Genomic DNA, 102,540 nt, shown 5'->3' with positions numbered 1-102,540 from the left:
CTTTCCGCGCCCCGGTCCGGGTGGCCACCCGGACCGGGGCATCCCGCTCTCGCGGAATGATCCTTTCTACCCTCTTTCCAACAGACAATTGCGAGCGTAGCGAAGCAATCCATGGGGCAGCCCGGACTGGCGCCATGGATTGCTTCGTCGGCTTCGCCTCCTCGCAATGACGGAGAGGGGTGAGCGGCGGCCCTACGCCGCCGCGGCTTCGGGCGCCTCGACCAGCCGGGCCGGGGCCACGCCGTCCTTCTCGATCCGCCAGTGGCGGTCGTGGAAGGCGGCGACCTTGGGGTCGTGCGAGATGGTCAGCCAGGTCGTGCCGGGCAGCCGGTCGCGCAGCAGGGCGAACATCCGCTCCTCGGTCGCCTCGTCCAGCGCGCTGGTCGCTTCGTCCAGGAACAGCCAGTCGGGCTTGGTCAGGATGGCGCGGGCGATCGCCAGCCGCTGCTGCTCGCCCGGCGACAGGCGGCGGGCCCAATACTCCTCCTGCTCCAGCGCCGGCACGAGATGGCTGAGATCGACCGCGCGCAGCGCCTCCGCCGCGGTCTCGGCCGGCACCTCCTCCGGCTTGGCCGGGTAGGCGACGGCGGTGTGCAGGCTGCCCAGCGGCAGGTAGGGCCGCTGCGGCAAGAACAGCACCCGGGCGTTTCCGGGCAGGCGGATCTTGGCCTTGCCGAACGGCCAGATCCCGGCCAGGGCGCGGAACAGCGTGCTCTTGCCGGCGCCGGACGGGCCGGTCAGCAGCAGCCGGTCGCCGGGCTGGACCGACAGGCCGTGGCCTTCCAGCAGCGGCTGGCCATCCGGCAGGGCAAGTTGAACGGTCTCGACCGCCAGATTGGTGCGGGTATCGGACGCCATGTCGATGCCGCCGGAACGGGCCGCGGCTTTGGCGTCCTCCAGGCTGCGGCGGAAGCCGGTCAGACGATCGACGGTCGCCTTGTAGTCGGCCAGCGTGGAATAGGCGCTGACGAACCAGGACAGCGAATCCTGCACATTGCCGAAGGCCTGGATCACCTGGACGACGCCACCGAGCTCGATGGTTTTGGCGAAGTATTGCGGGGCGACGAGGATGCCGGGAAACACGGCGGAGGCTTGGCCGTAGGCGGAGGTGAAGAAGCCGAGCTTCTTCGTCCGGCTCATCAACTGGTAGAAATTCTCCATCACCCCGCCGAACAGGCGCAGCAGCCCCTGCCTCTCGCTCGCCTCGCCGCCATAGAGCGCGATCGCCTCGGTGTTCTCGCGGAACCGGACCAGGCCGAAGCGGAAATCCGCCTCCCGCTTCTGCTGCATGAAGTTCAGCCGGATCAGCGGGCGGCCGAGGAGATGCGTCAGGATGGTGCCGACGATGGCGTAGACGATGGCGGCCCACAGCATGAAATGCGGGATCGTGATGCCGCCGCCGCCGAACAGCGGGATGGTCAGGGGCGCCGCCAGCCCCCACAGGATCACGGCGAAGGAGAACAGGTTCACCACATTGCCGAGGAAGCTGAGGCTGAGGGTGAGGGTGCCGTCGACGAATTGCTGGATGTCGTCGGAGATGCGCTGGTCGGGGTTGTCGGTCGCGCCCGTCGTCAGCTGCTGGCGGTAATAGGCCCGGTCGGCCAGCCATTCGCCGAGCAGGTGGTCGGTCATCCAGCGCCGCCAGCGGATGCGCAGCCACTGCCCGAGATAGACCGCGTAGACGCCGCGCAGGACGGACACCGTCGCCAGGCCGCTGAAGATCGCGATCTCGCGCCAGAACGCGGGCTGATTGTAGTCCTGCAGCGCCTGGTAGAAGCGGTTGTACCAGAAGCTGAACTGCACGCTGAGAAAGACGGCGCCGAGTGTGCAGGCGATGATCACGACCAGCAGCCCGATCGCCGGCCATTTCTCCTTCGAGCGCCAGAACGGCATCAGGAGGGCGAAGAAGTCCTTCCAGAACTGCCGTGTACCCTGCTTCATCTCGCCACTCCGCTCCGCCGGCCGATCCTCGGGTGCAACCCCCTGCCGTCATATCGTGACAGCCGGGGTCGCACCCGTGAATTCCCCGTCATGCGGCGGTCATATCGGCGTGATCAACGCAGCGCGGGAAGGATTGTCTCCCGGTCCACCGTCGTCCAGCTGCCCGGCGGCAGGTCGCCGAGCTCGACATTGCCGATGGCGACGCGGACCAGCCGCAGGGTGGGATGGCCGACCGCCGCCGTCATCCGCCGCACCTGGCGGTTGCGGCCTTCGGTCAGGGTCAGGCGCAGCCAGGTGGTCGGGATCGCCAGCCGGAACCGGATCGGCGGGTCGCGCGGTGCCAGCTCCGGCTCCGTCTCCAGCCGCTCGGCCACGCAGGGCTTGGTCCGCCCGTCGGTCAGGGCGATGCCCGCGGCCAGGGCCTCCAGCGCCTCGTCCGCCGGCTCGCCCTCGACCTGCACCAGATAGGTCCGGGGGTGGCCGTGCTTCGGGTCGAGCAGCCGCTTGATCAGCGGGCCGTCATCGGTCAGCAGCAGCAGCCCCTCGCTGTCGGCGTCGAGGCGGCCGGCGGCGTAGATCCCGGGCGGCAGGCCGAATTCGTTCAGGCCGCGCCAGCGCCCCTCCGGCGTGAACTGGCTCAGCACGCCATAGGGCTTGTGGAGCAGCACGTAGCGGCACTGGTCCGGGGCCGGCGCCGGCCGCGTCTTCCGCTCCTCGCGCCAGCGTTCCCCCGGCTTGGCGGATTTCGCCCGCGGCGCGTCGCCGATCAGCTTGCGCGAGGAGGTCAGGGGCCGGGCCACGGACGGCCGGGGACGGGCGGCGGGGGCGACGGCCGGCTCCGGCGGGTCCTCGGCCTTGCCGCGCGCGGTGACCGATGGCACCCGGCCGCGCGGCCGGCGCCGGTCGGGGACGATCTCCTCCGGCGGCTCCTCTCCGCCATCCCACAGCCATTCCGGGATGGTGGCGAACTCACCGCCCTTGTCGGCACCGGGGCGGGATTTGGCGCCGGGCTTGCCGCGCGCCGGACGCCTGGCGCCGGCCGGCGGGTCGCCCGGCTTGGCGCCGCGCGCACCGGTGGCCGGGCCGCGCCGTCCGGCGCGGCTGTCGTCGCGGGACTCTTCGCTGTGCCGGCGGTCCGCGCCCGCCAGGTCGCGCTTGCCCTTGGGGGCCGCGGCGCGGGCCGACGGGGCCTTGCCGCGACCGGAGCGCGGGGCGTCTTCCGAGGGTGCCCGGTCATCCCGCCGCGAGCTGCGCGCGGATGAGGGGGCGCCGCGGCCGCGCGGTGGCCGACGCTCGGTGCCGGCCTCGTCCTCGGTGGCCCGAGTGCGGGTGGGGCGGCCGGGGCGCGCCGGACGACGCTCCGCCGACGGGGTCGCCGAATCTTCCCGCCGCGCGGGTCTCGGCGCGGCGTTGCGGGTGCGGGTCGGACGGCGCTCGCCGATGGCCTCGTCCTCGGTCGCTCGGGCGCGGGGGCGGCCGGGGCGCTGGTCGCCACGAGTCGGGCGACGCTCCGCCGACGCGGCCGGCGACTCCTCCCGCCGTGCAGGCCGCGGCGCGGCGCTGCGGCTGCGGGGCGGACGGCGCTCGGCGCGATCGCCTTCGTCCGGCTCCGCCGGCAGGAAGCGCGGAACCTTGCCCGGGCGGGCCTTGCGGCCGGGGCCGTGGTTGCCCGACGGGACCGGCGGCGCATCGTCGGTCCGGGGGCTGCGTCCGCGCGGAGGGCGGCGCGGGCCGCTGCCGGCGGCCTCGCCTTCGCCGGCGGAGGTCGGGGTCTTGGCCGAGCGCCGGTCGGTCGGCTTCGATCCGGCACCGCCGCGTGGCGGGCGGCCGGCACCGGATTTCGGGGGGCGGGGGGGCTTGGTCATGTCGTGGCCTGTCGGCGGAGGAAATCGGCGATGCGGTCGGCCTCGGGCCGCATCGCGTCCACAGTTCCGATCATGTGAAGGCAGCCGTGGATCATGCCGGGCCACAGGCGAAATTCGTACGGCCGGCCATCACGGGCCAGTCGATCGGCGAGCAGTTCACTGTCATTCCTCAGGCAATCATACTCCGCCGCGGCCAGGTAGAGCGGCGGCAGGTCGGCAAGATCGGCGGTGAGCGGGGCCGCGAGCGGAGTCCGCCGGTCGGTGCCCGCCGGCACATAATGGTTCCAGAACCACTCCATCTCGGCGGTGGAGAGGAAATAGCGGTTATCCGCACCATAGGCCAGATGCGATGGCGTGTCGTGGTCCGGCGCGAAGACCCCGTAGATCAGGGCGGCGCCGCGCAGCGGGGTCTCGCCGGCATCGCGCAGCGACAGCAGGGCGGCCAGAGCCAGGTTGGCGCCGGCGGAATCGCCCGCGATCACCAGCCGGCCGGGATCGATGCCCCAGTCGCGTCCATGCGCGGCGAGCCAGCGCACCGCCGCGACGCAATCCGCGAGCGGGGCCGGGAAGGGGTGCTCCGGCGCCAGCCGGTAGGCGACGCTGACGACCTTCAGCCCGGAGCGCACCGCCAGCTCGCGACAGATGCCGTCATGGCTGTCGAGGTCGCACAGCACCCAGCCGCCGCCATGGATGTAGATGACGGCCGGCGACAGCTCCGCCGTGCCGGGGTCGTACAGCCGGGCGGTCATCGCGCCGCCAGGGCCGGGGATGGTGCGGTCCTCGACCCGCGCCACCGTCGGGGCACGCTCGTTGAGCAGCGGCAGGACGGCCGCCATGCCCTGGCGCGCCGCGGCCGGGGACAGGCTTTCGAGCGGCGGGCGGTCGCCCGAAATCGCGGCGATCCGCTCCAGCATCCGGGCGACCTGCGGATCCAACGCCATGATGTGGCCTTGTTTACTTGATGAAACCGATCGCCGCACGGCTGGTGGGAACCAATAGATCGATGCAGCGTTCGACCGCTGCGTCCCCCGCCTTGCAAGTCAAGACATCATTCAACAGCACCCGGCCGAAATTTCCGCAATCATGCCCGGCGATCTCGAACACCTTCACCATGGTTTTGCCCGCGGCCAGCGGCGCCATGTCGACGGCCAGTTGGTCGACGATGATGCCCTTCGGATCGAAGACCACGAGGTCGAGCTGCATATTGCTGAAGTTCCGGGGGGTGCCGTTGTGCATCACCATGAAGGCGCGGCAGCCGTTGTTGCCGGGCTCGAGCTTGTTGAGCTCGATGTCGATGCCCTCCTTGGGCGTCGACTCGGGGGGCTGCTTTTCCTGCGCCAGCGCCGGAAAGGCGACAATCGCAACAAAAGCTGCGAAAAAACTTGCCGTCCTGAATCGAGCGAAACGGCGGGTCTTGGGGTTCTGGCGCGGCATCTGGGCTCCCGTCGATCTGGACTCGCAAGGCGCGCCATGATACCCGCGCCCCCCGTGACCGCAATGAAATGCACTGAGGCGGTCGGTGTTCCCGGGTTTGCAAGCTGCGACCCAAGGATTGCGGGTCGCGATCCGGGACCTGACCGTCGGCGCAGAACGTTGCCCCGTCTCCCGGCGACGCCGGGCGCTTTGCGCCTCGCGGGCCGAAATTTCCACCGCCCGGTCGGCGGTGGCGGGCGGCATCCGGATGGTCACCATCCGGCGCGCCGACCGGAAGGAGGAGGGGCATGACGTGGAAGGGCCACCTTCTTCTGTCGATCGCACTGGTGGGGGCCGTGGCCCTCGGTGGCGTGATCGGGATCGATTCTGCGCGTCCGACACCGTCGCCCGTCATTGCCGTGGATCTGACCCAGATCGCGGTCGAACAGGCGCGCCTGGTCGACCCGGCGGAGGCGGCGCGGCCCCATCCCGCGGTCGCGGCGGTGGTGCGCTTGGCCGCGGCCCGGCAACCCGCGCGCCCGGTCACCTCCAGGCTGCTCCACATCTTCTTCGGCACGGCCTTCGCCGGCGTGCCCCGCTTCACCGATCTGGCATCTCCGCCGCCCCTTGAGCGTCCAGGGCTGGACCCCTGGGCGGGGGCGATGCAGGAGGTGGCGCGCATAACGCCGCCGCCGCCGCAGGACGCTGTGCCCGCCCTGGTGCCGGTCAGCCTGCCGTCCGGCCAGGCCGCCCTCGCCGATCCGGTCGAACGCCTGGCCGACCCGCAGCCCACCGCCGGGCCGCTGCCGGTGGCGCCGCCGCCGGTGCAGGCGACCGCCGAACCGCCGCTGGCCCCGGCCGCGGGGGTGGAGGCGGCGCCGGTGGCGCTGGGATCTGCGCTGCTGCCGGCCCAGCCCGGCACTGCCACGGTGATCGACACCACCTCGCAGACGGCGAAGCCCATAGTGGTGGCCTCGCTGGCGCCGACCAAGGAACTGCTGGCCGAGGCCGTCGGCCCGGCGCCTGCGCCGGTGGCGGCGATCGTCCCGGTCGCCGCCGCCCCGGCCCCGGCGGCGCCCGGCGTCGCGGTGCAAGCCGGATCGGACCGCGCCGTGGTCGCCACCGACGATCTGCATGCCGAACAGCCGGCCGGCCCCGGGGTCGCCCCGGTCTGGGCCCGCTCGCGCTCCTCGTTGCTGCGCGTCGCCCGGCCGGAGCCCGAGGTGTCGGAGCGGCTGGACGTCGCCCTGGCCCGCGCCGTGTCGCTGATCGAACCGGCCGGCGCCTCCTGGCTGCGCACCGCCGAGGCGGATGGGGCCGGCCGCCGCCTGACCGGCTGCGGCCTGGGCGACCTCGCCTGCTCGACCTTCGTCGCCGGCAGCGGCAGCGCGCTCGACCAGCCGTCGCCGCTGCTGGCCCGCCATGCGGGCGAAACGCTGTCGATCGGCGGCGTCCCCCTGCCGGCCGCCGGCCCGGACGCCGAGAAGGCGCTGCGATGCCTCGCCTTCACCGCCTATACCGAAGCCGGCAACCAGGGCACCCGCGGCATGGCCGCGGTGGTCTGGGTGGTGATGAACCGCATCGCCGTATCGGATGATTTCGGCGATTCGCCCTGCGAGGTCCTGGCCGATCCCGGCCAGTTCGAACCGCTGCAGCGGCCGCGCTTCCGCGCCTTCGCCAAGGCCGTGCGCAGCGGCGCCATGCCGAAATTCCCGCAGCCGCTGAACCCGCAGGACGAGATCCTGCTGCGCACCGCGCGGCTGGTGGTGTGGCAGATGCTGGACGGCTATTTCGCCGACGACCCGACCGACGGCGCCCAGTATTTCCTGGCCCCGGCGGCGATGCGGGCGCTCGGCCGCGGCATGCCGGCCTGGACCACGCGCTTCTCGCGCACCGCCTCGATCGGCGACCACGTCTTCTACCGGCCGAAGCGGGGCGGCTAAGCCGGGGTCGGCGAAGCCGATCCCCTCGGGGTCGGCGAAGCCGATCCCGCCGTTTCCTCGGCCGCCGACGGCCGTCGAATCCCGCCGGGTCCTGTGACGGAGGTTCCGGTTGCCTCGCCCCTGAAATCCGCGGACTGTGCCCGGGCCGTGCGGGTTGGCCCGCCTGCCCTGAAAACGTCACGAATCTTCCCTGGCCCCGACCCCTCGCCCGACCTAGAAGGGATTTGATGGCCGTCACCGATTCCGCCCCTATGTCGCCGTCGCTCGGCTCGGTCCTGCTGGCCGTGGCGCCGCTGCTGTTCAGCGCGGCGATCATGATCATGGGCAACGGGCTGTTCGGCACGCTGGTCGCGATCCGCATGGATCTCGACGGCAACGACGTGGGCACCATCGGCCTGGTCCTCGCCTGCTATTCCGGCGGTTTCGCGCTGGGCACGCTGATCTGCCCCCGGATCGTGCTGCTGGTCGGCCATATCAGGACCTTCGCCGCCTTCGCGGTGATCGCCTCGGCCGCGGCGCTGTTCCATGCGCTGTGGGTCGACCCGGTGGTGTGGGCGGCGCTGCGCTTCGTCACCGGCATCAGCATGGCGGTGCTGTTCACCATCATCGAGAGCTGGCTGAACGCCAAGGCGGTGAACGCGGTGCGCGGCCGGGTGATGTCCTCCTACATGGCGGTGAACTACACCGCCTTCGGCCTGTCGCAGCCCTGGCTGACGGTGATGGACCCGGCCAGCTTCGCCCTGTTCTCGGTGGTGGCGATGCTGGTGTCACTGTCGCTGGTGCCGCTGTCGCTGACCCCGGTCGAGACCCCGCCGGTGATCAAGGTCAAGCGCTTCGGCCTGCGCACCCTGATCGCGATTTCGCCGCTCGGCGTCGGCGGGTGCTTCTCGGTCGGGCTGATCAGCGCCGCCTTCTCCGGCATGGGGCCGGTCTATGCCCGCACCATCGACCCGTCGCCGAACTGGATCGCCGCCTTCATGATGACGGCGATCTTCTCCGGCTTCCTGCTGCAGTACCCGGTGGGCAAGCTGTCCGACCGGTTCGACCGGCGGCAGGTGTTCCTCGGCATCAGCATCGCCCTGGCCCTGGTCAGCGCCGGCCTGGCCCTGTTCGGCGGGCTGTCGATGACGCTGATGCTGGTGCTGCTCGCGATGTTCGGCGGGCTGTCCTACACCATCTATCCCCTCAGCCTCAGCCATGCGAACGACTTCATGCAGCCGGAACAGCTGGTGCCGGCCGCGGCCGGGCTGCTGCTGTGCTACGGCGTCGGCGCTATCTTCGGCCCGATCATGGCGTCGCGGGTGATGGGGCTGCTGGGGCCCGCCGGCCTGTTCGCGTGGACCGGGACGGTGGCGGCGCTGCTGGCGCTGTTCACGATGTACCGGATGACCCGCCGCGTGGCGAAACCGAACGAGGAGCAGGGCAGCTTCGTGACGGTGGTGCCGACGACCACGCCGGTCGCCGCCGGGCTCGACCCGCGCGCGCCGGGCACGGCGCCGCCGACCGTGCGCGACGCCGCCTGAAGGGATGGACATGCCGCTCGACCGCCGCCGCCTGATCACGTCGCTTCCCGCCATCGGCCTGGCCCTGGCGGGGTGGGGCGGGCTGCGGCCGGCGCGGGCGCAGGACCCGTTCTTCTTCAAGATCGGCACCGGCACCACCGGCGGCACCTATTTCCCGATCGGCGGCATCATCGCCGGCGCCATCTCCGGCCCGCCCGGCCTGCCGCCCTGCGGCAGCGCCGGCGGCAGCTGCGGCGTGAACGGCCTGATCGCCATCGCCCAGGCCAGCGCCGGGTCGATCGACAACATCCGGCGGATGGGCAGCGGCGAGTTCGATTCCGGCCTGGCCCAGGCCGATGTCGCCTTCGCCGCCTATACCGGCGAAGGGCCCTTCGCCGGCGAGCCGCCGGTCACCAGCCTGCGCGCCATCGCCCATCTCTATTCCGAGTTCGTCCACATCGCGGTGCCGGCCGACGGCCCGGTGCAGTCGGTCAAGGACCTCAAGGGCCGGCGCGTTTCGGTCGGCACCGAAGGGTCGGGCACGCTCTACGACACCCGCCTGATCCTGGCCGGCTACGGGCTGAAGCAGACCGATGTCGAGGAGGTGTTCGAGCGGCCGGAGCCGTCGGTCGACCTCGTGGTCGACGGCAAGCTCGACGCCATGGTGATGACTGGCGGGCCGCCGCTCGGGGTGATCACCGACCTTGCCAAGCGTCGCCCGATGCGGCTGCTGCCGATCGAGGGCGCGGATGCCGAGGCGCTGGTCGCCAAGGCGCCCTTCTTCACGTTGGAATCGATCCCCGAGGGCGCCTATGACGGCATCCCGGCGGTGCCGACGCTGTCGGTCGGGGCGATCTGGCTGGTCTCCGCCAAGGTCCCCGACGAGACCGTCTACCAGATTACCCGAGCCCTGTGGCAGGACTCGACCCTGGCCCTGCTCGCCGCCGGCCATCCGCGCGGCAAGGAGATCTCGGCCGAGCGCGCGGTGCGCGGTCTGGGCGTGCCGCTGCATCCCGGCGCCGCCCGCTACTACGCCGAACACGCCGGGATCGGCAGTCCGACCCGGGCGACGCCGTAAAGGCTAGAACGTCAGCACCCAGGGCTCGGCCCGCGCGGCCTCGACCCAGCGCTGCATCGCCGGCAGGGCGAGCATGGTGTCGACATAGGCGCGGCAGGCGGGGTCCAACGGCACGCCGTAGCGGTCGAAGCGGAACACCACCGGCGCGTACATGCAGTCGGCTGCGGTGAAGCCGCCGAACAGGAACGGGCCCTCCGCGGCGCTGGCCTCGCGGCATTGCCGCCAGATCGTGGTGATGCGGGCGATGTCGGCTTCGGTCGCGGGGGTGCGCGGCCGGTCGGGTTCGCGGGCCAGCACGTCCATCGGCAGCACGTCGCGCAGCGCGGCGAAGCCGGAATGCATCTCGGCTGAGACCGACCGCGCCAGCGCCCGCCGCGCCGGATCGCGCGGCCACAGCGACCATTCGGGAAAGCGTTCGGCGAGATATTCGAGAATCGCCAGAGTGTCCCAGACGGTCAGGTCGCCGTCCCGCAGCACCGGCACCTTGCCGGCCGGGGAATGGCGCAGGATCGCCTCCTTCGAACCCGGGCCGTAGAGCGGGATCACGACCTCCTCGAACGGGACTTCGTGATGCGCCAGGGCCAGCCAAGGGCGCAGCGACCAGGAGGAGTAGCGTTGGTTGCCGATGACGAGGCGCAGATCGGGCATGGGCGGGTCCGGCGGGCGGGGGGTTGGCAAGGGAAACGGGCTGGAGCATGGTGTGCCGCCCCGAGTTACCGAATGCAAGAAGGCCCGACCGTGCTGCCGAATCTTGTCGATGCCGCCGAGGGAGAAGCCGTCTCTCTGATCCCGCTCAGCAAGACGACGCTGGAGGCGTGGCGCGCCGCCGCGGTTCCGGCGCAGCGGGCCTGGGTCGAGGCGCATGGCTTCGCCGCGGAATCGGGCCGCACCCTGGTGCTGCCGGGCGAGGGCGGCCGGGTCGCCGCCGTCCTGGTGGGCCTCGAGGGCCCATTGGACATCTGGGCCTTCGGCGGGCTGCCGACATCGCTGCCGGCCGGCACCTACGCGCTGGCCGATTCGGTGGAGGCGGAGACGGCGACCGCCGCCGCCTTCGGCTGGGCGCTCGGCGGCTATCACTTCAGCCGCTACAAGGGGCCGGAGCGGGCACCGGCCAATCTGGTGTGGCCGCGGGCCGCCGACCGCGCCGCGGTCGAGCGCGCGGCCAGCGCCACCGCCCTGGTGCGCGACCTGGTCAACACCCCGGCCAACGACCTCGGCCCGGCCGAACTGGCCACCGCGGCCGAAGGCCTGGCGAAGGAATTCGGCGCGCGCTTCAGCGTCATCACCGGCGACGAGCTGCTGACCCGCAACTATCCGATGATCCATGCGGTCGGCCGGGCGTCCAGCCGGGCGCCGCGGCTGATCGACATCGAATGGGGCGACCCGTCGGCACCGAAGGTGACGCTGGTCGGCAAGGGCGTGTGCTTCGATTCGGGCGGGCTGGACCTCAAGGACGCCGCCGGCATGCTGATGATGAAGAAGGACATGGGCGGCGCGGCCCATGCCCTCGGCGTGGCCCGGATGGTGATGATGGCGCGGCTGCCGGTGCGGCTGCGCGTGCTGGTCCCCGCGGTCGAGAACGCGGTGTCGGGCGATGCCTTCCGGCCGATGGACGTCTACCGCAGCCGCAAGGGCCTGACGGTCGAGATCGGCAACACCGACGCCGAGGGCCGGCTGGTGCTGTGCGATGCGCTGGAGGAGGCGTCGTCCGAGACGCCGGAGATCATCATCGACTTCGCTACCCTGACCGGCGCCGCCCGGGTCGCCCTGGGCACCGACCTGCCGGCGATGTTCTCCAACCACGACGCCACCGCCGACGCCCTGTCCGCCGCGTCGCGCCGGGTCGACGACCCGCTGTGGCGCCTGCCGCTGTGGCAGCCCTACAACCGGCTGCTGAAATCCGGCATCGCCGACGTCAACAACGCCCCCGACACGCGCTTCGGCGGGGCCATCACCGCGGCGCTGTTCCTCGAGCGCTTCGTGGCCCCCGCCGTGCCCTGGGTGCATATCGACCTCTACGCCTGGAACGGCGCCGACCGTCCGGGCCGGCCGAAGGGCGGCGAGGCGATGACGATGCGGGCCGTCTACGCCCTGCTGGAGGAGCGTTTTGGAGGCCGGCACTGATTCGATCGATCGCCCCGCCGGCGCCGAGCGGGAGGGCAGCATGTCCGTCGCGCTGACCTCGCTCCAGGCGCTGGAGCTGTGGCGCCATGCCCTGACCGCGGCGGTGCGGCGCGAGGCGCCCGACCTGTCGTCGCGGCAGATCGCGCTGTTGCTCACCATCTACCTGACGCCGGCGCCGCACACGGTGCGCGGCCTGTCCTCGGCCCTGCACATCTCCAAGCCGGCGGTGACCCGCGCGCTCGACCGGCTGGGCGAACTGGACCTGACCCGCCGCACCGTCGATTCGGCCGACCGCCGCAACGTGCTGATCGAACGGACCACGGCCGGCCAGGCCTATCTCGACGGCTTCGCCGATCTGGTGCGCCAGGCGGCGACCATGATCGGGGCGGCGGCGTGAGCATCGACCGCAACCTGGTGCCCTGGCGGCCCGACCTCGCGGCCGAAAGCCTGCGCGGCCTCCACCCGGCGGAACGCTACGCCGCCGGCACGCTGCACCAGGCGATCCGTGGCATCGTGCCGATGCGGTCGACACCCGACGCCTCGCGTGGCCAGGCGACCGAGATGCTGCACGGCGAGACCATCACGGTCTACGACATCAGGGATGGCTGGGCCTGGGGCCAGCTGACGGCCGACGGCTATGTCGGCTATGTCCAGGCTTCGGCACTGACCGACCGGATCATGGCGCCGACCCATCGCGTCCGCGCCTTCCGCGCCTTCCTCTACCCGGCGCCGGACATGAAGCTGCCGCCGCTCCGCGCGCTCAGCTTCCGCAGCCCGGTCGAGGTGGTGGAGACGGCGAAGGGCTATGCCCGGATCCGCGAGGCCGGCGAACCCGGCGGCTGGCTGGCGGAGGTGGCGTTGGGGCCGCTCGACGCGGTCGAGCCCGACGTGGTCGTCACGGCGCAGCGCTTCCTCGGCATCCCCTATCTCTGGGGCGGCCGCTCCAGCCTGGGCATCGACTGCTCCGGCCTGGCCCAGCTGGCCCATGCCGCGGCCGGCCTGGCGATCGAGCGCGACACCTACCGCCAGGTGCAGACCGCCGGCACGCTGGTCGGCACCGATGCCAGTGTCGGCCTACGGCGCGGCGACCTGGTCTACTTCCCCGGCCATGTCGGGCTGATGGTCGACGGCGAGACCCTGCTCCACGCCAATTCCCGTGCGATGTGCGTCTCGCTGGATGCCCTCGCCGAGGTCGCCGCCCGGTCCGCAGCGGCCGAGGGCAAGGGCATCGTCGCGGTGCGGCGCTTCGGATAGCGCCGGGTCAGGTCTCGCTGTGCGCGATCACCTTCACGGCGCGGCGCCCACCAGTTGCTCGCTTTTCGCCCAAAGCTGCCTGGCCTTGCCGGCGTCGAGCGCATACGACCGCACGCCGTCGGCAAACGGGTTGGGCGTGTCATTGACCGGCGCGACCGCGCAGTCCTCGAGATAGCGCCCGCCGATCTCGTCCTTGTCGGCCGCGACTGCGGCCCAGACCGATGTTGCCGCCGCCTGCGGGATGCCTTTCAGCTCCGCCGGCGGAAGCCCTGCGTCGGCGCGAGCCTTGCCGACGGTCTCGAACAGGCCTTGCAGATCCTCCTGCGCGAGGTGGCGGGGGAGATCGGTGAGGCTGTTCCCGGGCATCACCGCGGCAGCGCGGATGCCGCGATGGTGATGCCGCCGGTCGAATTCCACTGCGAAGAGAGCGTTGGCGGTTTTCGATCGACCATAGGCGACCCATGGGTCATAGGCCTGATGCTGGAAATTCGGGTCGTCCAGGTCGACATCGGCGACGCGATGGGCCTGGGACGACAACACCACCAGGCGTCCGTCGTCGGCCAGCAGCGGCTCGATCCGATTGATCAAAGCGAAATGGCCGAGATGGTTGGTGCCGAACTGGACTTCGAAACCATCGACCGTCCGGCCGAACGGCGTCGCCATGACGCCCGCATTGGCGATGATGGCATCCAACGGCCTTCCGTCGGCCAGCAGCTTGTCCGCGCAGGCCCGAACGCTCTGCAAGGATGCCAGATCGAGCTCGATCAACTCCAGGCTGCCGCCGCCTTGCGATGCGGCGTCACGCACCGATGCGGTGGCCGGCCCGGCCTTGGCGAGGTTCCTGACCGCGCCGACGACGCCGGCGCCGCGAGCGGCCAGCGAGCGGGCGGTTTCGAGCCCGATGCCCGACGATGCGCCCGTCACCAGAAATCGCTTTCCCCTGAGATCGACGCCGGACAGCACCTCGTCGGCGGTCGACGTCGCACCGAATGTCTCGGTCATCTCTTTTCCTTTGCGAGTATCGGATGTCAGCCCCGGTCTTCGAGGCTCAGATCTGCAAGCCGCCGGCCACGTCGATCATGCTGCCGGTGATGTAGCCGCCGTTCGGCCCCGCCAGAAAACAGACGAGGGCCGACACTTCCTCGAGCGTCGCGATCCGGCGGATGGGGTGCAGGTCCATGACCGCGGCGGGGAGCTTGTCGCGCACCTCGGCCGCCATGTCGGTCGGCATGATGCCGGGCTGGACGATGTTGACCGTGATGTTGCGGCCGCCCAGGTCGCGGGCGACGCCCTTGGCATACCCGGCGATGGCCGCCTTGGTTCCCGCATAGTCGGCGACGCCGGTGAACGGGATGCGGCTGCCCAGCAGGGAGCCGATGAAGATGATCCGACCGCCATCCGGCAGCAGCGGCGCCGCCACCCGCGTCGTCGCCACCGCGCCCATGACGTTGATCTGCCACTGGCGATCGAGATTGACCGTGTCGAGATCGGGATCGTCGACCGTCCTGCCCTGCACGGCGATCGCCGCATTGTTGACGAGGATGTCGAGCCTGCCGAACTGCGCGACGACGGTGTCGACCAGCGGCCTGGCCGCTTCCATGTCGGCCTGGTCGCTGCGGATCGCGAGGGCCCGGACGCCCTTCGCCTTCAGCCTTTCGGCCACGGCTTCGGCCTTCGCGGCCGATGCGACGTAGCTGATCGCAACATCCGCCCCCTGGTCGGCCAGCGCCTCCGCCACGGCGGCGCCGAGCCCCCGCGAGCCGCCGGTCACGAGGGCGACCTTGCCCTTCAGAATGTTCGACATGAGAACCCCTTCTGTATGCGATGAGGGCGCCGCCTCAACCTTGGGAAGCAGCGCTCTCCTTTACGTAATGATCATTACGATAACGACTGGTATGAAATCTGGACAGCGGCTGTCAAGTGGTTTAGTAATGACCGTTATGGAAAAAGGGCTGGGGCGGTCTGATGGGACGCCATCGCGAATTTGACGTGGAGAAAGCGCTCGACGCCGCGCTGTGCGTCTTCTGGCGCAAGGGCTATGAGGGCGCCTCCTACGCCGACCTGACCGAGGCCGCCGGCGTGGAGAGGCCTGCCCTCTATTCCGCCTTCGGCAACAAGGAGGCCCTCTTCCGCCGGACCCTGGATCGCTACTCCGAGCGATACCTCGGCTACATTCCGGAGGCGCTTCAGCTGCCGACCGCGCGCCAGGTTGCTGCGCACATCCTGGTCAACGCAGCCGACCTCAACACGCGGTATCCCGACCATACGGGATGCTTCGGCATCAATGGGGTGCTGGCGGGGTCGGATGAAGCGGAACCGGTGCGACAGGCCTTGATCGATTTTCGCGCGGCGGCTCAGGCGCAGCTTCGGGACCGCTTCGAACGGGCGAAGGCCGAGGGCGACTTGCCGGAGACGGCCAAACCCGATGCCCTTGCGGCCTTCGTGATGGCTGTCACCCACGGCATGGCGGTGCAGGCCAAAGCCGGCTTCAGCCGCGACATGCTGGAGGCTGTTGCCGAGCAGGCGCTGTCCACCTGGCCGACCGGCGGGGCCACACCGTCCTGAAGCCGTCCGAACCTCAGGGCGTCCGGGCACTGGCTCGGCTCCGCCTCCTCCGCCACCAAGGCGCTCTGCAGCGTACTCGTCCTGCTGTCGACGCTGTGCCGGGCGACCGCGTGAGAACGGATGCTCGGCTGCCTAAGGCGTGAGGCCTACAATTGGCGCGGCCATTTCTGCGCTCCGTGCAACAACCGCAATATCACCACAACCGCGGGTTCGACACGGTAGGCGATCACATAGGGCGTGCCGCTGACCACCAGTTCACGGGTGCCCGGGACCCGCCCGGGCCGACCGCTGCGCGGCTGTTCTGCCAAGCGAAGCACAGCAGCCTCTATGGCATCACCCATGTCGATCGCCGCCCAGGGATTTCGCTCCCCGATATAGGCCAGTTGGCTGCTCCGATTCACCTCGGCCGCGGGCAGCCACTCGACCCTCACTCGGTTCGCTCACCGGCGCGCTTCATCAATTCGGCGCGCTGTCGACGCCACTTCGTCGAGACATCCTCCTGCGGGATGCGCTCTACCGTGGGATTGTCGGCTTCGCGCATGCCCTGTTCGACTTCGGCGCGGAACCATGCGTCATGCTCCCGCGCTGCGCGCTGCCGCGTCACGAAATCTCGCATGAATTCGCGGATGATCTGGGACGCGGGCCGATGCGTGGCCGCCGCCTCGGCCATGAACTGCTCACGCAGCTCCGACTCCAGCTTGAGGGTGAACATCGCTTCCTTCGACATGGCCGCCTCTCGAGTACCTACGAGGTATATACCATGTCATGACGCTGCCGCCAATCGGCGGCATCCATCTTAATATCCCCGCGACCGGTCGACCACGTCGTCCATCGGCTCGCCGCGTTCGAAGCGGGCGACCTGCTCGGCCAGGCGCAGCGTCGCGTAATGGGCGTTGTTGCTGGCGGCGATGTGCGGCGTCAGCACGATCTTGGGATGGGCCCAGAACGGGTGGTCCGCCGGCAGCGGCTCGGTCCGGAACACGTCCAGCACGGCGCCGGCGAGATGGCCGGAGTCCAGCGCCGCGATCAGGTCGGCATCGACCAGCTGGGGCCCGCGCCCGGCATTGACCACCCAGGCGCCCTGCGGCAGGGCGGCGAACAGCCTGGCGTCCAGGATGTCCTCGGTCTCCGCCGTCAGCGGCAGCAGGCAGACCAGGATCTGCGACCGGGCCAGGAAGGCGTCCAACTGCGCCGCGCCAGCGAAGCCCTCCACCCCCTCGACCGCCTTGGGCGACCGGCTCCAGCCGGCGACCCCGAAGTTCAGCCCCTTCAGCGCCCGCGCCACCGCCCCGCCCAGCGTGCCGAGGCCGAGGATGCCGACCGTGACGTCGCGGGCCAAAGGCTGGTCGTGCTGCTGCCAGCGCCGCGCCGCCTGGTGCTCGCGGTAGGTCCGGGCCTGGCGGTGGATCGCCAGCACCTGCTCCGCGACATATTCGATCATGCCCTCGGTCAGGCTGAGGTCGACCATCCGCACCAGCGGCACCCCAGCCGGCAGGGTCGGGTCTAGCAGCATCGCATCGATGCCGGCGCCGAGCGAATAGATCACCTTCAGATTGGGCAGCCCGGCCAGCATCCCCGCCGGCGGCTTCCAGACGATGGCGTAGTCGATCTCGGCGGGGTCGCCGATCTCGGGCCACACCCGCACCTCCAGTGCCGGCATCGCCTTGCGCAGCGCCGGCAGCCACTGGGCGGGATCGTCGGTGGCCGAGGCGAAGACGGCGACGGGCATGGCACGGATCTCCCTGGTCTCTGGATTCTATGATGGACGCCTGGCGGCCGGCATCGCAGCCAAATCGCCGATCCCGCGGGTTCCGGCAAGCCCGGTCGCGACCGATCGTCCGCAGGACAGCCCCGCACTGGCCGCCAGGGCCGCGGCGGTGCTATCGCCTTATCCTGCATTCCCCGCCCGTCCTCCATCAGGGATCCAGCCGATGACCAAGCGCCTGCTCTCCGCCCTTGCCGCGGTCGCCCTGTCCTTTGTCTCCCTGGCCGCCCAGGCGCAGGACGTCACCGTCGGTGCGCTGACCATCGAGCAGCCCTGGAGCCGGGCGACGCCGCCCGCGGGCAAGACCGGCGCCGGCTATCTGACCATCGAGAACAAGGGCGCCACCGATGACCGGCTGACCGGCGCCGCGATCGATCCGGCGATTGCTGACGCGGCCGAACTCCACACCATGACCATGGACAATGGCATCATGCGCATGCGCCCGGTCGATGGCGGGCTTGCGGTGCCGGCGGGGCAGACGGTCGCGCTGTCGCCGGGCGGCGTGCACATCATGCTGGTCGGCCTCAAGGCGCCGTTGAAGCAAGGCACCCGGGTGCCGCTGACCCTGACCTTCGAAAAGGCAGGCACCGTCGGGGTCGAGCTTGATGTCGGCAAGGCCGGCGCGGCCGGTCCGGCCGGGCATTGATCCGGGCAGCCTCAGTTCTGCGGAAATCTGTGTTGAAACAATAGAATAAGCAAATTTCCGACGTATATGGTGAAGATTTATCTCGGCTGATGACAATCGGCCGGTGACGGCTTATCTCATTCCGGACGATCACCTTTCGGCCGGACGGAACTCCCGCCCTTCGGCCCGGCAAAGGGGAGAGAGGCCATGCCCGATATCGCCCTGGCGCGGAAGTTTTATGCCGCCGACGAGATCGCTCTCGACAAGGAGGCCGCGGTCTTCGCACTGATGTGCGATTCCGCCGCCATCCTGGCGCGGCAGGAGGCGATCCTGGCCCCGGTGGTCGAGCGCATCGTGCTCGGCGCCATGGGCTTCAGCGATGCGCTCGCCCGTCTGCTGGCCACCAAGCTGGAATGCGACACCGCCTGCCATGACCGGCTGCTGGCGCTGGCGGCGGAGGCGATGCGCGCCGACCCGGCGATCGCCGGCCATGCCGTGCTCGACCTCGACGCCATCAAGGACCGGGACCCGGCGGCGCGCGACCATCTGACGCCGTTCCTGTTCTTCAAGGGCTTCCACGCGCTGCAATGGTACCGGATCGGGCACTGGCTGCACGGCCAGGGGCGCACGGCCCTCGCCAACTTCCTGCAGAGCCGGGTGTCCGAGAGCCTCGCGGTCGACATCCACCCGGCCGCCCGCATCGGCTGGGGCCTGCTGATCGACCACGGCACCGGCGTCGTGATCGGCGAGACCGCGGTGGTCGGCAACGACGTCTCGATCCTGCATGGCGTCACCCTCGGCGGCACCGGCAAGGAAAGCGGCGACCGCCATCCCAAGGTGCGCGACGGCGTGCTGATCGGCGCCGGGGCCAAGATCCTCGGCAACATCGAGATCGGCGAAGGCGCCAAGATCGGCGCCGGCAGCGTGGTCCTGACCGACGTGCCGCCGCACCGGACGGCGGTGGGTGTCCCCGCCCGCATCGTCGGTTCGTGTTCGGAGCCGCTTCCTGCTTTGACCATGGATCACTCGATCCCGGTTCCTCCGGGCATCGACTTCGTCATCTGACGACATCAGGTTAGGCTCTCCTCCCTCCGCGCTGTCGTGGAGAGAGGAGAGCCGCCATGACCGACAGCTTCGATCTCGACGCCTATCTCCGCCGCATCGGCCAGGACGGCCCGGTGGCGCCCGACCTCGGGACGCTGCAGGCGCTGGTGCGGCGGCACACGGCGACGATCGCCTTCGAGAACCTCGATTCCTTCGGCGGCCAGGCGCCGCGGCTGGACCTGGACTCGCTGCAGCGCAAGCTGGTCCAGGGCCGGCGCGGCGGCTATTGCTACGAGCAGAACCTGCTGCTGCGGGCGGCGCTGGTCGCGATCGGCTTCCGCACCTCGATCCGTCTCGCGCGGGTGCTGTGGGGCCAGGCCGAGGATCACATCGGCCAGCGCAGCCACATGCTGTTGCAGGTCGATCTCGCCGACGGGCCGCGGATCGTCGATGTCGGCTTCGGCGGGCAGACCCTGACCGGCGTGCTGCGGCTGGAGCCCGACCTCGAGCAGCCGACGCCGCATGAGCCGTTCCGCCTGGTCCGGCTCGAGGACGGGTTCAAGCTGCAGGCGCTGATCGGGGCGGAATGGAAGTCGCTCTACCGCTTCGACCTGCAGGCGCAGCAGCCGATCGATTGCGAGGCACCGAACTGGTACGTCGCCACCCATCCGGACTCGCATTTCGTCATCGGCCTCAGCGCCGCGCGGGCGGCGGAGGGGCGGCGCTACACCCTGCGCGATGCGGATTTCGCGGTCCACCATCTCGGCGGCGGCACCGAGCGGCGCCGGCTGGCCGATGTGGACGAGCTGAAGGCGATGCTGGCCGGGGTGTTCGGCCTGGCCCTGCCGGACAGGCCCGGCCTGGACCGGGCCCTGGCGCGGCTGTTCGCGGGGGCGCTGGCTACGCCCCGGTGATCCAGTCGAAGATCAGCTTGACGTTCAGCACGATGATCACGGCCGAAACGCCCCAGGCCGTCCATTTCAGCCAGGCCGGGTTGGCGAAGCGGCCCATCTTGGTGCGGTCGCTGGTGAAGGCGACCAGCGGCACCACCGCGAAGGGCAGCTGCAGGCTCAGGATCACCTGGCTCAGCACCAGCAGGTTGGCGGTGCCGCTCTCGCCATACATCGCGGTCACGATCACGGTCGGCACGATGGCGATGCCGCGGGTGATCAGCCGCCGCACCCAGGGCCGCAGCCGGATCGAGAGGAAGCCTTCCATCACGATCTGGCCGGCCAGGGTGGCGGTCAGCGTCGAGTTCTGGCCGGAGGCCAGCAGCGCCACCGCGAACAGCGTGCTGGCGATGCCGACGCCCAGCACCGGCGCCAGCAGCTGATACGCGTCCTGGATCTCGGCGACGTCGGTGCGGCCGCTGGTGTGGAAGGCGGCGGCGGCCAGGATCAGGATCGCGGCGTTGATGAACAGGGCGATCATCAGCGCCACGGTCGAATCGATGGTGGCGAAGCGGATGGCCTCGCGCTTGCCGGTGTCGGTCCGCTCATAGGCCCGGGTCTGCACGATCGAGGAGTGCAGGTAGAGGTTATGCGGCATCACCGTCGCGCCGATGATGCCGATGGCGATGTACAGCATCATCGGGTTGGTCACGATCTCGGACGACGGCAGGAAGCCGCGGGCGACATCGGCCATCACCGGCTGGGCCAGGATCAGCTCGACCAGGAAGCAGCCGGCGATGATCACCATCAGCCCGATGATGAACGCCTCCAGGTGCCGGAAGCCGCGGTTCTGCAGGTACAGCACCACCATGACGTCCAGCGCGGTCAGCACCACGCCCCACAGCAGCGGAATGCCGAACAGCAGCTGCAGCGCGATCGCGGTGCCGATCACCTCGGCCAGGTCGCAGGCGACGATCGCGATCTCGCACAGGAACCACAGTGCGATCGCCACCGGCCGCGGATAATGGTCGCGGCAGGCCTGGGCCAGGTCGCGCCCGGTGACGATGCCCAGCTTGGCCGACAGAGCCTGCAGCAGGATCGCCATCACGTTGGACAGCAAGATCACGAACAGCAGCGTGTAGCCGAAGGCCGAACCGCCGGCGAGGTCGGTCGCCCAGTTGCCCGGGTCCATGTAGCCGACGGCGACGAGGTAGCCGGGGCCGGCGAAGGCGAACAGCTTGCGCAGCCAGCCTGCGCCATGCGGGATGGCGATGCTGCGATGGACCTCGGGCAGGCTCGGGGCTGTGGGGTCGGTGCGCCAGCCGGCGCCGGAGGGGCTGCCCTGCGGGCCGACGTCGTGGGCAGTGATATCGCTTCTCATCATGCGCGCTCGTTCACTTCCGCTTCCGCACGATCTCGCCTCCGGTCGAATGCCGGCTACCGATCGATGATCTGTCCTTATAATGTAGCCACGGCTAACTTCTTGGCAAGCGTCATAACCTTGTCATTTCCGATCCCGTCAGTATGATGCGCCGCAAAATGCGCCGGCCCCTTCCAGGGACAGACGAGATGGATGACCAGGATCGCCTCGCCGACACCGAGCTTCAGGCCGCCGGCTTCAGCCGCGTGCGCCAGGCCCGGCAGACGGAGACGGCGGAAGACTATGTCGAGATGATCGCCGAGCTGATCGACAGCCAGGGCGAGGCGCGGATTGTCGAGCTGGCGGAGCGATTCGGCGTGGCCCATGCCACGGTGAACAAGACCGTGGCCCGGCTGCAGCGCGAAGGGCTGGTCAGCGCCCGGCCCTACCGTTCGATCTTCCTGACCGATGCCGGCCGGGCGATGGCCGATGCCTGCCGCAAGCGGCACCGCATCGTGGTCGAGTTCCTCAAGTCGATCGGGGTCAGCGACGACGTCGCCGAGATCGATGCCGAGGGCATCGAGCACCATGTCAGCGAAGAGACCCTGGCCGCCTTCGAGCGCCTGGTGGTGCCGAAGGCCTGAGGCCTGGGGCGCGCTCGCCGCGTCAGCCTGGGGCAGGCGCGGGCAGGACTGTTCCGGTGGCCGCGGCTTTCACCGCGTCGATGAAGGCGCGCAGGGCGGGGGCCATCTGGCGCTGCTGCGGATAGCACAGGAACAGCCCGGGGAAGGTCGCGGACCAGCGTTCCAGCATCGGCACCAGCCGGCCCGCGGCGATGTCGCCCGCCACCGTCTGCTCGACCGGGAAGGCGATGCCGATGCCCTGCAGGGCCGCGCGCCGCGCCATCTCCTTGTCGTTGACGATCAGGGGGCCGTCGACCGCGACCGAGAACCAGCTGCCGTCCTCGAAGAACTCCCAGGCATAGGGCGTGGCGCGGCCCGGCCAGCGCCAGCGGACGCAGCGGTGCTGCACCAGGTCGCGCGGATGCTCCGGCCGGCCATGGGCGGCGAGATAGGCGGGGGATGCCACCGCGACCTGGCGCATTGCCGGGCCCAGGCGGACCGCGACCATGTCCCGTTCGATCACCTCGCCGATGCGGATCGCGGCATCGAAGCCGCCGGCGACGATGTCGATCACCTCGTCGCCGAGGGTGATGTCGAGCACCACATCCGGATAGGATTCGGCGAAGGCCGCCAGGATCGGTTGGATGAAGCTCTCCGCGGCCGAGCGGAAGGCGTGAATCCGCACGGTGCCGGCCGGGCGCTCGCGATAGCGCCGCACCTGGCCGATGGCCTGGCTCAGCTCCGCCACCACCGGCCGCACCCGGTGCAGCAGGTTCTCGCCGGCATCGGTCAGCGCGACACTGCGGGTGGTGCGGTTCAGCAGCCGCACCCCGACGCGCTCCTCGAAGCCGCGCACCATCTGGCTCAGGGCCGAGGGCGAGACGCCGAGCATCTCCGCCGCCCGGCTGAAGCTCAGCAGGTCGCCGACGGCGACGAAGGCCCGCAGCTGGTTGTAGTCGCTGCCCGACAACAGGGGATCCATGGCCCAATCAACCGCTTTTAAGGTCAGCTTACAAGCGCTGTCAGAGCGGCGTGCATTCTGAAGGCGGGCGGCCGGGCCTATTTCAGGGGTCGCACAAAGGAGACCTCTTATGAAGACCTGGTTCATCACCGGCATTTCCCGCGGCCTCGGGCTGGCGCTGGCCAAGGCTGCGCTGGCGGATGGCGACACCGTCATCGGCACCGTCCGAAGCGGCGCGCCCGATCTTTCGGCCAAGGCGGGGACGCTGCATGTCCTGGCCCTCGACCTCGCCGACGGCGCCGCGGCGGAGGCGGCGGTCGAACGCGCCTTCGCCCTGGCCGGCCGCGTCGACGTGATCGTCAACAATGCCGGCTACGGCCTGCTCGGCGCGGTCGAGAAGGCAGATGACGCGGATGTGGCCCGGCTGTTCGACGTCGACGTGTTCTCGCCGTTCCGCATCATCCGCGCGGCCCTGCCGCATCTGCGGGCTCAAGGGGCGGGCCACATCGTCAACATCACCTCGATCGCGGGCCGCGCTCCCGGTCCCGGCTCCAGCCTGTACGGCGCGGCGAAGCATGCCCTGGAAGGGCTGAGCGTGGGCCTGGCGCAGGAGGTCGCGCCGCTCGGCATCAAGGTGACCGCGGTGGCGCCGGGCGCCTTCCGGACCGACTTCCTGTCGACGCATTCGATCCGCAAGAGCGAGGCGGAGGGCGCGGCCTATGCGGCGAGCGTCGGGCGCAGCGCGGCCGCATTCGACACCATGGCCGGGAAGCAGCTCGGCGATCCCGACCGGGCGGCGCAGGCGATCCTCGCGGCCGTCCGGTCGGACAATCCGCCGCTGCACCTGCTGCTGGGAAGCGATGCCCTGCTGCGGGCCCAGACCAAGCTGGACGCGCTGATCGAGGAGATGAACCGCTGGGAAGAGGTGACCCGCAGCACCGATTTCCCGGCGGCCGAACCGGCCTGAGATCCGTCGGCAGGGGAGGGGCGGCCGTCAGGCCGCCTTCTTCGCCTCGATGTAGTCGACCGACTGCATTTCCATCAGCCGGCTTTCGGTTCGGGCGAACTCCAGGGCGTGGCTGTCGCCGGCATAGAGCTGGGTGACCGGGGCCTCGGCGGCGATCACCACCCGGCGGCGGGCCTCGTACAGGCTGTCGATCAGCACGATGAAGCGCTTCATCTCGTTGCGCCGGGCCTCGGTGAAGCGCGGCACGCCCTCGATGATCACGGTGTGGAAGGCGGCGGCCAGGGTCAGGTAGTCGGCGGCGCCCAGCGGCCGGCCGCACAGCGCGTCGAAGTCGCACCACGCCACGCCCTTCGCCGCGCGCGGCACCTCCAGGGTTCGCGCGCCCGGGACGGGCAGGGTGACGGCTTGGCCCTCGGCGCCGTCGGTCAGGTCGGCGAACAGCCCGGCCAGCGCCTTGTGCGCCATGGCGCCGAGCGGCGAGTGGTAGACCGGCCGGCCGCGCAGCCGGTCGAGGCGGTAGTCGCGGCCGCCATCCAGCTGCACCACCTCCAGCTTCTTCTTGATCATGGCGATGAAGGGCAGGAAGCGGTCGCGCTGCAGCCCGTCCTTGTACAGGTCGTCCGGCGGCCAGTTCGAGGTCGCGACCACGATCACGCCCAGGCCGAACAGCGCCTGGAACAGCCGGCCCAGGATCATGGCGTCGGCGATGTCGACGACGTGGAATTCGTCGAAGCACAGCAGCCAGGCCTCGGCGGCGACGCGGCGGGCCAGCGGCGGGATCGGGTCGGCGTCACCCTCGGCGGCGGCCCCCGACTGACGCCATTCATGGATGCGCTGGTGGATTTCGAGCATGAAGGCGTTGAAATGCACCCGGCGCTTGCGCGGCACCGGCGTGGTCTCGAAGAACAAATCCATCAGCATCGACTTGCCGCGCCCGACGCCGCCCCAGAAGTACAGGCCGCGCGGCGGGTCGGCCGCCGGCTTCTTCCGGCCGAAGCCGAGCCTGGCGAGCAGGCCGTTGCCGGCCTCGGGATCGGGCGGGGTGTAGCTGCGCAGCTGCCGGTGCAGCCGCTGCAGCTTCTCGGCCGCCGCGGCCTGGGCGGGATCGGCCCGCAGCGCGCCGTCGGCGATCCGGCGGCGATAGAGGGCGAGCGGTTCGTCGTCTGGCGCGGCAATGTCGGGCATGTCGCAGCGTGCTTAGCCCAAGCCCCGGCGAAATTCCAGGGTGGGACGGCGCATCCCTGGGCTGACTCCGGGGGAGGCGTCGAGCGTCCGGCTGTGGGTTGGGTTCGCCCTCGGCGAACCCAACATCGCGACGTCAGTGCATGAAGAGGTGTTGGATTCGCCAAAGCGAACCCAACCTACCCGATCGTTTTCTCACACCACCCGGATGTTCTTGAACTGCCAGGGGTCTTCGGTGTCGATGTCCTCGGGGAACAGCTGGCCGCGGCCGTCCAGCGGGGTCCAGTCGGTGAAGGCGCCGGCGAGTTCGCCGAGATAGGGCGCCGCCACCTCCAGCACCCGCTCATGGTCCATCTCCTCGGGCTCGACCAGCCCGCGGTCGGGGTTCTCGATCGCCCAGACCAGCCCGCCCAGCACCGCCGCCGTCACCTGCAGGCTGGTGGCGTTGTTGTGCGGCGCCAGCTCGCGCGCCTCGCCGATGGTCAGGCGCGAGCCGTACCAGTAGGCGCCCTTGGCATGGCCGGCCAGCAGCACGCCCAGCTCGTCCATGCCCTCGATGATCTCGTCCATCATCAGCCGCTTCTCGGGCTGCAGCTCGTAGTTGCGGCCGGCGAACTCATGCACCGACAGCACCGCGTCGTCGGACGGGTGGTAGGCGTAGTGCACCGTCGGCCGGTATTCCGGCTGGGTGCCCGATCCGACCGTGAGGTAGTCGGCCAGCGAGATCGCCTCGTTGTGGGTGATCAGGAAGCCGTGGATGGGCCCGGCCAGCGGGGTCCAGGTCCGCACCCGGGTCGCGGCGCCGGGGCGGGCCAGCCAGATCGCTGCCTGGCTGCCCTTCTCGTGGCGGTGGCCATCGGCCGGGAAGTGGCGCTCATGGCTGCCCCAGCCCAGCTCGGCCGGCTGGCAGCCCTCGCCGACGAAGCCGTCGATCGACCAGGTGTTGACGAATTCGCCCGGCTTCTTCGGGAAGCGGGCCACCTGGGTGTCGCGCTCGGCGACATGGATGGTCTTGACCCCGAGCGTCTGCGCCAGCGTCGCCCAGCCGGCGCGGTCGGCCGGCACCGGCGGCTCGAAGCCGGTGGCGGCGGCAATGTTCAGCAGCGCGCGCTTGGTGAAATGCGAGACCAGGCCGGGATTGGCGCCATGGGTCACCACCGCGGTCGGCGCGCCGGGGGCGCGGCCCAGCGCCAGCGCGGCCTCGCGCAGCGCGTAGTTCGACCGGTCGGCCGGGCCGAGATCGGGGTCGGTGTAGCCGCCGAGCCAGGGCTCGATGCAGGTGTCGATGTAGAGCGCCCCGTGCTGCCGCGCCAGTTCGATCAGCGCCACCGAGGAGACGTCGACCGACAGGTTGACCAGGGCGTCGCCCGGGCCGAACAGGGGTTCCAGCAGGGTCCGGTAGTTGCCGCGCGTGACCGGTTCATGGATGAAGCGGACGCCGAACAGCTCCGCCTCTTTCTGGCCTCTCGTCTCCGCCGTGACGATGGTGACGCGATCGGGGGTCAGGGTCAGGTGCCGCAGCAGGAGCGGCAGCACGCCCTGGCCGATCGAGCCGAAGCCGACCATCAGGATGCGGCCGGTGAAGGGTGTGCGCGCGGGATGGGTCATTTAGGGAAACACTCCTCGAGTGTGTGGTGCGTTCAAGATCGCTCCGTGAGGTGGACGGGTCTTGGCAGACTGGGCGGGTGATATGAAAAAAGCGCCGGGGTCACCAGCGCTTTTTTGTGACGTTTTGAGGTGGATCGGCGTGGTTCAGCCGGCGCGTTCGAGCATCAGCTTCTTGATTTCGCCGATCGCCTTGGCGGGGTTGAGACCCTTCGGGCAGGTCTTGGTGCAGTTCATGATGGTGTGGCAGCGGTAGAGGCGGAACGGGTCCTCCAGCGCGTCCAGCCGCTCGCCGGTCATCTCGTCCCGGCTGTCGGCGATCCAGCGATAGGCCTGCAGCAGCACCGCGGGGCCGAGATACTTGTCGCCGTTCCACCAGTAGCTCGGGCAGCTGGTCGAGCAGCAGAAGCACAGGATGCATTCGTAGAGGCCGTCGAGCTTCTCGCGCTCCTCCGGGCTCTGCTGCCGCTCGCGGTCCGGCGGCGGCGGGGTCTCGGTCTGCAGCCACGGCTTGATCGAGGCGTACTGGGCGTAGATGTGGGTCAGCTCCGGCACCAGATCCTTCACCACCGGCAGATGCGGCAGCGGGTAGATCTTGACGTCGCCCTTCACCTCCTCGATCGGCTTGAGGCAGGCCAGGGTGTTGGTGCCGTCGATGTTCATCGCGCAGGACCCGCAGATGCCTTCGCGGCAGGACCGCCGGAAGGTCAGGGTCGAGTCGATGTCGTTCTTGATGTGGATGATGGCGTCGAGAACCATCGGCCCGCAGCGCGACAGGTCGATCTCGTAGGTGTCGAGCCGGGGATTCTCGTCGGTATCCGGATCCCAGCGATAGACCTTGAAGCTCCGCGGCGTCTTGATCTCGCCGGGAACCCGGATGGTCTTGCCGGGCTGGACCTTCGAATTGCGGGGGAGGGTGAATTCGGCCATGTCGTCCTCAGTACACCCGCGGCTTCGGCGGGAAGCTCTGGACTTCGTTGGTCATCGGCTGGAGATGGACCGGGCGATAGTCGATGCGGGTCTTGCCGGCCTCGTCGATCCAGATGACGCTGTGCTTCATCCAGTCGACGTCGTTGCGGTCGGCGAAGTCTTCGCGGGCGTGGGCGCCGCGGCTCTCCTCGCGGTTGACCGCCGACCGGATGGTCGACACCGCATTGATCATCAGGTTCTCGAGCTCCAGCGTCTCCACCAGATCCGAGTTCCAGATCAGCGACTTGTCCTCGACGCCCAGGCCCTTCTGCTTGTCCCAGGTGACGTCCATCTTCTCGCAGCCCTCGGCCAGGGTCTGGCCGGTGCGGAACACGGCGGCGTCGTTCTGCATCGTCCGCTGCATCTCCAGCCGCAGGTCGGCGGTGCGGACCTCGTGCTTGGCATGGCGCAGGCGGTCGAGGCGGTCGAGCGCGAACTGGCCGGCATTGGCCGGGGTCGGCTTGTGGGTCTGGCCCGGCTTGATGATCTCGGAGCAGCGGATCGCGGCGGCGCGGCCGAACACCACGAGGTCGAGCAGCGAGTTCGACCCCAGGCGGTTGGCGCCGTGCACCGAGACGCAGGCGGCCTCGCCGATCGCCATCAGCCCCGGTACCACCCGGTTCGGGTCGGCGGCGGTCGGGTTGATCACCTCGCAATGCACGTTGGTCGGCACGCCGCCCATGTTGTAGTGCACCGTCGGCAGGACCGGGATCGGCTCCTTGGTCACGTCGACGCCGGCGAAGATCTTCGCGCTTTCGGCGATGCCCGGCAGGCGGTGGTGGATGATGTCGGCGTCGAGATGCTCGACATGCAGGTGGATGTGGTCGTTGTTCGGCCCGACGCCGCGGCCCTCGCGGATCTCGATGGTCATCGACCGGCTGACCACGTCGCGCGACGCCAGGTCCTTGGCCGAGGGGGCGTAGCGCTCCATGAAGCGCTCACCCTCGGAATTGGTCAGGTACCCGCCCTCGCCGCGCACGCCCTCGGTGATCAGGCAGCCGGCGCCGTAGATGCCGGTGGGGTGGAATTGCACGAACTCCATGTCCTGCAGTGGCAGGCCGGCGCGGGCGGCCATGCCGGCGCCGTCGCCGGTGCAGGTGTGGGCCGAGGTGCAGGAGAAATAGGCCCGGCCGTAGCCGCCGGTCGCCAGCACCGTCTGGTGGCCGAGGAAGCGGTGGATGGTGCCGTCGTCCAGGTTCCAGGCCATGAGGCCGCGGCACACGCCCTCGTCGTCCATGATCAGGTCGAGCGCGAAATACTCGATGAAGAACTCGGCGTCATGTTTCAACGCCTGTTGATACAGGGTGTGCAGCATGGCGTGGCCGGTGCGGTCGGCCGCGGCGCAGGTGCGGTAGGCGCGGCCCTTGCCGTATTCGGTGGTCATGCCGCCGAAGGCGCGCTGGTAGATCTTGCCCTCTGCCGTGCGGCTGAAGGGCATGCCGTAGTGCTCAAGTTCGATAATCGCAGGGACCGCTTCGCGCACCATATATTCGATCGCGTCCTGGTCGCCCAGCCAGTCCGACCCCTTGATGGTGTCGTACATGTGCCAGCGCCAGTCGTCCGGCCCCATGTTGCCGAGCGCGGCCGAGACGCCGCCCTGGGCCGCCACGGTGTGGCTGCGGGTCGGGAACACCTTGGTGATGCAGGCGGTCTTCAGCCCCTTCTCGGCCATGCCGAAGGTGGCGCGCAGACCCGCGCCGCCGCCGCCCACCACGATGACATCGTAGTGGTGATCGATGATGGTGTAGGACGCAGGCATGGGGTTATCCCAGAATGGCGATCTTGAGGACGGAGACGATCATGGCCGCCCCCAGGAACAGGGCCAGGCCCTTGGTCGCCAGGTCGGCGATCAGCTTGGTGTGGTGGCCGTGGACGTAGTCCTCGTAGACCTCGGTCACGCCATTGGCGGCGTGATGCAGGCCGATGGCGATGAACAGGATGAACAGGGCGGCGTTGATCGGGTGGCCGATCCAGGCCCGCAGCTCCGGCAGCGGCGCGCCGAGATGGGCGATCACCGCGATCACGAACCAGATGGTCAGCGGGATCAGCGCCAGCGCGGTGACGCGCAGGGTGCGCCAGTGCAGGAAGCCGGATTTGGCCGAGCCCAGGCCGCGGGCTTGGCCCAGCGGGGTGCGGAGGGAGGTGTCCTTGGTCGTCATCACCACACCACCAGGCCGACGATCCAGGCCAGCACCGTGAGCACGCCGGTGGCGATCAGCACGGCGTAGCCGGTCTTCTGCATCGTCGGCAGGTCGTAGCCATAGCCGGCGTCCCAGGCCAGGTGCCGGATGCCGGCGCAGAGATGGTAGAACAGTGCCGCCGACCAGCCGAACAGCATCAGGATGCCGAGCCAGGAGCCCAGGAACCACTGCGCGTTCTCGAAGGCGGCGGGGCCGGCGGCGGCGGCGATCACCCACCACGCCAGCAGCACCGAGCCGACGGCCAGGGCGCAGCCGGTGATGCGGTGGAAGATCGACAGCGCGCTGCTGATCTGCGGGCGGTAGATCTGCAGATGGGGCGACAGGGGCCTCGGCCGTTTCTGAGGAACTGCCTCGGAGGCGGACATGCGGACTTACTCCGATGCGCAAAAAGGGCATCCAGACACGGCGCGGCCAGTCGCGAACGAGCCTGAACGGGTCGTCAGTGACTTACGCGCCGCACTGCAGCAAGTCAACGAACTGCCCTGGTTTATCAAGTAGATGCGAGTGGTTCTCAACTAGCCCCGGACGCTAACCCCGGACGCGCTCGGCGATGATGCGGTCCAGCGCCACCAGCCGTTCCGCCTCGCTGACATGCAGCGCCTCGACCAGCCGGCCGTCGACCACGGTGACGCCGCGGCCGGCGGCCAGGGCCGCGGCATGGGCGGCGATCACCCGATGGGCATTCTCCACCGCCTCGACCGTCGGGGCGAAGGCGGTGTTGGCGGCGGCGATGGTCTTGGGGTGGATCAGCGATTTGCCGTCGAAGCCCAGCGCCGCGCCCTGGCGGCACGACTCGGCGAAGCCGGCCTCGTCCTCGAGGTCGAGATGCACGCCGTCGATCACCGCCAGCCCGTAGGCGCGCCCGGCCAGCAGGCACAGGCCCAGCGCGGTCAGCAGCGGCTGCCGCCCCGGCTCATGCGCCGCGCGCAGGTCCTTGGCCAGGTCCGAGGTGCCGAGGATCAGCCCGGCCACGCGCCCCCCGGCGAGGCGTGGCGTGGCCCCGGCGATGGCGGCGGCGTTCAGCACGCCCAGCGGCGTCTCGATCATGCACCACAGGGCCAGGCTGTCGGGGGCGCCGGCCGCGCTCAGGGCCGCCCCGGCTTCGCGCACGGTCTCCGGCCGCTCGACCTTGGACAGCACGACGCCGTCGGCATCGCTGGTGGCGATGGCGGCCAGGTCGTCCATGCCCCAGGGCGTGTCCAGGGCGTTGGCGCGGATCAGCACCTCGCGCGGGCTCCAGCCGCCGGCCTGGGCCGCGGCCACCACCCGGTCGCGGGCCTCGGCCTTGGCCTCCGGCGCCACCGAATCCTCGAGGTCGAGGATCAGCCCGTCGGCCGGCAGGGTCCGGGCCTTCTCCAGCGCGCGGGCGTTGGCGCCGGGGACGTAGAGCAGCGAGCGGCGGGGGAGGATCATCGGGTGCACCTCTCTGACTCTCTACCGGTCATTGCCGGGCCTGACCCGGCAATCCAGCAGATGTCGACAGTTTCTGGATGCCCGGGTCAAGCCCGGGCATGACAGATCAAGAGTCTCAGGACGCGGCAAACGGGTTCCTGATTGTCAGGCCGTCGATGCTTTGGCCGTCCTGCATGTCCTCGGAAAACAGCGTCCGGCACCCCGACTGCAGCGCCGACGCGACGATGAAGGCGTCGTAGAGGTTGAGGCCCAGCCGTGCGGCGATCCCGAGCGCGGCGTCATGGGTCTCGACCGTGATCGGCACGACCGGCGGGCACAGGGCGCGGATCGCGGACAGCGCCTCGCCGATCTCGTCCCAGGACATCCCGAGCTTGCGGCGGCCGACGGAGGCGAACTCGTTCAGCACCTGCACGCTGATCACGCCGCTGGAGGCGAGGAGCGCTTCCGCGATGGCGCTGCGGCTGTCGTCCTGGGCGATCGCGTAGAGCAGGATGTTGGTGTCCAGGAACGCGTCAGCGGCCATTGGCCTCCTCGCGGTCGAAGCGGAACCCGGGCGGCAGGGGTCGCCGCAGGGCGCGGAGCCGGTCGAGCGCCTCACTCCGGCTGCGGTCCCGGTCCACCAGGAAGGTTCGGTCGGCGGCGATGTGGATCTCGACGTCGTCGCCCTCCTTCAGGCTCAGCGCCTCGACCACGGCGGCGGGCAGCCGCACCGCCAGGCTGTTCCCCCATTTGGCTACACGCATGATATCACCATGATATACATGTCTCTATGTATATCATGAGGCTGCGCACGGGACAATCCTGCCCAGCGGCCGAAGCCGTGACCGCGGTCACAGTGATTTCACGATGGACGGCGTACATCTGTCTTCGGGCCTAGAGCCCGAGGACAAAGGTCATGATGCTCCGCACGATTATCTGGGTTTATGGCGTGATGTTGCTGCTCGGTTTCTATGTGGGCGCCACGCCCCTCTGAGAGACCGATCTGAGCCGTCGCCGCCGCGAGACCGCGTCTCAGGCCGACTTGGCCTTCCCGAGATCGAGATAGTACCGCATCAGCCGGATGGCGGCTTCCTCGTCCCAGGCGGCGCTGCCCTCCTGGCGGCCGATCACGGTGCCGTCGCGGCCGATTAGCAACGTGGTCGGCAGGCCGCGGGCGCCGAACAGCGCCGGTGACCGCCCGGCCGGGTCGAGATAGGCGGCCAGCGCCGCAATCTTGTTCTGGGCGAAGAAGGGCTGCACCTTGGCCAGCCCCTCGCGGTCGATCGACAGCGCCAGCACCGCGAAATCCGGCCCGCCCAGCTTGGCCTGCAGCCGGTCCAGCGCCGGCATCTCCTTGACGCAGGGGGCGCACCAGGTCGCCCACAGATTGACCAGCACCACCTTGCCCTTGAAGTCGGCGAGACGAAGGGTGTTGCCCGCGGCGTCGGAGAAGGTAATCTCCGGGGCCGGCTCAGTCCGGTCGGCCAGGACGAAACTGGCGACGGCGCCGCCCAGGGGCGGCCGGCCCTCCGGGGTCTGCTGCGTCCACCAGGCCGCACCCGCCGCCAGCAGCAGCACCAGGCCGGCCACGCCCCCGGCGATCGTTCCTCTTCTGCTCATCCGGTCCGCTCCCCATGCCCGATCCGACCCAGCCTGCCGCCCCCGTCGTGCCCGACAAGGGCACCAATCCCATGTGGGGCGGCCGCTTCGCCGCCGGCCCGGCTGCGATCATGGAGCGGATCAATGCCTCGATCGGCTTCGATCGCAAGCTCTGGGCGCAGGACATCGCCGGGTCGCGCGCTCATGTCGCAATGCTCGCCGCCCAGGGCATCGTCCCCGCCGAAGACGCGGCGGCGATCACGGGCGGCCTCGACCAGATCGAGCAGGAGATCGCCGAGGGCCGGTTCGAATTCAAGACTTCGCTCGAGGACATCCACTTCAACGTGGAGTCGCGGCTGACCGAAATCATCGGCCCGGCCGCCGGCCGGCTGCACACCGCGCGCAGCCGCAACGACCAGGTGGCGACCGATTTCCGCCTGTGGGTGCGCGACGCCTTCGACCGGCTGGACCAGGGGATGCAGGCGCTGCAGGCCGCGCTGATCGGCCAGGCCGAGGCGCATGCCGACACCATCCTGCCCGGCTTCACCCATCTCCAGGTCGCCCAGCCGATCGTCTTCGGCCATCACCTGCTGGCCTATGTCGAGATGCTGGGCCGCGACCGCAGCCGCGTCGCCGATGCCCGCGCCCGGGCCAATGAATGCCCGCTCGGCGCCGCCGCCCTGGCCGGCACGCCCTACCCGATCGACCGGCACATGACCGCCGCGGCGCTGGGCTTCGACCGGCCGACCGCCAATTCGCTCGACAGCGTGTCCGACCGCGACTTCGCGCTCGACTACCTCGCCACCGCGGGCATCTGCGCCATGCACCTGTCGCGGCTGGCGGAGGAGATCGTGTTCTGGTCGACGCCGCAGTTCCGCTTCATCCGCCTGTCCGACGGCTTCTCGACCGGCTCCTCGATCATGCCGCAGAAGCGCAACCCGGATGCGGCCGAGCTGGTGCGCGGCAAGACCGGCCGCGTCTTCGGCGGCCTGGCCGCCCTGCTGACGGTGATGAAGGGCCTGCCCCTGACCTACCAGAAGGACATGCAGGAGGATAAGGAGCCGGTGTTCGACGCCGACGACACGCTGATGCTGTGCCTGGCGGCCCTGACCGGCATGGTCGAAAGCTGGACCGTCAACCCGCAGGCGATGCGCCGGGCCACCGAGGCGGGCTTCCCGACCGCCACCGACCTGGCCGACTGGCTGGTGCGAACCCTGGGCGTGCCGTTCCGCGAGGCGCACCACATCACCGGCCATCTGGTGAAGCTGGCCGAGGACAAGGGCTGCGGCCTGTCCGACCTCAAGCTGGCCGAGATGCAGGCGGTCCATGCCGGCATCACCGATGCCGTCTACGCCGTGCTGACGGCCGAGGCCTCGGTCGCCAGCCGCAAGAGCTTCGGCGGCACGGCCCCCGACCGGGTGCGCGAGGCCGTCCGCACCGCAAAGGAGCGTTTCCTGTGAAACCGTCCGTCCTCCTGCGTCTCCTCCTCGCCGCCACCCTTGCCTTCGGCCTCGTCGCCTGCGGCAAGAAGGCGGCGTCGGTCAGCGCACCCGACCCCAAGACGTCGGCCTACCCGCGGGGCTATCCCTCCACATGACCGCTTTTTCCTATCGCAACGGCGCCCTCTTCGCCGAGGACGTCGATCTCGCCGCCGTGGCCGCCCAGGTCGGCACGCCGGCCTATGTTTATTCCTCGGCGGCGCTGGTCGCGAACTATCGCGCCTATGTCGACGCGCTGGCCGGCCTGCCGATGTCGGTCTGCTTCGCCGCCAAGGCCAATTCCAACCTCGCCGTGCTGCGCACCCTGGTGCGCCAGGGGGCCGGGGTGGACGTGGTCTCGACCGGCGAGATGCAGCGGGCGCTCGCCGCCGGCTGCCCGGCCGACCGCATCGTCTTCTCCGGCGTCGGCAAGACGGCGGAGGACCTCGAGGCGGCGCTCCTGGCAGGCATCCACCAGATCAACGTGGAATCGCTGCAGGAGCTGGAACTGCTGTCCCAGGTCGCGGTCCGGGTCCGGCGCGACGCGGTGGTGGTGTTCCGGGTCAACCCCGACGTCGACGCCAAGACCCACGCCAAGATCTCGACCGGCCGCAAGGGCGACAAATTCGGCATCGAGCTGGAGGACACGGCCGCGGCGTTCGAGCGGGCGCACATCCTGCCGGGCGTCCGCCCGGTCGGCATCGCCGCCCATATCGGCAGCCAGCTGCTCGACCTGTCGCCCTATCGCGACGCCTATCGCCGCCTGGCCGAGCTGGTGCGCGAGCTGCGCGGCGCCGGCCATGTGGTCGAGCGGCTCGACCTCGGCGGCGGCATCGGCATCTCCTACAAGGGCGACGCGGCGCCGTCGCTGGCCGACTACGCCCGGATCGTGCGCGAGACCGTCGGCGACCTCGGCTGCAGCCTGATGGTCGAACCCGGGCGGTCGATCTGCGGCGACGCCGGCGTCCTGCTGTCGCGGGTGATCTTCATCAAGCCGGGCCGGACCCGCAACTTCGTCATCCTCGACGCGGCGATGAACGACCTGATCCGCCCGGCGATGTACGACGCCTGGCACGGCATCGTGCCACTGCGCCAGCCGGCGGAAGGCGCGGTGGAGGCCGAATTCGACGTGGTCGGCCCGGTGTGCGAAAGCAGCGACACCTTCGCCAAGGGCCGGGCGTTGCCGCCGCTGGCCGCCGGCGACCTGGTCGCCTTCACCGGCGCCGGCGCCTATGGCGCGGTGATGGCGTCGACCTACAACACCCGGCCGCTGGTGCCGGAGGTGCTGGTCGACAAAGACCACTTTGCCATCGTCAGAAAACGGCCCACATTTGAAGAGATGGTCGCTGGAGAGAGCCTGCCGCCCTGGCTGGCATGACGGAGGTTTGAGGAGAGGTGGCCCGGAACCCGAGCGAGTCTCCCAAGACGGCTGCGCCGTCCGAGCCGCGCGTCAAGATCGCGCTGGCCTGGGCCGCTGCGGCCTGGGAGGTGGTGTGGCGTGCCACCTGGCCGGCCGTCACCGTGCTGGGCGCCTTCCTCGTCATCGCCGGCTTCGACCTGCTGCCCGACCTGCCGGGCTGGCTGCATGCGCTGATCCTGGCCGGCTTCGCCGCGGGACTGGTGCTGGCCAGCCGGCCCTTGTGGCGCCTGCGCCTGCCCGACGGCTTCGCCGCGCGGCGGCGGCTGGAGCGCGACAGCGGCATCGACCATCGGCCGCTGACCGGCCTGCACGACACCCAGGCGACCGGCACCACCGACGCGCTCAGCCGCGCCCTGTGGCAGCGCCACCAGCTGCTGCGTGCCGCCCAGCTGCGGGCGCTGCGGCCGGGCCTGCCGCGGCCGCGCAACGCGGAGACCGACCGCTTCGCCCTGCGCGGGTTGGTGGTGATCGGCCTGGCCCTGGCCTTCGTCGCCGCCGGCGGCGACTGGGGGCCGCGGCTCGGCCGCGCCGTGACGCCCGGGCTGTTCGGCGCCGCTGCGGCGACCGCGCCGCGGCTCGACCTGTTCGTCACCCCGCCGACCTACACCGGCCGGCCGCCGATCTACCTGACCGCGGGACAAGTCGCGGGGCCGTCCAACGGCGCCTCGGGCCCGGCCACGGGGCCGATCGAGATCCCGGTCGGCAGCGCCCTGGTGGGCCGCGTCGCCGGCGGCGATTCGACGCCCAGCCTCAGCCTCGCCGGGGCCAAGACCGACTTCGCCACCATCGACGGCGGCAGCTTCGAGCTGCAGGCCAAGGTGACGGCGGGCGACCGCCTGACCGTCAGCCAGGGCGGCACCGTGCTGGGCGACTGGCCGGTCAAGATCCTGCCCGATGCGCCGCCGACCATCGCCTTCGGCCAGAAGCCGAAGCCGACCGAACGCCAGGCGCTGCGGCTCGACGCCACCGCGACCGACGATTACGGCATCGCCCTGCTGACCGCGACCGTGACCCTGGCCCCGGGCGCGCCGGCGGTGCTGGACGCGACGCCGCTGGTGATCCCGCTGTCGGTGCCAGGGCGCTGGCCGCGCGAGGTCAAGTCGACCAGCTACCAGGACCTGACGCCGCATCCCTGGGCCGGCCAGGCAGTCGACATCGTGCTGACCGCAACCGATGCGGCGGGCCAGACCGCGGTGACCGCGCCGGAGCGGGTGACCCTGCCGGAGCGCGAATTCCACCACCCGGTCGCCCGCGCCATCATCGACCAGCGCCGAATCCTGACGCTGCAGCCCGACCAGGCCGAAAGCGTGGCCGAGACGCTGGACACGCTGTCGCAGCGGCCGGACCGCTACTACGACGACAAGGTGGTGTTCCTGGCCCTGCGCACCGCCGCCCGGCGGCTGTTCTTCGCCCAGGATGCGCTGCCGCCGCCGGTGGCGCCGCTGCGCGACCTGCTGTGGGACACCGCGCTGCGCATCGAGGACGGCGACATGTCGCTGGCCGAGCGGTCGCTGCGCGACGCCCAGCAGCGGCTGGCCGACGCGCTGGAGCGCGGCGCCAACGACGAGGAGATCCGGCAGCTGACCGACGAGCTGCGCCGCGCCATGGACCGCTACCTCCAGGCGATGGCGGAGCAGATGCAGGACAAGATGCGGCGCGGCGAGATGACCGAGACCCAGCTGCCGCCGGACGCGCAGGTGATGGACCGCAAGCAGTTCCAGGACATGATCGACCGCATGCAGCAGCTGTCCGAATCCGGCGCCAAGGACCAGGCCCGGCAGATGCTGTCGCAGATGCAGAACATGATGGAAAACATGCGCATGGGCGCGATGAGCCAGGAACAGGCCCAGGCCCAGCAGCGCGCCATGAACCTGATGAAGGACCTGCAGAAGCTGACCAATGCGCAGCGCCAGCTGCTGGACCAGACCTTCCGCCAGCAGCAGTCGCAGCAGGGCGGCGAGGAGGGCGAATCCGGCCAGCCGCCGCCGGGCACGCCGGAGCAGAACGCGCAGACCCAGGAGGCGCTGCGCCGCGCGCTGGGCGAGGTGATGCGCGAGCTCGGCGACATGGGCGGCGATATCCCGATGCCGCTCGGCCGCGCCGAACGGGCGATGAAGCAGGCGGGCGACGCGCTGGCCCAGGGCAACCCCGAAGGGGCGGTGCCGTCGCAGACCGAGGCGCTGGACCAGCTGCAGCAGGGGCTGCAGGGCATGGCGCAGCAGATGATGGAAGGCATGACGGCCCAGCCCGGCATGGCGGGCCGGGGCCAGAACGGGCAGAATTTCGAGAACCAGGATCCGCTCGGCCGGCCCCTGACCAACAGCGGCGGCACCACCGACGGCGATGTCGGCCTGCCCACCAAATTCGACACCGAGCGCGCCCGCGCCATCCTCGACGAGTTGCGCCAGCGCCTCAACGACCGCTCGCGTCCGGCGCCGGAGCGGGATTATATCGAAAGGCTGCTGCGCCAGTTCTGAGTCGCTCGGTTCCGGGTCGCAGCCCCCAGCCGATGGCCGTCCGGGCCCGGCTTCCGCCAGGACGAGGACCATCGTGACCGCGATCACGCTCGAGACCATCCGCGAGGCGCGCGCCCGCATCGCCCCCTATGTGCTGCGCACCCCGACCGTGCCGCGCGAGCTGCTGCGGGCCACGCTCGGCCTGCCCGTCGTGACCAAGCTGGAGCTGCTGCAGCATGCCGGTTCGTTCAAGCCGCGCGGTGCCTTCAACGCCATGCTCAGCCTCAACGAGGCCGAACGCGCCGCCGGCGTGGTCGCGGTCTCCGGCGGCAACCATGCCCTCGGTGTCGCCTATGCCGCCCGCATCCTGGGCCTCAAGGCCGTCGTGGTCATGCCCAAGGCGACGCCGCAGAACTACGTCGCCGGCACCCGCGCCGAGGGCGCCGAGGTGGTGCTGGTGGACGACATCTCCGCCGCCTTCGCCGAGGCCGAGCGCCAGGGCGCGGCCGGCCGCACCATGATCCATCCGTTCGACGACCCCCGGGTGATCGCCGGCCAGGGCACCATGGGGCTGGAGCTCTTGGAGGACGCGCCCGACACCACCGACATCATCGCCTCGATCGGCGGCGGCGGCATGATCTCGGGCGTCATCACCGCGGTGAAGGCGCTGCGGCCCGACATCCGGATCTGGGGCGTCGAGACCGAGGGCGCCGACGCGATGAGCCAGGCGCTGGCGGCCGGGCATCCGGTGCGCCTGCCGGCCATCACCTCGATCTCCACCACTCTGGGCGCGCCGTCCGTGTCCGAACGCACTTTGGCGATCGTGCGCGACGCGGTGGAGGAGGTGCTGGTGGTGCCCGACGCGGATGCGGTGCGCGGCGTGCAGATGCTGATCGAACAGGCCAAGGTGGTGACCGAGCCGGCCGCCGGCTGCACCCTGGCCGCGGCGCTGCGCCTGAAGGACCGGCTGCCGCGCGACGCCCGGCTGGCCCTGATCCTGTGCGGCGGCAACGTCACCGTGAACGACATCGAGCGCTGGCGCGGCCGCTTCGGCATTTCCTGACCGGTCGGTCGATGAATTCTGGCCGGCCAGTTCAGGCCGGTCAGAACATCCCCGGCACCACCAGGGCCAGCCAGGCCAGCAGCGGCCCGACCACGACGACGATCCCGCTGTAGATCAGCATCTGCCGGAAGAAGGCGTCGCGGTCGATGCCGTGTGCGTTGGCCACCACCAGCGCGCCGTTGGTCGAGAACGGGCTGACATCGACGATGGTGGTCGAGATCGCGATCGCGGCGATCAGGCCGGGGACGCCGAGATGGCCCTGGGTCAGCAGCGGCACCGCCAACGGGATGGTGGCGCCCAGCACCGCGACCGAGGAGGCGAAGGCCGAGACCACGCCGGCGACATAGCACAGCAGCAGCGCGCCCAGCAGCGGCATGGCCATGGCCGAGACGCCGCCGCCGACATAGTCGACCGCGCCGGCCTTCTGCAGCACGCCGATATAGGTGATGACGCCGCCGATCAGCAGCACGGTCGACCAGCTGACCTTGTCGACCGCGCCCTTCTGCCCCTTCGGGCAGACCAGGGCCAGGACCACCGCGACGCTCATCGCCACCAGCCCGACATTCAGGCTGAAGGCCAGCGACGCGACCGCCAGCACCACCAGGCCGGTCAGGGTCAGCGCCTGCTCGCGGTCGAGCGCGACATGGTCGTCGGCGCCCTCGCGCATCACGGCGCCCGGCCGCGGCCCGGCCGGCGCCGCCGGGGTGCCGCCATGGCCGCGCACCGCGACCGAGGTGTCGGGCTGCGCCGCGTCGACCGTGGCCTCCAGGTCGTCGCCCGGGCGCCGCAGGGCCAGGCGGTGGCCGCCGAACACGAAGAAGATCACCAGGGCGATCAGGAAGTTGAACGCCAGGCTGGACAGGAACAGCACGATCTCGTCGCCCGGCAGGCCGGCGCGCTGCACCACCTGGTTGGTGATGCCGCCATAGATGCTGATCGGCGAGAAGCCGCCGCCCTGGGCGCCATGCACCACCATCAGCCCCATCAGCATCGGGTGGATGCGGTAGCGGGCGGCGAAGCGCAGCGCGATCGGGGCGATGATGGCGACCGCGCCGGGGCTGACCGCGCCGATGCCGCTCAGCACGGCCGAGACCGCGAACATCACCCAGGGAATCGCCGAGATCCGGCCGCCGACCAGCCGCACCGAGTAATGCACCAGCCAGTCGACCGTGCCGTTGTTCTGGGCGATGGCGAAGAGGTAGGTGATGCCGACCAGGGTGACGAACAGGTCGCCCGGGAAGCCGGCCAGGATGGCGGTGGCCGACATGCCGGTGAACACCGTCCCGACCAGGAAGGCCAGGGCGAAGCCGAGGGCGCCCATGTTGATCGGCAGGGCGGTGGCGACGACGAACATCACGACCAGCCCGATGATGGATGCGATCTGCGCGGACACGCGATTCCTCCCCTTGAGTCCGAGATATGAGTCTTCGGCGCGGGCGGCGGTTTGCGCCGTCCCGCTATATGCCGCGCGATGCGGCGTGGTTCAGTCGGTCGCGGGCGGCGGCGCCAGGAAGCGCGCCAGGGCGCTGCCGGCGTTCAGCATGTGCTCGCGCATGGCGAAGGCGGCCTCGTCGGGGTCGCCGCGGGTCATCGCCTTCAGGATCTGGCCGTGCTCGATGCGCGACTGCACCAGCCGGCCGGCATAGCGCAGCTGGGTCCGCCGGAACGGCAGCAGCCGGGCCCGCAGCTGCAGGGCGTGCTCGACCAGGAAGGCGTTGTGGGTCGCCCGGTAGATCGCCTCGTGGAACTCCAGGTTGAAGGCATCGTAGCCGGCGATGTCGCCGGCCTTCAGATGCCCCTCCGACGCTTCATGCAGCGCTGCCAGGTTGCCGCGCTCCAGCGCGGTCATGCGGTTGGTGGCCAGCCGGGCGCACATCGCCTCGACCTCGGCCGTGACCTCGAACATCTCGGACAGGGTCTCGACCGTCATCGGCAGTACCACGATGCCGCGGCGCGGCCGGACCTCGACCAGCCCGGCGGCGGCGAGGTGGCGGACGGCATCGCGCACCGGGGTTCTTGACGCGCCGTAGGTCTCGGCCAGCTGCGCCTCGTCCAGCACCGTCCCCGGCGCCAGGCGGCCGGTGGAGATGTCGTCGGTCAGGGCCAGCCGGATCCGCTCGGACAGCGATGCATCGGGCTTCGTGTCCAAAGTTGCCTCCCTGCGCGTCTATTGTGCACGTTCATTGTCGATCTGAGCGATTATGTATGCACAAAGCTTCGCGCCAGGCAATACCGTATCGGTTTGCGACGATGGAGCGCCGGCGTCCACCCTCAGAAGCTGGGCGGGGTGATCGCCCAGATCACCTGGGTGATGCCGGGGCCGGGGTTGCGGTAGCGGTGCGGCCGGGTGCTGGCCAGGGCGAAGCTGTCGCCGGTGCCCAGCACGTACAGCTTCTCGTCGACCCACAGCTCCAGCGCGCCGGACAGGATGAAGCCGGCCTCCTCGCCCTCATGGGTGTAGGCGTCCGGGCTGCCGGCGCCGGCCTGGATGGTGCACAGCAGCAGCTCCAGCTGGCCGTCGAGATGCGGCACCAGCAGCTCGTCGGTCAGGCCCAGCCCACCCATGTCCAGCACCTTGCGCCGCCCGGCGCGGACCACGACGCGGTCCTCGTCGTCGCGCGGTTCGGGGTCGCGGAAGAACCAGCCGATGGTCACGCCCATGGCGCTGCTGATCAGCTGCAGCTGGCGGATGGTCGGCGTCGACAGCCCGCGCTCGACCTGCGAGAGGTGGCCGACCGACAGGCCGGTGGTGGCGGCCAGCCGGGTCAGGGTCAGGCCGCGCTGCTGCCGCAGCTCGCGGATCTGCGGCCCGATGGTGTCGACCGGGTCGCCGGACGGCGGCGCCTCGGCCTCCGCCGCTTCCAGGTCCGAGTGTTCGCCTTCGGTCATCGCCCCACCTTCATGCCGTCGGGCTTCACGCCCGCCTGGCCTTGACGTCGCGCAGGATCTCGCGCGCGGCGTTGTGGCCGGGGATGCCGGAGACGCCGCCACCCGGATGCATCGACGATCCGCAGATGTAAAGCCCCCGGAACGGCGTGCGGTAGTCGGCATAGCCGGAGACCGGGCGCTGGAAGAACAGTTGGTCGGTTGACAGCTCACCATGGAAGATGTGGCCCTGGGGCAGGGCGACGATGCGCTCGATGTCCGGCGCCACCAGCAGCTGGGCCTCGATCACGTCGTTGGAGAAGCCGGGGGCGTAGTCCTCGATCGTGTCGAACACGGTCTTGCGGAACTTGTCCTTCTCCGTCGCCCAGTCGCCGCCCTTCAGCGTGTAGGGGGCGTGGCCGCCGAACAGGTTGACGACATGCTTGCCCGGCGGCGCCAGGGTGTCGTCGACGATGGTCGGCACCACGGGGGTCAGGAACGGCCGGCTGGAATACCAGCCGTATTTGGCGTCGTCATAGGCGCGCTCGAGATAGTCGATGTCCGGCGCGATGTGCATGTAGGTGGGATGGTTGAAATTGCCCAAGGCCCCCTCGGCCCGCACCTTGTCCAGGATGCGGTATTGCGGCGGCCGCTCGCAGGCGATGTTCATCTTGAAGGCGGTGGAGAAGCTGCGGTAGCCGCGGATCTCGCGCAGCACCTCGGCCGGCAGATGAGCCTCGCCGATCATGTCGAGATACAGCGTCTTGGCGCTGGCGTTGGAGACGATGACCCGGGCCGAATAGGTGTCGCCCTTGGTCGTGGTCACCGCCGTGGCGCGGTCGCCGGTCAGCCGCACCGCCGCGATCTCCGCCTCGGTGACATGGTCGACGCCGATGGTGCGGCCGTAGGAGGCCAGCGCCTGGGTGATCGCGCCCATGCCGCCCTTGATGAAGCCCCAGCCGCCGGCGCCCTCATGCTCGCCCATGATGTGGTGCATGATGACGTAGGCGGATCCCGGGGTCTTCGGCCCGGCAAAGGTGCCGATCGAGGCGTAATAGGCCAGGACCGCCATCACCCGGTCGTCCTCGAACCATTCGCGCAGAAAGTCGTAGGCGCTCATGCTCAGCATGTCGGCGATGCGGTACATCTTCCGGCCGATCTTGCGGTGCCGCCACAGCATCGATGCGCCGTCGCGGAAGCCGCGCCAGTCGCGCCGCGCCGGGTCGACCGGCGTTTCCCACAGCAGCTTGCGCACCACCTGCGCCGCCTCCTGCAGGTAGCGGTCGAACTCCGGATAGATCGCCGCGTCCTTCTTCGAGAACTTGGCGAAGCTGGCCTGGGTCTTGGCCATGTCGTCGGAGAAAAGGATGTAGTCGTCGCCGCCGACCGGCGAGACCATGTCGGAGCAGGGCAGCACCTCCAGCCCATGCTTCTTCAGCTCGAAGTCGCGGATGATGCGCGGGTGCAGCAGGCTCATCAGGTAGGAGAAGATCGAGGCGCGGAATCCCGGCGCAATCTCCTCGGTCACCGCAGCGCCGCCCAGCACGCGGCGGCGCTCCAGCACCAGCACCTTCAGGCCGGACCGGGCGAGGTAGTTGGCGCAGACCAGGCCGTTGTGGCCGGCGCCGATGATGATGGCGTCGTAGCGTTTGGCCGTGGTGCTGCTGCCCTGGGGGATCGAGGTCGTGGTCATGGTGCGATCGGTCTTTCCGGAAAGGGCGGCTATTCGGCGGCGGCGCGGTGGCGCGGGGCGGGGGCATCCATGCCGCGGCGGACCATGTCCTGGAAGCCCAGCACGGCGTGCTCATGCTTCGGCGACAGCGGGCCGCGCTGGTAGATCCCGGCGTTCAGGTTGCGCTGCACCCCGGTGATGATGTCGAGGTCCTCGCTGACGATCTGGGCCGACCAGGCGATCGACTGGCGGTTCTCCTCCGCCTTCTCCGGCGAGACATCGGTGAAGAAGTACCAGTTGATGTGCCGGAGGCGGCCGGGGCCCAGCGGTTCGATCGTGGCGATCGAGCTGCCCCAGTCGTAGAGGTTCAGCATCAGGAACGGGAAGCGGTAGAAGTAGACGCCGCGGGTCAGCCCGCCGTCGCGCTTCGGCGCGTGCAGGTGGAACATGCCGGCATCGCCATGCACGTCGATGCTGTAGCGGTCCATGTCCAGCGACGCGCACAGGCCGGGATGCATGGTCCGGCAGTGGTAGCATTCCAGGTAGTTCTCGCCGTAGGTCTTCCAGTCGACCTCGCAGTCGCGGTTCTTCTCGGCGAACCAGTGCTGCTGCTCGAGCGGATAGTCGGTGGCCAGGGCGTCGATCGGGCCCAGCCAGTCGCGCAGGCTTTCGCCCTCGCGCTCGATCCGCAGGAACACCAGGCCGCGCCATTCCTCGGCGGCGATGCGGAACAGGCCCCATTCCTCCGGATCGAAGGCGGCGGCCGAGCCGAAATCGGGGTTCCGCTTCAGCTTGCCGTCCAGCGTGTAGCTCCAGCTGTGATAGGGGCAGACCACCAGCCGCGGGCACTGGCCCTCCGGCTTGGTCAGCAGCTGGGCGCCGCGATGGCGGCAGACATTGTGGAAGGCGCGGACCTGGCCGTCCTCGCCGCGGATGGCGAAGACGGGATAGCCGGCGACGGTGCCGGTGACATAGTCGCCGGGGGATTTCAGCCGGCCCGACCAGGTGAACAGCATCCAGTTCCGGGCGAAGATGCGAGTGCGCTCCTGCTCGTAGCGCTCCGGGTCGCGGTACCAGGCCGCCGGCAGGGTCCAGGTGAAGCCTTCCGGCGCCGTTTCGGCCGGGCTCGTCTCGATCATCGCACAACCTCTCGGTCGGAAGACGCCGGCTCCCGGCCGGCGCGCAGGATCTGCAGGATCACCAGCAGCAGGGTGACGGCGAACAGCACCGTCGCCGCCGCGGCGATGGTCGGGTCGACCTGGTCGTTGATGCCGTCCCACATCTTCCGCGGCAGGGTGTAGACGGCCCGCGCGGCGATGAAGAGAGTCACCACGATCTCGTCCCAGGAGGTCAGGAAGGCGAACACCGCGCCGGCCAGGATGCCGGGCAGGATCTGCGGCAGGATCACCCAGCGGATGGTCTGGGACTGCGAGGCGCCGAGCGAGCGCGATGCCTGGTCCTGGCGCGGGTCGACCGCGGCCAGCGCCGCCGACACCGTGACCAGCACATAGGGTGCGGCCAGCAGCGTGTGGGCCAGGATCACCCCGGCGAAACTGTCGAGCAGGCCGAGATCGGCGAAGAAGCGGTAGAAGGCGAGGGCGGAGACCACCGGCGGCACGATCAGCGGCGCCAGCGCCAGCATCCGGGCCAGCTCGCCCAGCGCCGAGGACAGCCGCCACAGCCCGATCGCCGCCAGCGTGCCCAGCGTCACCGAAAGGGCGGTGACGGCCAGGCCGATGCCCAGGCTCTGCAGCATCGCCGACCGCCAGACCGGGTCGCCGAACAGGGTCTCGTAATGCTGGAAGGAGATGCCGTCGGTCGGCAGCGACAGATAGCGGTTCGGCGTCACCGACAGCGGCATCGCCACCAGGGTCGGCAGCATCAGGAACAAGAGGACGGCCCAGCACAGGGCGACCAGGACGGACCAGCGCATCAGGCCCCTCCCCCGAACAGGCGCCGCACATCGACCACCCGCGACAGCGCCGCGAGCAGCAGCAGCACGGACAGCAGCAGCACCGAGGCCATCATGGTGCCGACGCCCCAGCGCACGGTCTGGAAGATCTGCAGCCGGACATATTCCGCGATCATCACCACCTTGCCGCCGCCCAGGATCGTGGGCGTGACCAGGAAGCCGAGCGACAGCACGAACACCAGCAGCCCGGCGGCGAAGATCCCGGGCAGGGACAGCGGCAGGAACACCTCGAGGAAGGTGCGCAGCGGCCCGGCGCCGAGCGAGCGCGACGCCGCGCCCAGCGCCGGGTCGATGCCCTTCATCCCGGCATAGAGCGGCAGTGCGGCGTAGGGCACCATGTAGTGCACCATGCCGACCAGCACGCCGAACTCGTTGCGCACCAGCGGCAGCGGGTCGGTGACCAGCCCCAGCCCGGTCAGCGCCCCGTTCACCAACCCCCCGCTGCGCAGCAGGGTCAGCCAGGCGAAGGCGCGGACCAGCACCGACACCCAGAACGGCACCAGCACGAAGGCGGTGATCCACAGCCGGTGCCGCGGCGTCGCGTTCAGCATGACATAGGCGACGAGGTAGCCGAGCAGCAGCGCGCACACCGTGGTCCAGGCCGCGATGCGGAAGGTGGTCCACAGCACCCGCTGCATCGCGTCGGAATCGACCAACCGCTGGTAGTTGCCCAGGCCGGGCGCGGGATCGGTGACGCTGATCCACAGGATGTTGGCCAGCGGCACCAGATAGAGCAGCAACAGCGCCGCCATCAGCGGCAGCACCAGCGCCCAGGCCGACGCCGGCGTGCGGCGCCGCGCGACGGCAGGGGGTGGTCCGGCCAGGGTGGCGGGTGCTGCCGTCATTGCTCAGCCGGCCATCAGGTCGAGGAAGTCGTTCTGCACGGTGTCGTAGTTCTCGGCGTACCAGGCGCTGTCGATCGGGATCTGGCGTTTGAAGTTGGGCTCGTAGCCGCAGTCGATCTTCTGCAGCTCCGGCGTCAGGCTGGCGCTCGCCGCCGGGTTGGCCGGGCCGTTGCCGAGCAGCTTCAGGAGCTCGACCTGCCGCGCGGGCGTCTGGGTCGAGGCGATGAAGTCGAACACGGCGGCGCCGGCCGGGTTCTTCACCAGCACCGGCAGCACGCCGGGGGCGACGATGCCATGGTCCCAGGTCCAGGTGATCTTGCCGCCGGAATCGCGGTCCAGCACCGAGGCGCGGGTGCACCAGATCGGCCCCATCGCCACCTCGCCGTCGCGGAACAGCTGCTGGCTTTCCGCCCCGCCGCCCCACAGCAGGAACTGGTCGCGGTTGTCCTTGATGATGGCGAAGGCCTTCTTGACGTCGAGCGGGTACAGCTTGTCCGGCTCCACCCCCGACCCGATCAGCACCGCCTCCAGCGACCCGACCAGCCATTTGTAGATCGCGCGCTTGCCCGGAAAGTCCTTGAAGTTGAGGTAGTCCTTGAAGCCGTTCGGCGTCTTGCCGCCGGTCTTCTCCAGGCTGAAGGCGTTGACGGTCGAATACATGTAGGCGGCGCAGCCGTATTCGAAAGTGAATTCCGGCCGCACCTTGGCCTTGTCGACCTTGGTGTAGTCATAGGGCTGGATCAGCCCCTGCTTGCTCAGGATCGGCAGGTAGAAGCCGTCGGCGTCGGTGCAGTCCCACACCACATTGCCGCTGTCGATCATCGCCTTGATCGCGCCGGGCGTCGGTTCGGCGCCCAGCACCGTGACCTTGATGCCGCTGTCCTTGCTGAAGGGCTCGCCCCAGGCCTTGCCCCAGGCCGGCACGGCGTCGCCGCCGAAATTCACCACCACAATCTCCTGCGCCGCGGCCTTGGCCGGGCCAGAGACCAGCAGCGGCACGACGCCGAGGGTGCCGAGCGCGGCCAGGAAGCTGCGCCGGTCGATGTGTCCGTCCGCGAACCGCTCCGCCGCGATGGCGGCGAGATCCGCGCGATACCGTGATGCCGTCATGATCTGCCCCTGTTTCAGTGTTCGCGGGCCGCTTGCGTGTCGGCCTCGTCTTCGATGAGAACGGTCGCCTCCGGCGCCCAGCTGACCCAGGCGGTGGCGCCGAGGCCGAGGTCCGGCGCCGCCTCCCAGGCGAAGCCGGTCGCGGTCAGCGGGCCGAAGGCGTCGGTCTCGACCACCACCTGCCTTGTGGCGCCGAGATAGGCGATGTCGAGGATGCGGCCGGGCACCCGGTTGGCCAGCTCGCGCGGCTCCTGCGCCGAAACCCGCAGCTTCTCCGGCCGCAGCGCCAGCAGCACGGCGCGGCCGGGCGCCGGTGTCTCCGGGCCGTGATGCAGCACGCTGGCTCCGGCGCTCTCCAGCCGGATCGACGCGCCGTCCCGGCCGGCCATGCGCAGGGCCAGGCAGTTGCTCTTGCCCAGGAACTCGGCGACGAAGCGGTTGCGCGGGCGTTCGTACAGCTGGTCCGGCGCGCCGGCCTGGACCAGCCGGCCGCGTTCCATCACCGCGACACGGTCGGCCATCGACAGCGCCTCGTCCTGGTCGTGGGTGACCAGGATGAAGGTGGCGCCCAGGTCGCGGTGCAGGGTCTTCAGCTCCAGCTGCATCTCGGCCCGCAGCTGGCGGTCCAGCGCGCCCAGCGGCTCGTCGAACAGCACGATGTCGGGGTCGAATACCAAAGCGCGGGCGACCGCGACGCGCTGCTGCTGGCCGCCGGACAGCTGGCGGGGGCGGCGGTCGTCGAACCCGTCCAGCCGCACCCGGGCGATGGCGGCGGCCACCTTGGCGGCGATCTCGGCCCGCCCCAGGCCGCGCACCCGCAGGGGATAGGCGATGTTCTCGGCCACGGTCATGTGCGGGAACAGGGCATAGCCCTGGAACACCATGCCGAAGTTGCGCTTCTCCGGCGGCATCGCCGTGACGTCGCGCCCGTCGACCGCGATCCGCCCCGCGGTCGGCGTGACGAAGCCGGCGATCATCATCAACAGGGTGGTCTTGCCCGAGCCGGAGGGGCCGAGCAGGGTCAGGAACTCACCGCTCGGGATGTCCAGCGACACGTCGTCGACGGCGCGGATCGGGCCGTAGCTGCGGGACAGCCGCGCCAGGGCCAGGCTGTGCGCCCGGGGCGCGGCCTCGGGTGATGGCGCCGGCGATCGCATGGCCCGCATCAGCATCGATCTCACCCCCTGTCAGGTGGCAGATTTTCATTTTTGTGAAAGAAGCCTGACCGGGAGGCCGAGAGACTGTCAAGCCCATTTTCCGGGAGGCTTGCGAGGCGATAACGCCGGGTTTGCTGTGGCTACAGCAACGATCCAAGGAAACTGCGGCTTTCGACAGGAGCAGACGGGCAGCGGAAATTTTCACTTAGGTGAAATGACCTTGAGTCCTGTCGTCACATCGGCACGTGGATCGGCGTTACCTCCGGGGTAACGTCGACGTTACCCCCGGGGTAATCGCTTTCGTGCCCTCACATGGGCTCTGATCCGGCTAGACCACTGGAGAGCGACCCATGATCGAGACCCGTGACGGCACCCTGCTTCGGGTTAAGGATATCGGCCGGGGCCGGCCCGTCCTGTTCATCCACGGCTTCACCCTGAATGCCGACATCTGGGAGTACCAGATGACGGATCTGGCCGAAGCCGGGCTGCGCTGCATCGCCTATGACCGGCGCGGCCATGGCCGGTCCGACCACCCGGGCGACGGCTATGATTTCGACACCCTGGCCGACGACCTCGTCGCGGTGATGGCCGCGCTCGACCTGCGCGAGGCCACCCTGGTCGGCCATTCCATGGCGGTGGGAGAGGTTGCACGCTGCCTGTCGCGCCACGGCCCCGGGCGAGTGGCCCGCATCGTGCTGGCGGCGCCGCTGCCGCCCTGTCCCGCCCTGGCGCTGCCCGCCGACGCGGCCGGACAGACCGTGTTCGACCACGCCATCGCCGGCATGCGGGCGGACCGCCCGGCCTACTACGCCGCCAACGCCACGGCGCTGTTCGGCCGGGACTGCTCGCCAGAACTGGCGCGCTGGGGCCTCGACCTCGCGCTGCAGACCGCGCTGTGGGCGGCGGTCGGCTGCCAGCGCGCCAATGCCACCGTGGACCTCCGCTCCGACCTGCGCGACATCGGGGTGCCGGCGCTGGTCGTCCAGGGCGACGCCGACCAGCTGGCGCCGGCCGATCTCTGCGGCCGCGCCGTCGCCGCGGAGATCCCCGGCAGCCGGCTCGAGATCTATCCCGGCGCCCCGCACGGCCTGTTCCTGACCGACAAGGACCGATTCAACCGCGACCTGCTGGGCTTCATCCAAGGCTGAGGAGATCGCGTTAATTTACCCGGGTGATATTGCGTTTCCTGCCGTCCCGGGGTAGGGATCCGGCATCAGTTCGTGGGGTGCTTGGATGAAGGGCGACGATCGCAAGGCAGCGGTGGATGCCTATAAGGAACGGAAGGTCGCGGCCGGCATCTATGCGGTCCGCTGCGAACCGTTGGGCGAATGCTGGGTCGGCCGGGCGCCCGACCTGGCCACCATCCAGAACCGTCTCTGGTTCACCCTGCGCCAGGGCAGCAACCCGCATCGCTCGCTGCAGGCGGCCTGGCGCGCGCATGGCCCCGAGGCGTTCAGCTTCGCGGTCCTGGAGCAGTTGGAGGACGAGGACATCGCCTATGTGCGCGACCGGGCGCTGAAGGACCGGCTCGCACATTGGGCCGCGACGCTGCGGGCCACCACGATCTAGGCTGGCTACGGCGCCGTCGCGGCCTGGGTGCCGATCTCCATCCGGGTGGCGGCGTCGGGCGTGGTCTCGATCGTCGCCACCACGTCGACCGACTGCGCCGGCGCCAGGGTGGAGGTGGCGACGGTCAGCGGCGACCGGGCCACGACCGTGCGGCTGCCATCCAGGAGGCGCACCTCGATCGGCGGCACCGGGCGGGTCACCAGGGCGCGGTTCTCGACCCGGCCGGTGACCACCACCTGCTCCAGCCCGGCGCCGGCGATGCGCCGGACCTGCAGCTCCTGCAGCACCAGCCCCTGGCCCAGTGCCCCGGTCTCGACCGGCTCCGCCACCGGCACGCCGATGGTGTCGTACAGCCGGATCGCCGGCGGCCAGAAGCGGACGATCGATTCCCGCGCGAAATAGCCGACCCCGGCCAGCCCGCCGATCAGCAGCACCGCCAGGGCCAGCCCGACGGCGGGGCCGTCGCGGCGTCGCGGCGCGATCACCGCCGGCAGGTTGCGGATCTGGCCGGGGGGCGCGGCCGGGGCGGCCTGCGCCGCCGCCGGCCCGACCAGCACGGAATGCGGCGCTGCCGCTGCCGCCGCCATGACCTCGACCGAGGATTCGCGCCACAAATGGCCGCAACGGGCGCATTTGACGCGCCGGCCGTCATGGCCGATCGCCGCCGGGTCGACGAGATAACGGGTCGAACAGCTGGGGCAGGTGACGATCATGCCGCGTTATCGCATGCCGATCCGCCGATGCCTATATCATCCGAGGCAATTTTGTGAGTGACGGGAACGACTTGGAGGCATGGCGCCGGCCGCTTCATCCAGGCAATGACGCCGCCGCATAATCTTGCCACGATCCGTCCCTTTCCTGTCCGGGCGCCGTCGCTTCCGGCCCGGTGCCACAGCAATCTTTCGTCCGATGTCGATGACCGCCGATCCGCCCGTCAAACCCCGGCCCTGGCGCCGCCGCCTGCACCGGGCGCTGCTGGTGTTGCTCGTCCTCGCCGCGGCCTGGGCGCTCGGCCTCGGCTGGTTCGTGGCGCAGGCCGAGCGCGGCGGCGAGGTCGACCCCGACCACACCGACGCCATCGTCGTGCTGACCGGCGGCAGCGAAAGGCTGCGCGTCGGCTTCGACCTGCTGGCGCGCGGCGTGGCCGAGCGGCTGCTGGTCAGCGGCGTGCATCGCGACGTGCGGCTGGAGGAGCTGTTCGCCCTCGGCCCGACCGATGATTCGCTGCGCTGCTGCGTCGATCTCGGCTACGCCGCGGACGACACCATCGGCAATGCGCAGGAGGCGGCGGGATGGATGCGGGCGCGGGGCTTCCACAGCCTGCGGCTGGTCACCTCGAACTACCACATGCCGCGCGCCATGCTGGAATTCCGCGCCGCGATGCCGGAGATCGAGATCCGGCGGCAGCCGGTCGACCCCGGGACGGTGCATCTCGAACGCTGGTGGGCGTGGCCCGGCACGGCGCGGCTGATCGTCTCCGAATACAATAAATTCCTGGTTGCGCTGGCGCGCGTCACCCTTGGCGGGATATAGCGGAAGCCATGACCATCCTGCGCTCGGCCCTCTTCAACCTGCTCTTCTTCGGCTGGACGGCGGTGTGCTGCTTCGCGCTGCTGCCGTCGCTGTTCCTGTCGCACCGCACGATGATGGCCTGGATCTTCGTCTGGCTGCGCGTGGTGCACTGGCTGGAGAAGACGGTGCTCGGCATCGACTACCGCGTGGTCGGGCGCGAGAACCTGCCCGCCGGCGCCTGCATCGTCGCCGCCAAGCACCAGTCGGCCTGGGAGACGCTGAAGCTGCACCTGCTGCTGGGCGACCCGGCGATCGTGCTGAAGGCGGAGCTGCTGAAGGTGCCGGTGTGGGGCCGCTACCTCGTGCGCACCGGCATGATCCCGGTCGACCGCGGCGCCGGCAGCCGGGCGGTCAAGGTGATGATCGAGAGCGCCAGGCCGCGCGTGGCGGAGGGCCGGCCGATCGCGATCTTCCCACAGGGCACCCGCACGGCGCCCGGCACCTGGCGGCCGTATCGCATCGGCGTCGGCGCCCTCTATGAGGGGTTGGGCGTGCCGGTGGTGCCGATGGCGCTGAACTCCGGCGTGTTCTGGGGCCGCCGCGCCTTCCGCAAGCGACCGGGCACCATCACGGTCGAATTCCTGCCGCCGATCCCCGCCGGGCTGAAGCGAGACGAGATGATGCGGCGGCTGGAGGATGAGCTGGAGGCGGCGTCGGAGCGCCTGTCGGTCGCCGCCGGTGGCCCGCCGACCGTGCGCCCGACCAACGCGGCCGCCCCGGCCTGACCCCGATCGCGCCAGGGCGGCTGCTGGACGGGCTCTCGCTGCTCCTGGCCGTCGCCGGCCTGTCGCTGCTGGCCACGGCGCTGGTGCTGCGCCTGCCCGGCGCCGCCGATCTGCTGGACAATGCCGACGCCCTGTACCTTCCAGCGCTGTTCGACGATTTGCATCGCGGCCTGGATGCGCTGCGCGGCTGGCACCTGACGCCCGGCCCCTATGTCTTCCCCGACATGCTGGTCTACGGGCTGGCCGACCTGGCCGCGGCGGATTTCCAGCAGGCGATCGGCCTGAACGCGGCGCTGCAGCTTGGGCTCTACCTGCTGCTCGGCATCGCCATGCACCGCGCCGCCGGCGGCCGCTCGGCGCCGCTGGTCCTGACCGCGCTTGCCATGCTGCTGGCCGCGCTCTTCGCCTTCGGCTGGGGCCTCGCCGGCTTCTACGCGCTCTATTGGCTGGTCTACCCCTTCGTCACCACCTTCCATTTCGGCGCCATCCTGATCGCGGCCGCGGTGCTGGCCCTGCTGCTGCGCCAGCTCGACCGGCCCGGCCTCTGGCCGCTGGCCGGGCTCGCCGCTCTGCTCCTCGCCGGGGTGCTGTCGGACAGCTTCGTCCTGCCCTATGCCGCCGTCCCGGCCCTGGGGCTGGCGCTGCTCTGCGCCTGGGCGCCGCAGACCCGTCACGCCGCGCTGGCGGCCGCGGCCGTGGTCGGCACTGCGGCCCTGGCGGCCTTCCTGCTGCAGGGCTGGATCAACCCGTTGAACGGGATCTATCGCCGCCAGTTGGATCTCGGCATCGGCTACGGCCTGTCCCGCCTCGGCGGCGTGCTGTGGCGTGGGGACATGGCCGAGCTGGCGGTCAATCTCGGCCTGATCGCCTTCGCCCTGCTGCCGGTGATCCGCGCGGTCGCGGTGCTGCGCGGCCTGGCGGCCGGTACCCGCGAGATTGCGGCGGCGGACCGGATCGCGGTCTTCGCTGCCGTCGCGTCGCTCGCCATCCTGCTGGCGGTGGTGCTGTTCGGCATCTTCCGCGACGATTCCTTCCTGCGCTACTTCCAGCCCTGGCTGTTCCTGACCGCGCTGTGGTTCGCCCATCTCGCCGCTGAACGGGTCGGACCGCGACCCGGGCTGAGCCTGATCGGCGCCGGGCTGGCGGTGCTGCTGGTGGTGGGCGCGGCGCTGTGGGCCCGTCCCGACCAGCTGGCGGCGAGGATCCAGCCGCCGCCGGTCCTCGCCTGCCTCGCGCCGGCCGAACCGATCGCCGGCCTCGCCAGCTACTGGTGGGCCAAGCCGCTGCTGCTGCATTCCGGCCGCCGCATCCAGCCGGCCCAGGTGGCGCGCAACGGCGCCCCCTATCACTGGATCATGAACCAGGACTGGGCCGGGCAAGACTGGGCCAGCGATGCCGGCGCGCCGGCCTTCGCCTTCATCCTGATGGACGGGCTGAACCTGCATGCGGTGGTCGCCCGCTACGGCATGCCCGACCGGGTCGAGCATTGCGCCGGCCTGTCGCTGTGGCGCTACGACGACCCCGACCGCCTACGAGCGCCCCTGGCCGCCGCTAAACCGGTCACGCTGCCGGATTAGCCGGTCCGGAGGGGCCCGGCCAGGCGGTCATCGCCCGACGCACGATCTTCAGCAGGTCCTCGTGCGTGGCGCCGTCCAGCGCCTGCACCGACAGGCCCTGGATGATGGCGCCGTAGAACCGCGCCAGCTCGTCCGGGTCGGTGCCGGGCGGCAGCTCGCCATCCTCCAGGGCGCGGGCGAAGCGGCTGCGCAGGCGCGCCACCGTGTTGCCGCGCATCGACGCCAGCGCTGCCGCCGCCGGCCGGTTCTCCGGGGCGCAGGTCAGGACGGCGGTCGAGATCATGCAGCCGGGCGGTTGGGCCGGATCGCTGAAGTCGCGGGCCGAGCCCTCCAGGATCAACTGTATCGCCTCGCGCGCCGTCGCCGCCGCCATCGCCCAGGGGGCGGCGCGCTGTGGGTCGGCGCGGTAGCGGTCCAGCACCTCGTGGTACAGCCGCTCCTTCGAGCCGAAGGCGCTGTACAGGCTGGGTGTGGTGATGCCCATGGCCGCGGTCAGGTCGGCGACCGACGCGCCCTCATAGCCCTGGCGCCGGAACACCGGCAGCGCCCGGTCCAGCGCGGCGTCGCGGTCGAAGCCCCGGGGGCGGCCGCGGGGTCGCGGCGGATCTGTTTTCATAGCGATCGGTCTGAAAATCTGGTTGACGAACACTCTGCGATCATATTTCGTGGCGATCCATCCGAAAATGGAGTCCTGCGATGACGACCGGCCTGTTGGATGCCGCGCCGACCGCCGATCCGGCCCTGTCCCGAGGGATCGATGCCGCGATCGACCGGGCGCTGGCGGAAAAGCGCATCGTCGGCACGGTGGTGCTGGCGGCGCAGGATGGCCGGCTGGTGTATCGCCGCGCCGCCGGCCTGGCCGACCGCGAGGCCGGGCGGCCGGTGCGTGAGGACACGGTGTTCCTCTACGCCTCGCTGACCAAGCCGATGGTCACCGCCGCCGCGCTGCGGCTGGTCGAGGAGGGGCGGATCGCCCTGGCCGACCCGGTGACGAAGTTCCTGCCGGACTTCCGGCCTAAGCTGGCCGACGACAGCGAGCCGATGATCACCATCCGCCACCTGCTGACCCACACCTCCGGCCTGATCTACAGCTTCGCCGAGCCGCCGGACGGCCCCTATCACCGCGCCGGCGTCTCCGATGGGCTCGACGCGCCGGGCCGGTCCTTCGCCGAGAATCTGCGTCGCATCGCCTCGGCGCCGCTGGCCTTCGCCCCGGGCTCGGCCTGGTCCTATTCGGTGGCGCTCGACGTGCTCGGCGCGGCGCTGGAGCGGGCGGGCGGCGAAAGCCTGGGGGACCTGGTGCGTCGCCGGATCACCGAACCGCTCGGGCTCAACGACACCGGCTTCGCCCCGCCGGACCGGTCGCGCCTGGCCGCGGCCTATGCCGATGACGACGCCGGGCCGGTGCGGATGGGCGAGACCCACGTCATCCCCGCGACGCGGCCTTTCGCCGGGCTCAGCTTCGCGCCCGGCCGGATCTTCGACCCGGCCTCCTACCCCTCCGGCGGCGCCGGCATGGCGGGCACCGCCGGCGACTTCCTGGTGTTCCTCGAGACGCTGCGCCGTGGCGGTGCGCCGATCCTGCGGCCGGAAACAGTGCAGGCCATGGCCACCAGCCAGATCCCCGGGCTGGCGATGCCGGAGTCGCCGGGCACCACCTTCGGCTACGGCTTCGCGCTGGTGACCGACCCGGCGGTGGCCGGGGTGCCGATGACCGCCGGCACCTGGCGCTGGGGCGGCGTCTACGGCCACAGCTGGTTCGTCGACCCGGCGAAGCGGCTCAGCGTCGTCGGCCTGACCAACACCGCGCCTGAGGGCATGAACGGCCGATTCGTCGCCGAGATGCGCGCCGCGATCTATGCCGGGCTGGAATAGCGGTATCCTGGGGGCTGCCACGAACCCTGGTTGACCCGGTCCGGGCATACCCCCATCCTTTGGGGGTATGCCGTTCTGCGGGAGGTCCATCGTGGCCGAGCCGGGCGATATCGCGACCCAGATCTGGGACATGAAGTACCGGCTGAAGCGGCCGGACGGCACCCCCGTGGACCTGACCGTCGAGGACAGCTGGCGCCGCGTCGCTGCCGCGGTGGCCGCGGGCGAATCGGATCCGGCGCTGTGGACCGAACGCTTCCTCGGCATCCTGCGCGGCCATCGCTACCTGCCGGCCGGCCGGATCCTCGCCGGCTCCGGCACCGGGCGCGACGTCACCCTGTTCAACTGCTTCGTCATGGGCACGGTGCCGGACAGCATGTCCGGCATCTTCGCCCATCTGCGCGAGGCGGCGCTGACGCTGCAGCAGGGCGGCGGCATCGGCTACGACTTCTCGACCCTGCGGCCGAAGGGGGCGCTGGTCGCCGGCGTCGGCGCCGACGCCTCGGGCCCGCTGTCCTTCATGGATGTCTGGGACGCGATGTGCCGGACCATCATGTCGGCGGGTTCTCGCCGCGGCGCGATGATGGCGACGCTGCGCTGCGACCACCCCGACATCGTCGATTTCGTCGAGGCCAAGCGCACTCCCGGCCGGCTGCGCATGTTCAACCTCTCGGTCCTGGCCACCGACCCGTTCATGGCGGCGGTCGAGGCCGACGCACCCTGGGACCTGGTCTTCGGCGGTCGCGTCTTCCGCACCCTGCCGGCGCGCGAGCTGTGGGACCGGATCATGCGCTCGACCTATGATTCGGCCGAGCCGGGCGTGATCTTCATCGACCGCATCAACGCCCAGAACAACCTGCAATATTGCGAGCAAATTCAAAGCACTAATCCGTGCGGAGAGCAGCCGCTTCCCCCCTATGGCGCCTGCCTGCTTGGCTCGGTCAACCTGGCGACGCTGGTGCGGGACCCGTTCACGCCGCAGGCCGCCTTCGACCATGACGCGCTGGCGGAGATCGTGCCGGTCGCCATCCGGCTGATGGACAATGTCGTCGACGTCTCGCGCTTCCCGCTGCCGGAGCAGGCGGCCGAGGCCAAGGCCAAGCGGCGCATCGGCCTCGGCGTCACCGGCCTGGCCGACGCCTTCCTGATGATGGGGGTGCGCTACGGGTCGCCCGAATCGGCCGCGCTGGTCGAGGACTGGCTGGGCGCGATCAAGCGCCATTCCTATCGCGCTTCGGCGGAGATCGCGGCGGAGAAGGGGGCGTTTCCGCTGTTCGACCGCGACCGGTTCCTGGCCGCCCCCGGCGTCGTCGAGCTGCCCGAGGACATCCGCGCCCTGATCGCCCAGCACGGCATCCGCAACGCCCTGCTGACATCGATCGCGCCGACCGGCACCATCTCGCTGTTCGCCGGCAACGTCGCCTCGGGCATCGAGCCGGTGTTCGCATGGACCCACACCCGCAACGTGCTGCTGCCCGACGGCACCCGCCGGGCCGAGACGGTGGAGAACTTCGCCTACCGCCTGTATCGCGAGATCCACGGCGCCGACGCGCCATTGCCTGACCATTTCGTCGACGCCCAGACCCTGGCGCCGGCCGATCACCTCGCCATCCAGGCGGCGGCACAGCGCCAGATCGACAGCTCGATCAGCAAGACCATCAACTGCCCCGAAGACCTCGCCTTCGAGGATTTCAAGGACATCTATGCCCAGGCCTATGCGCTGGGCTGCAAGGGCTGCACCACATACCGGCCGAACGCGATCACCGGTGCGGTGCTGGAGGCGCGGCCCAGGACGGCGGATGTGCGGGCCGAGACGCCGGCGCCCGGCGCCCCCGCGGCCCGGCCCGAGGTGCTGCCGGGCGAGACCTACAAGCTGCGCTGGCCGGACAGCGACCACGCCATCTACGTCACCCTCAACGACACGGTCCAGGATGGGCAGCGCCGGCCCTTCGAGATCTTCATCAACTCCAAGAACATGGAGCACTACGCCTGGACCGTGGCGCTGACCCGCATGATCAGCGCCGTGTTCCGCCGCGGCGGCGACGTCGCCTTCGTGGTCGAGGAGTTGAAGGCCGTGTTCGACCCGCGCGGTGGGCAGTGGATGGGCGGCCGCTACGTGCCCTCGCTGCTGGCCGCGATCGGCGAGACCATCGAGCGGCACATGATCGCCACCGGCTTCCTGGAAAAGCCGGAGGGCCTGGTGCCGGAGGTCGCGGTCGAGGTGACGGCCGAGGCGGTCGCGGCACCGGCGCGGCCGCCGGGCCGGTCCTGCCCGAAATGCGGCCATCCGACCCTGATCCGGCAGGAGGGCTGCGATACCTGCCTGAATTGCGGCTATTCGCGCTGCGGCTGACCGCGCGTCAGGCGATCTCGACCGCCGGCTCCGCCGCCACCCGGTCCGCCAGGGCCGACAGGGCGGCGTCGCGGATGCCGAGTTCGTGCAGGTGCTCGACCGTGTTCAAGAGGTAGTCGCGGTTCGGCCCGCTGATGCCGACGCCGGTCAGGATCATCGCCACCGTCTGCTCGGCGTCCAGCGCGCCGCAATACTGGCGATGGCGGCGGTCGGCCAGGAAGCAGCAGGCCGTGACCGGGCCGGCCGGCAGCCGGATCTGCTTCAGGCTCGGCCGGTAGACGCCGGTCACCATCTCGCGGTCCCAGAGATAGGCCACCACCGCCGGGACGTCGTCCGGCGCGACCTTGAAGGCGATGCCGCGGCAGGAGCCGCCGCGGTCCAGCCCCAGCACCAGCCCCGGCCGTTCCGGCGTGCCGCGGTAGCGGTGGGACAGCACGCAGAAGCGGCGGTGATAGCCGTGCAGCACCGCCGGCTGCCGCTCGAGATGCGGGAAGCCCGGATTCCACATCAGCGAGCCATAGCCGAACACCCAGAGCGGTTCGCCCGGTGTCAACGGCAGGTTCGGTGTCTTCCAGTCGTGATGACCATCGGCCATCCACCAGATGTAGCGTTTTGCAGCTGCGAAGGGGAGAGGCTTCGTGTCGCGTTCTGCGGCTTCGGCTTGACAGGGCGGCCGCGGCGCGGCCTCGTGCCCGCCTGTGAAACCGCCCGGGATCCTCCATGCGCCGCATCGTCGCCGTCCCCGCCACCCTCGTCGCCCTGATCGCCGCCGGCTGGACCGGCGGCTGGTACTGGGCCGCGGGCAAGGTGCAGGCGCAGGCGCAGGCCTCCGCCGCCAACCCGCCGCCGGGAATGACGGTAAATCCCGGCACGCTCAAGGTCGACGGCTTCCCCTTCACCTTCACCGTCGAATCGCAGGCGCCCAGCCTGCGCCGGATCGACGGCCTGGCCTGGGACGCCGCCGGGCTGGTCGCCACGGTCAAGCCCTGGACCCTGCCGGAGATCGGCTTCGCCATCGCTCCGCCGCAGCACGTGACGCTGCCGGGCAGCCCGGCGCTGACCGCCCTGGTCAAGGGGTCGGGCAGCGGCAGCGCCCGCATGGGAACCGACGGCCAGCCGACGCGGCTGCAGCTGACCCTGGCGCAGGTCGAGCTGTCGGGCGGGCTGCTGCAGGCGCCGCTGCCGGTGGCGCGGATCAACGGGTCGGTCGACCGGGCGCCGGAAGAGGCCGGGGCCGGCGCCACGCTGTCGCTCGACATCGAGGGGGTGGAGACGCCGGATCTCGGCCTGGCCACGCTGGGCCGGCGGGTCGACATGCTGGCGGCGCGGCTGACCGTGCTCGGCGTGCTGCCGAAGGCCGCCACCGCGGCCCAGCTGACCGCCTGGCGCGACGCCGGGGGCAAGCTGCGGGTCGACCAGATGGCGCTGCGTTGGGGCCCGCTCACGATCGATGCCGACGGCACCCTCGACCTCGACGACAAGCTGCAGCCGCAGGGCACGCTGACGGCGAAGATCCGCGGCTACGGCCCGGTGATCGACGACCTGCAGCAGGCCGGGGTGGTGAAGGCGCGCGATGCCGGCTTCGCCAAGGTCGGGCTCGACCTGATGGCGGGCCAGCCGGCGGCGGACGGCACCCGCACGGTGACGGCGCCGATCACGATCGAGAAGGGCAAGGTGTCGTTCGGCCCGATGCAGGTCGCGAAGCTGCCCGAGGTGCATTGGGCCCCGTAACGGGCCCTCAGTCGTCCTTGGTCAGCCGCGCGGCCTTTTCCGGCTCCATCTCCTCCTGATGGGCGTCGACGACGCCGCGGCGGATGGCGCGGGTGCGGGTGAACCAGGATTGCAGCGTGTCGCCCTCGCCGCGGCGGATGGCGCGCTGCAGCCGGACCAGGTCTTCGGTGAACTGCTGCAGCACCTCCAGCACCGCGTCCTTGTTGGTCAGGAACACGTCGCGCCACATCACCGGGTCCGAGCCGGCGATGCGGGTGAAGTCGCGGAAGCCGCCGGCGGAGAAGCGGATGACCTCGGCCTGGGTCGCCTCCTCCATGTCCGACGCGGTGCCGACGATGGTGTAGGCGATCAGATGCGGGATGTGCGAGGTGATGGCCAGCACTCGGTCGTGGTGCTCGGCGGTCATCTTCTCGACCATCATGCCCATGCCACGCCACAGCGCCTCGACCTTGGCCACCGCCTGCGGGTCGACGCCCGGCTCCGGCGTCAGCACGCACCAGCGGTCGATGAACAGCTCGGCGAAGCCGGCCGAGGGGCCGGAATGCTCGGTGCCGGCGATCGGGTGGCCGGGCACCAGGTGCACGCCGGCCGGCAGGTAGGGGGCGATGGTCTTCGCCACCATGCCCTTGACCGAGCCGACATCGGTGACGACGGCGCCGGGCGCCAGGGCCGGGGCGATCGCCTTCGCCAGCTGCTCATAGGCGCCCATCGGGGCGCAGATCATGACCGCATCGGCGCCGGCCACGGCGGCCGCGGGATCGGCCTCGACCCGGTCGAGGAAGCCCAGCGCCATGGCCTCGTCGCGCGTTTCCTGCCGGCGCGAATGGCCGATGATCTCGCCGGCCAGCCCGTGCTTGCGGGCGGCGCGCGCGACCGACGATCCGATCAGCCCGATGCCCAGCAGCGTCAGCCGGCGGAAGATCGGCGCGGCCGGTTCCGCGCCTGTCGCCTCGGGACTCATCGGCCGCGCAGATGCTCGGCCAGCGCCTCGACCACGGCCCGCATCTCGTCCTCGGTGCCGATGGTGATACGCAGGCAGGACGGCAGGCCGTAGCCGCCCATCTGGCGGACCAGGATGCCGGTGCCCTTCAGGTGCTGGCGCGCCGCCTCGGCGTCGCGGTCGCCGAAATCGACCAGCAGGAAGTTGCCGGCGGAGGGCAGGGGCGCAAGGCCGAGCTTCGCCAGCTCCGCCGCGGTCCAGCGCCGCCATTCGGCGTTGTGGGCGACGCTCTTCGCCACGAAATCCCGGTCGGCCAGCGCGGCCACACCCGCCGCCTGCGCCGCGGCGCTGACGTTGAACGGCCCGCGGGCGCGATGCAGGATGTCGGTGATGCCGGCCGAGGCATAGGCCCAGCCCAGCCGCAGCGCGCCCATGCCGTAGATCTTAGAGAAGGTGCGCAGCATCACGACGTTCCCGGCCCGGTCGACCAGGTCGGCGCCGGCGCTGTAGTCGGGATCGTCGATGTATTCGGCATAGGCCGCGTCGAGCGCCAGGATCACGTCCGACGGTAGCGCCGCGTGCAGCCGCTCGACCTCGGCCCGGGGCAGCAGGTAGCCGGTCGGGTTGTTCGGGTTGGCCAGGAACACGATGCGGGTGCGCGGCGTCACCCGTGCCAGCAGCGCGTCGACATCGGTGTGAAGCTGCGCTTCCGGCGCCGCGACCGGCGTGGCCCCGACCGCCTTGGCGGCAATCGGATACATCAGGAAGCCATGGCGGCTGTACAGCACCTCGTCACCCGGCCCGGCATAGCTCTTGGCCAGGAGGGCGATCAGCTCGTCCGAGCCGGCGCCGGCCACGATGCGCCCGGCGTCCAGGCCGAAGCGCGCCGCCAGGGCCTCGCGCAGCGCGCAGGCGCCGCCGTCGGGATAGCGGTGGATCTCGCCGCCCAGCTCGCGATAGGCGGCGGTCGCCTGCGGGCTGGGGCCGAAGGCGCCTTCGTTGGAGGCGAGGCGGATGGTCCGGCCCAGCCGCGGATGCGGCACGGCATTGGCCTCGCCGCCGATATAGGGATCGATGTCGAGCAGGCCCGGGCGCGGACGCGGCGCTTGGATGGTCGTCATAGTCTCGTCAGCTCCGGCGGCCGATGGCGATCGGGGTGGCGAAGCCGCCGATCAGGCGGATGCGGGGAGCCAGGTCCTCCTGCAGGCGTTCGGCCAGCCGCAGCAGCCGGCTGTCGTCGATGGCGACGAAATCGGCGACGTCGACCAGGTGGATGACCGGATCCTCGGCGGTGCGGGCCTGCCGGGTCCAGAACGCGACGGGCGGCAGCCCCACGGTCTCGAAGGTCTGCTTCAGCCGGCTGCGGCTGATGTCACCGGTGACCTCGACCGCGATCATGGCGTGGTCGTCGCCGGTCGGCTCCGGCTCGATATGGGCGACGGCCAGCGCCAGCGGCTCGTCGCGGTGCCGCTCGGTGACCACGAAGGGCAGGCTGCCGACGATCCGGGGCGTGCGCGGATCGTCCGAGAACAGGATGCGCCACCAGGGGTCGCCGTCGGCCTCGACCGGCCAGGGCACCACGGCCAGCGTCGCGGTGCCCTCGTGCACGGCGCGGATCGCCTGGATCGGCGCGGCCACCGGGGTCATCGGGGTGTGGCTGCCATAGTGGTCACGCGCCAGGTCCCACAGGTCGTCGTGGCCTTCCGGCGCATAGACGGCGATGGCGAAGGGGCCCTGCATGCGGGTGAAGCCGGTGATCAGCTCGCGCCAGATCCGGGTCAGCTCCGGCAGCGGGAAGGCGCCCTCGTGCCGGGCGGCCAGCCGGCGCAGGATCGTGGCTTCGCGGCCCGGCCGCATCGCCACCCGGTCGCTGCTCTTGGTCGCGGCGATATCCCCGACCACCCCGGCGCGACGCATGATCAGGTCATGGATCGCATCGTCGATCTCGTCGATCTGCCGGCGCAACGATTCGAGGGTCTGGGGGGTGTCTGGCATCGTCTGAAAAGGGGCTGAAACCTGCCGGGCTGAAGGGGATCAGGTGTAGAACGGGGAGGGTGCGAAAGCAAAGGAAACATCTTGGGTTTTATGCATCGAAGCATTGACATGCCGGAACCCCGGACTCTAGCTATCGCGTCCTGAAATCCTTGGCCGCACCCGATGGTCGCCCCGCTTCACATCCACAGCTCAGCCGCCTCGTCGACGCGGCCGAATCTGCCCGGCCGGCGGGTGCAGCTGGCGGCGGACCGGCCAATGCCACTGGACAGCGGCGCCACCATCGGCCCGTTCACCCTGGCCTACCAGACCTACGGCACGCTGAACGCCGACCGTTCGAACGCCATCCTGGTCTGCCACGCGCTGACCGGCGACCAGTTCGTGTGCGAGCCGCACCCGGTCACCGGCAAGCCGGGCTGGTGGAGCATGCTGATCGGCCCCGGCCTGCCGATCGACACCGACCGCTATTTCATCATCTGCGCCAATGTGCTGGGCGGCTGCATGGGCACCACCGGCCCGGCCGAGACCGATCCGGAAACGGGGCGGCCCTTCGGCCTGACCTTCCCGGTGATCACCATCGGCGACATGGTGCGGGCGCAGATGCTGCTGGTCGACCATCTCGGCATCGACCAGCTGTTCTGCGTCATCGGTGGGTCGATGGGCGGGATGCAGGTGCTGCAGCTGGCCTCGGCCTATCCCGACCGGGTGTTCGCGGCGCTGCCGATCGCGACGGCGGCGCGGCACTCGGCCCAGAACATCGCCTTCCACGAGGTCGGGCGCCAGGCCATCATGGCCGACCCGGACTGGCATGGCGGCGACTACGCAGCGCGCGACATCCGGCCGACCCGCGGCCTGTCGGTGGCGCGCATGGCGGCGCACATCACCTACCTGTCCGAGACGGCGCTGCACCGCAAGTTCGGCCGCAACCTGCAGGACCGGCAGCGGCTGGGCTTCAGCTTCGACGCCGACTTCCAGGTCGAAAGCTATCTGCGCCACCAGGGTATGACCTTCGTCGACCGGTTCGACGCCAACTCCTACCTCTACATCACCCGCGCCATGGATTACTTCGACCTGGCCGCGGAGCATGGCGGCGTGCTGGCGGATGCGTTCCGGCCGGGCGGCAAGCCGACGCCGGTGCGGTTCTGCCTGGTGTCCTTCACCTCGGACTGGCTGTTCCCGACGGCGGAAAGCCGGGCCATCGTCCACGGCCTCAACACCGTCGCCGCCAATGTCAGCTTCGTCGAGATCGCCAGCGACAAGGGCCATGACGCCTTCCTGCTCGACGAGCCGGAATTCCACCGCGTGATGCGCGGCTTCCTCGAAGGCCTGGCCGAGCATCGCGGGCTCGGCCAGCGCCTGGTGGCCTCCCGCTGATGCCGCGCGACCTGCCCCTGCCCGACGGCCTCGAACTGCGCCCTGACCTCCGGCTGATCGCCGACATGGTGGCGCCCGCCACCCGTGTCCTCGACGTCGGCTGCGGCGACGGCGCGCTGCTGTCCCATCTCTGGCGCGAGAAGCGGGTCGATGCGCGCGGCATCGAGATCTCGCCGGCGGGGGTCAGCGTGGCGCTGTCCCGCGGCCTGTCGGTGATCCAGGGCGACGCCGACACCGACCTCGCCGACTATCCCGACGTTGCCTTCGACTATGTCGTGCTCAGCCAGACGCTGCAGGCGATGAAGGACCCCAAGGCGACGCTGGGCCATCTGGTGCGGATCGGCCGCCGCGCCCTGGTCAGCTTCCCGAACTTCGGCTACTGGCGGGTCCGCTTCGCCCTGCTGCATGGCGGCCGGATGCCGGTGACCAAGGGGCTGCCCGACCAATGGTGGGAGACCCCGAACATCCATCACTGCACCATCGCCGACTTCGTCGCGCTGTGCGATGCGATGGGCATCCGGATCGAACGGGCGATGGTGGTCCACCGCTCCGGCAAGGCGGTGCCGATGGCGCCGGGCGACTGGGCCAACTGGATCGGCGAGACCGGCGTCTTCCTGCTGCAGCGGGCTTGACGGGGCTCTGGTTCAGCCCGGCTCGTCGCCGTCGCGGCGCATGCCCAGGGCGGTCTGGGGGGCGCCGACCGGCACCAGCACCGGCCGCCCGGCGCGCACCTTCTTGCCGCGCGACAGCTGGTAGATCTGCTTCGACGCCTCGACCATCACCGTGCCCGAGACGCGCTGGAACCAGCGGGCGCCGGCCTCTTCCCATACCCCGGCGGTCGACAGCAGGAAGCGCGACCCGGTCGGCGGCAGCCACAGCGCCCGGGCCACCCGCTCCGGCACGAACAGGTGCTGGCGCAGCGCCTGGTTCAGCTGGCTGGCGGAATAGGGCTTGCCGTGGCCGAACGGGGTGCGGTCCGACCGCGCCCACAGGCTGCGCCGGTTCGGCACCACCACCAGCAGCCGGCCGCTGCCGTTCAGCACCCGCCAGATCTCGCGCATCAACTCGCCCAGCTGCTCGGTCGCCTCCAGCCCATGCACCAGCAGCACCCGGTCGACCGACATGTCGGGCAGCGGCAGCTCGCACTCCTCGGTCAGGGCCACCAGGCCGCGCCCGTCCGGCGGCCAATGGGTCACGCCCTGTTCGGCCGGCATGCAGGCGATCACCCGCTCGGCCTCGCCCAGGAAGGGGCGCAGGAACGGGGTGGCGTAGCCCAGGCCGATGATGATCTGGCCGCGCGTGTCCGGCCACAGCGTGCGGATCTGGCGCCGCACCATGCGGCGCACCACCAGCCCCAGGCTGGTGTCGTAGAACTCACGCAGATCGATGACGTCGCTGTACATCCGCCGGTCGTCCCGAAGCCTGTCTCAGGATACAATACCTCATCGGCGGCCGGCCCGGACCGGGCGTCGCCGCCGCGTCCCAGCTGTTCGCACACACTGATATTCAGGAGTTGCGCCATGGCCCGCAAGCCCGCACCGCGCAAGATCGACCCGGAGCGGCTGAAACAGGCGGTGCGGGAGGCGGCCGACGCGTATCTCGACCATCCCAACGTCACCTCGGTCGGCATCGGCAGCAAGATGGCGGGCGGCAAGCCCACCGGCGAGCTGTGCATCCAGTTCACCGTCGGCCGCAAGATCGCGCCCCAGGCGCTGGTCGAGGAGGGCATCCCGCCGCTGCCGGCCAGCATCACCGTCGATGGCGTGAAGGTCCCGACCGATGTGATCGAGCGGCGCTACAAGCCGTCCTGGCAGCTGGTGCCGCAGACGGCGAAGGACCCGCGCAAGCGGCGGCAGGACCCGCTGGTGCCCGGCATCAGCATCAGCCATCCCAAAGGCACCGCCGGCACGCTGGGCTGCATCGTCTACGACCGGCAGGAGGGGCGGCCGCACATCCTGTCGAACTGGCATGTGCTGCAGGGCGAGGGCGGCAAGCTCGGCGACGACATCGTCCAGCCCGGCCCGTTCGACGACAACCGGGTCGACGACAACCAGGCCGGGGTGCTGGTGCGCAGCCATCTCGGCCTGGCCGGCGACTGCGCCATCGCCCGGATCGAAGGGCGCGGGATCGACCCCGAGATCCTCGGCCTCGGCGTCGCGGTGGACCGGCTGGGCAAGCCGGAGCTCGGCGACCGGGTGGTCAAGTCCGGCCGCACCACCGGCGTCACCTGGGGCATCGTCACCCGGATCGAGACCACGGTGAAGCTGTTCTATGGCGACGCGGTCGGGACCAAGAAGATCGGCGGTTTCGAGATCGGGCCCGACCCCGACCATCCGGCGGCCGAGGACGAGATCAGCAAGGGCGGCGATTCCGGCTCCGCCTGGCTGGGCTTCGATCCGCAGGGCCGGCCGACCGGCGTGATGCTGGGCCTGCATTTCGGCGGCGAATCCGACGCCGCCGACGCCGGCGAGGGCGACTTCGCGCTGGCCTGCGCCGCCGAGAGCGTGTTCAAGAAGCTGGAGATCGAGCCCGCGCCGTCCGAGCGGGCGCTGGCCGTGCCGATGGCCGCCGCCTCTGGCTACGATCCGGGCTTCCTCGGCACGGCCGTGGCGGTGCCGGTGATGTCGCGGGCCCAGGCCGCGGACGCGGTGAAGGTCGGCGATTCCACGACCATCCGCCACACCCACTACTCCCTGGCCCTCAGCAAGGCGCGCCGGCTGGCCCGCTGGGTGGCCTGGAACATCGACGGCGGCCAGATCAGGCTGCTCAGCCGCAGCGGGCTGAAATTCGTGCTCGACCCGCTGGTCGACGCCAAGTGGCAGACCGACGACGCGCTCTACGTCGCCAACCGCCTCGACCGCGGCCACATCGCCCGGCGCCAGGACCTGGTGTGGGGCCCGCCGGAGGAGGCGGCGCGGGCCAACCGCGAATCCTTCTACTTCACCAACATCGCGCCGCAGCACGAGGCCTACAACCAGTCCGGCCTGAACGGGCTGTGGGGCCTGCTGGAGAACGCGATCCTGGAGGAGGTCGAGGTCGAGCACCTGCGCATCTCCGCGCTGGGCGGCCCGGTGTTCCGCGACGACGACCCGGTCTATCGCGGCGTCGCCATCCCGCGCGACTTCTGGAAGATCGTCGCCTATGTCGAGGCCGGGGCGCTGAAGGCCAAGGCATTCCTGCTGACCCAGGACGACCTGCTGAACCGGATCGAGGCGCTGGGGCTGGAGCAGTTCCGGCTGTACCAGCTGCCGATCGCGGAGCTGGAGAGCCGCACCGGGCTGGATTTCGGCGACCTCAAGGCCGCCGACGACCGGACGGCCCCGGCGCGCCGGGCGCGCGGCCGCGGCGTGGTCGCGGCCGCGCCCGTGGTGACCGTGATCGAAAGCCTTGATGACATCGTGCTGTGACCGGCGGCAATTTGGCGCCCTGACGGGGTCGCCGCGGGCGGCGGGAGCGGCTATGCTGCCACCCGTTCCCGCCCCGTCCGTCCAGGAGCACGCATGGCCTCGTTTCGCGTCACGCTGATCCCCGTCCTCAAGGACAACTACGCCTATCTGCTGGAGGACGAGTCGACCGGTATGGTCGGCGTCGTCGACCCGGGCGAGGCCGATCCGGTCGCGGCGAAGCTCGAGGCCAAGGGCGGGCGGCTGGACTGGATCCTGAACACCCACCATCACGGCGACCACGTCGGCGGCAACCACGAGCTGGCGAAGCGCTACGGCGCCTCGATCGTCGGCCCGGCGGCGGAGGCGCACCGCATCCCCGACCTCGACCGCGGCGTGGCCGAGGGCGACCATGTCATGATCGGGGCCGCGCGGGGTTCGGTGATCGAAGTGCCCGGGCACACCGCCGGCCACATCGCCTTCTGGTTCGAGGAGGCGGGGGCGCTGTTCTGCGGCGACACGCTGTTCGCGCTGGGCTGTGGCCGGCTGCTGGAAGGCACGCCGGAGCAGATGTGGTCGAGCCTGCAGAAGCTGCGCGCCCTGCCGAACACGGCGCGGGTCTATTGCGGCCATGAATACACCCAGTCCAACGCGCGCTTCGCGCTGACCGTCGACCCCGCCAACCCGGTGCTGCAGGCCTATGCCGAGGATGTCGACGACACCCGCAGCAGCGGCGCGCCGACCATTCCCTGCCAGCTCGGCCGCGAGAAGCTGGCCAACCCGTTCCTGCGTGCCGATGCCGCCGACCTCCAGGCCGCGGTCGGCATGGCCGGCGCCGAACCCGTCGCCGTCTTCGCCGAGATCCGCCGGCGCAAGGACAATTTCTGACCTCGACCAAGGACGATCATGCAGCTCCTGTACAGTCCGTTCTCGCCTTTCGCCCGCAAGGTGCGCATCGTTGCCTTCGAAGCCGGCCTGCAGGACCGGATCGAGGTGGTGACGACCAGCACCGAGGACCCGGCCAGCGGCCTGTCCGAGCACAATCCGCTGAACAAGCTCCCGGTGCTCGAGACCGAATTCGGCCCGCTCTACGACAGCCCGGTGATCTGCGAATATCTAGACACGCTGCATGACGGCCCGAAGCTGTTCCCGGTCGCCGGCCCGGCGCGGTGGCGGGCCCTGCGCTGGCAGGCCCTGGCCGACGGGCTGCAGGACGCCGCCCTGCTGATCCGCTATGAGGCGTCGCTGCGCCCGGCGGAGCGGCAGCACGCGCCCTATGTCGAACGCCAGCAGGCCAAGATCCGGCGCGCGCTCGACCGGATGGAGGCGGATGCGGCGGAGCTCGACGGCGCGCCGACCATCGGCTCGATCGCCGCCGCCGCCGCGCTCGGCTATCTCGACCTGCGCTTCGGCGATTGGGGCTGGCGCGAGGGCCATCCGCGGCTGGCCGCCTGGCACGCGGCCTTCGCCCAGCGGCCGTCCTACGCCACGACCGAAGTCAAGGCATGAGCGGATCCGCCGGGATGACGCCGCAGGGCATCATCGCCAAGCTCGGGATGCGGCCGCATCCCGAGGGCGGGCACTATGTCGAGCTGTGGCGCGACCCGCCGCCGGAAGGTGGGCGCGGCCGGGCCTCGCTGATCCACTTCCTGCTGCAGGCCGGCGAGGTGTCGCACTGGCACGCGGTCGATGCGCCGGAGATCTGGATCTGGCAGGCCGGTGCGCCGCTGGCGCTGTCGATCGCCGAGACCGGACAGGCCGGAGAGACGGTCCGGCTGGGCCCCGACCTGATGGCGGACGACCGCTTCCAGGCCGTGGTGCCCGAGGGGCATTGGCAGGCGGCGCGCAGCCTGGGCGACTGGACCCTGGTCAGCTGCGTCGTCGCTCCCGCCTTCCGCTTCGAAGGCTTTACCCTGGCAGCGCCGGACTGGCGGCCGGAGCTGGGCTGACCTAGGCCGAGGCGATTCCGTCGTGTCGCACCAGCCGCGACCGGCGGAAATCGCCCGGCGTGCTCGCGAAGCGATGGCGGAACCTCCGGCTGAAATGCGCCGAGTCGGAGAAGCCGCATTCGACCGCGATCGCGGCGAAGGGCTTGTCGGTCGTCTCCACCAGGTGGCGCGCCAGCGACAGCCGCATGTCCATGACGGCCGCCCGGGGCGAGCTGCCGAGCGCGGTCGCGAAGTGCCGTTCGAGCCGGCGCCGGGTGATGCCCAGATGCCGGGCGATCTGGCCGATGGCGAGCGGTGCATCCAGGCTCTGCTGCGCCAGCAGCAGGGCCTTCCGGACGAAGGGATCGCTGGTCTGGACATCGAGGGCCGGGCTCGGCTGCGGTGTCTCTCCCGCCTCCGCCCCGTTGATCATCATGATGTGCAGGCTTTTCGCCGCCGGTGCCTTGCCGAGATGCCGCTCGACCAGGAACGCGGCCAGATGGGCCGCGCTGGCGCCGCCGGGGCAGGTCAGGCGGTCGCGGTCGACCAGGAAGATCTGGTTCGACACGGGCTGGAGGCCGTCGAACTGCTCCAGGAAATCGGTGTGGTGGAACCAGCTGACGCAGCAGCGATAGCCGTCCATCAGACCGGCGCGGTGCAGGATGAAGGCGCCGGTGCAGACGCCGACGAGGTGCACTTTCGCGGCCGCGGCCCGGTGCAGGTATTGCCGGTATTGGGGGTCGAGATCGAAGGTCTGGTCGATCAGCCCGCCCACCACCACGATGTAGTCGAAGGCGCCGGGATCGCCCAGCCGTTCATGGGGTGCAACCGCCACGCCGCTGCTGGACGCCACGGGGCTCATGGTGTCGGACAGCACGCGCCACTCGCAGCGGATCGGCCGGCTGCGGTCGCCCTCATCCGCCGCCAGCCGCAGGACATCGACGAAGTTGGCGAAGGCGTTCAGGGTGAAGTGCCGCGCCAGGATGAACCCGACGGACAATCTCGGGGCTTCCCGGTTCGACCCGGCCGGCCGGCGTTCGCCCATCCCGATCCCCCTGAAGGTGTCGCACCGATCATAGCCGGTTGACGCACCCATTCTCTCCGGGTGTGGCCGGATCGGCAATACTGCCGGCGGGGCCGCCTTCAAGGCCCGATCGGCAGGGCACAACCGATGAAACTGACCTACATCGCCTTTGTCGTTCTCGGCCTCATCTGGGGGTCGAACTTCACCTACATGAAATGGGCCTCCGAACTGATCAGCCCGGCGCAGATCACTCTGCTGCGGGTGTTTTTCGGCTTCCTGCCCTTGGCGTTCGTGGCCTGGCGCAAAGGGGTGATCGAGCGCAGCCAGCTGAAGCATCTGCCGCATTTCTTCGTCATGGCGGTGGTGGCGACCGCCTTCTATTACTTCGCCATCGTCAAGGGGACGGCGCTGCTGCCGTCCGGCATCGCGGGGGTTCTGGGCGGGTCGATCGCGCTGTTCACCGCCATCGCCTCGCTGTTGTTCCTGCGGACCGAGAAACTCAACGGGCTGATGGCGGCCGGGGTCGTCTCGGGCTTTGCCGGCATCGTCCTGATCTCGCGTCCCTGGGAGGGGGCGCGCAACTCGATCGACCTTCTGGGGGTCTTCTGGATGCTGGGCGGCGCCATCATCCTGGGGCTGTCCTATGTCTATGTCCGCCGTTTCCTGTCGCCGGCCAACCTGCCGCCGCTCGCGCTTTCGACCTGGCAGATCGGGCTGGCGCTGCCGGTGCTGCTCCTGGTGACCGACCTTACCGGCATCGGGCGCATCCTCCAGGATTGGCATGCCGCCGTCGGCGTGGCGATCGGGCTGGGCGTCCTGGGGACCGGAACCGCCTTCCTCATCTACTATTTCCTGCTGCAGCAGCTCGGCGCGGTCGCGGCCTCGGGCTCGACCTACATCACGCCGGTGGTCGCGCTGCTCATCGGCTGGGCCGCCGGCGAGCAGGTCGGCCCGTTGGAGGTGGTGGCTGTGGTCTTGATTCTCGCCAGCATCGCGATGCTGCAGGTCGGACGACAGCGTGCTCTCCGCATGACACTCCAGTCGCAGGCGTCCTGAGGTCCGGGACAGGTTCAGGACTTCGCAAAGGACTCCGGCTGGGCGCGGCGGGCCCACAGGTCGCGCCCGGCCAGGATGGCGCCGCCGACGATGAGGGCGCAGGCGATGCCGACGGACGCGGTCAGCGCCCCCTGGCCGAAGGCGATCAGCAGCAGGGTCGACAGCAGCGGCGCGGCATAGGCGAAGGCGCCCAGCGCGCGGATATCGCCGCGCTTCACCCCATGGTCCCAGACGAAGAAGGCGAGGCCGACCGGCCCCAGCCCCAGCGCCACGATCGCCGCCCAGCCCGCGGCATCCGGCACCACCGTCTCTTCCAGCGCCAGATGGCACAGCAGCGACAGCAGCGCGGTGCCGCCGCAGAACCAGCCGACGGTCTCGGTCGGCACCGCGCCGATCCGCCGGCTGAGCACGGAATAGCCGGCCCAGATCATGGCGGAGACGGCGGCCGCGCCATAGCCCAGGGCGAAGCGCGGGTCGAAAGCGACTCCGCGTCCGCCGATCAGCACGGCAACGCCGGCCAGCCCCAGCGCAGCGCCGGCCAGATGCCACCAGCGCAGCCGCTCGCCGGGCAGCAGGGCCGAGAACAGCACGATCAGCAGCGGCCAGGCGTAATTGATCAGATTGGCCTCGACCGGTGGTGCCAGGCGCAGCGCCACGAAGAACACGAGGTGGTATCCGAACAGCCCGCCGATCCCGAGCAGCCACACCGCCGGCGGCTGGCGCGCGGCGGCCAGCGGTGACCGGCCCTGCACCCGCATCCACACCAGCCCGATCAGGAAGGCGATGACGAAGGCCATGCCGGTCAGCTGGAACGGCGGGATCGCCCGCGCCCAGGTGACCAGCAGGGCCAGCGTCGCCCACATCAGCACGGCGGTGCCGCCGATCAGCGTGGCGCGCCTGATAGCAGCGAGGTCGGAGGACATGGAGAGGGCTCTGCGGATGGAGCGGACAGCTATACTCGATTCATCGTCATCCCCGCGAAAGCGGGGATCTCTGTCCACTCCGGACGCGAAGAGATTCCCGCTTTCGCGGGAATGACGAGAACGGAAGGGCCTACTGTTGGAGCCCCGGATAGGCCCAAAGCCCCGAGGTCCGCATCAGGTCGCGATAGACCACCAGCCGCTCATCGGGGCTGACCTTCGCGGCCTCCTCCAGCGACGGGGCGTCCAGCGCGATCGCCGGCACCACCGGCAGCGCCAGCCCGTACTGGGCCAGCGACTCCTCGACCACCACCCGTGCCCGCCGCATGTGGCTGGCGCTGGTGACCAGGATCACCGCATCGCCGCCATGGCGCTTGATCAGCGACGCCGCGTTCAGGCCGTTGCCGACGGTGTCCTTGGCCTTGTCCTCGCCGATGATGCGGTCGCGGTCGACGCCTTGTTCGACCAGCCAGCGGGTCATCAGGTCGGCCTCGGTCACGCCCGCCTGGGGCTGGCCGCCGGTGACGATCAGCCGGGCCGTCGGGTTGGCCTGCGCCGCCTTCAGCGCCACCGCCAGCCGGTCCATCAGCGGCGGCTGCATGGTGCCGTCCTTGGCCAGGGCATAGCCCAGCACCAGGATCACCGGCTTGCCCGGCAGGGCCGGGACGGCCAGGGTCGGTGGATCGGCCAGGATCGCCTCGGTGCGGGCGAAGCGGGCGCGGTACTGCAGGGCCTGGGCGCGGTCCAGCCCGGCCAGGGCGATGTCGGCCAGGGCCGCGGCATCGGCATCGCCGCGCACCCGGGCCAGGGCCGCCATCCAGGCATAGGCGTCGGTGGCGCGCGGGTCGTGCCGGGTGATCTCCTGGTAGGTCGCCTCGGCCTCCGGGATCTTCTTCTGGATGATCTGGGTCGAGGCCACGGCGTAGCGGAAGTCCAGCCGCTCCGGCGCCAGGGTCGAGGCCTCGGCGAAGGCCTGTTCGACCACGTCGTAGCGGCCGTGCAGGGTGATGCCCTTGAACACCTCCGCCTCGGCCTTCTTCACGTCGCCGCCGGACCAGTAGTACTGCATGCCGGTGTCGACCAGGGTCCGGATCCGGGCCTCGGTGGCGTCGTCATAGGCGATGGCGGGGGCGGCCAGCGCGCCCAGCAGGGCGAGGCCGCAGGCGATGCGTCGGATCATGGGGGCCCGTCCCTTTGTGAAGCCTTCCTGGCCCCGGTTCATACGCCAGATTCGGGACACGGAGAATCGCCAATGACCGATGACAATCCCGCCCTTCCCGCCACCCTGTGGTCGTGGCGGCCGGAGGATCGCCCTCGGGCTGGCGCTGTTCGACGGCGGCGCTCACGGATCCAGCAGGAACACGACGTAGCCGCGGAACCAGGGGCTGTCCTCCAGCCCCTCCGGCGCCTCCCACTCGCCGTGCTGCACCAGCCCGATCTTGAACGGCAAGGTCAGCCGGGCGATGCGGGGCAGGTAGGCGCGGTAGTTCGGGATGGTGTGGCGGCCCTGATAGGTCTGGATCACCACCTCGTCGACCACGCCCTGCAGCTGGTTGATCGCGTCCGGGCTGGCGTTGCTGCCCCAGTCCATCAGCCCGGTGATGCTTAAGCGGTATTCGGCCGGTAGCTTGGCGCGCAGGTCGCGCAGGAAGGCGGCGTAGTCCTGCAGGTGCCGGGTGCGGGCATCGAAGTCGATCTGGATGCCGACCACCGGGTTGCCGGCCTGCCGCCAGCGCCGGGCCTGGGACAGGATGACCGGCAGGATCTCCGCCGGCCAGCGCAGGGTGTGGGCGCGGTAGGCCAGCCAGACCTCGCCCTGGCGCAGCCGGGGCACGGCGATGCCCTGGGCGATGATCCGCGCCGGGCCATGGCCGCCCCGGCGCGGCGGGTCGACCTGACCCTGCAGGATATACAGGGTCCGTGCCCGGGCCAGCACCGGCTGCGGCGCCACCCCCGCCCACAGCCAGAAGGCGTCATGCGCGGCGGCGTCGACGCCGGCCGCGGCCGCCAACCGCGTCGAGACCAGCGGTATCGTGGCCAGCAGCGCTGCGGCCAGCGCCCAGCGCGCCGGGAATCGCATCGCCTACCAGTAGTATTTCAGGGTCTTGGCCCAGCTGGTGTTGGGATAGCGCGACTTCAGGGTCTGGAACCACTGCTTGCGCTGGGCCGTCGGGATGTCCTGCGGGCCGCAGCCGTTGCTCTGGCTCGGGGCGAAGCAGTTGATGGCGCGGTACAGGGCGTAGGCGCGGTCGTTGCGGCCGGCCTTGCTGTCGCCGATCACCTGCATGTAGCCGTCGAGCCGGGAATAGACCTTGCCCGGGAACTCGGTGGCGGTGCCGCCCAGGTCCTGCGCGTCCGGCTGGTGGTCCAGCGCATAGGAGTCCAGGCCGTTGCGCAGGATGAACTCGCCCAGGCAGTTCAGTCCCTCGGGGCTGCCGGCGTTGCGCTGCAGCGTGGCGGCGATATCGCGGATCGACGGGCAGGTGTAGTCGGATTCCGCCGTCTTGCCGTCCCAGTGGAACAGGGACAGCGACTGGTCCCACGGCACCGACGGCTTCTCCGGCAGCGGGTCCGGCAGCAGCGCCAGGTCGCTGCCGAAATCGCGGTAATGGCCGCGCAGCAGGTCCTTGTAGAGCAGGGTGAACAGGGCGGTGTCCTGCTCGGTCTCCGGCGCGCCGGCCGCCTTGGCCTGCTGGCGCAGCAGCGCCGGCCCGGCCAGGTTGCGCAGCAGGATCTGCCGGATCTGCGGGGTCTGGATCGGCGAGTCCGGCGCGAACACCGCGGCCAGCCGGCCGCTGCGCTCGTAGTTCATCGCCAGCGCCAGGTCCAGCTGGGCGCGCTGCAGCGGCTGCTGCTGCACCAGCGGCATCAGCTTCAGCCACAGATCCTGCGCCCCGACCCAGTCGCCCTTCGCCTCCAGGGCGAAGCCGCGCAGGGTCTGCCGGCTGAATTCCAGGTAGTCCGGCGCGCTGGTCGGCAGCGCGTCCGGCAGACCCTGCAGGGTCTTGTCGGGATCGGCCTCGACATAGAAGTGGAAGGCGCTGACGAGATAGGCGTACAGCGCGGGATCGCTGATGAAGCGCGGCTTCTGCGCCTGCAGGTCGGCCAGGGCGAAGGCGGTGCCGTCGGCGCCGGGGTCGCGGTGGCGCATCTGCATCAGGTCCAGCACCGCCAGCAGATGCGGGTCGGTGACGTCGGCCGGCGCCACCTGGGTCAGCAGCTTGTTGTCGGCCTCCTGCACCAGCGCGTCCAGCGGCAGGGATTGCGGCGGCGTGTTCGGGCGGGCCAGCAGCGAGGCGTATTCGGCGGCCAGCTTCGTCCGGTCGCCGCGCAGCCAGGCGACACGGCGCAGCAGGCCCTGGGCCGACCCGGCATAGAGGCCGGACGGATAGGCCTGCAGGTACTGGTCGAAGGCCTTCTCGGCGGCGTCGAGCGTCGGCTGGTCGACATTCTCCAGCTTGGGATAGCCCATGTCGTCGAAGCTGTTCGCCTGAGCCTGGTTCAGTAGGGTCCGCGCCGCCATGTAGCCGGCGGTCTCCTTCAGCCAGGCCCGGCCGCTGCCGGCGAGGCCGGTGAAGGCACGGGTCGCCGCGGGAAAGTCGCCGGCATAGAAGGCCATGGCGCCCTGCAGGTAGTCGGCGAACTGCTTGCCCAGCGGCGACTGGACGCCCTGGGGCGCGATCGCGGCCTGCTGCGCCGGGTCCCAGGTGCAGGCGCCCAGCAGCGCCAGCCGGCTGCGGGCCAGGGCCTTGCGCTCGGCGTCGGGCAGCTCGGTGCTGGCGACCAGCTGTTCCAGGAAGGTCCGCGCCGTGGCGTCGTCATTGCTGGCGCAGCGGCTGCCCTCGCCGCTGGCGAACAGGTTGGCCGCGGTGTCGGCGGTCGCGGTGCCGGCCGCCTCGGGCGTCACGCCGATCTGCTTGGCGAGATCGGCCAGCGCCGCGGCGGCGGCGTCGGCGGCACTCGGGGCGGCCGGGGTCTCGACGACCGTGGTGCCATCGGTGGTGCCGTCGGCGCTGTCGCCGGTCGGGCTGCCGTCCTGCGGGCCGGACAATCGGTCGATCGAGAACGGCACCAACCCGTAGCCCATCTGTTCGTCGAACTGCGAGACCGGCTGGTCCGGCAGCGGCTCCAGGCCCTGGTCGGCCAGCAGCAGGCGCAGATTGACCCGGCTGTCATTCGCCGGGCTGAGGAAGGGCAGGCTGTTGCAGCCGTCGAGCTGATCGCGCTTGAGCGACCAGCTCAGCGAGCAGCCGAAATCCCCGCTCGCCTGGGCTGCCTGGATGCCAAGGCCGCTCAACAGCAGCACCATGGGAAGCAAACCGCGCCGCACCATCATTCCTCCCTCAACCTGCCTCGACCGTTGGACCGGTCCCACCGGGTGCGGCTGGCCACACCGGGTGTCCGTCCAGTATCAGATCGCCGACCCGGCCGACAGATCCGGCATCGCCCGATCGGTCCCCGATCCTGCGCGCGCCGGAAGGCAAAACCTTGGCACGCCGGATCGCCTTAGAGTCCGCCCGCCACCTTCAGCACCGTGGCGGTGGTGTAGCGCGCGGCGTCGGACAGCATCCAGGCCACCGCTTCGGCAACGTCCTCGGGCTCGCCCGGCCGGCCGGCGGGGATCCGCGCCGTCACCCGGTCCAACCGCCCCGGCTCGTGGATCCCAGTGCGGATCATGCCCGGCGACACCGCGTTGACCCGGATGCCCTCGGCCGCCAGTTCACGGCCCAGGCCCAGGGTGAAGCTCTCCACCGCACCCTTGGTCGCGGCGTAGTGGACGTATTCGCCCGGGCTGCCGCTCTGCGCCGCGCCCGAGGACAGGCTGACGATCACACCCTTGGTCCCGGCGGCGCGGAAGCGGCGCACCGCCTCCCGCGCGCACAGGATCGGGCCGATCAGGTTGACGTCGACCACCCGGCGCAGTGTGTCGGCCTCCAGCTCGGCCAGGGGGCCGTTGCGGCCGGTGATGCCGGCGTTGTTGACCAGCCCGCGCACCGGCCCGAAAGCGGCCTCGGCCTGGTCGAACAGGGCCCGGATGTCGTCCTCGACGGAAGTGTCCCCGGCCACGGCGATGGCCTGCCCGCCGGCGCCGGCGATCTCCGCCGCTACCGCTGCGGCCGAGGCCGCGTCGCTGCGGTAGTTCACGCACACCGCCCAGCCGTCCCGCGCGGCGCGGCGGGCGATGGCGGCGCCGATGCCGCGGCCGCCGCCGGTGACGATCAGCAGGCCCGGGGTCATCGGACCCGGGCTCACAGCGCCAGCAGCCTTTCCGCGAAATCGGCGATCGGGGCGCCGTCGACCATCAGCCCGGCCGGGACCGAGAAGTGCCCCTGCGGCCGGACATGGACCTGCGCCTCGGGCACGCCCCAGCGTCGGGCGATGGCCTGGCCGCCGGCGAAGGGGGTGACGTCGTCCTTGCTGCCCAGCACCATGAACACGTTGCCGGTGTCCATCTCAGGCCGGCCGACCGGGTCGGTCAGCGGCCGCCAGCGGCTCAGCGCCGCCTCGTCCCAGCCGGCCGCCGCCAGGGCGCGGTCGAGGCCGAAGGCGCGGGCGAAGGACCCGCCGAAGGCGATGTCCTCGATCCCCTCCGAGGTGGTGAACAGCAGCAGCGCGTCGGGCCGGCAGGCGGCCGGCCAGCTGCCGCTGTGGGTGGCGGCCAGCTGCGCGGTCAGCGCGCCGAAGCTGATGCCGCTCCAGCCCACCGCGCCGGTGCTGGTCTGGCGGGCCCAGCGGGTCAGGATCGCGACCTCGCGCACCGCGGCCGAGAGATGGTCCAGCGCGCCGAGCGGGGTCGACGCCACCATCGGCTCGCCGGCGTAGGACCCGTGACGCTTGCGCCGCCCGTGCCAGGGCGCCTCGACCAGCACCACGCGCAGGCCGCGCCGGACCAGGGATTCGATTTCCGTCAGCGGGCCGCGCAGATGGTCCGGCTCCATGCACACGCCGTGCAGATGGACCACGGTCGGCGGGTTCACCACATCGGCCGGGGTGAACACCCGGGCCCAGCAGGCGCTGGCCACCGCCGGCTCGGGCGACGGGAAGGTCACCCAGTGGTCGGTGCCCAGCTCGCTCGGCAGCCGCCGGGTCTCCTCGATCACCGGCAGCAGGTCGGGCAGCCGGTAGGCGTTCTCGGAATCGGCCAGCCGGGCGCCGTGCCGGTCGTCGACTTCGGCCACCGTCGGGATCGCCCAGCGGCAGGCCGGGATCTTGCGGTTGTTGCCGAACAGGGCGAAGCGCAGCCGACTGGTGGTCAGGGCCGAGGCCGCATCCAGCCGCGCTTCCTCCGCCGCCACCACATCGGCCAGCGGCGCGGTGGTCGAGAACAGCAGGCGCTGCCATTCGGCGTCGGCCTGGCGGTGCTGCTCGGTCAGGCGGGAGATGTCGCGCAGGGTGCGGCCCAGCCAGAGCGGTCGCTTGCCCAGCACTTCGGGGGCAATCTCCAGCTCGGCGCAGAAGCGGTGCAGGTCGCCCTCGGCGGCGATCGCCGCGGCCAGGCTGCGCGACGCCGGCAGGAACCAGCCGCGCAGCAGGGCCAGGGACATGCCGTCGAACCAGGGGCGGGCCACCAACCGGCCCAGCGGGGTGCGCATCAGCCGCATCAGGTCCGGCCGCGGCTTCAGCCGCACCTGGCCCTGCCGCCGCTGGCGCTGGTGCCGCTGCCGGGCCGACAGGTGCAGCACCCGCCGCAGCTCCGGCCATTCGATCAGCGCATCGGCCTCCTCCAGCGTCGCCCAGCGCGCCGCGGCGGCGTCGTCGCCGGCCACCGGCTCGCCGGACCGCCATTCGCACTCGACGTCGATGATGGTGTAGTGCCACTCGACCCCGCCATCGGCGTCGCGGTGGATCGAATCGACCGCGGTCAGGATGCCGACCGCTTCGGCCTCGACCCCGGCCTCCTCCAGTGTCTCGCGCAGCGCCGCCTCGAACAGGGTCTCGCCCAGCTCCTGGCTGCCGCCGGGAATGCTCCACTGCCCGGCCTGGGGCGCCTTGCCGCGCTGGATCAGCAGCAGCCGGTCGTCGCGCCAGACCACGGCGCCGACGCCGATCCGCGGCCGGTCCATCCTGGCCTTGGGGGAACCGCTGTCCTCGGGCATGGCCTTACTGGAACGCGACTTCGGCGAAGCTGCGCAGCTTGCGGCTGTGCAGCTGTTCCAGCCCCAACTCGCGCAGCCGCTCCATGGCGCGGATGCCGATCTGCAGGTGCTGGCCGACCTGCTGCTTGTAGAAGGCGTCGGCCATGCCCGGCAGCTTCAGCTCGCCATGCAGCGGCTTGTCGGAGACGCAGAGCAGCGTGCCGTAGGGCACCCGGAAGCGGAAGCCGTTGGCGGCGATGGTGGCGCTCTCCATGTCCAGGGCGATCGCCCGGCTCTGGCTGAAGCGCTGCACCGGCTCGCTGTAGTCGCGCAGCTCCCAGTTGCGGTTGTCGATGGTGGCGACCGTGCCGGTGCGCATCACGCTCTTCAGGCTGTAGCCGGACAGGCCGGTGATCTCGCTGACGGCATGCTCCAGCGCCACCTGGATCTCGGCCAGGGCCGGCACCGGCACCCACACCGGCAGGTCGGCGTCCAGCACGTGGTCCTCGCGGACATAGCCATGGGCCAGGACATAGTCGCCCAGCTTCTGGGTGTTCCGCAGGCCGGCGCAGTGGCCCAGCATGATCCAGGCATGCGGCCGCAGCACCGCGATGTGGTCGGTGATGGTCTTGGCGTTGGACGGGCCGACGCCGATGTTGACCATGGTGATGCCGGAATGGTCCGGCCGGGTCAGGTGGTAAGCCGGCATCTGCGGCAGCCGCGCCGCCGGGGCGCCGCGGGCGCGGCCGCCGGGCAGGGTGACGCGGTCGCCCGGCTCGATGAAGGCGTCGTAGCCGCCGCCGTCGCCCTGCATCAGCTCATGCGCGTGGCGCACGAACTCGTCGATGTAGAACTGGTAGTTGGTGAACAGCACGAAGTTCTGGAAATGCTCGCAGCCGGTGGCGGTGTAGTGCTTCAGCCGGAACAGCGAATAGTCGGCCCGGGGGGCCGTGAACAGCGACAGCGGGTCGGGCTGGTCCAGCGGGGTCACGGCGGTGCCGTTGACGATGCTGTCGTCCATCAGCGCCAGGTCCGGCAGGTCGAACACCGCGCGCATGTGCAGCATGCGCTCGCGGGTCAGATCGCCCTCGACATGCATGCCGTCGGGGAAGGCGAAATGGACCGGGATCGGCGTGTCGCTGACCCCGACCTCGACCGGCACATGGTGGTTGTGGATCAGCTGGCCGATCTGCTCGGTCAGGTAGCGGTGGAACAGCGACGGCCGCGTCACCGTGGTGCGGAAGGTCCCCGGGCGGTCGACGAAGCCGTAGGACAGGCGGGTGTCGGCCCGGCTGAAATCCTGGACCGTGACCTCGACATAGGGGTAGCAGGCGCGGATCCGCGCCGGCGGCTCCTCGCCGCGGGTGTAGTCGCGGAAGGCGTCGCGCAGCAGGCTGGTCTGGGCGTCGTAGATCGCGTGCAGCCGGGCCACCGCTGCGGGGGCGTCGTGGAACAGCTCCGGCGCGAAGGTCTGGGGGGCGAGGCTCTGGCTCATGCTTCGACTCCCATCAGCGACCGGCCGAACTGGTCGGGGTCGAACGGCCTCAGGTCGTCGATGCTCTCGCCGACCCCGATCGCGTGCACCGGCAGGCCGAAGCGCTCGGCCAGCGCCACCAGCACGCCGCCGCGGGCGGACCCGTCCAGCTTGGTCACGATCAGCCCGGTCACCGCCGCCATGTCGCGGAACACCTCGACCTGATTGTGGGCATTCTGGCCGGTGGTGGCATCCAGCACCAGCAGCACGTTGTGTGGCGCGGTCGGGTCGATCTTCTTGATGACGCGGACGATCTTGGCCAGCTCGGCCATCAGGGTGTCCTTGTTCTGCAGCCGGCCGGCGGTGTCGATCAGCAGCACGTCGCGGCCCTCGGCCCTCGCCCGGGTCAGCGCGTCGAAGGCCAGGCCGGCGGCGTCGGCGCCCGGGGCGGCGGTGACCACCGGGCAGCCGGAGCGTTCGCCCCACACCTGCAGCTGGTGCACCGCGGCGGCGCGGAAGGTGTCGCCGGCGGCGATCATCACCGACCGGCCGTCCTCGCGCCATTGCTTGGCCAGCTTGCCGATCGTAGTGGTCTTGCCGGTGCCGTTGACGCCGATCACCAGCACAACCTGCGGCTTGCGGTCGGGCGACAGGATCAAGGGCTTGGCGACCGGGCGCAGGATCTGCGCCACATGGTCGGCCAAGGCGCGGCGGACCTCGTCATCCGAGACCTCCTTGCCGAAGCGGGTGCGCGCCAGTTCGGCGGTCAGCTTGGCGGCGGTGGCGGGGCCGAGATCGGCCTGGATCAGCAGCTCCTCCAGCTCTTCCAGCGTGGCATCGTCCAGCTTGCGCTTGGTGAAGATGCTGCTGATGCCTTCGGTCAGCTTGGCGGAGGAGCGCGAGAGCCCCTCCTTCAGTCGGGTGAACCACCCTTTTTTCGGCGCCCCTGCGCCGCTGTCGTTGGTCTGTTCTGTCATGCGCGCTTCTTACCACGCCGCATGTGAACTTCGTAAGTCGGGCGGGCGCGGGTCAGGGGCGCCTGCAGAAAAGGGTTGCACCCGCCCGCAACCGGGACTGAAATGGCGGCATCGGCTGGGGTGCCCACCGTTACGGCGGGCTGAGATCATACCCATCGAACCTGACCTGGATCATGCCAGCGGAGGGAGCCTGAGGTGAACGGCATTCCGAATCCGTCCCGCTATCGGGACGATCTTCCCGACACGCCACCGCTGCGCGGCGCGAAACCGCGCGTCGCCATCGTCGGCGCCGGAGTCAACGGTCTGGCCATCGGCTGGCGCCTGGCCCGGGCCGGCTGCCCGGTCGACGTCTACGACCGCGGGCCGGTCGGGCGCGAGGCCAGCTGGGCCGCCGCCGGCATGCTCGCCGCCGGCCTCGAGGCCGAGCCGGGCGAGGAGGCGCTGTTCGGCTTCTGCCGCCATGCCCAGGCGCTCTGGCCCGGTTTCGCGCGGGAGGTCGAGGCCGCCTCGGGCCTGCCCATCGGCTATCGCGACGAGGGCACGCTGGCGGTGGCCCTGACCCGCGACGATGCGGCGGAGCTGCGCTTCTCCGCCGAATTCCAGACCCGGCTCGGGGTCAATCTGACAAGGCTGACCGGGGCCGAACTGCTGAAGCGCGAGCCGATGCTGCGCCCCGGCCTGGCTGCCGCGGTGCACAGCCCGGCCGACCACCAGGTCGACAACCGCTGGCTGGTGCCGGCCCTGGCCGAGGCGCTGCGCCGGGCCGGCGGCGTGGTGCACGACCATGCTGCGGTCGACGCCGTCGTCACCGATCGCGGCCGGGCGACCGGCGTGGTGGTCGCCGGCACGGTCCGGCCGGCAGATGTGGTGGTGCTGGCGGCCGGGGCCTGGTCCGGCGGCATCGCCGGCATACCGCGCGAGGCGCTGCCGCCGGTGCGGCCGGTCAAGGGCCAGATGCTGGCGCTGCAGATGGACCCGGCGGCGCCGCTGCTGCGCCACGTGCTGTGGGCCGGCAAGGCCTATCTGGTGCCGCGCCTCGACGGCCGCCTGATCATCGGCGCCACGGTGGAGGAGCGCGGCTTCGACACCACCGTCACCGCCGGCGGAATGCTGTCGCTGCTCGACGCCGCCTGGCGGGTGCTGCCGGGGATCGAGGAACTGCCGGTGGTCGAAAGCTGGGCCGGCCTCAGGCCCGGCAGCCGCGACGACGCACCGATCCTGGGCCCGTCGGCGGTCGAGGGGCTGGTGCTCGCCACCGGCCACCACCGCAACGGCATCCTGCTGCTGCCGGCGACGGTCGAGGCGATGGCCGGCCTCATCCTGGAGGGCCGGCTGCCGGCGGCGGCCGAGCCGTTCCGCATCGACCGATTCACCCGGGTCGCGGAGGCGGCGCAATGAACGTGGTCGTGAACGGCGAGGTCGAAGCCGTCATCGGAATCAGCATCCTCGACCTGCTGCTGGCCAAGGGCATCGACCCGGCGGCGCGCGGCACGGCGGTGGCGCTGAACGACGCCGTACTGCCGCGGGCGCGCTGGCCGGAGCGGCAGCTGGCGGCCGGCGACCGGGTCGAGATCGTCCGCCCATTTCAGGGCGGTTAGGGGCCAGGGCGGCTGAGGAGAAAATGGATATGCAGGATCCCCTGATCATTGCCGGCGTGGCGCTGCAGTCGCGCCTCCTGATCGGCACCGCCGGCTATCCCAACCGGCAGCTGATGCTTGAGTCGATCGAGGCGTCGGGGGCGGAGATCGTCACCGCCTCGATCCGCCGCATCAGCCTGGAAGGCTATGCCGAAAGCCTGGTCGACCTGGTCGGCGACCGCTGGCGCCTGCTGCCCAACACCGCCGGCTGCATGACCAGGCGGGATGCGGTGCTGACGGCGCAGCTGGCGCGCGAGGCGCTGGGCACCAACTGGCTGAAGCTGGAGCTGATCGGCGACCGCGAGACCCAGTATCCCGACGTCGCCCAGCTGGTCGAGGCGGCGGATGAGCTGGTGCGCGACGGCTTCGTGGTGCTGCCCTACTGCAACGACGACCTCGTCACCTGCCTACGGCTGGCCGATGCCGGCTGCGCTGCGGTGATGCCGCTGGGCTCGCCGATCGGCTCCGGCCTCGGCGTCTCCAACCCGCATGCGATCGAGATGATCTGCAACCGCCTGTCGGTGCCGGTGGTGCTCGACGCCGGCATCGGCACCGCCTCGGACGCGGCGCTGGCGATGGAGCTGGGCTGTTCCGCCGTGCTGCTGTCGACCGCCATCGCCAAGGCGCGCGACCCGCTGCGCATGGCCCGGGCGATGCGGGCGGGGGTCGAGGGCGGGCGGTTGGCCGCGCTGGCCGGACGCATCCCCAAGCGCCACCTCGCCGACCCCTCCAGCCCGCAGCTCGGCCTGATCGGGACGTGACCAGGCTGCCGGCGCCGGCGCTGCTGCTGATCACCGACCGCAGCCAGTCGGCCCGGCCGCTCGAAGGGGTGGTGGCGGATGCGCTGGCCGTCGGCTGCCGTTGGGTCAGTGTGCGCGAGAAGGACCTGCCGGAGGCGGAGCGGCGCGCCTTGCTGCGCCGGATCTCGGCTTTGGCGCAGCCGGTTGGAGCTATCGTCACAGTCCATGCCGACCTGGAGGCGGCGGCCGAGGCCGATGGGCTGCATCTCGCGGCCGGCGGAGACCCGGGTGCCGCACGGCATCGGCTCGGGCCGTCCGCGCTGATCGGCGCCTCCTGCCACTCCGGGGCGGAGGTCGCGGCCGCAATTGCGGCCGGCGCCGACTACGTCACCCTGGGGCCCGTGGCGCCGACGGCGAGCAAGCCGGGCTATGTCCCTGCGCTGTCACCCCCCGAGGCCGGGGCCATCGCCCGCCGCCATCCCGGACGGGTGATCGCGCTCGGCGGCGTCGAACCGGATCTGGCGGCAGGGCTCCTGGCCACCGGATTCGCCGGCATTGCGGTGATGGGCAGCGTCATGCGCGCGCCGGCGCCAGGGGCGGCGATCGCGGCGCTGCTGGCGGCCCTTCAGTAGGTTGGGTTCGCCTCGGCGAACCCAACATCTCGCCACTGCTCTGATGATCGTTGGGTTCGCCTTGCGAACCCAACCTATGGGCTACGCGTCTTTCGGTGCGTCCAGCAGGTCGCGCGACAGGATGCCGGCGAAGCTGGTCTCGGCCGGGCCGGTCATCAGCACATGGCCGTCGCTCTCGCGCCACTCGATCAGCAGGTCGCCGCCGTCCAGCACCACGAAGACGGTACGGTCCGCCAGGCCGCGGCGGATGGCGGCGACGGCGCCGGCGCAGGCGCCGCTGCCGCAGGCCTGGGTGACGCCGACCCCGCGCTCCCACACCCGGTAGCGCAGCCGGTCGCGGCCCAGCACCTGGACCACGCCGATATTGGCGCGCTCGGGGAACAGCGGGTCGTGCTCCAGCACCGGGCCGACGCCGTCGATCTGCACCGCCTCGGCGTCGGGCACGAAGAAGATGGCGTGCGGGTTGCCCATCGACACGCCCACCGGGTCCGACAGCGCGCCGGACGACACCGGCAAATGCAGCGTGTCGGCCTCATGCGCCAGCGGGATGTCCTGCCAGCCCAGCCGGGCCGGGCCCATGTCGACGGTGACGCCGCCGGGTGCCGTGCGACATTCCAGCAGGCCGGCGCGGGTCTCGACCGCCAGCGTCTCGGCGCCGGTGTCGGCCATGACCAGCGCGGCGACGCAGCGCGTGCCGTTGCCGCAGGCACCGGATTCGGTGCCGTCGGCGTTCAGGATGCGCATGAACACATCGGCGCCCGGCGTCTGCGTCGGCTCGATCACCAGCAGCTGGTCGAAGCCGACGCCGCGGTGCCGGTTGGCGATGCGGCGGGCCTGGTCGGGATGGATCGTGATCGGCCGCTCGCGCGCGTCCAGCACCACGAAGTCGTTGCCCAGCCCATGCATCTTCCAGAACGGCAGCCCGTCCATCGCCCACTCCCAAGTCTCTCCCCCTCCATATGGCATCATCGCGGCCATGGGTGCGAGGCCTAAGGCCTGCGTGATCGACAGGGCGGGGGCCGCCGGGTAGCATGGCGGCCGACGGTGCCCCGGGAGACCGGGGTGAAAAAGGGAAGCCGGTCACTCCCCAATTTGGGGTCATGCCGGCGCTGCCCCCGCAACTGTAGGCGGCGAGTCTGTACCCGAAGCCACCGGAGCCGGTCCGGGAAGGGGGTGCGAGGCGGCGACCCGCGAGCCAGGAGACCTGCCGTCGAAGGATTGCGTGTGACCGGGCGGGGTGTCCCCGGGCGGCGAGCTGGCGTCAGGGCGAGGTCCGCCCATGCCCCGGCCCCTCCCGAACCCCTTGGGAAGGTGGGAGAGGCTCTGTGATGTGCGACCTGAGCGTGCGGCCGCTGGTGGCCGCGGATGTGCCGATGCTGCTCGACATGCTGCGCGAGCTGGCGGCCCACACCGGCCAGTCCGCGGCGATCACGGCGCAGCGCGCCGATCTCGACGAGGCGCTGGCCGAGGTGCCGCCGCGCTTTCGCGGCCTGATCGCCGAGGATGGCAGCGGCGTGGTCGGCTATCTCAGCTACACCATCGACTATTCGATCTGGGCGGGCGGCGACTTCATCCGCGTCGACGACGTCTATGTCCGCGAGCGGGCGCGCAGCCAGGGCGTCGGCCGGCAGTTGATGCGGGCGCTGGCCGACAAGGGCGTGTCCCAGGACATGCGGGTGCGCTGGGAGATGGATCCCGTCAACCACGGCGCGCGCCGCTTCTACGACGCGATCGGCGCGGTGCCGCGGGACAAGACGATCTGGAACTGGTCGGTGGCGGCGATGGAGGCGTTCCTCGACCGCGTCGACCCGGTGCCGGTCGAGGGCGCCGTCCCTTCCGAGGCCGGCCGCGGCCTGCCGGGCGAGGACGGCTTCATCCTGGTGCTGCGCCGGGACGACGGGCAGCGGTAGGGAAGGGGTCGCTGGCCGCTTTGGTTGACTCCGGCGCGTCCCCCGCCTAAAAGACCCACCGTTGCGGGATTGGCCCGCAGCGAGACCCCAAGGGGTGCCGCCAGTTCGCGAGTGTCGCGCACTGGCGTTTTTCCGTTTGGGATCGCGGGATTCGTAAGGGCGATCATGTTCGAAGGACTGAGCGGCCGTCTCGGCGACATCTTCGACCGGCTTCGCAAGCGCGGCGCGCTGTCGGAGGCCGATGTCGGCGCCGCCCTGCGCGAGGTGCGCGTGGCGCTGCTCGAGGCCGACGTCGCCCTGCCGGTGGTCAAGGACTTCATCGACAAGGCGCGCGAGCGCGCGGTCGGTCATGAGGTGCTGCGGTCGGTCACGCCGGGCCAGCAGGTCATCAAGATCGTCCATGACTGCCTGATCGAGATGCTGGGCGGCACGCCCGGCGAGATGCCCGACATCAACGCCCCGACCCCGATCAACCTGATCGCCGTGCCGCCGGTGCCGGTGCTGATGGTCGGCCTGCAGGGCTCGGGCAAGACCACCACCACCGGCAAGCTGGCCCTGCGCCTGAAGGACCGCGACAACCGCAAGGTCCTGATGGCGTCGCTGGACACCCGGCGCCCGGCGGCGCAGGAGCAGCTGAAGATCCTCGGCGAGCAGATCGGCGTCACCACCCTGCCGATCGTGCCGGGGCAGGAGCCGCTGGCCATCGCCCGCCGCGCGCTGGAGCGCGGCCGCCTCGAAGGCTTCGACGTCGTCCTGCTCGACACTGCCGGCCGCCTCGCCATCGACGAGGAGCTGATGGCTGAGGTGGTCGCCATCCGCGACGCCACCAAGCCGACCGAGACCCTGCTGGTGGCCGACGCCATGACCGGACAGGACGCGGTCAACGTCGCCCGCACCTTCCATGAGCGGGTCGGCGTCACCGGCATCGTCCTGACCCGGGTCGACGGCGACAGCCGCGGCGGCGCCGCCCTGTCGATGCGCGCCGTCACCGGCCAGCCGATCAAGCTGATCGGCACGGGCGAGAAGATGGACGCGCTTGAGCTGTTCCATCCCGACCGCATCGCCAACCGCATCCTCGGCATGGGCGACGTCGTCAGCCTGGTCGAGCGGGCGTCGCAGACGATCGAGAAGGAAGACGCCGAGAAGCTCGCCGCTAAGATCCAGAAGGGCGAGTTCGATCTCGAGGACCTCGCCTCCCAGCTGCGCCAGATGCGCAAGATGGGCGGCTTGCAGGGCCTGATGGGCATGCTGCCCGGGGTCGGCAAGATCAAGGACCAGATGAAGACCGCCGGCCTGGACGACAAGATGATCAAGCGGCAGGAGGCGATCATCTCGTCGATGACGCCGGTCGAGCGCCGCAACCCCAAGATCATCCACGCCAAGCGCAAGATCCGCATCGCCGCCGGCTCCGGCAGCACGGTGCAGGATGTCAACAAGCTGCTGAAACAGCATCAGCAGATGGCGGACATGATGAAGCGGATGAAGAAGCTGGGGAAGGCCGGGATGATGCGCGGCATGCCCAAGCTGCCGCCAGGCATGCTGCCGCCCGGCTTCAAGATGTAGGGGCGGCCGCACTTCGTCCGGCCACCCCCGTGCAAAACGATAGATTGACCCTGAGGAGAGTACCGTAATGTCCGTCAAGATCCGCCTGACCCGTGGCGGCGCCAAGAAGCGCCCGTTCTACTCGATCGTCATCGCCGACACGCGCAGCCCGCGCGACGGCCGCTTCATCGAGAAGGTCGGCACCTACAACCCGATGCTCGAGAAGGATCATCCGGAGCGTCTGGTGCTGAAGGCCGAGCGCATCAAGCATTGGCTGTCGGTCGGCGCCCTGCCGACCGAGCGCGTCGCCAAGTTCCTCGGCCAGGCCGAGCTGGCGCCGATGCCGACCTGGCGCGAGACCCCGTCCAAGTCCGCCCCGAAGGCGAAGGCCCAGGAGCGCGCCAAGGCCGCTGCCGACGCCGCCGCTGCCGTTCCGGCCGAGGGCTGATCCGAGCGCCTTCTCCCCTTCGTTCTTTCATTGTCATTGCCCGGCTTGACCGGGCAATCCAGGGGCCACCAAAAGCAGCTCTTGCTGCCCCTGGATGCCACGGTCAAGCCGTGGCATGACAGGAGTGGAAGGGCGGGGGAGGACCGCAATCGGAGCCTCCGCGATGTCCCAACCTGCCAAGGTCTGCGTCGGCCAGATCACCGGGGCGCACGGCGTCCGCGGCATGGTGAAGGTCAAGCCCTTCACCGCCGCGCCGGATGACCTGACCGCCTACGGCCCGGTCTCGGACGAGGCCGGCTCGCGCCGCTTCGCGCTGCATCTGCTGTCCTGGGCCAAGGACCATTGGATCGCGCGCATCGACGGCGTGGCCGACCGCGACGCGGCCCATGCCTTGCGCGGCGTGCGGCTCTATGTCGACCGCGCCGCCCTGCCGGAGCCGGAGGAGGACGAGTTCTACCATGCCGACCTGATCGGCCTGACGATGGAACTCGCCGACGGGTCGCGCTTCGGCACGATCCGCGCCGTCTTCGACTTCGGCGCCGGGGAGTTCCTGGAGGTCGCGCGGGCCGAGGGCGGCACCATCATGGTGCCGTTCACCCTGGCGGTGGTGCCGGTGGTCGACATCGCCGGCCGCCGCGTGGTGATCGACCCGCCGGTCGGGCTGCTGGAACCGGCGGAGCCGCCGCCGGCAGGCGAACCCGGCCCGGACGACCAGGTCTGAGATGGCCTGGACCGCCCGCATCCTGACGCTGTTCCCGGAGATGTTTCCGGGGCCGCTCGGCCAGTCCCTGGCCGGAAAAGCGCTGGCGCGGGGCGACTGGGCGCTGGAATCGGTGGACATTCGCGGTTTCGCGCGCGATAAGCACCGCTCGGTCGACGACGCCCCCTTCGGGGGCGGCGCCGGCATGGTCATGCTTCCCCAGGTTCTCGACACCGCCATCCAGGCGGTGCGGCGGCCGGGGGAGCGGTTGATCTATCTGAGCCCCCGCGGCCGGCTGCTGGATCAGGCGCTGGTGCGGGAGTTGGCGGCGGAACAGGCGATCGTCCTGCTCTGCGGCCGCTACGAAGGGGTCGACCAGCGGCTTCTCGACGCGCAAGGCGCGGAGGAGGTCAGCCTGGGCGATTTCATCCTGTCCGGCGGCGAAGTCGCCGCGCTGGCCCTGATCGATGCCGTGGTGCGCTTGCTCCCCGGCGTCATGGGCAACGCGGACAGCGCCGGGGAGGAGAGTTTCGGGGACGAGTTCGGGGCGGGGCTCCTGGAGTATCCGCACTATACCCGGCCGGCCCTGTGGACAGGCGTTGACGGCGCACCGCGCGCGGTGCCGGAGATCCTGGTCTCCGGCGATCACGGCAAGGTGCGGCGCTGGCGCCTGGACCAGGCGGAAAGCATCACCCGGGAGCGACGCCCGGACCTCTGGCAGCGATACCTCGCCGCGCATCCCGAGAGGGAGCAGGGCGGCGGGAGCCACGTCCGAAAGCGCCCGGGCCGAGATCGCCAAGCGATTGGCGAAGCGACACCAATGAACAAGAAGGACTAGAGCCATGAACATCATCCAGACGATCGAGCAGGAGCAGATCGAGAAGCTCACCGCCGACCGCAAGGTCCCGGACTTCCAGCCCGGCGACACGGTCAAGGTCAACGTCAAGGTCATCGAAGGCACGCGCGAGCGCGTGCAGGCCTATGAGGGCGTTTGCATCGGCCGCAAGAACGCCGGCCTGAACAGCCACTTCACCGTGCGCAAGATCAGCTATGGCGAGGGCGTCGAGCGCGTCTTCCCGCTGTACAGCCCGCGCATCGACTCGATCGAGGTCGTGCGTCGCGGTGCCGTCCGCCGCGCCAAGCTCTATTACCTCCGTGACCGCCGCGGCAAGGCCGCCCGCATCACCGAGCGTCGCGACAACAAGCCCCAGGAGCAGGGCAAGGAAAAGGCGTAAGCCTCATCCTCGGCAAGGTTTCGAAGGGCCGGTGCATTGCATCGGCCCTTTTTCGTTGTCCGGTACCAGCCTAGATCGCCGGCTTCCCGGCCGCTTCCGCCGCCGCCACGATACCGTCGGCCAGCAGCCCGTGCAGGTCCTGGACGTAGCCGTCGTTCGACGGCGCCGCCGGGTTCGAGGTCATGACCACGGTCAGGCCCAGATCGGGCACGACATAGAGCATCTGGCCGCCGAAGCCCCAGGCGTAATAGACCGGATGGCCGCGCGCCGCGGTGATGAACCAGCCATAGCCATAGGCATGGCCGGTGTGGGGCGACCGGGTGCGGGGCGTCCACGAAGCCTGCACCCAGCCCTGCGGCAGCACCCGGCGGCCGCCGACCATGCCGTCATGCCGGTACAGCTCGCCCAGGCGCAGCAGGGCGCGGGGCGACAGCCGCATGTCGTTGCCGCCGACATAGATGCCCTGGGGGTCGCGCGGCCAGGCCGGGATGGCGATGCCCAGCGGGCCGCCCAGCCAGTCGCGCATCAGCGCCAGGGTGCTGCGGCCGGTGACCCGGGTCAGTGCCGCCGACAGCAGGTGGGTGTCGCCGGTCGAATACAGCATGCCCCCGCCGGGCTGGTCGACGAAGGGCCGGGCCAGGATGTAGCGCACCCAGTCCGCGCTTTGCGTCCAGCGGCTGTAGTTGGGACCGGAGGTGCGGTCCAGCCCGGCCCGCATCGACAGCAGATGGTCGATGGTGATGCGGCCCAGCAGCGGATCCGGCGTGGGCGGCAGGAAGCCGGCGAAGATCGGGGCGATCGGCTGGTCGACGTCGGTGAAGACGCGGTGCTCGATGGCGATGCCGACCAGCGCCGACATCACCGTCTTCGAAGCCGACTTGATGTTGACCGGCTGGTCCAGCCCCGGCCCGTGGAAGGCGCGCTCGACCACCGTCACCCCGTCATGGGCGATGATCAGCGCATGCAGCCGCGGCAGCGCCGCCGCCCGCTGCAGCACCGAGCCCAGCAGGGTGGGGTCGAGGCCGGGGCTGGCCTCCTTCGGCGTCGGCGCGGAGGCGGACTGGGCCGCGGCCGGGCCCGCCGCGGCCAGGGCCAAGCCGGCGGCGAGGGCGAGCAAAAGCGATCTGGGGGAGGGCGGCATCACGCCGATGTAAGGCGGGCGCGGCGTGGCGTAAAGACCGCGCCTCGTCCGTAAGTCGCGTTTCCGATGCCGCAGCCGCGGCCTAGGCTGGTCCGGTCGCAAAGGCGGAGGGCCGGGGATGGTACTGCGGTGGCTGCTGCTGATCGTCGTCCTGGCCGCCGGGCCGGCCGGGGCGCAGACGCCGGCGACCGTGGCGGTGTTCCCGTTCGAGCTGGCCGACACCAGCGGCGAGGCGGCGTCGCCCGATCACGGCGCGCGTATCGCACTGGCCACCGCGCAGTTGGCCCGCAAGCTGGAGCAGTCCGGCCGCTATCGTCCGGTCGACCTCGCGCCTCTCGCCGCCGAGGTCGCGGCGACCGCGCCGCGATACGGCTGCGGCGGCTGCTGGCTGGATGTGGCGCGGAAAAGCGGGGCGGAGCTGGCGGTGCTGCCCACGGTGCACAAGGTCTCCACCCTGATCTCGACGATGGATCTCCGGATTGCCGACCTGCGCAGTGGGCAGTACGTGGCCCATGTCCAGGGCCAGATTCGAGGCGACACAGACACGGCATGGCTGCGCGGCGTCGACTTCCTGGTCGACGAACGGCTGCTGCGGCAGAAGCCGTAGAAAAGGGGCCGGCACAAGGCCGGCCCCTGGGTCTCCGCAGCGATCGAGACTGCTGCTTACTTCGCCGGCTCGAAGGCCGTGCCGACGCGGCGGAACAGGGAGTAGTCGGATTTGATGCGGTCGCCCTTCGCGTCATAGGCGATGTCGCCGATCACGGTCTTGTAGCTGCTGCCGTCATGCATCGCGGCCGCAACCTTCGCGGGGTCGGTCGAGCCGGCCTTCTTCGCCGCCTCGGCCCAGACCTGGACCGCGGCGTAGGCGTAGAGGGTGTAGCCGGCCGGGTCGATGTTTTTGGCCTTCAGCGATGCGACCACGTCCTTGGCCGCCGGGTTGTTCTCCGGCAGCTGGTCGACGGTGAGCAGCACGCCCTCGCCGGCCGGGCCGACGATCGACCAGAAATCCTGGGCGTAGAGGCCGTCGCCGGAGATGAACTGCGCCTTCAGCCCCTGGTCGCGCATCTGCCGCAGCAGCAGCCCGGCCTCGTTGTACAGGCCGCCGTAATAGACGACGTCGATATTGCCGGCCTTCAGCTTCGAGATGGTCGCGGAGTAGTCGAGCTCGCCCGGCGTGATTGTCTCATAGGCCGCTTCCTTGACCCCGGCGGCGTTGACCGCCGCCTTGGTGGCGTCGGCCAGGCCCTTGCCGTAGGTGGTCGCATCCTGGACGAAGGCGATCTTCTTGTCCTTGAAGTGCGCGGCGATGTAGGCGCCGGCCACGTTGCCCTGCTGGTCGTCGCGGACGACGGTGCGGAACACCGTCTTGTAGCCCTTCTCGGTCAGGTCCACGGCGGTGGCCGACGGCGTGATCATGATCACGCCTTCCTCGTCATAGACCGCGGCGGCGGCGACGGTCGAACCCGACAGCGTGTGGCCGATCACGGCGGCCACCTTGTCATTGACCATCTGGTTGGCCACCTGCACCGCCTGGCGCGGGTCGCCGGCATCGTCGCCGAACACCACCTTGATCTTCTCGCCGTTGACCCCGCCGGCGGCGTTGATCGCCTCGACCGCGGCTTCGACGCCACGGCGCTCCTGCAGGCCATAGGGCGCATTGCCGCCGCTCAGCACGAAGCCGGCGCCGATGGTCACGTCGGCCCAGGCGGCCGACCCGCCCAGGATCGTGGTCAGCGCCAGAATCGAGGCGAACGTCCCGCTGCGGACTCTGCTCATGCGAATCTCCCCACTTCGATATCGGCGGGCCGGATGCCCGCGCTTTGGGCAGAAGGTAAAGCGATTGCGGGTCCGGCGTGAATCACTTTGTTACAAAGCCGGATTTTCGCCCCGTTCCGCTTCGTTTCCCATCCGCCGGCGAGGCGGCGGGGCCAAAAAATATCCCGGATCGGCCCTGGTGGGCCGTCCGGGATGATCAGCGGGATCCGGGCCGAATCGGTGGGTCAGACCGTCTCGGTCACCTTGCTCAGGTTGCGCGGCGCGTCGGGCGACAGGCCGCGGGCCACCGACAGGCTGGCGACGAAGGGATAGAACGCGCCGATCGCCAGGATCGGGTCCAGCGCCGGGTGCAGCGGCGGCGGCAGCGGCAGGGTGGCGCCCTCGACCCCCGGCGCGCCGGCCAGCAGCACGTTGGCGCCGAGGCCGCGGAACTCCGCCGCCATCTTCAGCACGCTGTCCCGCCCGCCGTCGTTGGGGGCATAGGCCAGCACGGGGTAGCCGGCTTCGACCAGCGCCTTCGGTCCGTGCATGATCTCGGCCGCGCTCATCGCCTCGGCCTGCAGGATGCAGGTCTCCTTGAACTTCAGCGCGCTCTCCTGGGCGACGCCCAGGTTCAGGCCGCGCCCCGCCACCATCATCCGGTCGGCCTTGACCAGGGTCTCGACCGCAGCCGACCAGTCGCAGCGCGTCGCCGCTTCCAGCGCCTCGGGCAGCCGCTGCAGCGCGGCCTTCAACTCGGCATCCTCGGCCCATTCGGCGACCAGCCGCGCGGCCGCCACCAGGCTGGCGATGTAGGATTTGGTCGCGGCCACCGCCCGTTCATGCCCGGCATGCTGGTCCAGCACGATCTCGGCGGCCTGGGCCGCCGGGCTGTCGGTCGAATTCAGGATCGCGATGGTCAGCGCCCCGCGCTCGCGGGCGCGGCGCAGCGGCGTCACCAGATCGGGGCTGCGGCCGGACTGCGACACGGCGATGGCAACGCTGCCCTTCAGGTCCAGGTCGCTGTGCCCCAGCGTCTCGAGCGAGGGTGGCAGCGAGGCGGTGACGACGCCGAGCCGGCTGCCGAGCAGGTAGGCGGCATAGGTGGCGGCGTGGTCGGAGCTGCCACGTGCGATGGTGACGCCGAAGCGCGGCCGGGTGGCGCGCAGCCGGACGGCCAGGTCGCGATAGAGGTCGCCGTCGGCCGCGAGCAGCTCGGCGATGCGGGCGGGCGCCTCGCGCGCCTCCTCAAGCATGATCGAGGTCAATGGACTCTCCTTCGACATGGACGCTGCGGATCTTCAGATCGGCGTCGAGAACAACGATGTCCGCCCAGGCGCCGGGCGTCAGGCGGCCGCGGTCGGCCAAGCCGAGATAGTCGGCGGCCAGCGTGGCGGTGCGGCGCGACGCCTCCTCCGGCGCCAGGCCGATCGAGACCAGGTTGGCGAAGGCCTGGTCCATAGTCAGGCAGCTGCCGGCCAGGGTGCCGTCATCCAGCCGCACGCCGTTGCCGCATTTGCGCACGGTGTAGCGGCCCAGCCGGTAGTCGCCGTCCGGCATGCCGGAGGCGGCGGTGGCGTCGGTGACGGCGTAGAGCGACGGGATCGCCCGCAGCGCCGCCCGGATCGCGCCGGGATGGACGTGCAGCAGGTCGGGGATCAGCTCGGCATGCTCGGCATGGGCCAGGGCGGCGCCGACGATGCCGGGCGCCCGGTGATGCAGCCCGGTCATGGCGTTGAACATGTGGGTGACGCCGTCGACGCCGCGGGCGAAGGCCTCGGCCGCCGTCTCGTAGTCGCAGGAGGAATGGCCCAGCTGCACCCGGATGTCGCGCGCCGCCAGGAAGGCCTGCAGGCTGCCGTCGGGATCGGCCTCCGGCGCCCAGGTGATGACCCGGATGTCGGCGCGGTCGCAGAACTGGGCCATCAGGGCGAGGTCGGCCGGGATGGCATAGGGCGGCTGGGCGCCCAGCCGGTCGGGGCTGATGAAGGGGCCTTCCAGATGCACGCCCAGCACCCGCGCCTCGTTCGGGCGTCGGCCGGCGACGACCCGGCTGGCGCCGTCCAGCGCCGGCCCGATCTCCTCGACCGGGGAGGTCATGGTGGTGGCCAGCAGCGCAGTGGTGCCGTGCCGGGCATGGGTGCGGGCCAGGGTGCGGACCGACTCCTCGCCCTCCATCGCGTCGCCGCCGCCGCCGCCATGGCAGTGCAGGTCGATGAAGCCCGGGATCACCAGCGGGCCTTCGAGCCCCGGAACCGGCTCGACGCTGCGGATATGGGTGTCGAAATGCAGCCGGCCGGCGACCCAGCCGTCGGGCGTCAGGATGCGGCCTTCCAGGATCTTGCTCATGCGTCGCTCCAGGCTTCGCCGGGGGCCAGGGACCGGGCCAGCAGCACCGCGCCGTCGCGGGCGTCGCCCTGCGGCGGGCGCAGCCGGGCCGTGATCGCCGGGTCCATGTAGGGGCGCAGCGGTGCCGCCAGACTGCCGCCGGCGCAGAAGGGCAGGACGCCGTCGGGGTCCAGGGCGCGGGCCAGCCGGTCGACCTCGCGCCCCGCGGCCCGCATCAGCCGGACCGCGGCGGGGTCGCCCTGCTCGGCCAGCCGCACCACGATCGGCGCCAGGGTGGCGTATTTGGTCGAGGGCGCCTGGTAGGTCCAGGACAGCAGCTCGGGGGCGGTGGCGCCGCAGGTCTCGTACATCGCCCGGTGCAGGGCCGAGCCACCTGACGGCTCGACATTACGACCATCCAGCAGCTGCAGCGCCTCGCCCAGTGCCTTGAGGCCGAGCCAGGCGCCGCTGCCCTCGTCGCCGACCGGGAAGCCCCAGCCGCCGACCTGGCGGGTGCCGCCATCGGCGAACAGGGCGCTGCCGACCGTGCCGGTGCCCAGCGCGATCGCGGCGCCGGGCCGGCCGGCATGGGCGCCCAGCGTCGTGGCATGGGCGTCGGAGCACAGGCGCAGCCTGGCGAAACCGGGGGCCTTGGCGCGGAAATCGGCGCGCTTTTCCGGCCGGCCGGTGCCGGCCAGTCCGCAGGCGACGGTGGTGTCGGGGTGATCCGCCTCGGCGATGCCGGCGGCGGCCAGCGCGATCCGGATCTGCGCCCAGGCGGCGTCGACGCCCAGCGTCAGGCTCGACGGGCCGGCCGTGCCCTCGCCGAGGATGCGGCCGTCCGGATCGACGGCGCGAAGCCTGGTGCCGGTCGCGCCGCCGTCGACGCCGATATGGATGCGTGTCGCCATGCCCTGGTCCCGGTGATGGTGGCGCGGGACGCTAGCAAGCCGTGCCGGCCGCGTCAGCCCGCTCGTGTCTCGCGCCGACTGGTCTATACCACCTCTCCGATGGCCCGGCCATGGCGAATGGCGGTTTCCCGCGTAGGGATTCCGGGATTATTGTTCCAGGAGTTGGAACATTTGGAACGGGGTCGCTGCGCATGGCGGGGATGGATGCGGACATGGTCGAGGCGGCGCCGGACAGTTTCGAGGCGCTGCGGGCGGCGATCGCGGCCCGTTATCCCGGTCTCAGCAAGCGGCTCAAGACCATCGCCGAATTCGCCCTGGCCCATCCCGACGTGATCGCGCTGGAGACGGTGGCGGTGATCGCCGCCCGGGCCGACGTCCAGCCTTCGGCCCTGGTGCGCTTCGCCCAGGCGCTGGGCTTCGATGGCTTCTCCGAGATGCAGCGCCTGTTCCGGGCCCAGCTGGTCGAACGGATGCCCAGCTACGACGTCCGCATCCGCACCCTCGACGCCCGCTTCGGCGAGGCGGAGACGGAATCTGGTCCGCTCAACGCCTTCATCGACACATCGATCGGCGCGCTGGAGCGGCTGCGCGGCGATGTCGACCCGGTGATGTTCGCCCGGGCGGTCGACATCCTGGCCCAGGCGGACTGCATCCACTTGGCGGCGCAGCGCCGGTCCTTCCCGATCGCGGTCTACATGTCCTATCTGCTGGCCCAGCTTGATCGGCCGGTCCACCTGCTCGACAATTTCGGCGGCATGCTGGCGGAGCAGGCGCGGGCGATCCGCCCCGGCGACGCGCTGTTCGTCGTCACCTTCCGCAGCTACGCCCCCGATGTGCAGGAGGTGGCGCGCCGGGCCCGAGCCGCCGGCGTGCCGATCGTTGCCATCACCGACAGCGACCTCAGCCCGGTCTACCCGATCGCCGATGCCTGCTTCGTGGTGCATGAAGGCGAGATCGACTCCTTCCGCTCGCTGTCGGCCACTCCTTGCTTGGCCCTGACTCTGGCCGTCGCCCTCGGCCGCCGGCACGAGGCGCATGAGGGCTGAGACGGCCGGGCCCTCCGTCCTTCGGGTAGTCCTCCTCGCCTTGTGGCCGCCTTGATCAACAATCGTGTCGTGCCGGATGCTTGATCGACCAGCCACGTATGTCGACGCGCATGGCTGCGGGGCGGGGCCACGTCGCCTGCAGAAGAGGGTCGACGCGATGCCGGTCGTCCGCAGCGACGGCGCCGGACGCCATGGAGGCCCGCTTGCGGACACTGCAGAAGGCGATGGAGCCGCGGCAGAACAACTTCCATCTGTGCCGCATGATCGGTGCGCTGTTCATCATTTTCGTCCATTCGATCGAGATCAGCGGTCTGAAACCCTATTATCAACAGTACGATCCTGCTTTCGTGGCGACACTGATCCTGATGGGCAAGAACGCGCTGAGGCTGTTCTTCCTGTTCAGCGGCATCATGGTGGCGATGAGCCTGGAGAAGCGAGCCTCGCTCAGCGCTTACGCCGCGGCCCGGGCAATGCGGATTTTCCCGCCGCTGCTGCTGTTCTCCGCCATCATGGTCTTCGTGATCGGGCCGCTTATGACCAACCTGCCGGTCCTTGGCTATTTCAGCCGGCTGGACACGTGGCTCTTCTTGCCGAAGGCCGCGAGCGGGCTGTTCGTGCCCGACCTGCCTGGCGTGTTCGAGACCGCTCCGTACCCGATCCTGGTCAATCCGTCGTTGTGGACGCTGCTCTACGAGATCCTCTGCTATATTGTGCTGGCGCTGCTGTGGGCTGCCGGATGGCTGCACCCGCGGCGACTGCCGCTGACATTGACCGCCGTTGCCGGTCTCTATCTCACCGTCACCTTCGGCACGAACGCGCGCCTGATCGTCCCCGTCGACGCCATGGCCGGCTTCGGTATCAGCTTCATGATCGGCGTCGCGCTCTATCACTACCGCCGCTGGATTCCGCTGTCCCTCTGGCTGGTCACAGTGTTCGGCGGCCTGACCGTGCTGGTGCGGGGCACGGCGTGGGCGGAGCTGACCTCGATCCTGGCCTGCGCCATGGGCGCGCTTTGGCTCGCTCTGGTTCCGAAAGGCCGGATTCTTGGCTATGGTCGGGTCGGCGAGCTGTCCTATGCCACCTATATCTGGCACTGGCCACTCGGCCAGATCCTGGCCAGCCTGTGGCCCGGGCTGTTGTGGCCGCAGCTCTTCCCACTGATGGTGCTTGTCACTCTGCCGGTGGCCTACCTGTCCTGGATGGCGGTGGAACTGCCGGCGTTGCGCCGCGTCTCGGCGGCCGCGGTTGTGATCCGCCGGATTGCCGAGACGCTGCGGCTGGTGTCGCCGCGTCTGCCGGCGGCGACGGATTTGGCGATCTCGCCGGGCGGCAACCCCCCCTAGCGGCCGCCGTGGCGTCCCCGCGCCTTTCCCCTGCCATGCGCGAAACGCCCGGGACGGATGCCTTACCTTTCGGTAACCATGGCGGACACCAACGAACAGCCGGAGGACGCCGCCCGTGATCCCCAATTCCACCGCCGCGCGCGACGTCGCCTATCTCTTGCATCCCTACACCAATCTCAGCGCCCATCGCGAGAGCGGGCCGCTGGTGATCAGCCGCGGCAAGGGCATCCACGTCTATGACGAGGAGGGGCGCGAATATATCGAAGGCCTGGCCGGGCTGTGGTGCGCCGGGCTCGGCTTCGACCAGGAGCGGCTGGTCGAGGCGGCGTCGCGGCAGATGCGGCAGTTGCCCTTCTACCACGCCTTCGGCGGCAAAGTGCCGGACGTGCTGGTCGACCTAGCCGAGGCGCTGATGGCGATCGCGCCGAAGCCGCTGGAGCGCGCCCTGTTCGTCAATTCCGGATCCGAGGCCAACGACCTCGCGGTCAAGATCGCCTGGTACGTCAACAACGCGCTGGGCCGGCCGGAGAAGAAGAAGATCATCGCCCGGCGCAAGGCCTATCACGGCGTCACCGTGATGTCGGGCAGCCTGACCGGCCTGGCCTATGCCCAGGATGGGTTCGACCTGCCGGTCAGCCGGGTGGTGCATGTCGACACCCCGCACCACTATCACGGCGCCGAACCGGACGAGAGCGAAGAGGATTACGCCACCCGCCTCGCCGAACAGCTGGAGGCCACGATCCAGGCCGAGGGGCCGGAGACGGTGGCCGCCTTCATCGCCGAGCCGGTGATGGGCGCAGGCGGCGTGATCGTGCCGCCGCGGACCTATTTCGAGAAGGTGCAGGCGGTGCTGCGCCGCCACGACGTTCTGTTCATCGCCGATGAGGTGATCTGCGGTTTCGGCCGCACCGGCAACTGGTTCGGCTGCGACACCTTCGGCATCCGCCCTGACATCATGACCGTGGCCAAGCAGCTGTCGGCCGGGTTCCTGCCGATCGCGGCGACGCTGGTCTCGGGCCCGGTCTATGAGGCGTTGGTGGCCGGCAGCGACAAGCACGGCATGTTCGGCCACGGCAACACCTATGGCGGCCATCCGGTCGCGGCGGCGGTGGCGCTGGAGACCTTGAAGATCTACCACGAGATGGACATCGTCGGCCGGGTCCGGCGCGTCGGCACGGCGCTGCAGGAGGGGCTGCGCCGCTACATCGATCATCCGCTGGTCGGCGAGGTGCGCGGCCTGGGCCTGATCGCCGGGGTCGAGCTGGTGGCCGACAAGGCCTCCCGGACCAATTTCGACAAGGCCCGCGGCATCGGCGCCGGGCTGGTCCGTCGGGCCCAGGCGCACGGCCTGCTGACCCGGGCCATGCCGGGCGACCTTATCGGCTTCTGTCCGCCGATGATCATCGACGAGGCCGGGGTGGCGGAGATGCTGCGCCGCTTCGACGTGGCGCTGGAGGAAAGCTGGTCGGCGCTGCGCGAGGCGGCATGACCGACAGGCAAGCCCTGCCGCCAGACTTGCCGCCGATCGAGGCGTTGGTCGACCTCGCCCGCCGCGCCGGGCAGGTGGTGCTCGAGATCTACAACGGGTTCGACGGCGCCAGCATCCGCAAGCAGGACGGCAGCCCGGTCACCGCCGCCGACCATGCGGCGGAGGCGCTGATCGTGCCGGAGCTGCGGGCCCTGATGCCGGGCGTGCCTGTGGTGGCCGAGGAGCAATGCGCCGCCCAGGGCGTTCCGCCCACGGCCAAGTGCTTCTGGCTGGTCGACCCGGTCGACGGCACCAAGGAGTTCCTGCGCCGCAACGGCGAGTTCACGGTCAACATCGCGCTGGTCGTGGACGGTGTGCCGGTGCTCGGCGTGGTCGAGGCGCCGGCCTTCGACCGGCGCTTCTGGGCGGCCGGCGGCGAGGCGTGGCAGCAACAGGGCGATGCGGCGCCGCAACGGATCGCCGTCCGTCCCCCGCCGGAGGGTGGGATGGTGGTGCTGACCAGCCGGTCGCACCGGGACGACCCCCGGCTGGACGCGGCGCTGGCCGACCGCCATGTCGCCGAGCGACGGGTGCTCGGCAGTTCCTTGAAGATCGTGCTGATCGCGGCGGGGGAGGCGGATCTCTATCTCCGCTTCGGCCCGACCATGGAATGGGACACCGCGGCGGCCGATGCCGTGCTGCACGCCGCCGGCGGCCGGATCGACGATCCCCTGACCGGGCATCCGCTGGCCTATGCCAAGCCCGGCTTCGCCAATGCCGGCTTCATCGCCCGAGGGGCCGCGGCGGCCTGAGAGCGCGCGCCTTGCGGGTTACTCCCGCACAGGCAAGACCTTGCCGAACCTCACCGTTCCTGTCATCCCCGCGGAAGTGGGGATGTGGACTCACATTTGAAGTGCAACAGTGAGGAGAAGACCTCGGCAGGTGTGCGGAAGTCCAGGCATTGCCGAGGGGTGTGGTTGTAGCGTCTGGCGATGCGGATGAGATCGAGGGGCTGGAGGCCGGAGAGATCGGTTCGCCTTGGCAGGTCTCGTCGCAGTCGTCCGATGGCGTTTTCGATGCCGCCTTTCTGCCAGGGTGCGTGCGGATCGCAGAAGAAGGTCTGGATGTCGAGCAGGTCGCGCAGGCGATGGTGAAGGGCGAATTCGGTGCCGTTGTCGAAGGTGATGGTCAGTCGCAGCGCGAGCGGCAGGTCGACCAGCAAGGCGTGGAGGGTATCGGCCAGAGGGCTTGCGGC

Annotated in this window: 100 protein-coding genes and 2 riboswitches; of the genes, 46 read left to right on the top strand and 54 right to left on the bottom strand. The window is 70.5% G+C overall.

Annotated elements, in window-relative coordinates; translation table 11 throughout:
* Positions 1-192 precede the first annotated feature (192 nt).
* The 4 genes from E9232_RS33960 to E9232_RS33945 all read right to left on the bottom strand — a co-directional run bounded on the left by E9232_RS33960 (position 193) and on the right by E9232_RS33945 (position 5,240).
* Positions 193-1,941, bottom strand: coding sequence for an ABC transporter ATP-binding protein/permease (locus E9232_RS33960; RefSeq protein ID WP_309801747.1), 1,749 nt, complete (start codon positions 1,939-1,941; stop codon positions 193-195).
* A 113-nt stretch (positions 1,942-2,054) separates the two neighbouring features.
* Entirely contained in the window at positions 2,055-3,806 is a 1,752-nt protein-coding gene (locus E9232_RS33955) for a pseudouridine synthase (protein WP_309801745.1), read from the bottom strand.
* Complete coding sequence (locus E9232_RS33950) at positions 3,803-4,747, bottom strand: alpha/beta hydrolase (protein ID WP_309801744.1); 945 nt, start codon at positions 4,745-4,747, stop codon at positions 3,803-3,805. The genes E9232_RS33955 and E9232_RS33950 overlap by 4 nt, the downstream gene beginning before the upstream one ends.
* 13 nt (positions 4,748-4,760) lie before the next feature.
* Complete coding sequence (locus E9232_RS33945; protein WP_309801743.1) at positions 4,761-5,240, bottom strand: Tat pathway signal sequence domain protein; 480 nt, start codon at positions 5,238-5,240, stop codon at positions 4,761-4,763.
* A 287-nt stretch (positions 5,241-5,527) separates the two neighbouring features.
* Between E9232_RS33945 and E9232_RS33940 the strand changes: the two genes are divergently transcribed.
* The 3 genes from E9232_RS33940 (at position 5,528) to E9232_RS33930 (ending at position 9,742) form a co-directional block, all read left to right on the top strand.
* Positions 5,528-7,162, top strand: a complete 1,635-nt coding sequence (locus E9232_RS33940; RefSeq protein WP_309801742.1) for a cell wall hydrolase — start codon at positions 5,528-5,530, stop codon at positions 7,160-7,162.
* A 227-nt stretch (positions 7,163-7,389) separates the two neighbouring features.
* Positions 7,390-8,685 (top strand): MFS transporter, encoded by a 1,296-nt coding sequence (locus E9232_RS33935; RefSeq protein WP_309801741.1) that lies wholly within the window; start codon positions 7,390-7,392, stop codon positions 8,683-8,685.
* Between the two features lie 10 nt (positions 8,686-8,695).
* A complete protein-coding gene (locus E9232_RS33930; protein WP_309801740.1) occupies positions 8,696-9,742 on the top strand; it encodes a TAXI family TRAP transporter solute-binding subunit in 1,047 nt (348 codons plus the stop codon).
* A 3-nt stretch (positions 9,743-9,745) separates the two neighbouring features.
* Here E9232_RS33930 and E9232_RS33925 read toward each other — a convergent pair whose 3' ends face one another.
* A complete protein-coding gene (locus tag E9232_RS33925) occupies positions 9,746-10,390 on the bottom strand; it encodes a glutathione S-transferase family protein (protein ID WP_309801739.1) in 645 nt (214 codons plus the stop codon).
* Between the two features lie 90 nt (positions 10,391-10,480).
* Between E9232_RS33925 and E9232_RS33920 the strand changes: the two genes are divergently transcribed.
* The 3 genes from E9232_RS33920 to E9232_RS33910 are packed head-to-tail and all read left to right on the top strand — an operon-like array spanning position 10,481 to position 13,120.
* Positions 10,481-11,866 carry a leucyl aminopeptidase family protein gene (locus E9232_RS33920; RefSeq protein WP_309801738.1) on the top strand — a complete coding sequence of 462 codons (1,386 nt, stop codon included), beginning with the start codon at positions 10,481-10,483 and terminating at the stop codon, positions 11,864-11,866.
* A 40-nt stretch (positions 11,867-11,906) separates the two neighbouring features.
* Complete coding sequence (locus E9232_RS33915; protein ID WP_309801736.1) at positions 11,907-12,263, top strand: MarR family transcriptional regulator; 357 nt, start codon at positions 11,907-11,909, stop codon at positions 12,261-12,263.
* Entirely contained in the window at positions 12,260-13,120 is an 861-nt protein-coding gene (locus tag E9232_RS33910) for a C40 family peptidase (RefSeq protein WP_309801734.1), read from the top strand. Before E9232_RS33915 ends, E9232_RS33910 begins: the two co-directional genes overlap by 4 nt.
* Positions 13,121-13,153: 33 nt before the next feature.
* Here the strand turns inward: E9232_RS33910 and E9232_RS33905 are convergent, their stop codons facing one another.
* Positions 13,154-14,122, bottom strand: a complete 969-nt coding sequence (locus E9232_RS33905; RefSeq protein WP_309801731.1) for an SDR family NAD(P)-dependent oxidoreductase — start codon at positions 14,120-14,122, stop codon at positions 13,154-13,156.
* Positions 14,123-14,168: 46 nt separating this feature from the next.
* Entirely contained in the window at positions 14,169-14,924 is a 756-nt protein-coding gene (locus tag E9232_RS33900; RefSeq protein ID WP_309801730.1) for an SDR family NAD(P)-dependent oxidoreductase, read from the bottom strand.
* A 161-nt stretch (positions 14,925-15,085) separates the two neighbouring features.
* On the opposite strand from E9232_RS33900, the gene E9232_RS33895 reads away from it, so the two are divergent.
* Positions 15,086-15,685 (top strand): TetR/AcrR family transcriptional regulator, encoded by a 600-nt coding sequence (locus tag E9232_RS33895; protein WP_309801729.1) that lies wholly within the window; start codon positions 15,086-15,088, stop codon positions 15,683-15,685.
* 146 nt (positions 15,686-15,831) lie between these two features.
* On the opposite strand, the gene E9232_RS33890 is transcribed toward E9232_RS33895, so the two are convergent.
* The 3 genes from E9232_RS33890 to E9232_RS33880 form a co-directional block, all read right to left on the bottom strand.
* The gene (locus E9232_RS33890) at positions 15,832-16,116 is read right to left on the bottom strand and encodes a type II toxin-antitoxin system RelE/ParE family toxin (protein WP_309801728.1); all 285 of its coding nucleotides are present in this window, start codon (positions 16,114-16,116) and stop codon (positions 15,832-15,834) included.
* The gene (locus E9232_RS33885; RefSeq protein ID WP_309801726.1) at positions 16,113-16,412 is read right to left on the bottom strand and encodes an antitoxin of toxin-antitoxin stability system; all 300 of its coding nucleotides are present in this window, start codon (positions 16,410-16,412) and stop codon (positions 16,113-16,115) included. Before E9232_RS33885 ends, E9232_RS33890 begins: the two co-directional genes overlap by 4 nt.
* A gap of 69 nt (positions 16,413-16,481) precedes the next feature.
* Positions 16,482-17,414 (bottom strand): 2-hydroxyacid dehydrogenase, encoded by a 933-nt coding sequence (locus E9232_RS33880; protein ID WP_309801725.1) that lies wholly within the window; start codon positions 17,412-17,414, stop codon positions 16,482-16,484.
* On the opposite strand from E9232_RS33880, the gene E9232_RS33875 reads away from it, so the two are divergent.
* The 3 genes from E9232_RS33875 (at position 17,386) to E9232_RS33865 (ending at position 20,033) form a co-directional block, all read left to right on the top strand.
* Positions 17,386-18,096: a copper chaperone PCu(A)C gene (locus E9232_RS33875; protein WP_309801724.1), complete on the top strand. Its 711-nt coding sequence runs from the start codon at positions 17,386-17,388 to the stop codon at positions 18,094-18,096. The genes E9232_RS33880 and E9232_RS33875 overlap by 29 nt on opposite strands.
* Before the next feature lie 186 nt (positions 18,097-18,282).
* Positions 18,283-19,140 carry a serine O-acetyltransferase gene (cysE, locus tag E9232_RS33870; protein ID WP_309801722.1) on the top strand — a complete coding sequence of 286 codons (858 nt, stop codon included), beginning with the start codon at positions 18,283-18,285 and terminating at the stop codon, positions 19,138-19,140.
* A gap of 56 nt (positions 19,141-19,196) precedes the next feature.
* Positions 19,197-20,033, top strand: coding sequence for an arylamine N-acetyltransferase family protein (locus tag E9232_RS33865; RefSeq protein WP_309801721.1), 837 nt, complete (start codon positions 19,197-19,199; stop codon positions 20,031-20,033).
* Here E9232_RS33865 and E9232_RS33860 read toward each other — a convergent pair.
* Complete coding sequence (locus E9232_RS33860) at positions 20,020-21,393, bottom strand: Nramp family divalent metal transporter (RefSeq protein WP_309801720.1); 1,374 nt, start codon at positions 21,391-21,393, stop codon at positions 20,020-20,022. The genes E9232_RS33865 and E9232_RS33860 overlap by 14 nt on opposite strands.
* A gap of 185 nt (positions 21,394-21,578) precedes the next feature.
* Between E9232_RS33860 and mntR the strand changes: the two genes are divergently transcribed.
* Positions 21,579-22,013: a manganese-binding transcriptional regulator MntR gene (gene mntR, locus E9232_RS33855; RefSeq protein WP_309801718.1), complete on the top strand. Its 435-nt coding sequence runs from the start codon at positions 21,579-21,581 to the stop codon at positions 22,011-22,013.
* A 22-nt stretch (positions 22,014-22,035) separates the two neighbouring features.
* On the opposite strand, the gene E9232_RS33850 is transcribed toward mntR, so the two are convergent.
* Positions 22,036-22,974 carry a LysR family transcriptional regulator gene (locus E9232_RS33850; RefSeq protein WP_309801717.1) on the bottom strand — a complete coding sequence of 313 codons (939 nt, stop codon included), beginning with the start codon at positions 22,972-22,974 and terminating at the stop codon, positions 22,036-22,038.
* Between the two features lie 109 nt (positions 22,975-23,083).
* Here E9232_RS33850 and E9232_RS33845 point away from each other — a divergent pair, with 109 nt between their 5' ends.
* Positions 23,084-23,920, top strand: a complete 837-nt coding sequence (locus E9232_RS33845) for an oxidoreductase (RefSeq protein ID WP_309801716.1) — start codon at positions 23,084-23,086, stop codon at positions 23,918-23,920.
* Between the two features lie 27 nt (positions 23,921-23,947).
* Here the strand turns inward: E9232_RS33845 and zapE are convergent, their stop codons facing one another.
* The 10 genes from zapE to E9232_RS33795 form a co-directional block, all read right to left on the bottom strand.
* Positions 23,948-25,105, bottom strand: coding sequence for a cell division protein ZapE (zapE, locus tag E9232_RS33840; RefSeq protein WP_309801714.1), 1,158 nt, complete (start codon positions 25,103-25,105; stop codon positions 23,948-23,950).
* Between the two features lie 192 nt (positions 25,106-25,297).
* Positions 25,298-26,710: a homospermidine synthase gene (locus E9232_RS33835; RefSeq protein WP_309801712.1), complete on the bottom strand. Its 1,413-nt coding sequence runs from the start codon at positions 26,708-26,710 to the stop codon at positions 25,298-25,300.
* Positions 26,711-26,854: 144 nt separating this feature from the next.
* Entirely contained in the window at positions 26,855-27,637 is a 783-nt protein-coding gene (locus tag E9232_RS33830) for a succinate dehydrogenase iron-sulfur subunit (protein ID WP_309801711.1), read from the bottom strand.
* Positions 27,638-27,644: 7 nt separating this feature from the next.
* Positions 27,645-29,435 carry a succinate dehydrogenase flavoprotein subunit gene (gene sdhA, locus E9232_RS33825; protein ID WP_309801710.1) on the bottom strand — a complete coding sequence of 597 codons (1,791 nt, stop codon included), beginning with the start codon at positions 29,433-29,435 and terminating at the stop codon, positions 27,645-27,647.
* A 4-nt stretch (positions 29,436-29,439) separates the two neighbouring features.
* Positions 29,440-29,835, bottom strand: a complete 396-nt coding sequence (gene sdhD / locus E9232_RS33820) for a succinate dehydrogenase, hydrophobic membrane anchor protein (protein WP_309801709.1) — start codon at positions 29,833-29,835, stop codon at positions 29,440-29,442.
* A complete protein-coding gene (gene sdhC / locus E9232_RS33815) occupies positions 29,835-30,242 on the bottom strand; it encodes a succinate dehydrogenase, cytochrome b556 subunit (protein WP_309801708.1) in 408 nt (135 codons plus the stop codon). The genes sdhD and sdhC overlap by 1 nt, the downstream gene beginning before the upstream one ends.
* A 163-nt stretch (positions 30,243-30,405) precedes the next feature.
* A complete protein-coding gene (locus E9232_RS33810; protein ID WP_309801707.1) occupies positions 30,406-31,290 on the bottom strand; it encodes an HpcH/HpaI aldolase/citrate lyase family protein in 885 nt (294 codons plus the stop codon).
* 115 nt (positions 31,291-31,405) lie between these two features.
* Positions 31,406-31,813 carry a PIN domain-containing protein gene (locus tag E9232_RS33805; RefSeq protein ID WP_309801706.1) on the bottom strand — a complete coding sequence of 136 codons (408 nt, stop codon included), beginning with the start codon at positions 31,811-31,813 and terminating at the stop codon, positions 31,406-31,408.
* On the bottom strand, positions 31,803-32,033 hold the full coding sequence (locus tag E9232_RS33800) for an AbrB/MazE/SpoVT family DNA-binding domain-containing protein (protein ID WP_309801705.1): 231 nt from the start codon (positions 32,031-32,033) through the stop codon (positions 31,803-31,805). Before E9232_RS33800 ends, E9232_RS33805 begins: the two co-directional genes overlap by 11 nt.
* 268 nt (positions 32,034-32,301) lie before the next feature.
* Entirely contained in the window at positions 32,302-32,889 is a 588-nt protein-coding gene (locus tag E9232_RS33795) for a TlpA family protein disulfide reductase (RefSeq protein ID WP_309801703.1), read from the bottom strand.
* A gap of 14 nt (positions 32,890-32,903) precedes the next feature.
* On the opposite strand from E9232_RS33795, the gene argH reads away from it, so the two are divergent.
* From argH to E9232_RS33775, 4 genes are all read left to right on the top strand, one after another.
* A complete protein-coding gene (argH, locus tag E9232_RS33790; protein ID WP_309801702.1) occupies positions 32,904-34,328 on the top strand; it encodes an argininosuccinate lyase in 1,425 nt (474 codons plus the stop codon).
* Positions 34,329-34,461: 133 nt separating this feature from the next.
* Positions 34,462-35,724 carry a diaminopimelate decarboxylase gene (gene lysA, locus E9232_RS33785; protein WP_309801701.1) on the top strand — a complete coding sequence of 421 codons (1,263 nt, stop codon included), beginning with the start codon at positions 34,462-34,464 and terminating at the stop codon, positions 35,722-35,724.
* A gap of 17 nt (positions 35,725-35,741) precedes the next feature.
* Positions 35,742-38,243, top strand: a complete 2,502-nt coding sequence (locus E9232_RS33780) for a TIGR02302 family protein (protein ID WP_309801700.1) — start codon at positions 35,742-35,744, stop codon at positions 38,241-38,243.
* Positions 38,244-38,316: 73 nt separating this feature from the next.
* Positions 38,317-39,285: a threonine ammonia-lyase gene (locus tag E9232_RS33775; protein ID WP_309801699.1), complete on the top strand. Its 969-nt coding sequence runs from the start codon at positions 38,317-38,319 to the stop codon at positions 39,283-39,285.
* Between the two features lie 40 nt (positions 39,286-39,325).
* On the opposite strand, the gene E9232_RS33770 is transcribed toward E9232_RS33775, so the two are convergent.
* From E9232_RS33770 to E9232_RS33730, 9 genes are all read right to left on the bottom strand, one after another.
* Positions 39,326-40,678 (bottom strand): SLC13 family permease, encoded by a 1,353-nt coding sequence (locus E9232_RS33770; protein ID WP_309801698.1) that lies wholly within the window; start codon positions 40,676-40,678, stop codon positions 39,326-39,328.
* Between the two features lie 90 nt (positions 40,679-40,768).
* Positions 40,769-41,434 (bottom strand): GntR family transcriptional regulator, encoded by a 666-nt coding sequence (locus E9232_RS33765; protein ID WP_309801697.1) that lies wholly within the window; start codon positions 41,432-41,434, stop codon positions 40,769-40,771.
* 122 nt (positions 41,435-41,556) lie between these two features.
* Positions 41,557-42,174 (bottom strand): cupin domain-containing protein, encoded by a 618-nt coding sequence (locus E9232_RS33760; RefSeq protein ID WP_309801696.1) that lies wholly within the window; start codon positions 42,172-42,174, stop codon positions 41,557-41,559.
* 25 nt (positions 42,175-42,199) lie between these two features.
* Complete coding sequence (locus E9232_RS33755) at positions 42,200-43,843, bottom strand: phytoene desaturase family protein (RefSeq protein ID WP_309801695.1); 1,644 nt, start codon at positions 43,841-43,843, stop codon at positions 42,200-42,202.
* A 29-nt stretch (positions 43,844-43,872) separates the two neighbouring features.
* The gene (locus E9232_RS33750) at positions 43,873-44,961 is read right to left on the bottom strand and encodes an aromatic ring-hydroxylating oxygenase subunit alpha (protein WP_309801694.1); all 1,089 of its coding nucleotides are present in this window, start codon (positions 44,959-44,961) and stop codon (positions 43,873-43,875) included.
* Complete coding sequence (locus E9232_RS33745; RefSeq protein WP_309801693.1) at positions 44,958-45,755, bottom strand: ABC transporter permease; 798 nt, start codon at positions 45,753-45,755, stop codon at positions 44,958-44,960. The genes E9232_RS33750 and E9232_RS33745 overlap by 4 nt, the downstream gene beginning before the upstream one ends.
* The gene (locus E9232_RS33740; protein ID WP_309801692.1) at positions 45,755-46,639 is read right to left on the bottom strand and encodes an ABC transporter permease; all 885 of its coding nucleotides are present in this window, start codon (positions 46,637-46,639) and stop codon (positions 45,755-45,757) included. Before E9232_RS33740 ends, E9232_RS33745 begins: the two co-directional genes overlap by 1 nt.
* 3 nt (positions 46,640-46,642) lie before the next feature.
* Positions 46,643-47,749: an extracellular solute-binding protein gene (locus E9232_RS33735; protein ID WP_309801690.1), complete on the bottom strand. Its 1,107-nt coding sequence runs from the start codon at positions 47,747-47,749 to the stop codon at positions 46,643-46,645.
* 14 nt (positions 47,750-47,763) lie between these two features.
* Positions 47,764-48,906: an ABC transporter ATP-binding protein gene (locus E9232_RS33730; protein ID WP_309801689.1), complete on the bottom strand. Its 1,143-nt coding sequence runs from the start codon at positions 48,904-48,906 to the stop codon at positions 47,764-47,766.
* Between the two features lie 350 nt (positions 48,907-49,256).
* On the opposite strand from E9232_RS33730, the gene E9232_RS33725 reads away from it, so the two are divergent.
* Entirely contained in the window at positions 49,257-50,054 is a 798-nt protein-coding gene (locus tag E9232_RS33725) for an alpha/beta fold hydrolase (RefSeq protein ID WP_309801688.1), read from the top strand.
* A gap of 85 nt (positions 50,055-50,139) precedes the next feature.
* Entirely contained in the window at positions 50,140-50,475 is a 336-nt protein-coding gene (locus E9232_RS33720; RefSeq protein ID WP_309801687.1) for a GIY-YIG nuclease family protein, read from the top strand.
* A 5-nt stretch (positions 50,476-50,480) separates the two neighbouring features.
* Here the strand turns inward: E9232_RS33720 and E9232_RS33715 are convergent, their stop codons facing one another.
* The gene (locus E9232_RS33715) at positions 50,481-51,188 is read right to left on the bottom strand and encodes an MJ0042-type zinc finger domain-containing protein (protein ID WP_309801686.1); all 708 of its coding nucleotides are present in this window, start codon (positions 51,186-51,188) and stop codon (positions 50,481-50,483) included.
* Between the two features lie 196 nt (positions 51,189-51,384).
* Here E9232_RS33715 and E9232_RS33710 point away from each other — a divergent pair, with 196 nt between their 5' ends.
* From E9232_RS33710 to E9232_RS33700, 3 genes are all read left to right on the top strand, one after another.
* The gene (locus E9232_RS33710) at positions 51,385-52,008 is read left to right on the top strand and encodes a YdcF family protein (protein ID WP_309801684.1); all 624 of its coding nucleotides are present in this window, start codon (positions 51,385-51,387) and stop codon (positions 52,006-52,008) included.
* An 8-nt stretch (positions 52,009-52,016) separates the two neighbouring features.
* Entirely contained in the window at positions 52,017-52,772 is a 756-nt protein-coding gene (locus tag E9232_RS33705) for a lysophospholipid acyltransferase family protein (RefSeq protein ID WP_309801682.1), read from the top strand.
* A gap of 83 nt (positions 52,773-52,855) precedes the next feature.
* A complete protein-coding gene (locus E9232_RS33700) occupies positions 52,856-54,349 on the top strand; it encodes an alpha/beta hydrolase (protein ID WP_309801680.1) in 1,494 nt (497 codons plus the stop codon).
* On the opposite strand, the gene E9232_RS33695 is transcribed toward E9232_RS33700, so the two are convergent.
* Positions 54,333-54,965, bottom strand: coding sequence for a TetR/AcrR family transcriptional regulator (locus tag E9232_RS33695; protein WP_309801679.1), 633 nt, complete (start codon positions 54,963-54,965; stop codon positions 54,333-54,335). The genes E9232_RS33700 and E9232_RS33695 overlap by 17 nt on opposite strands.
* A gap of 80 nt (positions 54,966-55,045) precedes the next feature.
* On the opposite strand from E9232_RS33695, the gene E9232_RS33690 reads away from it, so the two are divergent.
* Positions 55,046-56,224, top strand: coding sequence for a serine hydrolase domain-containing protein (locus E9232_RS33690; protein ID WP_309801678.1), 1,179 nt, complete (start codon positions 55,046-55,048; stop codon positions 56,222-56,224).
* A gap of 91 nt (positions 56,225-56,315) precedes the next feature.
* Complete coding sequence (locus tag E9232_RS33685; RefSeq protein WP_445351998.1) at positions 56,316-58,574, top strand: adenosylcobalamin-dependent ribonucleoside-diphosphate reductase; 2,259 nt, start codon at positions 56,316-56,318, stop codon at positions 58,572-58,574.
* A gap of 7 nt (positions 58,575-58,581) precedes the next feature.
* On the opposite strand, the gene E9232_RS33680 is transcribed toward E9232_RS33685, so the two are convergent.
* A complete protein-coding gene (locus tag E9232_RS33680) occupies positions 58,582-59,169 on the bottom strand; it encodes a gamma-glutamylcyclotransferase (protein ID WP_309801677.1) in 588 nt (195 codons plus the stop codon).
* A gap of 125 nt (positions 59,170-59,294) precedes the next feature.
* Between E9232_RS33680 and E9232_RS33675 the strand changes: the two genes are divergently transcribed.
* Positions 59,295-60,305, top strand: a complete 1,011-nt coding sequence (locus tag E9232_RS33675; RefSeq protein WP_309801674.1) for a DUF2125 domain-containing protein — start codon at positions 59,295-59,297, stop codon at positions 60,303-60,305.
* 7 nt (positions 60,306-60,312) lie between these two features.
* Here the strand turns inward: E9232_RS33675 and E9232_RS33670 are convergent, their stop codons facing one another.
* From E9232_RS33670 to E9232_RS33660, 3 genes are read right to left on the bottom strand one after another with little or no spacing between them, the layout of a single operon-like run.
* On the bottom strand, positions 60,313-61,266 hold the full coding sequence (locus E9232_RS33670) for a prephenate/arogenate dehydrogenase family protein (RefSeq protein WP_309801672.1): 954 nt from the start codon (positions 61,264-61,266) through the stop codon (positions 60,313-60,315).
* Positions 61,263-62,366, bottom strand: a complete 1,104-nt coding sequence (gene hisC / locus E9232_RS33665; protein WP_309801671.1) for a histidinol-phosphate transaminase — start codon at positions 62,364-62,366, stop codon at positions 61,263-61,265. The genes E9232_RS33670 and hisC overlap by 4 nt, the downstream gene beginning before the upstream one ends.
* A 7-nt stretch (positions 62,367-62,373) precedes the next feature.
* Positions 62,374-63,240 (bottom strand): chorismate mutase, encoded by an 867-nt coding sequence (locus E9232_RS33660; protein ID WP_309801670.1) that lies wholly within the window; start codon positions 63,238-63,240, stop codon positions 62,374-62,376.
* Positions 63,241-63,402: 162 nt separating this feature from the next.
* Here E9232_RS33660 and metX point away from each other — a divergent pair, with 162 nt between their 5' ends.
* Together metX and metW are read left to right on the top strand one after the other, a co-directional pair.
* Positions 63,403-64,611 (top strand): homoserine O-acetyltransferase MetX, encoded by a 1,209-nt coding sequence (gene metX, locus E9232_RS33655; RefSeq protein ID WP_309801669.1) that lies wholly within the window; start codon positions 63,403-63,405, stop codon positions 64,609-64,611.
* Positions 64,611-65,243: a methionine biosynthesis protein MetW gene (metW, locus tag E9232_RS33650; protein WP_309801667.1), complete on the top strand. Its 633-nt coding sequence runs from the start codon at positions 64,611-64,613 to the stop codon at positions 65,241-65,243. The genes metX and metW overlap by 1 nt, the downstream gene beginning before the upstream one ends.
* A 12-nt stretch (positions 65,244-65,255) precedes the next feature.
* Here metW and E9232_RS33645 read toward each other — a convergent pair whose 3' ends face one another.
* Positions 65,256-66,014 carry a class I SAM-dependent methyltransferase gene (locus tag E9232_RS33645; protein ID WP_309801665.1) on the bottom strand — a complete coding sequence of 253 codons (759 nt, stop codon included), beginning with the start codon at positions 66,012-66,014 and terminating at the stop codon, positions 65,256-65,258.
* Between the two features lie 117 nt (positions 66,015-66,131).
* On the opposite strand from E9232_RS33645, the gene E9232_RS33640 reads away from it, so the two are divergent.
* From E9232_RS33640 to E9232_RS33625, 4 genes are all read left to right on the top strand, one after another.
* A complete protein-coding gene (locus E9232_RS33640) occupies positions 66,132-68,018 on the top strand; it encodes a DNA/RNA non-specific endonuclease (RefSeq protein ID WP_309801663.1) in 1,887 nt (628 codons plus the stop codon).
* A 93-nt stretch (positions 68,019-68,111) separates the two neighbouring features.
* A complete protein-coding gene (gene gloB / locus E9232_RS33635; RefSeq protein WP_309801662.1) occupies positions 68,112-68,882 on the top strand; it encodes a hydroxyacylglutathione hydrolase in 771 nt (256 codons plus the stop codon).
* Positions 68,883-68,900: 18 nt separating this feature from the next.
* Entirely contained in the window at positions 68,901-69,503 is a 603-nt protein-coding gene (locus E9232_RS33630; protein WP_309801660.1) for a glutathione S-transferase, read from the top strand.
* On the top strand, positions 69,500-69,943 hold the full coding sequence (locus E9232_RS33625) for a cupin domain-containing protein (RefSeq protein WP_309801658.1): 444 nt from the start codon (positions 69,500-69,502) through the stop codon (positions 69,941-69,943). Before E9232_RS33630 ends, E9232_RS33625 begins: the two co-directional genes overlap by 4 nt.
* A gap of 1 nt (position 69,944) precedes the next feature.
* On the opposite strand, the gene E9232_RS33620 is transcribed toward E9232_RS33625, so the two are convergent.
* Entirely contained in the window at positions 69,945-70,922 is a 978-nt protein-coding gene (locus tag E9232_RS33620; RefSeq protein WP_309801657.1) for a GlxA family transcriptional regulator, read from the bottom strand.
* Between the two features lie 171 nt (positions 70,923-71,093).
* Between E9232_RS33620 and E9232_RS33615 the strand changes: the two genes are divergently transcribed.
* Entirely contained in the window at positions 71,094-72,002 is a 909-nt protein-coding gene (locus tag E9232_RS33615; RefSeq protein ID WP_309801655.1) for a DMT family transporter, read from the top strand.
* A 14-nt stretch (positions 72,003-72,016) separates the two neighbouring features.
* Here E9232_RS33615 and yddG read toward each other — a convergent pair whose 3' ends face one another.
* From yddG to ftsY, 8 genes are all read right to left on the bottom strand, one after another.
* Positions 72,017-72,925: an aromatic amino acid exporter YddG gene (yddG, locus tag E9232_RS33610; protein WP_309801654.1), complete on the bottom strand. Its 909-nt coding sequence runs from the start codon at positions 72,923-72,925 to the stop codon at positions 72,017-72,019.
* 130 nt (positions 72,926-73,055) lie between these two features.
* Positions 73,056-74,102 (bottom strand): ElyC/SanA/YdcF family protein, encoded by a 1,047-nt coding sequence (locus tag E9232_RS33605; protein WP_309801653.1) that lies wholly within the window; start codon positions 74,100-74,102, stop codon positions 73,056-73,058.
* Positions 74,103-74,264: 162 nt separating this feature from the next.
* Positions 74,265-75,002, bottom strand: a complete 738-nt coding sequence (locus E9232_RS33600) for a DUF3142 domain-containing protein (protein WP_309801652.1) — start codon at positions 75,000-75,002, stop codon at positions 74,265-74,267.
* 3 nt (positions 75,003-75,005) lie between these two features.
* Entirely contained in the window at positions 75,006-77,231 is a 2,226-nt protein-coding gene (locus E9232_RS33595) for a PA5441 family protein (protein ID WP_309801651.1), read from the bottom strand.
* A gap of 197 nt (positions 77,232-77,428) precedes the next feature.
* The gene (locus tag E9232_RS33590; RefSeq protein WP_309801650.1) at positions 77,429-78,160 is read right to left on the bottom strand and encodes an SDR family oxidoreductase; all 732 of its coding nucleotides are present in this window, start codon (positions 78,158-78,160) and stop codon (positions 77,429-77,431) included.
* Between the two features lie 11 nt (positions 78,161-78,171).
* The gene (locus E9232_RS33585; RefSeq protein ID WP_309801649.1) at positions 78,172-80,019 is read right to left on the bottom strand and encodes an NUDIX domain-containing protein; all 1,848 of its coding nucleotides are present in this window, start codon (positions 80,017-80,019) and stop codon (positions 78,172-78,174) included.
* Between the two features lie 4 nt (positions 80,020-80,023).
* Entirely contained in the window at positions 80,024-81,493 is a 1,470-nt protein-coding gene (locus E9232_RS33580) for an AMP nucleosidase (RefSeq protein WP_309801648.1), read from the bottom strand.
* Positions 81,490-82,449: a signal recognition particle-docking protein FtsY gene (gene ftsY / locus E9232_RS33575; RefSeq protein ID WP_309801646.1), complete on the bottom strand. Its 960-nt coding sequence runs from the start codon at positions 82,447-82,449 to the stop codon at positions 81,490-81,492. The genes E9232_RS33580 and ftsY overlap by 4 nt, the downstream gene beginning before the upstream one ends.
* 106 nt (positions 82,450-82,555) lie before the next feature.
* Positions 82,556-82,654, top strand: a riboswitch (TPP riboswitch).
* Here ftsY and thiO point away from each other — a divergent pair.
* From thiO to E9232_RS33555, 4 genes are all read left to right on the top strand, one after another.
* Positions 82,645-83,847 carry a glycine oxidase ThiO gene (thiO, locus tag E9232_RS33570; RefSeq protein WP_309801645.1) on the top strand — a complete coding sequence of 401 codons (1,203 nt, stop codon included), beginning with the start codon at positions 82,645-82,647 and terminating at the stop codon, positions 83,845-83,847. (Overlaps the previous riboswitch by 10 nt.)
* Complete coding sequence (thiS, locus tag E9232_RS33565) at positions 83,844-84,047, top strand: sulfur carrier protein ThiS (RefSeq protein ID WP_309801643.1); 204 nt, start codon at positions 83,844-83,846, stop codon at positions 84,045-84,047. Before thiO ends, thiS begins: the two co-directional genes overlap by 4 nt.
* Positions 84,048-84,076: 29 nt before the next feature.
* On the top strand, positions 84,077-84,847 hold the full coding sequence (locus E9232_RS33560; protein WP_309801641.1) for a thiazole synthase: 771 nt from the start codon (positions 84,077-84,079) through the stop codon (positions 84,845-84,847).
* Positions 84,844-85,458 carry a thiamine phosphate synthase gene (locus tag E9232_RS33555; protein ID WP_309801640.1) on the top strand — a complete coding sequence of 205 codons (615 nt, stop codon included), beginning with the start codon at positions 84,844-84,846 and terminating at the stop codon, positions 85,456-85,458. The genes E9232_RS33560 and E9232_RS33555 overlap by 4 nt, the downstream gene beginning before the upstream one ends.
* An 81-nt stretch (positions 85,459-85,539) precedes the next feature.
* Here E9232_RS33555 and dapF read toward each other — a convergent pair whose 3' ends face one another.
* Positions 85,540-86,388: a diaminopimelate epimerase gene (dapF, locus tag E9232_RS33550; protein ID WP_309801639.1), complete on the bottom strand. Its 849-nt coding sequence runs from the start codon at positions 86,386-86,388 to the stop codon at positions 85,540-85,542.
* Positions 86,389-86,483: 95 nt separating this feature from the next.
* Positions 86,484-86,684, top strand: a riboswitch (cobalamin riboswitch).
* Between the two features lie 102 nt (positions 86,685-86,786).
* Between dapF and E9232_RS33545 the strand changes: the two genes are divergently transcribed.
* From E9232_RS33545 to rplS, 6 genes are all read left to right on the top strand, one after another.
* Positions 86,787-87,368, top strand: a complete 582-nt coding sequence (locus E9232_RS33545) for a GNAT family N-acetyltransferase (protein ID WP_309801638.1) — start codon at positions 86,787-86,789, stop codon at positions 87,366-87,368.
* Between the two features lie 165 nt (positions 87,369-87,533).
* Complete coding sequence (gene ffh, locus E9232_RS33540) at positions 87,534-88,931, top strand: signal recognition particle protein (RefSeq protein ID WP_309801635.1); 1,398 nt, start codon at positions 87,534-87,536, stop codon at positions 88,929-88,931.
* 67 nt (positions 88,932-88,998) lie between these two features.
* Positions 88,999-89,358: a 30S ribosomal protein S16 gene (gene rpsP, locus E9232_RS33535; RefSeq protein WP_309801633.1), complete on the top strand. Its 360-nt coding sequence runs from the start codon at positions 88,999-89,001 to the stop codon at positions 89,356-89,358.
* A gap of 163 nt (positions 89,359-89,521) precedes the next feature.
* Positions 89,522-90,079 carry a ribosome maturation factor RimM gene (gene rimM, locus E9232_RS33530; protein ID WP_309801632.1) on the top strand — a complete coding sequence of 186 codons (558 nt, stop codon included), beginning with the start codon at positions 89,522-89,524 and terminating at the stop codon, positions 90,077-90,079.
* Position 90,080: 1 nt separating this feature from the next.
* Positions 90,081-90,896, top strand: a complete 816-nt coding sequence (gene trmD, locus E9232_RS33525; RefSeq protein ID WP_309801631.1) for a tRNA (guanosine(37)-N1)-methyltransferase TrmD — start codon at positions 90,081-90,083, stop codon at positions 90,894-90,896.
* Between the two features lie 4 nt (positions 90,897-90,900).
* Positions 90,901-91,293, top strand: coding sequence for a 50S ribosomal protein L19 (gene rplS / locus E9232_RS33520; protein WP_309801630.1), 393 nt, complete (start codon positions 90,901-90,903; stop codon positions 91,291-91,293).
* A gap of 70 nt (positions 91,294-91,363) precedes the next feature.
* Here the strand turns inward: rplS and E9232_RS33515 are convergent, their stop codons facing one another.
* Positions 91,364-92,410 carry a serine hydrolase domain-containing protein gene (locus tag E9232_RS33515; protein WP_309801629.1) on the bottom strand — a complete coding sequence of 349 codons (1,047 nt, stop codon included), beginning with the start codon at positions 92,408-92,410 and terminating at the stop codon, positions 91,364-91,366.
* A gap of 142 nt (positions 92,411-92,552) precedes the next feature.
* On the opposite strand from E9232_RS33515, the gene E9232_RS33510 reads away from it, so the two are divergent.
* Entirely contained in the window at positions 92,553-93,041 is a 489-nt protein-coding gene (locus tag E9232_RS33510) for a DUF3280 domain-containing protein (RefSeq protein ID WP_309801628.1), read from the top strand.
* A 56-nt stretch (positions 93,042-93,097) separates the two neighbouring features.
* Here E9232_RS33510 and E9232_RS33505 read toward each other — a convergent pair whose 3' ends face one another.
* From E9232_RS33505 to E9232_RS33490, 4 genes are all read right to left on the bottom strand, one after another.
* The gene (locus tag E9232_RS33505) at positions 93,098-94,210 is read right to left on the bottom strand and encodes a branched-chain amino acid ABC transporter substrate-binding protein (protein ID WP_309801627.1); all 1,113 of its coding nucleotides are present in this window, start codon (positions 94,208-94,210) and stop codon (positions 93,098-93,100) included.
* 224 nt (positions 94,211-94,434) lie between these two features.
* Complete coding sequence (locus E9232_RS33500) at positions 94,435-95,457, bottom strand: SIS domain-containing protein (protein WP_309801626.1); 1,023 nt, start codon at positions 95,455-95,457, stop codon at positions 94,435-94,437.
* Positions 95,438-96,538 carry an N-acetylglucosamine-6-phosphate deacetylase gene (gene nagA, locus E9232_RS33495; protein WP_309801625.1) on the bottom strand — a complete coding sequence of 367 codons (1,101 nt, stop codon included), beginning with the start codon at positions 96,536-96,538 and terminating at the stop codon, positions 95,438-95,440. The genes E9232_RS33500 and nagA overlap by 20 nt, the downstream gene beginning before the upstream one ends.
* Entirely contained in the window at positions 96,535-97,428 is an 894-nt protein-coding gene (locus tag E9232_RS33490; RefSeq protein ID WP_309801624.1) for a glucosamine kinase nucleotide-binding domain-containing protein, read from the bottom strand. Before E9232_RS33490 ends, nagA begins: the two co-directional genes overlap by 4 nt.
* Before the next feature lie 200 nt (positions 97,429-97,628).
* On the opposite strand from E9232_RS33490, the gene E9232_RS33485 reads away from it, so the two are divergent.
* The 4 genes from E9232_RS33485 (at position 97,629) to cysQ (ending at position 102,097) form a co-directional block, all read left to right on the top strand.
* A complete protein-coding gene (locus E9232_RS33485; protein WP_309801623.1) occupies positions 97,629-98,474 on the top strand; it encodes a MurR/RpiR family transcriptional regulator in 846 nt (281 codons plus the stop codon).
* Between the two features lie 203 nt (positions 98,475-98,677).
* Positions 98,678-99,817 (top strand): acyltransferase family protein, encoded by a 1,140-nt coding sequence (locus E9232_RS33480; RefSeq protein WP_309801622.1) that lies wholly within the window; start codon positions 98,678-98,680, stop codon positions 99,815-99,817.
* 115 nt (positions 99,818-99,932) lie between these two features.
* A complete protein-coding gene (locus E9232_RS33475; RefSeq protein ID WP_309801621.1) occupies positions 99,933-101,306 on the top strand; it encodes an aspartate aminotransferase family protein in 1,374 nt (457 codons plus the stop codon).
* Positions 101,303-102,097: a 3'(2'),5'-bisphosphate nucleotidase CysQ gene (gene cysQ, locus E9232_RS33470; RefSeq protein WP_309801619.1), complete on the top strand. Its 795-nt coding sequence runs from the start codon at positions 101,303-101,305 to the stop codon at positions 102,095-102,097. The genes E9232_RS33475 and cysQ overlap by 4 nt, the downstream gene beginning before the upstream one ends.
* Positions 102,098-102,159: 62 nt before the next feature.
* On the opposite strand, the gene E9232_RS33465 is transcribed toward cysQ, so the two are convergent.
* On the bottom strand, positions 102,160-102,540 hold a 381-nt coding region (locus tag E9232_RS33465), incomplete at its 5' end, for an IS30 family transposase (RefSeq protein ID WP_309801618.1).

It is taken from the genome of Inquilinus ginsengisoli (assembly GCF_031453975.1).
Taxonomy (GTDB): domain Bacteria; phylum Pseudomonadota; class Alphaproteobacteria; order DSM-16000; family Inquilinaceae; genus Inquilinus; species Inquilinus ginsengisoli_A.
The sequence above is the reverse complement of the archived record's forward strand: the minus strand, read 5'-3'. Positions and strand labels throughout refer to the sequence as shown.

Excerpts from the sequence above, each read along its gene's own strand:
- E9232_RS33960 (WP_309801747.1), bottom strand. The coding sequence starts at position 1,941 with ATGAAGCAGGGTACACGGCAGTTCTGGAAGGACTTCTTCGCCCTCCTG.
- E9232_RS33955 (WP_309801745.1), bottom strand. The coding sequence starts at position 3,806 with ATGACCAAGCCCCCCCGCCCCCCGAAATCCGGTGCCGGCCGCCCGCCA.
- E9232_RS33950 (WP_309801744.1), bottom strand. The coding sequence starts at position 4,747 with ATGGCGTTGGATCCGCAGGTCGCCCGGATGCTGGAGCGGATCGCCGCG.
- E9232_RS33945 (WP_309801743.1), bottom strand. The coding sequence starts at position 5,240 with ATGCCGCGCCAGAACCCCAAGACCCGCCGTTTCGCTCGATTCAGGACG.
- E9232_RS33940 (WP_309801742.1), top strand. The coding sequence starts at position 5,528 with ATGACGTGGAAGGGCCACCTTCTTCTGTCGATCGCACTGGTGGGGGCC.
- E9232_RS33935 (WP_309801741.1), top strand. The coding sequence starts at position 7,390 with ATGGCCGTCACCGATTCCGCCCCTATGTCGCCGTCGCTCGGCTCGGTC.
- E9232_RS33930 (WP_309801740.1), top strand. The coding sequence starts at position 8,696 with ATGCCGCTCGACCGCCGCCGCCTGATCACGTCGCTTCCCGCCATCGGC.
- E9232_RS33925 (WP_309801739.1), bottom strand. The coding sequence starts at position 10,390 with ATGCCCGATCTGCGCCTCGTCATCGGCAACCAACGCTACTCCTCCTGG.
- E9232_RS33915 (WP_309801736.1), top strand. The coding sequence starts at position 11,907 with ATGTCCGTCGCGCTGACCTCGCTCCAGGCGCTGGAGCTGTGGCGCCAT.
- E9232_RS33905 (WP_309801731.1), bottom strand. The coding sequence starts at position 14,122 with ATGACCGAGACATTCGGTGCGACGTCGACCGCCGACGAGGTGCTGTCC.
- E9232_RS33900 (WP_309801730.1), bottom strand. The coding sequence starts at position 14,924 with ATGTCGAACATTCTGAAGGGCAAGGTCGCCCTCGTGACCGGCGGCTCG.
- E9232_RS33895 (WP_309801729.1), top strand. The coding sequence starts at position 15,086 with ATGGGACGCCATCGCGAATTTGACGTGGAGAAAGCGCTCGACGCCGCG.
- E9232_RS33885 (WP_309801726.1), bottom strand. The coding sequence starts at position 16,412 with ATGTCGAAGGAAGCGATGTTCACCCTCAAGCTGGAGTCGGAGCTGCGT.
- E9232_RS33880 (WP_309801725.1), bottom strand. The coding sequence starts at position 17,414 with ATGCCCGTCGCCGTCTTCGCCTCGGCCACCGACGATCCCGCCCAGTGG.
- cysE (WP_309801722.1), top strand. The coding sequence starts at position 18,283 with ATGCCCGATATCGCCCTGGCGCGGAAGTTTTATGCCGCCGACGAGATC.
- E9232_RS33865 (WP_309801721.1), top strand. The coding sequence starts at position 19,197 with ATGACCGACAGCTTCGATCTCGACGCCTATCTCCGCCGCATCGGCCAG.
- E9232_RS33860 (WP_309801720.1), bottom strand. The coding sequence starts at position 21,393 with ATGATGAGAAGCGATATCACTGCCCACGACGTCGGCCCGCAGGGCAGC.
- mntR (WP_309801718.1), top strand. The coding sequence starts at position 21,579 with ATGGATGACCAGGATCGCCTCGCCGACACCGAGCTTCAGGCCGCCGGC.
- E9232_RS33850 (WP_309801717.1), bottom strand. The coding sequence starts at position 22,974 with ATGGATCCCCTGTTGTCGGGCAGCGACTACAACCAGCTGCGGGCCTTC.
- E9232_RS33845 (WP_309801716.1), top strand. The coding sequence starts at position 23,084 with ATGAAGACCTGGTTCATCACCGGCATTTCCCGCGGCCTCGGGCTGGCG.
- zapE (WP_309801714.1), bottom strand. The coding sequence starts at position 25,105 with ATGCCCGACATTGCCGCGCCAGACGACGAACCGCTCGCCCTCTATCGC.
- E9232_RS33835 (WP_309801712.1), bottom strand. The coding sequence starts at position 26,710 with ATGACCCATCCCGCGCGCACACCCTTCACCGGCCGCATCCTGATGGTC.
- E9232_RS33830 (WP_309801711.1), bottom strand. The coding sequence starts at position 27,637 with ATGGCCGAATTCACCCTCCCCCGCAATTCGAAGGTCCAGCCCGGCAAG.
- sdhA (WP_309801710.1), bottom strand. The coding sequence starts at position 29,435 with ATGCCTGCGTCCTACACCATCATCGATCACCACTACGATGTCATCGTG.
- sdhD (WP_309801709.1), bottom strand. The coding sequence starts at position 29,835 with ATGACGACCAAGGACACCTCCCTCCGCACCCCGCTGGGCCAAGCCCGC.
- sdhC (WP_309801708.1), bottom strand. The coding sequence starts at position 30,242 with ATGTCCGCCTCCGAGGCAGTTCCTCAGAAACGGCCGAGGCCCCTGTCG.
- E9232_RS33810 (WP_309801707.1), bottom strand. The coding sequence starts at position 31,290 with ATGATCCTCCCCCGCCGCTCGCTGCTCTACGTCCCCGGCGCCAACGCC.
- E9232_RS33805 (WP_309801706.1), bottom strand. The coding sequence starts at position 31,813 with ATGGCCGCTGACGCGTTCCTGGACACCAACATCCTGCTCTACGCGATC.
- E9232_RS33800 (WP_309801705.1), bottom strand. The coding sequence starts at position 32,033 with ATGCGTGTAGCCAAATGGGGGAACAGCCTGGCGGTGCGGCTGCCCGCC.
- E9232_RS33795 (WP_309801703.1), bottom strand. The coding sequence starts at position 32,889 with ATGAGCAGAAGAGGAACGATCGCCGGGGGCGTGGCCGGCCTGGTGCTG.
- argH (WP_309801702.1), top strand. The coding sequence starts at position 32,904 with ATGCCCGATCCGACCCAGCCTGCCGCCCCCGTCGTGCCCGACAAGGGC.
- lysA (WP_309801701.1), top strand. The coding sequence starts at position 34,462 with ATGACCGCTTTTTCCTATCGCAACGGCGCCCTCTTCGCCGAGGACGTC.
- E9232_RS33760 (WP_309801696.1), bottom strand. The coding sequence starts at position 42,174 with ATGACCGAAGGCGAACACTCGGACCTGGAAGCGGCGGAGGCCGAGGCG.
- E9232_RS33755 (WP_309801695.1), bottom strand. The coding sequence starts at position 43,843 with ATGACCACGACCTCGATCCCCCAGGGCAGCAGCACCACGGCCAAACGC.
- E9232_RS33750 (WP_309801694.1), bottom strand. The coding sequence starts at position 44,961 with ATGATCGAGACGAGCCCGGCCGAAACGGCGCCGGAAGGCTTCACCTGG.
- E9232_RS33745 (WP_309801693.1), bottom strand. The coding sequence starts at position 45,755 with ATGCGCTGGTCCGTCCTGGTCGCCCTGTGCTGGGCCGTCCTCTTGTTC.
- E9232_RS33740 (WP_309801692.1), bottom strand. The coding sequence starts at position 46,639 with ATGACGGCAGCACCCGCCACCCTGGCCGGACCACCCCCTGCCGTCGCG.
- E9232_RS33735 (WP_309801690.1), bottom strand. The coding sequence starts at position 47,749 with ATGACGGCATCACGGTATCGCGCGGATCTCGCCGCCATCGCGGCGGAG.
- E9232_RS33730 (WP_309801689.1), bottom strand. The coding sequence starts at position 48,906 with ATGCGATCGCCGGCGCCATCACCCGAGGCCGCGCCCCGGGCGCACAGC.
- E9232_RS33725 (WP_309801688.1), top strand. The coding sequence starts at position 49,257 with ATGATCGAGACCCGTGACGGCACCCTGCTTCGGGTTAAGGATATCGGC.
- E9232_RS33720 (WP_309801687.1), top strand. The coding sequence starts at position 50,140 with ATGAAGGGCGACGATCGCAAGGCAGCGGTGGATGCCTATAAGGAACGG.
- E9232_RS33715 (WP_309801686.1), bottom strand. The coding sequence starts at position 51,188 with ATGATCGTCACCTGCCCCAGCTGTTCGACCCGTTATCTCGTCGACCCG.
- E9232_RS33710 (WP_309801684.1), top strand. The coding sequence starts at position 51,385 with ATGTCGATGACCGCCGATCCGCCCGTCAAACCCCGGCCCTGGCGCCGC.
- E9232_RS33705 (WP_309801682.1), top strand. The coding sequence starts at position 52,017 with ATGACCATCCTGCGCTCGGCCCTCTTCAACCTGCTCTTCTTCGGCTGG.
- E9232_RS33695 (WP_309801679.1), bottom strand. The coding sequence starts at position 54,965 with ATGAAAACAGATCCGCCGCGACCCCGCGGCCGCCCCCGGGGCTTCGAC.
- E9232_RS33690 (WP_309801678.1), top strand. The coding sequence starts at position 55,046 with ATGACGACCGGCCTGTTGGATGCCGCGCCGACCGCCGATCCGGCCCTG.
- E9232_RS33680 (WP_309801677.1), bottom strand. The coding sequence starts at position 59,169 with ATGGCCGATGGTCATCACGACTGGAAGACACCGAACCTGCCGTTGACA.
- E9232_RS33675 (WP_309801674.1), top strand. The coding sequence starts at position 59,295 with ATGCGCCGCATCGTCGCCGTCCCCGCCACCCTCGTCGCCCTGATCGCC.
- E9232_RS33670 (WP_309801672.1), bottom strand. The coding sequence starts at position 61,266 with ATGAGTCCCGAGGCGACAGGCGCGGAACCGGCCGCGCCGATCTTCCGC.
- hisC (WP_309801671.1), bottom strand. The coding sequence starts at position 62,366 with ATGACGACCATCCAAGCGCCGCGTCCGCGCCCGGGCCTGCTCGACATC.
- E9232_RS33660 (WP_309801670.1), bottom strand. The coding sequence starts at position 63,240 with ATGCCAGACACCCCCCAGACCCTCGAATCGTTGCGCCGGCAGATCGAC.
- metX (WP_309801669.1), top strand. The coding sequence starts at position 63,403 with ATGGTCGCCCCGCTTCACATCCACAGCTCAGCCGCCTCGTCGACGCGG.
- metW (WP_309801667.1), top strand. The coding sequence starts at position 64,611 with ATGCCGCGCGACCTGCCCCTGCCCGACGGCCTCGAACTGCGCCCTGAC.
- E9232_RS33645 (WP_309801665.1), bottom strand. The coding sequence starts at position 66,014 with ATGTACAGCGACGTCATCGATCTGCGTGAGTTCTACGACACCAGCCTG.
- E9232_RS33640 (WP_309801663.1), top strand. The coding sequence starts at position 66,132 with ATGGCCCGCAAGCCCGCACCGCGCAAGATCGACCCGGAGCGGCTGAAA.
- gloB (WP_309801662.1), top strand. The coding sequence starts at position 68,112 with ATGGCCTCGTTTCGCGTCACGCTGATCCCCGTCCTCAAGGACAACTAC.
- E9232_RS33630 (WP_309801660.1), top strand. The coding sequence starts at position 68,901 with ATGCAGCTCCTGTACAGTCCGTTCTCGCCTTTCGCCCGCAAGGTGCGC.
- E9232_RS33625 (WP_309801658.1), top strand. The coding sequence starts at position 69,500 with ATGAGCGGATCCGCCGGGATGACGCCGCAGGGCATCATCGCCAAGCTC.
- E9232_RS33615 (WP_309801655.1), top strand. The coding sequence starts at position 71,094 with ATGAAACTGACCTACATCGCCTTTGTCGTTCTCGGCCTCATCTGGGGG.
- yddG (WP_309801654.1), bottom strand. The coding sequence starts at position 72,925 with ATGTCCTCCGACCTCGCTGCTATCAGGCGCGCCACGCTGATCGGCGGC.
- E9232_RS33605 (WP_309801653.1), bottom strand. The coding sequence starts at position 74,102 with ATGATCCGACGCATCGCCTGCGGCCTCGCCCTGCTGGGCGCGCTGGCC.
- E9232_RS33600 (WP_309801652.1), bottom strand. The coding sequence starts at position 75,002 with ATGCGATTCCCGGCGCGCTGGGCGCTGGCCGCAGCGCTGCTGGCCACG.
- E9232_RS33595 (WP_309801651.1), bottom strand. The coding sequence starts at position 77,231 with ATGGTGCTGCTGTTGAGCGGCCTTGGCATCCAGGCAGCCCAGGCGAGC.
- E9232_RS33590 (WP_309801650.1), bottom strand. The coding sequence starts at position 78,160 with ATGACCCCGGGCCTGCTGATCGTCACCGGCGGCGGCCGCGGCATCGGC.
- E9232_RS33585 (WP_309801649.1), bottom strand. The coding sequence starts at position 80,019 with ATGCCCGAGGACAGCGGTTCCCCCAAGGCCAGGATGGACCGGCCGCGG.
- E9232_RS33580 (WP_309801648.1), bottom strand. The coding sequence starts at position 81,493 with ATGAGCCAGAGCCTCGCCCCCCAGACCTTCGCGCCGGAGCTGTTCCAC.
- ftsY (WP_309801646.1), bottom strand. The coding sequence starts at position 82,449 with ATGACAGAACAGACCAACGACAGCGGCGCAGGGGCGCCGAAAAAAGGG.
- thiS (WP_309801643.1), top strand. The coding sequence starts at position 83,844 with ATGAACGTGGTCGTGAACGGCGAGGTCGAAGCCGTCATCGGAATCAGC.
- E9232_RS33560 (WP_309801641.1), top strand. The coding sequence starts at position 84,077 with ATGCAGGATCCCCTGATCATTGCCGGCGTGGCGCTGCAGTCGCGCCTC.
- dapF (WP_309801639.1), bottom strand. The coding sequence starts at position 86,388 with ATGGACGGGCTGCCGTTCTGGAAGATGCATGGGCTGGGCAACGACTTC.
- E9232_RS33545 (WP_309801638.1), top strand. The coding sequence starts at position 86,787 with ATGTGCGACCTGAGCGTGCGGCCGCTGGTGGCCGCGGATGTGCCGATG.
- ffh (WP_309801635.1), top strand. The coding sequence starts at position 87,534 with ATGTTCGAAGGACTGAGCGGCCGTCTCGGCGACATCTTCGACCGGCTT.
- rpsP (WP_309801633.1), top strand. The coding sequence starts at position 88,999 with ATGTCCGTCAAGATCCGCCTGACCCGTGGCGGCGCCAAGAAGCGCCCG.
- rimM (WP_309801632.1), top strand. The coding sequence starts at position 89,522 with ATGTCCCAACCTGCCAAGGTCTGCGTCGGCCAGATCACCGGGGCGCAC.
- trmD (WP_309801631.1), top strand. The coding sequence starts at position 90,081 with ATGGCCTGGACCGCCCGCATCCTGACGCTGTTCCCGGAGATGTTTCCG.
- rplS (WP_309801630.1), top strand. The coding sequence starts at position 90,901 with ATGAACATCATCCAGACGATCGAGCAGGAGCAGATCGAGAAGCTCACC.
- E9232_RS33510 (WP_309801628.1), top strand. The coding sequence starts at position 92,553 with ATGGTACTGCGGTGGCTGCTGCTGATCGTCGTCCTGGCCGCCGGGCCG.
- E9232_RS33505 (WP_309801627.1), bottom strand. The coding sequence starts at position 94,210 with ATGAGCAGAGTCCGCAGCGGGACGTTCGCCTCGATTCTGGCGCTGACC.
- nagA (WP_309801625.1), bottom strand. The coding sequence starts at position 96,538 with ATGAGCAAGATCCTGGAAGGCCGCATCCTGACGCCCGACGGCTGGGTC.
- E9232_RS33490 (WP_309801624.1), bottom strand. The coding sequence starts at position 97,428 with ATGGCGACACGCATCCATATCGGCGTCGACGGCGGCGCGACCGGCACC.
- E9232_RS33485 (WP_309801623.1), top strand. The coding sequence starts at position 97,629 with ATGGATGCGGACATGGTCGAGGCGGCGCCGGACAGTTTCGAGGCGCTG.
- cysQ (WP_309801619.1), top strand. The coding sequence starts at position 101,303 with ATGACCGACAGGCAAGCCCTGCCGCCAGACTTGCCGCCGATCGAGGCG.